This is a genomic window from Streptomyces sp. NPDC101132, from assembly GCF_044759225.1.
Taxonomy (GTDB): domain Bacteria; phylum Actinomycetota; class Actinomycetes; order Streptomycetales; family Streptomycetaceae; genus Streptomyces.
Genome location: NZ_JBIVYX010000013.1, coordinates 145982 through 240474, shown reverse-complemented (window position 1 = coordinate 240474; position 94493 = coordinate 145982). Strand labels below are relative to the sequence as shown.

84 protein-coding genes are annotated in these 94493 nt (G+C 74.4%); 53 read left to right on the top strand and 31 right to left on the bottom strand.

The genetic code is table 11. The features are described 5' to 3' along the window. Positions 1-900 precede the first annotated feature (900 nt). The gene (locus ACIQUR_RS27775) at positions 901-2331 is read left to right on the top strand and encodes a DUF6777 domain-containing protein (RefSeq protein ID WP_403669681.1); all 1431 of its coding nucleotides are present in this window, start codon (positions 901-903) and stop codon (positions 2329-2331) included. Between the two features lie 92 nt (positions 2332-2423). Here ACIQUR_RS27775 and ACIQUR_RS27770 read toward each other — a convergent pair whose 3' ends face one another. Further along, a complete protein-coding gene (locus ACIQUR_RS27770) occupies positions 2424-2891 on the bottom strand; it encodes an SRPBCC family protein (RefSeq protein WP_403669679.1) in 468 nt (155 codons plus the stop codon). Between the two features lie 63 nt (positions 2892-2954). Here ACIQUR_RS27770 and ACIQUR_RS27765 point away from each other — a divergent pair, with 63 nt between their 5' ends. Continuing rightward, positions 2955-5030, top strand: a complete 2076-nt coding sequence (locus ACIQUR_RS27765) for a SpoIIE family protein phosphatase (RefSeq protein ID WP_403669676.1) — start codon at positions 2955-2957, stop codon at positions 5028-5030. A gap of 187 nt (positions 5031-5217) precedes the next feature. On the opposite strand, the gene ACIQUR_RS27760 is transcribed toward ACIQUR_RS27765, so the two are convergent. The 3 genes from ACIQUR_RS27760 to modA all read right to left on the bottom strand — a co-directional run bounded on the left by ACIQUR_RS27760 (position 5218) and on the right by modA (position 8685). Beyond that, the gene (locus tag ACIQUR_RS27760; protein ID WP_403669674.1) at positions 5218-5592 is read right to left on the bottom strand and encodes a hypothetical protein; all 375 of its coding nucleotides are present in this window, start codon (positions 5590-5592) and stop codon (positions 5218-5220) included. 179 nt (positions 5593-5771) lie between these two features. Continuing rightward, complete coding sequence (locus tag ACIQUR_RS27755) at positions 5772-7766, bottom strand: ABC transporter permease (RefSeq protein WP_403669671.1); 1995 nt, start codon at positions 7764-7766, stop codon at positions 5772-5774. Between the two features lie 115 nt (positions 7767-7881). Then, positions 7882-8685 carry a molybdate ABC transporter substrate-binding protein gene (gene modA, locus ACIQUR_RS27750; protein WP_403669668.1) on the bottom strand — a complete coding sequence of 268 codons (804 nt, stop codon included), beginning with the start codon at positions 8683-8685 and terminating at the stop codon, positions 7882-7884. Between the two features lie 253 nt (positions 8686-8938). Here modA and ACIQUR_RS27745 point away from each other — a divergent pair, with 253 nt between their 5' ends. Continuing rightward, the gene (locus ACIQUR_RS27745; protein ID WP_403669665.1) at positions 8939-9337 is read left to right on the top strand and encodes an RNA-binding S4 domain-containing protein; all 399 of its coding nucleotides are present in this window, start codon (positions 8939-8941) and stop codon (positions 9335-9337) included. Positions 9338-9407: 70 nt separating this feature from the next. On the opposite strand, the gene ACIQUR_RS27740 is transcribed toward ACIQUR_RS27745, so the two are convergent. From ACIQUR_RS27740 to ACIQUR_RS27725, 4 genes are all read right to left on the bottom strand, one after another. After that, positions 9408-9818, bottom strand: a complete 411-nt coding sequence (locus ACIQUR_RS27740) for a PTS-dependent dihydroxyacetone kinase phosphotransferase subunit DhaM (protein ID WP_403669662.1) — start codon at positions 9816-9818, stop codon at positions 9408-9410. Further along, entirely contained in the window at positions 9815-10408 is a 594-nt protein-coding gene (gene dhaL / locus ACIQUR_RS27735; RefSeq protein WP_403669698.1) for a dihydroxyacetone kinase subunit DhaL, read from the bottom strand. The genes ACIQUR_RS27740 and dhaL overlap by 4 nt, the downstream gene beginning before the upstream one ends. Before the next feature lie 82 nt (positions 10409-10490). Beyond that, positions 10491-11483: a dihydroxyacetone kinase subunit DhaK gene (dhaK, locus tag ACIQUR_RS27730; RefSeq protein WP_403669659.1), complete on the bottom strand. Its 993-nt coding sequence runs from the start codon at positions 11481-11483 to the stop codon at positions 10491-10493. A gap of 203 nt (positions 11484-11686) precedes the next feature. Further along, positions 11687-13309 (bottom strand): phospholipase, encoded by a 1623-nt coding sequence (locus tag ACIQUR_RS27725; RefSeq protein ID WP_403669656.1) that lies wholly within the window; start codon positions 13307-13309, stop codon positions 11687-11689. Between the two features lie 236 nt (positions 13310-13545). On the opposite strand from ACIQUR_RS27725, the gene ACIQUR_RS27720 reads away from it, so the two are divergent. Together ACIQUR_RS27720 and ACIQUR_RS27715 are read left to right on the top strand one after the other, a co-directional pair. Further along, a complete protein-coding gene (locus ACIQUR_RS27720; protein WP_403669653.1) occupies positions 13546-14160 on the top strand; it encodes a TetR/AcrR family transcriptional regulator in 615 nt (204 codons plus the stop codon). Further along, positions 14144-15778, top strand: coding sequence for an isovaleryl-CoA dehydrogenase (locus ACIQUR_RS27715; protein ID WP_403669650.1), 1635 nt, complete (start codon positions 14144-14146; stop codon positions 15776-15778). The genes ACIQUR_RS27720 and ACIQUR_RS27715 overlap by 17 nt, the downstream gene beginning before the upstream one ends. 213 nt (positions 15779-15991) lie before the next feature. On the opposite strand, the gene ACIQUR_RS27710 is transcribed toward ACIQUR_RS27715, so the two are convergent. Beyond that, positions 15992-16441: an SRPBCC family protein gene (locus tag ACIQUR_RS27710; RefSeq protein WP_403669648.1), complete on the bottom strand. Its 450-nt coding sequence runs from the start codon at positions 16439-16441 to the stop codon at positions 15992-15994. A gap of 112 nt (positions 16442-16553) precedes the next feature. On the opposite strand from ACIQUR_RS27710, the gene ACIQUR_RS27705 reads away from it, so the two are divergent. Together ACIQUR_RS27705 and metG are read left to right on the top strand one after the other, a co-directional pair. Beyond that, a complete protein-coding gene (locus ACIQUR_RS27705; RefSeq protein ID WP_403669695.1) occupies positions 16554-17111 on the top strand; it encodes a type 1 glutamine amidotransferase domain-containing protein in 558 nt (185 codons plus the stop codon). Between the two features lie 256 nt (positions 17112-17367). Next, positions 17368-19089, top strand: coding sequence for a methionine--tRNA ligase (gene metG / locus ACIQUR_RS27700; RefSeq protein ID WP_403669645.1), 1722 nt, complete (start codon positions 17368-17370; stop codon positions 19087-19089). A gap of 283 nt (positions 19090-19372) precedes the next feature. On the opposite strand, the gene ACIQUR_RS27695 is transcribed toward metG, so the two are convergent. Next, positions 19373-20311: an alpha/beta hydrolase fold domain-containing protein gene (locus tag ACIQUR_RS27695; protein WP_403669642.1), complete on the bottom strand. Its 939-nt coding sequence runs from the start codon at positions 20309-20311 to the stop codon at positions 19373-19375. Between the two features lie 164 nt (positions 20312-20475). On the opposite strand from ACIQUR_RS27695, the gene tdh reads away from it, so the two are divergent. From tdh to ACIQUR_RS27680, 3 genes are all read left to right on the top strand, one after another. Next, positions 20476-21504 (top strand): L-threonine 3-dehydrogenase, encoded by a 1029-nt coding sequence (gene tdh, locus ACIQUR_RS27690; RefSeq protein WP_403669639.1) that lies wholly within the window; start codon positions 20476-20478, stop codon positions 21502-21504. Between the two features lie 125 nt (positions 21505-21629). Beyond that, entirely contained in the window at positions 21630-22829 is a 1200-nt protein-coding gene (locus ACIQUR_RS27685) for a glycine C-acetyltransferase (RefSeq protein ID WP_403669636.1), read from the top strand. A gap of 137 nt (positions 22830-22966) precedes the next feature. After that, positions 22967-23884 (top strand): LysR substrate-binding domain-containing protein, encoded by a 918-nt coding sequence (locus ACIQUR_RS27680; protein WP_403669633.1) that lies wholly within the window; start codon positions 22967-22969, stop codon positions 23882-23884. Between the two features lie 94 nt (positions 23885-23978). Here ACIQUR_RS27680 and ACIQUR_RS27675 read toward each other — a convergent pair whose 3' ends face one another. The 3 genes from ACIQUR_RS27675 to ACIQUR_RS27665 all read right to left on the bottom strand — a co-directional run bounded on the left by ACIQUR_RS27675 (position 23979) and on the right by ACIQUR_RS27665 (position 26804). Beyond that, positions 23979-24929: a LysR family transcriptional regulator gene (locus tag ACIQUR_RS27675; protein WP_403669630.1), complete on the bottom strand. Its 951-nt coding sequence runs from the start codon at positions 24927-24929 to the stop codon at positions 23979-23981. Between the two features lie 236 nt (positions 24930-25165). Continuing rightward, entirely contained in the window at positions 25166-25867 is a 702-nt protein-coding gene (locus ACIQUR_RS27670; protein WP_403669627.1) for a 2-phosphosulfolactate phosphatase, read from the bottom strand. Between the two features lie 157 nt (positions 25868-26024). Further along, positions 26025-26804, bottom strand: a complete 780-nt coding sequence (locus ACIQUR_RS27665; protein ID WP_403669624.1) for a DeoR/GlpR family DNA-binding transcription regulator — start codon at positions 26802-26804, stop codon at positions 26025-26027. 157 nt (positions 26805-26961) lie between these two features. On the opposite strand from ACIQUR_RS27665, the gene ACIQUR_RS27660 reads away from it, so the two are divergent. The 3 genes from ACIQUR_RS27660 (at position 26962) to ACIQUR_RS27650 (ending at position 30151) form a co-directional block, all read left to right on the top strand. Further along, positions 26962-27987 carry an SIS domain-containing protein gene (locus tag ACIQUR_RS27660; RefSeq protein WP_403669622.1) on the top strand — a complete coding sequence of 342 codons (1026 nt, stop codon included), beginning with the start codon at positions 26962-26964 and terminating at the stop codon, positions 27985-27987. Then, the gene (locus ACIQUR_RS27655; RefSeq protein WP_403669619.1) at positions 27987-28862 is read left to right on the top strand and encodes a ketose-bisphosphate aldolase; all 876 of its coding nucleotides are present in this window, start codon (positions 27987-27989) and stop codon (positions 28860-28862) included. Before ACIQUR_RS27660 ends, ACIQUR_RS27655 begins: the two co-directional genes overlap by 1 nt. Positions 28863-28960: 98 nt before the next feature. After that, a complete protein-coding gene (locus ACIQUR_RS27650; RefSeq protein ID WP_403669617.1) occupies positions 28961-30151 on the top strand; it encodes an acyl-CoA dehydrogenase family protein in 1191 nt (396 codons plus the stop codon). A gap of 37 nt (positions 30152-30188) precedes the next feature. On the opposite strand, the gene ACIQUR_RS27645 is transcribed toward ACIQUR_RS27650, so the two are convergent. Continuing rightward, the gene (locus ACIQUR_RS27645) at positions 30189-30506 is read right to left on the bottom strand and encodes a BON domain-containing protein (RefSeq protein ID WP_403669615.1); all 318 of its coding nucleotides are present in this window, start codon (positions 30504-30506) and stop codon (positions 30189-30191) included. A 425-nt stretch (positions 30507-30931) separates the two neighbouring features. Here ACIQUR_RS27645 and ACIQUR_RS27640 point away from each other — a divergent pair, with 425 nt between their 5' ends. Continuing rightward, entirely contained in the window at positions 30932-32134 is a 1203-nt protein-coding gene (locus tag ACIQUR_RS27640; protein WP_403669613.1) for an IS110 family transposase, read from the top strand. A gap of 6 nt (positions 32135-32140) precedes the next feature. Here ACIQUR_RS27640 and ACIQUR_RS27635 read toward each other — a convergent pair whose 3' ends face one another. Then, positions 32141-32452: a hypothetical protein gene (locus tag ACIQUR_RS27635; RefSeq protein WP_403669610.1), complete on the bottom strand. Its 312-nt coding sequence runs from the start codon at positions 32450-32452 to the stop codon at positions 32141-32143. 400 nt (positions 32453-32852) lie between these two features. On the opposite strand from ACIQUR_RS27635, the gene ACIQUR_RS27630 reads away from it, so the two are divergent. Continuing rightward, the gene (locus ACIQUR_RS27630; RefSeq protein ID WP_403669607.1) at positions 32853-33353 is read left to right on the top strand and encodes a flavodoxin domain-containing protein; all 501 of its coding nucleotides are present in this window, start codon (positions 32853-32855) and stop codon (positions 33351-33353) included. 33 nt (positions 33354-33386) lie between these two features. Continuing rightward, on the top strand, positions 33387-33980 hold the full coding sequence (locus tag ACIQUR_RS27625; RefSeq protein WP_403669604.1) for a hypothetical protein: 594 nt from the start codon (positions 33387-33389) through the stop codon (positions 33978-33980). Positions 33981-34035: 55 nt separating this feature from the next. Here the strand turns inward: ACIQUR_RS27625 and ACIQUR_RS27620 are convergent, their stop codons facing one another. Further along, the gene (locus ACIQUR_RS27620; RefSeq protein ID WP_403669602.1) at positions 34036-35025 is read right to left on the bottom strand and encodes an Acg family FMN-binding oxidoreductase; all 990 of its coding nucleotides are present in this window, start codon (positions 35023-35025) and stop codon (positions 34036-34038) included. An 18-nt stretch (positions 35026-35043) separates the two neighbouring features. Then, positions 35044-35745, bottom strand: a complete 702-nt coding sequence (locus tag ACIQUR_RS27615; RefSeq protein WP_403669599.1) for a CBS domain-containing protein — start codon at positions 35743-35745, stop codon at positions 35044-35046. A 260-nt stretch (positions 35746-36005) separates the two neighbouring features. Here ACIQUR_RS27615 and ACIQUR_RS27610 point away from each other — a divergent pair, with 260 nt between their 5' ends. Beyond that, on the top strand, positions 36006-36905 hold the full coding sequence (locus tag ACIQUR_RS27610; protein WP_403669596.1) for a universal stress protein: 900 nt from the start codon (positions 36006-36008) through the stop codon (positions 36903-36905). On the opposite strand, the gene ACIQUR_RS27605 is transcribed toward ACIQUR_RS27610, so the two are convergent. Together ACIQUR_RS27605 and ACIQUR_RS27600 are read right to left on the bottom strand one after the other, a co-directional pair. Continuing rightward, the gene (locus tag ACIQUR_RS27605; protein ID WP_403669594.1) at positions 36900-37229 is read right to left on the bottom strand and encodes a CBS domain-containing protein; all 330 of its coding nucleotides are present in this window, start codon (positions 37227-37229) and stop codon (positions 36900-36902) included. The two genes, ACIQUR_RS27610 and ACIQUR_RS27605, sit on opposite strands and share 6 nt — an antisense overlap. 109 nt (positions 37230-37338) lie before the next feature. Beyond that, positions 37339-37992, bottom strand: coding sequence for a DUF4389 domain-containing protein (locus tag ACIQUR_RS27600; RefSeq protein WP_403669591.1), 654 nt, complete (start codon positions 37990-37992; stop codon positions 37339-37341). A gap of 525 nt (positions 37993-38517) precedes the next feature. On the opposite strand from ACIQUR_RS27600, the gene ACIQUR_RS27595 reads away from it, so the two are divergent. From ACIQUR_RS27595 to ACIQUR_RS27585, 3 genes are all read left to right on the top strand, one after another. Then, positions 38518-41208, top strand: a complete 2691-nt coding sequence (locus ACIQUR_RS27595; RefSeq protein ID WP_403669588.1) for a GNAT family N-acetyltransferase — start codon at positions 38518-38520, stop codon at positions 41206-41208. A gap of 171 nt (positions 41209-41379) precedes the next feature. Beyond that, positions 41380-42117 carry an ABC transporter ATP-binding protein gene (locus ACIQUR_RS27590; protein ID WP_403669585.1) on the top strand — a complete coding sequence of 246 codons (738 nt, stop codon included), beginning with the start codon at positions 41380-41382 and terminating at the stop codon, positions 42115-42117. Positions 42118-42120: 3 nt separating this feature from the next. After that, complete coding sequence (locus ACIQUR_RS27585) at positions 42121-45057, top strand: ABC transporter permease (protein ID WP_403669582.1); 2937 nt, start codon at positions 42121-42123, stop codon at positions 45055-45057. Positions 45058-45107: 50 nt separating this feature from the next. Here ACIQUR_RS27585 and ACIQUR_RS27580 read toward each other — a convergent pair whose 3' ends face one another. Continuing rightward, positions 45108-45803 (bottom strand): substrate-binding domain-containing protein, encoded by a 696-nt coding sequence (locus tag ACIQUR_RS27580; RefSeq protein ID WP_403669579.1) that lies wholly within the window; start codon positions 45801-45803, stop codon positions 45108-45110. Between the two features lie 75 nt (positions 45804-45878). Here ACIQUR_RS27580 and ACIQUR_RS27575 point away from each other — a divergent pair, with 75 nt between their 5' ends. The 7 genes from ACIQUR_RS27575 to ACIQUR_RS27545 all read left to right on the top strand — a co-directional run bounded on the left by ACIQUR_RS27575 (position 45879) and on the right by ACIQUR_RS27545 (position 53040). Next, positions 45879-46646, top strand: a complete 768-nt coding sequence (locus ACIQUR_RS27575; protein WP_403669576.1) for an IclR family transcriptional regulator — start codon at positions 45879-45881, stop codon at positions 46644-46646. 172 nt (positions 46647-46818) lie between these two features. After that, the gene (locus tag ACIQUR_RS27570; RefSeq protein ID WP_403669573.1) at positions 46819-48030 is read left to right on the top strand and encodes a 4-hydroxybenzoate 3-monooxygenase; all 1212 of its coding nucleotides are present in this window, start codon (positions 46819-46821) and stop codon (positions 48028-48030) included. 39 nt (positions 48031-48069) lie between these two features. Beyond that, positions 48070-49095: an amidohydrolase family protein gene (locus ACIQUR_RS27565; RefSeq protein ID WP_403669570.1), complete on the top strand. Its 1026-nt coding sequence runs from the start codon at positions 48070-48072 to the stop codon at positions 49093-49095. 17 nt (positions 49096-49112) lie between these two features. Continuing rightward, positions 49113-49802, top strand: coding sequence for a 4-carboxy-4-hydroxy-2-oxoadipate aldolase/oxaloacetate decarboxylase (gene ligK / locus ACIQUR_RS27560; protein WP_403669568.1), 690 nt, complete (start codon positions 49113-49115; stop codon positions 49800-49802). Between the two features lie 2 nt (positions 49803-49804). Further along, positions 49805-50725, top strand: coding sequence for an amidohydrolase family protein (locus ACIQUR_RS27555; RefSeq protein WP_403669565.1), 921 nt, complete (start codon positions 49805-49807; stop codon positions 50723-50725). A 28-nt stretch (positions 50726-50753) separates the two neighbouring features. Continuing rightward, complete coding sequence (gene ligA / locus ACIQUR_RS27550; RefSeq protein WP_403669563.1) at positions 50754-52064, top strand: protocatechuate 4,5-dioxygenase subunit alpha; 1311 nt, start codon at positions 50754-50756, stop codon at positions 52062-52064. Position 52065: 1 nt separating this feature from the next. Continuing rightward, entirely contained in the window at positions 52066-53040 is a 975-nt protein-coding gene (locus ACIQUR_RS27545; protein WP_403669560.1) for a Gfo/Idh/MocA family oxidoreductase, read from the top strand. A 306-nt stretch (positions 53041-53346) separates the two neighbouring features. On the opposite strand, the gene ACIQUR_RS27540 is transcribed toward ACIQUR_RS27545, so the two are convergent. The 4 genes from ACIQUR_RS27540 to ACIQUR_RS27525 form a co-directional block, all read right to left on the bottom strand. Beyond that, positions 53347-53805: a MaoC family dehydratase gene (locus tag ACIQUR_RS27540; protein WP_403669558.1), complete on the bottom strand. Its 459-nt coding sequence runs from the start codon at positions 53803-53805 to the stop codon at positions 53347-53349. A 67-nt stretch (positions 53806-53872) separates the two neighbouring features. Beyond that, entirely contained in the window at positions 53873-55450 is a 1578-nt protein-coding gene (locus ACIQUR_RS27535; protein WP_403669555.1) for a long-chain fatty acid--CoA ligase, read from the bottom strand. A gap of 11 nt (positions 55451-55461) precedes the next feature. Then, positions 55462-56319, bottom strand: coding sequence for an amidohydrolase family protein (locus ACIQUR_RS27530; RefSeq protein ID WP_403669693.1), 858 nt, complete (start codon positions 56317-56319; stop codon positions 55462-55464). 97 nt (positions 56320-56416) lie between these two features. Further along, complete coding sequence (locus ACIQUR_RS27525; protein ID WP_403669552.1) at positions 56417-57328, bottom strand: SDR family oxidoreductase; 912 nt, start codon at positions 57326-57328, stop codon at positions 56417-56419. A 210-nt stretch (positions 57329-57538) separates the two neighbouring features. Here ACIQUR_RS27525 and ACIQUR_RS27520 point away from each other — a divergent pair, with 210 nt between their 5' ends. Next, the gene (locus tag ACIQUR_RS27520) at positions 57539-57952 is read left to right on the top strand and encodes a MarR family winged helix-turn-helix transcriptional regulator (protein WP_403669549.1); all 414 of its coding nucleotides are present in this window, start codon (positions 57539-57541) and stop codon (positions 57950-57952) included. Positions 57953-58009: 57 nt separating this feature from the next. On the opposite strand, the gene ACIQUR_RS27515 is transcribed toward ACIQUR_RS27520, so the two are convergent. Both ACIQUR_RS27515 and ACIQUR_RS27510 read right to left on the bottom strand, forming a co-directional pair. Then, positions 58010-58264 carry a hypothetical protein gene (locus tag ACIQUR_RS27515; protein WP_403669546.1) on the bottom strand — a complete coding sequence of 85 codons (255 nt, stop codon included), beginning with the start codon at positions 58262-58264 and terminating at the stop codon, positions 58010-58012. Between the two features lie 297 nt (positions 58265-58561). Further along, a complete protein-coding gene (locus tag ACIQUR_RS27510) occupies positions 58562-60220 on the bottom strand; it encodes a serine/threonine-protein kinase (RefSeq protein WP_403669543.1) in 1659 nt (552 codons plus the stop codon). 195 nt (positions 60221-60415) lie between these two features. Between ACIQUR_RS27510 and ACIQUR_RS27505 the strand changes: the two genes are divergently transcribed. The 5 genes from ACIQUR_RS27505 (at position 60416) to ACIQUR_RS27485 (ending at position 66110) form a co-directional block, all read left to right on the top strand. Beyond that, complete coding sequence (locus ACIQUR_RS27505) at positions 60416-60994, top strand: TetR/AcrR family transcriptional regulator (protein ID WP_403669541.1); 579 nt, start codon at positions 60416-60418, stop codon at positions 60992-60994. Positions 60995-61198: 204 nt separating this feature from the next. Beyond that, the gene (locus ACIQUR_RS27500) at positions 61199-62371 is read left to right on the top strand and encodes an agmatine/peptidylarginine deiminase (RefSeq protein WP_403669538.1); all 1173 of its coding nucleotides are present in this window, start codon (positions 61199-61201) and stop codon (positions 62369-62371) included. A gap of 115 nt (positions 62372-62486) precedes the next feature. Beyond that, on the top strand, positions 62487-63647 hold the full coding sequence (locus tag ACIQUR_RS27495) for an agmatine/peptidylarginine deiminase (protein WP_403669536.1): 1161 nt from the start codon (positions 62487-62489) through the stop codon (positions 63645-63647). Between the two features lie 7 nt (positions 63648-63654). After that, positions 63655-64404, top strand: coding sequence for an urease subunit gamma (ureA, locus tag ACIQUR_RS27490; RefSeq protein WP_403669533.1), 750 nt, complete (start codon positions 63655-63657; stop codon positions 64402-64404). Between the two features lie 8 nt (positions 64405-64412). Then, positions 64413-66110 (top strand): urease subunit alpha, encoded by a 1698-nt coding sequence (locus ACIQUR_RS27485; protein ID WP_403669690.1) that lies wholly within the window; start codon positions 64413-64415, stop codon positions 66108-66110. A gap of 89 nt (positions 66111-66199) precedes the next feature. Here ACIQUR_RS27485 and ACIQUR_RS27480 read toward each other — a convergent pair whose 3' ends face one another. Continuing rightward, positions 66200-66802, bottom strand: a complete 603-nt coding sequence (locus tag ACIQUR_RS27480; protein ID WP_403669531.1) for a TetR/AcrR family transcriptional regulator — start codon at positions 66800-66802, stop codon at positions 66200-66202. Positions 66803-67067: 265 nt separating this feature from the next. Between ACIQUR_RS27480 and ACIQUR_RS27475 the strand changes: the two genes are divergently transcribed. From ACIQUR_RS27475 to ACIQUR_RS27435, 9 genes are all read left to right on the top strand, one after another. After that, entirely contained in the window at positions 67068-68231 is a 1164-nt protein-coding gene (locus ACIQUR_RS27475; protein ID WP_403669528.1) for an agmatine/peptidylarginine deiminase, read from the top strand. Between the two features lie 53 nt (positions 68232-68284). Further along, positions 68285-69286 carry an agmatine/peptidylarginine deiminase gene (locus tag ACIQUR_RS27470; protein WP_403669525.1) on the top strand — a complete coding sequence of 334 codons (1002 nt, stop codon included), beginning with the start codon at positions 68285-68287 and terminating at the stop codon, positions 69284-69286. 64 nt (positions 69287-69350) lie between these two features. Next, positions 69351-71012, top strand: coding sequence for an ABC transporter substrate-binding protein (locus tag ACIQUR_RS27465; RefSeq protein WP_403669523.1), 1662 nt, complete (start codon positions 69351-69353; stop codon positions 71010-71012). Next, the gene (locus ACIQUR_RS27460) at positions 71009-71968 is read left to right on the top strand and encodes an ABC transporter permease (protein ID WP_403669520.1); all 960 of its coding nucleotides are present in this window, start codon (positions 71009-71011) and stop codon (positions 71966-71968) included. Before ACIQUR_RS27465 ends, ACIQUR_RS27460 begins: the two co-directional genes overlap by 4 nt. After that, positions 71965-72819: an ABC transporter permease gene (locus tag ACIQUR_RS27455; protein WP_403669518.1), complete on the top strand. Its 855-nt coding sequence runs from the start codon at positions 71965-71967 to the stop codon at positions 72817-72819. The genes ACIQUR_RS27460 and ACIQUR_RS27455 overlap by 4 nt, the downstream gene beginning before the upstream one ends. Further along, positions 72816-73793, top strand: coding sequence for an ABC transporter ATP-binding protein (locus tag ACIQUR_RS27450; protein ID WP_403669515.1), 978 nt, complete (start codon positions 72816-72818; stop codon positions 73791-73793). Before ACIQUR_RS27455 ends, ACIQUR_RS27450 begins: the two co-directional genes overlap by 4 nt. Next, positions 73786-74637, top strand: a complete 852-nt coding sequence (locus ACIQUR_RS27445; RefSeq protein ID WP_403669512.1) for an ABC transporter ATP-binding protein — start codon at positions 73786-73788, stop codon at positions 74635-74637. Before ACIQUR_RS27450 ends, ACIQUR_RS27445 begins: the two co-directional genes overlap by 8 nt. 138 nt (positions 74638-74775) lie before the next feature. After that, on the top strand, positions 74776-75960 hold the full coding sequence (locus ACIQUR_RS27440) for an agmatine deiminase family protein (RefSeq protein ID WP_403669509.1): 1185 nt from the start codon (positions 74776-74778) through the stop codon (positions 75958-75960). After that, complete coding sequence (locus ACIQUR_RS27435; protein WP_403669507.1) at positions 75957-76868, top strand: DUF4436 family protein; 912 nt, start codon at positions 75957-75959, stop codon at positions 76866-76868. Before ACIQUR_RS27440 ends, ACIQUR_RS27435 begins: the two co-directional genes overlap by 4 nt. 28 nt (positions 76869-76896) lie before the next feature. On the opposite strand, the gene ACIQUR_RS27430 is transcribed toward ACIQUR_RS27435, so the two are convergent. Next, complete coding sequence (locus tag ACIQUR_RS27430) at positions 76897-77526, bottom strand: TetR/AcrR family transcriptional regulator (RefSeq protein WP_403669504.1); 630 nt, start codon at positions 77524-77526, stop codon at positions 76897-76899. Between the two features lie 208 nt (positions 77527-77734). On the opposite strand from ACIQUR_RS27430, the gene ACIQUR_RS27425 reads away from it, so the two are divergent. After that, positions 77735-78904 carry an agmatine/peptidylarginine deiminase gene (locus ACIQUR_RS27425; protein ID WP_403669501.1) on the top strand — a complete coding sequence of 390 codons (1170 nt, stop codon included), beginning with the start codon at positions 77735-77737 and terminating at the stop codon, positions 78902-78904. 278 nt (positions 78905-79182) lie between these two features. Beyond that, positions 79183-80079 carry a universal stress protein gene (locus ACIQUR_RS27420; RefSeq protein WP_403669498.1) on the top strand — a complete coding sequence of 299 codons (897 nt, stop codon included), beginning with the start codon at positions 79183-79185 and terminating at the stop codon, positions 80077-80079. 42 nt (positions 80080-80121) lie between these two features. On the opposite strand, the gene ACIQUR_RS27415 is transcribed toward ACIQUR_RS27420, so the two are convergent. Further along, positions 80122-80847, bottom strand: a complete 726-nt coding sequence (locus tag ACIQUR_RS27415; protein ID WP_403669496.1) for a response regulator — start codon at positions 80845-80847, stop codon at positions 80122-80124. Positions 80848-81013: 166 nt separating this feature from the next. On the opposite strand from ACIQUR_RS27415, the gene ACIQUR_RS27410 reads away from it, so the two are divergent. After that, entirely contained in the window at positions 81014-81595 is a 582-nt protein-coding gene (locus ACIQUR_RS27410) for a dihydrofolate reductase family protein (RefSeq protein ID WP_403669494.1), read from the top strand. A gap of 85 nt (positions 81596-81680) precedes the next feature. Here the strand turns inward: ACIQUR_RS27410 and ACIQUR_RS27405 are convergent, their stop codons facing one another. Together ACIQUR_RS27405 and ACIQUR_RS27400 are read right to left on the bottom strand one after the other, a co-directional pair. Then, entirely contained in the window at positions 81681-82328 is a 648-nt protein-coding gene (locus ACIQUR_RS27405; protein WP_403669492.1) for a CBS domain-containing protein, read from the bottom strand. 38 nt (positions 82329-82366) lie between these two features. Next, the gene (locus ACIQUR_RS27400; RefSeq protein WP_403669489.1) at positions 82367-82831 is read right to left on the bottom strand and encodes a Crp/Fnr family transcriptional regulator; all 465 of its coding nucleotides are present in this window, start codon (positions 82829-82831) and stop codon (positions 82367-82369) included. Between the two features lie 303 nt (positions 82832-83134). On the opposite strand from ACIQUR_RS27400, the gene ACIQUR_RS27395 reads away from it, so the two are divergent. The 8 genes from ACIQUR_RS27395 (at position 83135) to ACIQUR_RS27360 (ending at position 94457) form a co-directional block, all read left to right on the top strand. Continuing rightward, positions 83135-84892 carry a SulP family inorganic anion transporter gene (locus tag ACIQUR_RS27395; RefSeq protein WP_403669486.1) on the top strand — a complete coding sequence of 586 codons (1758 nt, stop codon included), beginning with the start codon at positions 83135-83137 and terminating at the stop codon, positions 84890-84892. A 38-nt stretch (positions 84893-84930) separates the two neighbouring features. Beyond that, on the top strand, positions 84931-85320 hold the full coding sequence (locus tag ACIQUR_RS27390) for a hypothetical protein (RefSeq protein WP_403669483.1): 390 nt from the start codon (positions 84931-84933) through the stop codon (positions 85318-85320). Further along, positions 85317-87659 carry a caspase family protein gene (locus ACIQUR_RS27385; protein WP_403669480.1) on the top strand — a complete coding sequence of 781 codons (2343 nt, stop codon included), beginning with the start codon at positions 85317-85319 and terminating at the stop codon, positions 87657-87659. The genes ACIQUR_RS27390 and ACIQUR_RS27385 overlap by 4 nt, the downstream gene beginning before the upstream one ends. 152 nt (positions 87660-87811) lie before the next feature. Continuing rightward, a complete protein-coding gene (locus ACIQUR_RS27380; protein ID WP_403669478.1) occupies positions 87812-88276 on the top strand; it encodes a hypothetical protein in 465 nt (154 codons plus the stop codon). A gap of 42 nt (positions 88277-88318) precedes the next feature. Continuing rightward, complete coding sequence (locus ACIQUR_RS27375) at positions 88319-89296, top strand: oxygenase MpaB family protein (RefSeq protein WP_403669475.1); 978 nt, start codon at positions 88319-88321, stop codon at positions 89294-89296. Continuing rightward, complete coding sequence (locus tag ACIQUR_RS27370; RefSeq protein ID WP_403669472.1) at positions 89269-91941, top strand: tetratricopeptide repeat protein; 2673 nt, start codon at positions 89269-89271, stop codon at positions 91939-91941. Before ACIQUR_RS27375 ends, ACIQUR_RS27370 begins: the two co-directional genes overlap by 28 nt. Before the next feature lie 108 nt (positions 91942-92049). Beyond that, positions 92050-93633, top strand: coding sequence for a phytoene desaturase family protein (locus tag ACIQUR_RS27365; protein WP_403669470.1), 1584 nt, complete (start codon positions 92050-92052; stop codon positions 93631-93633). A gap of 152 nt (positions 93634-93785) precedes the next feature. Next, a complete protein-coding gene (locus ACIQUR_RS27360; RefSeq protein WP_403669687.1) occupies positions 93786-94457 on the top strand; it encodes a DUF5701 family protein in 672 nt (223 codons plus the stop codon). The last annotated feature ends 36 nt before the right edge of the window (positions 94458-94493 follow it).

The following is a 94493-nucleotide window of genomic DNA, read 5'->3' as shown; positions in this document are numbered from 1 at the left end:
TTCCCCAGCACGCCCCCGGCCACCCACGCCACCCCAAGCCCCGCCCATGCGGGCGCGCACCCCCGTCCGTAGGCCCACCGCCCATCTCAGCGGCCCCCGGGCCGCCCGTGCCCCTTCATAAGCCGCCCACGATCGCTACGCGCTTCTCTGCTCTCGGCGGCCGCCGGGCCGTCCGGGGCGAGCCGTGCCGCCAGCACTCCCACGGCCGCCGGTCCGAGCTCTCCCGGCGTCTGGGCCCGCGGATGACCTGCCCACAATTCCGCCCAGCGGACCTCACGGCCCGGCGGGTGCCGGATGGCCCGGGCCGGGTGGGCGCGACGCTGTTCTCGCCCTGCCGGTGGGTGATTTGTGCTGGTTCCGAGCCCTCCCGGTGTCTGGGCCCGCGGATGACCGGTCGACAGTTCCGCTCAGCGGACCTCAGCGCCCACCGGGTGCCGGATGACCCGGGTCGGGAGGCCGCGACGCTGTTCCTGTCATGCCGGTGGGTGATTTGTGCTGGTTCCGAGCCCTGCTGGCGTCTGCGCCTTCAGATGACCGGTCGACAGTTCCGCTCAGCGGACCTCAGGGCCCGGCGGGTGCCGGATGCCCCGGGGCGGGAGGGTGTGACGCTGTCTGGGGTCGCGGATGGCCTGGCGGGGGTTCCGTTCCGCGGGCCTCTGGGGGGCGGCTGGTGCCGGAGGTGGGTTCGGTTGCCTCGCCGGGCGTTTCGTGGGCTGCGCGGTCCGGTGTCCGGGCAGGCCGCGGCGGTCGGTGGGGTGGGGTGCGGGCGCAGTGAGGGGCGGTTAGGACTTGCGGCCGTCCGGGTGGCGTACAGAATGGTCCGCAGGAGTGAAGAAGTCCGGTTTGTCCCCCCGGGGGCCTGTCTGGAAGACCGAATCCTCCGCCTGGGAAGAAGAGCCCGTGACCACACAACCCTCCGGCCGGCCGTCTTCCGGCCGCCCCTCCGGTCCCCCGTCGGGCCCGCTGTCCGGACCCTCGCAAGGGGGCGCCGCAACGCCTCCTCCCGGCACCCCGCCCGCGCCCCCCTCGGGGCCCTCCGGGCCGTCAGGCCCGTCCGGTGGCGGGGAACCCGGAGGGAAGCCCTGGTGGAAGTCGGTGCCGCGGATCGCCATCGCCGCCGTCGCCGTGGTCGCGGCGGCCGTGCTGGCGATCGTGCTGACCCGTCCCGGCGGCGGGGGCGGTGACACCCCGCAGGCCAGCGGTGAGGTCTTCCTGGAGCCCGCGGCCTCGGCCGGCGAGGCGCCGTTCACCGAGTCCACGGCTCAGGGCTCCGTCATCCCGGAGTCCCAGACCACGCAGCCCGCCTCGCCGACCGCCACCGGCCAGACCACGGCCACCCGCAGCGTCAGCGGTTCCGCGCCCGGGCTGTACGGCGGCACGCAGAACGTGGCCGCCTGCGACGTCGAGAAGCAGATCACCAGTCTCACCTCGCAGCCCCCGAAGAACGAGGCCTTCGCCTCCGCCCTCGGCATCCAGCCCGCGGACGTCCCCGACTACCTGCGCTCCCTCACCCCGCTCCAGCTGCGCAGCGACACCCGGGTGACCAACCACGGTTACGAGAACGGCGAGGCCACGGCCTACCAGGCCGTGCTGCAGGCCGGCACCGCGGTGCTTGTCGACGACCGGGGCGTGCCCCGGGTGCGGTGCGCGTGCGGCAACCCGCTCGGCCAGCCGGTGCCGCTCCAGGCCGACCCGAAGCGGTACGGGCAGCCCTGGGCCGCGTACCAGCCGCAGAAGGTCGTCGTCATCGCCCCGTCCACGACCGTGGTCTACAAGTTCGTGATCTACGACCACGAGGACCGCAAGTGGTTCGAGCGGGAGCACGGCGGCCACGGCAAGCACGACCGTCCGGTCCCGCCGCCGAAGCCGTCCCCGATCGTGACGCCGACGAGCCCCTCGCCGTCCGTGTCGCCGTCGGTGTCCCCCTCGGTCTCGCCGTCCGTGTCGCCGTCCGTCTCGCCGTCGGTGTCGCCCTCGGAGTCCACGTCCGGCTACCCGTCCGGGTCGACCTCCGTCTCGTCGCCCCCGACGCCCGCGCCCAAGCCGTGCCCGTCCCTCGACGGCACCGTCATCGTGACCCCGTCGCTGCAGCCCGGGGAGACGCCGCCGACGCCCTGCCCGCCGCTGAAGCCGCCGCCGGGCGAGACGACGCCGGCCTCGCCTGACTCGCCCGCCCCCTACTCGGAGACCCCGGCGGAGTCATCGGCGCCCGCGCCGCCGGCCGAGCAGCGGCCGTTGTCGCAGCCGCCGGCTCCGGCCTCGACCACCTCCACCGTGCCGGCTCCGCCGAGCTCCTCCGTCCCGGCACCCGCCGAGCAGTCCGGCTACTGAACCACCGAGGAGGGCCCGGGGCGCCCCGGAGGCCAAGCGCCGGCCTCCGGGGCGCCCTCGCGTGCGGGACGCCCCGGGCGCTGCCGGGGCGCCTACGCCGTGCCGCGCTCGACGTGGGCCGCCACGTCCGCCAGGTCCTTCTCGATGGCCTTGGCCACCGCGCGCCGGCCCAGCCCGCCCAGCAGGCGCGCGACGAGCGGCATCCGGTGGCCCTCCTGCGGCCGGGCCGAGAAGATCATCCGGACGTTGGTCAGGTCCGGGCCCCGCTCCGTCAGCACGAACTCGGAGACGTAGTGCATCCCGGAGTTGTCCGCCTCGGCCACGTAGCGGGTGGGCGCGGCGCAGGCCGTCACCCACATCTCCTCCGTGGCCTGCTTGCCGAACATCCGCCGGGTCTCCCGCCAGCGGGTGCCCACGCCGAAGGGGCCCGGCGTCAGCACCTCCACGCCCTCCACGCCGCTCAGCCGGGCCGGCATGGCCTCCAGGTCTGTCATGGCCCGCCAGACGCGCTCCAGCGGTGCGTGGACCTGCCGGTCCACCGTCACTTCAGGGTTTCCCATGATCCGGATTGTCGCGCTCCGCTCGGCCCCCCGCGCGGCACCGATCGGTGAGACAGTGGCTGCATGGCCGAAAGGGGACTGCCCCGGACCGCCGCGCCGGCACCGGACGAGTGGCCCGCCCGGCCGGAACAGAGCCTCGCGCTCACCGGTCTGGGCACCTTCGACTGGAACCTCGACAGCGGACAGATGCACCTCGATCCGACCGCCCTCGAGGTGTTCGACCTGCGTCCGTACGAGTGGGGCGGCACCGCCGGCTCGCTGCGCCAGCGCATCCCCCCGGGCGAGGACGCCCGGCTCGACGCCCGCATCGCCCAGGCCCTCAAGAACGGCCGCGCCGAGTACGGCGCCTACTTCCGCATCCGGCTCCGCGACGGCAGCCCCCGCTGGACCCACACGCAGGGCCACATCCTGCGGCAACCCGACGGCCGCCCGTTCCGCATCATCGGCATCGTCCGGGACGCCTCGCTGGACGCCGGCCACCCGGGCGCCCACACGGAGCAGGACGAGGGCCGCCGCCGGATGACCGGGGTCGTCGAGCGCACCACCGCCATCCTCGCCCACGCCCGTACGGTCAACGACGTCACCGACATCCTCAAGGACCCGGAGGCCCTGGGGCACCTGGGCGCGGTCAGCGTGATGCTGGGGGTCGTCGACGGCGGCCGGATCCACCTCGTGGCCGAGGGGCAGCTGGGCTCGTACGTGCCGGAGATCGAGTACACCCGGATCGACGCGGCGTTCCCGATGAGCGAGGCGGTGCGCACCATGCGCCCGGTGCTGCTCACCTCGCGGGAGGAGTTCCAGGCCCGCTACCCGATGCTGTGGCCGTACATCGCGCCGCTGGAGGTGCGCAGCGGCGCCTACCTGCCGCTGATCGCCCAGGGGCGGCCGATCGGCGCGCTGGGGCTGCTGTACGGGCGCGACGGCGACTTCACCGCCGAGGAACGGAACCTGCTGGTCGCGCTGAGCAGCGGCATCGCGCAGAGTCTGCAGCGCGCGATCCTCTTCGAGCAGGAGCACGACCTCGCCGAGGGCCTCCAGCGGGCCATGCTGCCCCGCAGCATCCCGGCCGTGCCGGGCGCGCAGATCGCCGTGCGCTACCGGGCCGCCCGGATGGGGCGGAACATCGGCGGCGACTGGTACGACGTGATCCCGCTGCCGGACGGCCGCGTCGGCGTGATGATCGGCGACGTGGAGGGCCACGACACGGACGCCGCTGCCGTGATGGGCCAGCTGCGGATCGTCCTGCGCGCGTACGTCACCGAGGGCCACACCCCGGGCACCGCGATGGCGCGCGCCTCCGCCTTCCTGCGCGAACTCGACACCGAGCGCTTCGCCACCTGCACGTACGCGGAGGCCGACCTGAACACCGGTCTGCTCCAGCTGGTCCGCGCCGGGCACCTGGACCCGGTGGTGCGGCGCGGCGACGGCAGCTGCCACCGCGTGGTGGTGGCCGGCGGGCTGCCGCTGGGCCTTGCGCAAAAGGAGGGCCGGCCCGCCGGGAGCGGCTATCCGGTGACCGCGCTCGAACTCCATCCAGGGGAAACGCTGCTGCTCTGCACGGACGGGCTGATCGAGCGCCCCGGCCTGGACCCGGACGTCGGCATGCGGGAGTTCATGGCCGCCGTGCGTGACGGGCCCACGGACCTGGAGGAGCTGGCGGACCGGGTGTCCGACCTGGTCGGCGACGCCGGCGGCGGGGACGACATGGCCCTGCTCCTGCTGCGCCGGCACGGCGCCGCGGGCCCGCGCGGCGGCGGCCCGCTGCGCCAGCACCTGGCGCCGGGGGACGCGGACGCCCCGGCCAGCGCCCGCCATCTGATCCGGGCCGCGGCCGCCGCCTGGGGTGCCTGGGACCGCGCCGACGAGATCGAACTGGCCGCCGACGAGCTGATGACCAACGCCCTGGTGCACACCGACGGCGGTGGCACGGTGACCCTCCGGCTGACCGCCGAGGGGCGGATCCGGGTGGAGGTGGAGGACACCTCCAGCGCGCTGCCGCGCCGCCGCGAGGCCGACGACTTCGCCGTGTCCGGGCGCGGGCTGATGCTGGTCGACGGCCTGTCGGACGCGTGGGGCGTGGAACCGCGGGGCGGCGGCAAGTGCGTGTGGTGCGAGTTCGCCGTCCCGGCCGCCGCCTGACCCCGCCCGCCCCCGCCCAACCCCGCCCGACACCGGCTCAGCCCGCGCGGCGCGGCACGGGGGGCGCGGGCATCGCGGCGTGGGCACCCGGAACGGCCGTGGGTCCAGGGGGGTGCGAGCGGCCCCGGCCGCGCGGTGGGCGGGGCCGGGGCCGGTCGTCAGGGGAGGGGGTATGGCGGGTGCCGGATCAGCACTCGCCTCGCCAGCGGACCGCGGTCAGGGTGATGTTGTCCCAGTTGATCTTGTACTCGCCGGGGCCGGGGTTGTAGTGGAGGCACGCGGTGTAGTTGCCGCTGCGCCAGGCGTAGGACTGGTCCACGTGGTCCGCCCCGGCGTCGGGGAGGCCGTTGTTGAAGGTCGACTTGACGTTCGGGATCGACCCCGACCAGTTGCCCCAGGTCTTCAGCAGCAGCGTCCCGGACTGGTCCCATCCGGAGTACGCGCAGAAGTAGCCCTTGGGACAGCCGGGCGGGTTCCCCTCGGCGAAGGCCGAGGGGGCGGTTGCCATGACACCGGCGAACGCGGCGGTGGCCGCGAGGACGCCGAGGACACGAGTGCGCACGATGAAGTTCCCCCTTCTGGTGCGGCGTGCTCGGTCGAGCGCCTTCGACGCTAGCGGGGCCCGTGTGCGCTTCTCAGGGGTTTGCGGACGAATGGCCGAAGACGCACCCCGGTGGGGTTTTGCGCCCTTGTGTTCCCGGCCGGCGCCCGTTCCGCGAAGGGCGCGCCGCGCCCGTGCCGCTACAGCGTGACCACGGTGACCTCGGTGGCCTTCACGCTGGTCCACACGTCCGTGCCCTCCACCAGGCCCAGTTCGGCCGCCGCGGCCGGTGTGACCTCGGCGACCAGGTCGGGCGCCTCGGGCGAAGTGACGAGCACGCGCAGCCTGCTGCCCACCGCGGTGACCTCGCGGACCGTGCCGGACCAGACGTTGCGGGGGCTGCCACCGGGCTTCTCGCGGTGCACGGAGACCGCCTCCGGCGCGATGATCGCCAGTGCCCGGCCGCCCTCCGGGGCCCGGTCGGCGACGATCAGCCGGCCGCCGCCGTCCAGGGCCAGGGCGTCGCCGCCGATGGTGCCGGGCCAGGCGTTGCGGCCCAGCATCCGGGCCACCCAGGGCGACCTGGGGTGCCGGGTGACCTCGGGCGGCGGCGCGTCCTGGAGGGCCCGGCCGCCGTCGAGTACGAGGACCCGGTCGGCCAGCGAGACCGCCTCCACCGGGTCGTGCGTGACGATCAGGCAGACGCCGCCGAAGCCGTCCAGGTGCGTGCGCAGCATGTGGCGGACGTGGGCCCGTGTGGTCTGGTCGAGGGCGGCCAGGGGCTCGTCGAGCAGCAGCAGCCGCGGCCGGGCGGCCAGCGCCCGGGCCAGGGCCACCCGTTGGGCCTGGCCGCCGGACAGCTGGGCGGGCTTGCGGTGGGCCAGGTGGCCCACGCCGAGCCGGTCCAGCCACGCCTGCGCGGCCCGCCGCGCCTCGGCGCGCGGCACGCCGCGGGCGCGCAGCCCGTACGCGGTGTTGGCCAGCGCGGTCAGGTGGGGGAAGAGGGCGCCGTCCTGCGGCACCCAGGCCACGCCCCGCCGGTGCGGCGGCAGCGCGGTGACGTCGGTGTCGCCCAGGCGCAGGACGGCGTGGGCGCGGGGGGTGAGGCCCAGCAGGGCCCGCAGCAGCGTGGTCTTCCCGGCGCCGTTCTCGCCGACCACCGCGATGGTGGTGCCCGGATCCGCCTCCAGGGTCAGCCGGTTGAAGCCGGTGACGTCGGCGTGCAGCGGCCAGGACCCGTCGGAGCCGGGCTCGTGCGCGGGTACGGGCACGGGCAGGGGTGCGGGCGCCGCGGCGGGCCGGTCGCCCGTACCCGTACCCGTACCGGAAGCGGCGACGGGGGACTCCGGCTCCTCCGCCACGACGGGCTCCCCGGCCCGCCCCGCGAGCGGCGTGCCGGTCCAGCGGCCGCGCAGCGCGATCAGCACCGCCATGGCGATGGCGAGCAGCAGCAGGGACAGGGAGGTCGCCGCCTCCGGCCGGTCCTGCAGCAGCAGGTACACCTGGAGCGGGAGCGTCTGGGTGGTGCCGGGCAGGTTGCCGGCGAAGGTGATGGTCGCGCCGAACTCGCCCAGGGCGCGGGCCCAGGTGAGCGCGGCGCCGGCGACCAGGCCGGGCGCCACCATCGGGAGGGTGACCGTGAAGAAGACCCGTACCGGCGAGGCGCCGAGGGAGGCGGCCGTCTCCTCGTAGCTCACGCGCAGACCGCCGAGCGCGCCTTCCAGGCTGATGACGAGGAACGGCATGGCGACGAAGGTGGCCGCGACCACCGCGCCCGAGGTGTGGAAGGGCAGGGTCACCCCGAAGGTGTCCTCCAGCCAGGGCCCCAGCAGGCCGCGCCGGCCGAAGCCGAGCAGCAACGCCACGCCGCCCACCGTGGGCGGCAGCACCATCGGCAGCAGCACCAGCGAGCGCACCACCGCCTTGCCCGGGAACTCCACCCGCGCCAGCAGCCAGGCCAGCGGCACGCCCAGCAGCAGCGACAGCGCCAGCGCCCAGAAGGAGACCAGCAGCGACAGCTTGAGGGCCTCGACCACGCCGGGGCTGCTCAGGTGCGCGCCCAGCTCGTCCCACTCGGTGCGGGCCAGGATGCCGATCAGCGGCAGGAGCAGGAACGCCACGGCCAGCAGGGCGGGCAGCGCCAGGGCCAGCGGGGCGCGGGGGCGGCCCGGGGTGCGGGGGCGGAGGGGGCTCATGGGTGGGGTCGTTCCTGGTCGGTGCCGGGTGCGGGGGACGTACGGGGGCAGCGTAGGCACATGGCGGGTCTGTCCGTCCCCCCGTCCGGGCAGACCCGCTCCCCCCTCCTCGGGGCTACGGCTTCTGGAAGCCCGCGTCCTGGAGGATCTTCTGTGCCTCGGGGGAGCTCAGCCACGTGACGAACGCGGCGGCGGCCCCGGCGTTCCCGGAGTCCTTCAGCGTCGCGGCCGGGTACGAGGCCACGGCGTTCTGGTCGTCCGGGATCTCGACGGCGTCGACCTTGTCCGCGGCGGAGGTCACGTCCGTCTTGTAGACCAGGCCGGCGTCGGCCTCACCGAGCTCGACCTTGCTCAGCACGGCGCGGACGTTCGGCTCCTGCGAGACCGGCTTCACGACGATCTTCTGGGCGTCGAGGATCTTCTTGCTGTAGCGGCCGACCGGAACCTCCGGCGCGGCCAGCACGACCTTCAGCCCGGGGTCGGCGAGGTCCTTGAGGGCGCCCACCTTGTGGGGGTTGCCCTTGCCCGTGGCGATGACCAGGCGGTTCCTGGCGATGACGGCCGGCGTGCCGGTCTCGGCCTTCAGGCCGTCCATCGTCTTGGTGTCGGCGGTGACCAGGGCGTCGGCCGGGGCGCCCTGCCTGACCTGGGCGGCCAGCTCCTGGGAACCGGCGAAGGAGAAGGTGATCTGCGTGCCCGGGTGGGCCTTCTCGTAGGCCGCCTTGGCCTTCTCGAAGACGTTCGTGAGCGAGGACGCGGCGAGGACGGTGAGCTTCGCGCCCTTCGCCCCGGCCGACGGGGACGCGGTGGAGTCCTTCGCGGCGTCCTGCTCTCCGTCACTTCCGCAGGCGCTGAGCGGCAGGATCAGCGCGGCGCCGAGCAGGGCGGCGGCGGCACGGCGGCGGTTCATCGGGGACATGAGGGTGGCTCCTCGGCGGGTGGCGGCCGGGGCGTGCCGGTCCGCGCTGCGGGTGAACCCCACCGGTGACGGGCGGCGCGGGCTCTCTGATCGAGCGGTCTGTCGAGCGGGCGGTACGGTGTCTCGCCGCACCTGCGACACGGTAGGGCGATCGTCGCCGCATTTGCAATTCTGTCTTGAAGTTGTACATGGCAGATGCCGTCCACTTGGTTAATCCCACGAAGGCCGGGGCGATCCGGGCTAGAGTCGGCGCATGTCCGCACAGACCTCCTCCGCCGCCCCCGACCAGGGCGGCACCGCGCGCGTCGACGCCTGGATCTGGTCCGTACGCCTCACGAAGACCCGGTCCGCCGCGGCCTCCGCCTGCCGGGCCGGTCACGTCAGGGTCAACGGCGACCGCGCCAAGCCCGCCCAGACCGTGAAGCCGGGCGACGAGGTCCGGCTCTTCCACGAGGGCCGCGAGCGCATCGTCATCGTCCAGCGCGTGATCACCAAGCGGGTGGGCGCGCCGGTCGCCGCCGAGTGCCTCATCGACAAGAGCCCGCCGCCCCCGACCCGGGTCGAGGCGGCCGCGACGGGCCTGCGCGACCGCGGGGCCGGCCGCCCCACCAAGCGCGAACGCCGCGACCTCGACCAGCTCCGCGGCCGCTAGGCCCCGTCTTTCGGTTCACGCCGGGCTCGCGGGGCCCGGCCGTGATCCGCCGGACCGGCCCTGGGACGGGTCAGGTCTTGCGGTAGGTGTACGCCTCGGCCGCCGAGGCGGCCACCGCTTCGACGCCGGCGCCGGCCGAGGCGGTGACGACCGCGGAGACCGCGCCCTCGACGAACGGCGCGTCCACCAGGACCGTCCCCTCGGGCAGTTCGCCCTCCTCGGCCAGCAGGGCCTTGACGGTCAGGACGGAACTGCCGAGGTCGGCCAAGAGCGCGACGCCCGCCCCGCGGTCAACCGACCGGGCGGCGGCCACGATCAGTTCCGCGCTCGTTCCGAGGCCGCCGTCGAGCGTGCCGCCGGCGGTGGCCAGGGGTACCGGCGGGCCGCCCGCCGCCAGCCCGCGGGCCAGCTCCGCCACCGATTCGGCCACCTGCGCGCTGTGCGAGACCAGCACGATCCCGACCTGTGCCTCGGTGGTCACGCGCCGCCCTCCCCGTCCCCGGCCGCCTCCGCGGCCTCGGCCAGCGCCCCCAGGAGCAGCGCCGAGGAGGTGGCCCCGGGGTCCTGGTGCCCGATGCTCCGCTCGCCCAGGTAACTGGCGCGGCCCTTGCGGGCCTGGAGCGGTACGGTCGCCAGCGCGCCGTTCTCCGCCGCGTCCCCGGCCGCCCGGTACGAGGTGCTCAGTGCGGCCACCCCGGGCACCAGCGCGTCCAGCATGGTCTTGTCGCCCGGCGCGGCCCCGCCCAGCTGGGCCACCGCGCCGACCCCCGCGTACAGGGCCTTGCGCACCTCCTCGTCGGAGACCTCCGCGGCCTCCCCGAGCTCCTTGCCGGCCCGCCGCAGCAGCGTGCCGTACAGCGGCCCCGACGCGCCGCCCACGGTGGAGATCAGGGTGCGTCCGGCGAGCTGGAGCACCGCGCCCGGCCGGTCCGGCCGTTCCGACTCCAGCGCGGCCGCCACGGCGGTGAACCCGCGCAGGAGGTTGCTGCCGTGGTCGGCGTCGCCGATGGGGGAGTCCAGCTCGGTCAGCCGGTCCGCCTCCCGCTCCACGGCCGCAGCCGTCGCCGCCATCCAGCGGCGGAAGAACTCCGCGTCGCGCACCCGGTCTCCTCCGTCGTCCGTCGTCCCCGCCCAGCCTACGGACTCGGGCGGCTCACCGCCCCCAGCGCAGGGCCGGGGTGGACACCGGCGCGTCCCACAGGCGCAGCAGCTCCTCGTCGACCGCGCACAGGGTGACGGAACAGCCCGCCATGTCCAGGGAGGTGACGTAGTTGCCGACCAGTGTGCGGGCCACCGGCACGCCGCGTTCCCCGAGCACCCGCTGCACCTCCGCGTTGAACCCGTACAGCTCCAGCAGCGGGGTGGCGCCCATGCCGTTGACCAGGGCGATCACCGGCCCGCGGGGCTCCAGGTCGTCCAGCACGGCGTGCACCGCGAAGTCCGCGATCTCGCCCGAGGTCATCATCGGGCGGCGCTCCCGGCCCGGCTCGCCGTGGATGCCGACGCCCAGTTCCAGTTCCCCCGGGGGGAGTTCGAAGGTGGGGCTGCCCTTGGCGGGCGTGGTGCAGGGGGACAGCGCCACGCCGAAGCTGCGGGAGGACTCGTTGACCCGGCGGGCGACGGCCGCCACGTGGTCGAGCGGCGCGCCCTCCTCGGCCGCCGCACCGGCGATCTTCTCGACGAACAGGGTGGCGCCCGTGCCGCGCCGCCCGGCCGTGTACAGGCTGTCGGTGACCGCGACGTCGTCGTTGACGAGCACCCGCTGGACCCGGATGCCCTCCTCCTCGGCCAGCTCGGCGGCCATCTCGAAGTTCAGCACGTCGCCGGTGTAGTTCTTGACCACGAACAGCACGCCCTGCCCGCTGTCCACGGCCGCGGCGGCCCGCACCATCTGGTCCGGCACGGGCGAGGTGAACACCTCGCCGGGGCAGGCGGCCGCCAGCATGCCGGGCCCCACGAAGCCCGCGTGCAGCGGCTCGTGCCCGGAGCCCCCGCCGGACACGAGCGCGACCCGCCCCGCCACGGGCGCGTCGCGGCGCACCACCACCCGGCGCTCGACGTCCACCGTGAGCTCGGGGTGCGCGGCGGCCATGCCGCGCAGCGCGTCGGCGACGACGGTCTCCGGAACGTTGATCAGCATCTTCACGGACGTCTCCTCAACGGGTGTGCGGGGCACCTGCCGCCGACTGTACTGAGGATCCGTCAGCGCGCGTACCGTACCGGGCCGGTCGCCGGGCCGGGCCCGGCGCGGGGCGGCCCGGCCGGGAGCGCCCCGGTCCGCGGCCCGGTACGGCACCGCCGCCGTCCCCCGGCGGGGGACGGCGGCGGGCCGGTGCGCGCGGTGCGGGGTCAGCAGATGCCGCGGGCGTAGTCGTACGTGGCCGTGGCGGCGGAGTACCGCCACTGCGGGGCCAGCAGGTCCGTACGGAGCTGGGCCGCGGCCTTCGGGCTCTCGACGACGTAGCCGAAGTCCTGCAGCCAGGACGGGTAGAGGTTCTTCGAGCCGATGTAGAAGGCCGAGTCGTCGACCGAGACCAGCTTGTGGTGCTGGGCGTACGGGCGGCCGTCGGCCCAGCGCGGCGCGTCCGATGCGCGGAAGGTCGCCAGCTGGAGGTTGGCGCACATCGCGGCGCGCGCGGCGGGCTCGCCGCCGGGGAGCAGCGCGAGGCGGCCGCGCAGCACGTCGCTGACCTCGGACAGCGACTTGATCTGCGAGTAGCCGTCGCTGCCGACCGCGCCCCGGTTGGCCGGGTCGCTGACCACGATGCGGACCTTCACGCCCGCGGCCAGCTTGGCGGCCAGGGTGTCGTACAGGCGGATGTCGTAGCGGGGCAGCGGCGGGCAGGTGGCGTTGACGTCCTGCTGGGAGATCTCGACGTGGCTGCGGGCGCTCGCGACGAGGGCGCGCAGGGCGCTCTCCTCGGGGTTGACCGTGTCGTAGTCGCGGTCGGCGTTGGTGTTGTCGTGCAGGCCGACGGTGCACTTGGTGTCGGGTGCGGTGGGCAGCGTGGGGCGGAACGTCGAGGCCGGGTCCACGGACCTGATGCCGACGCCGAGGCCGCCGACCGCGATGACCGGTACGTCGCCCTCGCTCCCCGCGGAGGCGGTACGGGCGGCCGCCCCCAGCGTCGGCAGGCAGCCGGCGCCGTTGGTGGAGGCGAACCAGACGCTCATGAAGTTGGACTTGTTCTGGCAGGTCCAGGCCCACAGGGTGTCGAGGTAGCGGCTCGCGGAGCCGGCCGCGGGGCCGGTCAGGGCCAGGTCGACGTCGGCCACCGGGTGGGTGGTGTCGAGGTAGTCGTCCTTCCAGCTGTTGATCCCGCCGGTGATCACGGAGCGGCCGTCGACCACCACCAGCTTGGAGTGGTTCCAGGAGAAGGCCGTCTTGGACGTGGTCATCGAGGCGACGTTGAGGGTGACGGACGGGGCCGCCGCGCCCAGGTCGGCCACCAGCTCGTCGCGGTACTTCGAGGGCACCACGTTGGCGTGGTAGAGCGGCGCGGCCCCGACCATGATCCGGACGACCGGCTTGTTGCCCTTGGCCACCGAGGCCTTCAGGCCCGCGACGATCGCCTCCTTGAAGGCGCCGTTGGGGAAGGGGGCCAGGGTCGATATGTCGACGGTGCGGGTCGCGGAGGCGATGTTCTCCGTCGTCTTGGCCAGCAGCCGGCGGGTGCCCGGGCGGTCGGCGCAGGCGGCGTCGCCCCAGCAGCCGGGCGTCTGGAGCAGCCAGTCCGCGCCGTCGGGGGCGGAGGAGTCCAGGCGGTTGCCCGCGGTGCGCTCCCAGACCTGGCCCTCCAGGCCGGGGGAGACCTGGCGCAGGGTCTGCTCGATGCCGTCGAGGTACGGGGTGGGGGTGCCGGAGTCGGCGGCCGCCGGGTGCGCCGGCAGGGCGAGCGCGGCGGCGAGCGAGAGGGCGGTGACCGCGGTGCGGGCGGCGGGGGTGGTGCGGCGGAGCCGTTGGGCAGCCAATGGAGCTTCCTTGCGTGAGGGGTTTCCGGGCGCGCGAGGGCCGCCCGGCAAGATCGAACACCGGAAGCTACCAATGAGTAGGAGGAGTGCCGACGGGTTTCGGCCATCCTTCGTTTCCCCTGCGTACAGCGGGGGTTCGGGTGCCGGTGGCGGTTGACGCGGTGGAGCCGTGCCGGGCCGGGGGAGTGCCGCGCCGGGCCTGGCTGAAGCAGTGAATCAGTGCTTCAATCCTTCCCATGCCCTACCGCAGGACCCCCGCCGTCCAGGCCCGCCTCGACGCACGCCGCGACCAGGTGCTCGAAGCCGCCGTCCGCCTGCTCTCCCGGGAGGGGTACGCCGGCTGCTCCGTCGCCGCCATCGCGGCCGAAACCGGTATCTCCACCGGCAGCGTCTACCAGTCCTTCTCCGGCAAGTCCGAGCTGGCCACCGCCCTCTTCCGGACCCTGGCCGCCCGCGAGGTCGAGGCGGTGGCCCAGGCCGCCGCCCGCCCCGGCACCGCCGCCGAACGCACCGCCGCGGCCGTGGAGACCTTCGCCGCCCGCGCCCTGGCCGCGCCCCGCCGGGCCTTCGCGCTCCTCGCCGAGCCCGTGGACCCGGCCGTCGACACCGAACGCCTGGTCTTCCGCCGCGCCTTCCGCGACGTGTACGCCGGCCTGGTCGCCGAGGGCGTCGCCACCGGCGAACTCCCTCCCCAGTCACCCGAACTGACCGCCGCCGCCCTCGTCGGCGCCGTCGCCGAGGCCCTCGTCGGCCCCCTCGCCGACGGCGACGCCGCGGCCGGGGAGCTCGTACCCGCCCTGCTCACCTTCACCCAGCGCGCCCTTGGAGGACACGTTGCCCAGCACGCATGAGGTCACCAACCAGGTCCCCCCGCACCACGGGTACGACGCCGCCGCCGACCCCGCGCTCGTCGAGGCCCTGCACCGCGAGGGCGCCGGCTGGGCCGTCGGCGAGGTCCACGAGCTGGGCGTGCTCGCCGGCTCCGAGGAGACCGCCGAATGGGGCCGCCTCGCCAACGAGAACCCGCCCGTGCTGCGCACCCACGACCGCTACGGCCACCGCGTCGACGAGGTCGAGTTCCACCCGTACTGGCACGAGCTGATGGACGTCGCCGTCGGCCACGGCCTGCACGCCGCCCCCTGGCAGGAGACCGGCCCCGGCGCCCACGTCGCCCGCGCCGCCAAGTTCTACGTCTGGGGCCAGGCCGAAGCCGGCCATTCCTGTCCCGTCTCGATGACCTACGCGGCCGTGCCCGCCCTGCGCACCACGCCCGCACTCGCCTCCTGGCTGGAGCCGCTGCTCGCCTCCCGCACCTACGACTTCGGGCTGCGCGAGCCCCGGACCAAGCGCGGTCTGATCGCCGGCATGTCGATGACCGAGAAGCAGGGCGGCTCCGACGTACGGGCCAACACCACCGCCGCCGTGCCCGCCGGCGACGGCTCGTACCGGCTCACCGGCCACAAGTGGTTCACCTCCGCCCCCATGTCGGACGTGTTCCTCACCCTGGCCCAGGCGCCCGGCGGCCTCTCCTGCTTCCTGCTGCCGCGCGTGCTGCCCGACGGCACCCTCAACGCCCTGCGCCTCCAGCGCCTCAAGGACAAGCTGGGCAACAAGTCGAACGCCTCCGCCGAGATCGAGTACGAGCAGGCGTACGGGCTGCTCGTCGGCGAGGAGGGCAGGGGCGTCGCCACCATCATCGAGATGGTCAACATGACCCGGCTCGACTGCGCGCTCGGCGGCGCCTCCGGCATGCGCCTGGGTCTGGTCCGCGCCGTCCACCACGCCACGCACCGCCGCGCCTTCGGCCGGGCCCTCGTCGACCAGCCGCTGATGCGCAACGTGCTCGCCGACCTCGCCCTGGAGTCCGAGGCCGCCACCGCCGTCGCCCTGCGGCTGGCCGGCGCCACCGACCGGGCCGTCGCCGGCGACGAGGGCGAGGCGCTCTTCCGCCGCCTCGGGCTCGCCGTCACCAAGTACTGGATCTGCAAGCGCGCCCCGATGCACGCGGCGGAGGCGCTGGAATGCCTCGGCGGCAACGGCTACGTCGAGGAATCCGGCATGCCCCGGCTGTACCGGGAGGCACCGCTCTCCTCGATCTGGGAGGGCTCGGGGAACGTCGCCGCGCTCGACACGCTGCGGGCCATGGGGCGTTCGCCGGAGTCCGTGGACGCCTTCTTCGGCGAGGTCGAGCTGGCCGCGGGCGCCGACCGGCACCTCGACACCGCGGTGGCGGAGCTGCGCAAGCAGCTCGCCGACCCGGCCGGTGCCGAGTACCGGGCCCGCCGGATCACCGAGTCGATGGCGCTGGTCCTCCAGGGCTCCCTGCTCCAGCGGCACGCGCCGGCGGCGGTCGCCGACGCCTTCTGCGCCAGCCGCCTCGGCGGCGACCACGGCGGAGCCTTCGGCACCCTGCCGCCCGGCGTCGACACCGGCACCCTCATCGACCGCTCGCGGACGATCCCGGCCTGATCCCGGGGATCCCGGGGTGGGGGGGGGGCGCCCCCCCGGGGGGGCCCCCCCCCCCCCCCCCCCGGGGGGCGCCGCCCCCCCCCCCCGGCGGCGCCCCCCGGGCCGGCGCCCCCCCCGCCACCCTCCACCCCCGGCCCGCCCACCGCCCGGCCCGCGGCGGGGCGCGCGGGGGGGGGGGCCCCCCCCCGGGGGGGGGCCCCACACCCCGGGCCCTCATATGGCGCCGCGCCAGCCGCCGGTGGCCGCGCCGCGCTTCTCGATGAACGTCCGGAACGCCTCCAGGTCCACCCTGATCCGGCGCGCCACCACGCCCAGCAGCGCAGCGGTCCGCTCCGCCGGCCCCGAGGGGTGGAAGTCCAGCTGCACCACCAGCCGGCAGGCCGCGTCGCCCAGCGGGTGGAAGGTCACCGAACCCGAGTGGCTGACCTCCCCGCCGACCGTCGCCCAGGCCACCCGCTCGTCCGGGCTCTGCTGGGTGATCCGCGCGTCGAAGGTCCGCCGGACGCCCTGGAGGTCGACCACCCAGCGGGTGAGGTCCGGGGCACGCTGCGTCACGCTCTCCACGCCCGGCATGAAGAGGGGGAACTCCGCGAACTGCGTCCACTGGTCGTAGGCGGTGCGGACGGGCACGGCGACCTCCACCGCCACCAGCACGTGTGCCATGCCCCCCGGCTGCCCGGCCGGCGGGCACGTAAACGGTGCCGGGCCGGGCAGGGGCGGGGGGACACGGAGGACGCGGGCGAGAGGAGTGGTGACGATGAAGGGTCTCGACGGCATGCGGGTGGCGTTCCTCAGCGCCCCCGAGGGCGTGGAGCAGGTCGAGCTGACCGAACCGTGGCGGGCGGTCACCGAAGCGGGCGGCCGGCCGGAGCTGCTCTCCACCGAGAGCGGACGGGTGCAGGCCTTCCACCACCTGGACCGGGCCGACACCTTCCCGGTCGACGCGCTGGTGGCGGAGAGCTCCGCCGAGGACTACGACGCCCTGGTCCTCCCGGGCGGCGTGGCCAACCCCGACTTCCTGCGCACGGACCGGTACGCCGTCGGGTTCGCCCGGCACTTCTTCGGCCTCGGCAGGCCGGTCGCGGCCATCTGCCACGCGCCCTGGCTGCTGGTCGAGGCCGACGCCGTGCGCGGCCGCACCCTCACCTCCTGGCCGAGCCTGCGCACGGACATCCGCAACGCGGGCGGCACCTGGAAGGACGAGGAGGCGGTCGTCTGCCACGCGGCGGCCGCCCCGCTGGTCACCAGCCGCAAGCCGCAGGACCTGGACGCCTTCTGCGCGGCGTTCCTCGCCGAATTCGGTGCGGCCCAACGGGGCCCGATGGCCGCCTGACGCCCCGCGCGTCCGGTCGCGCGGCGACCCCGGGCCCGCCCTCCGCGTCGTCGGACCGGGCGGGTTCCGGGCGTGCCGGTGCCGGGCGGACCCGTCCCCGTACCCCGCCCCGCCGCGCCCCCGGTCACCCGCCGCGGCCCCCCGGGCACGTCCGAGGGGTAAAACCGCGGGCGGAGTGCCCCGGTGGGTTGGTTACGATGGCGACGGCCGCCAGACACGGCCCGTCACCCCCTTATGCGAAATGGAGCATCCCAGGATGGCTCGACACTTGGTCACCAGCGCGCTTCCCTACATCAACGGGATCAAGCACCTGGGCAACATGGTCGGGTCGATGCTTCCCGCTGACGTCTACTCGCGGTACCTCCGCCAGCGCGGCCACGACGTGCTGTACATCTGCGCCACCGACGAGCACGGCACGCCCGCCGAGCTGGCCGCCAAGGAGGCCGGGCTGTCGGTCGCCGAGTTCTGCGCCCAGGCCCACGACGCGCAGAAGGCCGTCTACGAGGGCTTCCGGCTCTCCTTCGACCACTTCGGCCGCAGCTCCTCTGAGCAGAACCGCGAGATCACCCAGCACTTCGCCCGCCGGCTGCACGCGAACGGGTTCATCGAGGAGCGGGCGATCCGCCAGGTCTACTCGCCCGTCGACGGCCGGTTCCTGCCGGACCGCTACGTCGAGGGCACCTGCCCGCACTGCGGCTACGACAAGGCCCGCGGCGACCAGTGCGAGAACTGCACCCGTGTGCTGGACCCCACCGACCTGGTGAACCCGCGCAGCGCCATCTCCGGCTCCACCGACCTGGAGGTCCGCGAGACCAAGCACCTCTTCCTGCTGCAGTCCAAGCTCCAGCACGAGGTCGAGGACTGGGTCTCCCGCCACGAGGACCAGTGGCCGCAGCTGTCGTCCTCCATCGCCCGCAAGTGGCTGACCGAGGGCCTGCACGACCGCGCCATCACCCGCGACCTCGACTGGGGCGTGCCCGTCCCGGCCGACACCTGGCCCGAGCTGGCCGCCGAGGGCAAGGTCTTCTACGTCTGGTTCGACGCCCCGATCGAGTACATCGGCGCCACCAAGGAGTGGGCGGACGCCGCCGGCGACGGCGCGGCCCGCGACTGGAAGTCCTGGTGGTACGAGGCCGACGAGTCGGTCCGCTACACGCAGTTCATGGCCAAGGACAACGTCCCCTTCCACACCGTGATGTTCCCCGCCACCGAGCTGGGCGTGCGTGAGCCGTGGAAGAAGGTCGACGTCGTCAAGGGCTTCAACTGGCTGACGTACTACGGCGGCAAGTTCTCCACCTCCCAGAAGCGCGGTGTCTTCACCGACCAGGCGCTGGAGATCCTGCCCGCCGACTACTGGCGCTACTTCCTGATCGCCAACGCCCCCGAGTCCGACGACTCGTCGTTCACGTGGGAGCACTTCACCGCCACCGTCAACAAGGACCTGGCCGACACCCTCGGCAACTTCGTCAACCGCGTGCTGTCCTTCTCGCGCAAGCGGTTCGGCGACGAGGTCCCGGCCGGGAACGCGGCCGGCGAGGCCGAGACCCGTCTCGGCGAGGAGATCGCCCGGCTGCTCGCCGAGTACGAGGAGCACCTGGACGCCCTCCAGTTCCGCAAGGCCGCGGCCGCGCTGCGCGCCCTGTGGTCGGCGGGCAACTCCTACCTGGAGGAGAAGGCGCCCTGGCTGGAGATCAAGACCGACCCCGAGGGCGCCGCGCTGACCCTGCGCACGGCGATGAACCTCATCCACCTGTACGCGGTGGTCTCCGAGCCCTTCATCCCGGCCTCGGCCGCGGCCATGCGCGGTGCGTTCTCCCTCGCGGACGACACCGCGAGCTGGATCACCGCCGAGCAGGCCAAGGCCCTGGACGCGGTGCCGGCCGGCACGCCGTTCACCGTCCCGCCGGTGCTCTTCGCGAAGATCGCGGAGGAGGACCTGGAGGCGTACCGCGCCCGCTTCGGCGGCGTCGACGCCTGATCCCCCCGGGGACGGCCGTACACCTCGCGCCCGCCCGCCCCGCCGCCCCGTGCGGCGCGGCGGGCGGTCGTCGTGAGGGGGGCGGGGGAGCGGCCGCGCCCCGTGCGGGCCGACGCCACGTCCCCCGTACGGGCGGTACGGGTGGTACGGGTGAGGCGCACCCGGCGCGGCCACGCCGCGCGGGCCGCCTGATCACGGTCCGGCAGCCCGCCGGGGGCGCCGGGCCGGCCGTGCGGTCCGTCCGGCCGTGGCGCCGACGGGCCCCGGTGCCGGACGGTCGGGGTCAGGGGGCGGTGCGGACCAGGTCCACCAGGCGGCGGCGGGCCTCGCGGCCCTCCGGGACCGGGAGCAGCGGGTACACGTGCGGGAGGCCCTCGGCCTCGTGCAGGTCGACCTCGACGCCGGCCGCGCGGGCCCGGTTCACCAGCTCGCGGGCGTCCGTGCCCAGCACGTCCCGCGTGCCGGTGAACACCGTCATCGGCGCCAGCCCCTCGAAGTCGCCGTGCAGCGGGCTGACCCGAGGGTCCGCCGCCGGCAGCGTCCCCGCGTACAGCCGGCCCGCCTCCAGCAGCCCCGCCCGAGCCAGCATCGGGTCCCTGGCCTCTATCGCCGCCTGCTCGGGATGGCTCATCGACACGTCCAGCCAGGGCGAGATCAGCACGATCCGCGACGGCTGCGCCCCGGTCCGCTCCCGCAGGCGCTGCGCGGCCGCCAGGGCCAGCCCGGCGCCCGCCGAGTCGCCCACCAGCACGGTGCCGCCCGTTCCGCCGCTCTCGATCAGCCCGCTCAGCAGGTCCGCGGCGGCCGGCACGGTACGGTCCGCCGTGCCCCGCGGCGCCAGCGTGTACGCCGGCACCACGCACTGCGCGCCCGCCTCCGTCACCAGCGTGCGGACCAGGGACCAGTGCTGCCGGCGCAGCTCGTGGATGAACCCCCCGCCGTGCAGGTACAGCACCCGGGCCGTGGGCTCCACGCCCAGCGGCGCCGCGTCGTACACCGGCCAGGCGCCGACGATCGTCCGCGACAGCTCGGCGACCCGCCCCAGGGCCCTGGGGGGCAGGTGGGAGGCCGGGCGGCGCGCGCTGGCCGCCACCACCTCGCGTACCGCCTCCGCGCTCGACCACCGCCTGCGACGGCCCGAGGCCATCAGTGCGGCGGACAGCGCACGGCTGCGCAGGCTCGGCACGTCCTTCTCCTCCCCAACCACCCCTGGCGACGTCACGTACGGAGCATAGGCGTGAAGTTCTGCTGTCGACCCGCTTAAGAAATCCTCGATGGACTGAAACCTTCCCCTGTCGGCAGATTGGTCCCGTCACGCGATCGCGTCACACCCGCACCGCGCGCCCCACCAGACGCGCGCCCGCACGCATGCATGGAGCCGCACCCATGAAGGCACTCGTCAAGCACCAGGCCGAACCCGGACTCTGGCTCATGGACGTGCCCGAGCCGGAGTACGGCCCCGGCGACGTGCTCATCAAGGTGCTGCGCACCGGCATCTGCGGCACCGACCTGCACATCCGCAGCTGGGACGGCTGGGCGCAGGGCGCCGTGCGGACGCCGCTCGTGCTGGGCCACGAGTTCGTCGGCGAGGTCGCCGCGACCGGCCGGGACGTGCGGGACATCGCCGTCGGCGACCTCGTGAGCGGTGAGGGCCACCTCGTGTGCGGCAAGTGCCGCAACTGCCTGGCCGGCCGCCGCCACCTGTGCCGCTCGACCATCGGCCTGGGCGTGGGCCGTGACGGCGCCTTCGCCGAGTACGTCGCCCTGCCGGCCTCCAACGTGTGGGTGCACCGCACCCGGGTCGACCTCGACGTGGCCGCGATCTTCGACCCCTTCGGCAACGCCGTGCACACCGCGCTGTCCTTCCCGCTCGTCGGCGAGGACGTGCTGATCACCGGCGCGGGCCCGATCGGCATCATGGCCGCGGCCGTCGCCAAGCACGCCGGTGCCCGCAACGTGGTCATCACCGACGTCAGCCCCGAACGGCTGGAACTGGCCCGCAAGGCCGGCGCCACCCTCGCCGTGAACGTGGCCGAGTCCTCCATCGCCGACGCGCAGCGGCAGCTGGGCCTGCGCGAGGGCTTCGACATCGGCCTGGAGATGTCCGGCCGGGGCGAGGCCATGCGCGACATGATCGACAACATGACCCACGGCGGCCGCATCGCCATGCTGGGCCTGCCGGCGCAGGAGTTCCCGGTCGACTGGGCGAAGGTCGTCACCTCGATGATCACCATCAAGGGCATCTACGGGCGCGAGATGTTCGAGACCTGGTACGCGATGACCGTCCTCCTGGAGGGCGGCCTCGACCTCACTCCCGTGATCACCGGCAAGTACGCCTACCAGGACTTCGAAGCCGCCTTCGACGAGGCCGCGACGGCCCGCAGCGGCAAGATCATCCTGGACTGGACCGCGTAAGCGGTCCGGACCTCCCCGGACCACCCTCCCCGGCCGGGTCCCGCCCGACCCTCCCCCTCCCGCGGGACCCGGCCCCCGCCGTCACCAGCCAGCCGCACTCCGCCGCACAAGGAGCCCAGAGCCGCATGTTCGAGTCCGTACGCGCCGACCTCCGCAGCACCCTCGACGAGATCCGCGACGCCGGCCTGCACAAGCCCGAGCGCGTCATCGGCACCCCGCAGAGCGCCTCCGTCGCCGTCACCGCCGGCGGGGCGCCCGGCGAGGTGCTGAACTTCTGCGCCAACAACTACCTCGGCCTCGCCGACCACCCCGAGGTCGTCGCCGCCGCCAAGGACGCCCTGGACCGCTGGGGCTACGGCATGGCGTCCGTCCGCTTCATCTGCGGCACCCAGGAGGTCCACAAGGAGCTGGAGGCCCGTCTGTCCGGCTTTCTCGGCCAGGAGGACACGATCCTCTACTCCTCCTGCTTCGACGCCAACGGCGGCGTCTTCGAGACGCTCCTCGGCGCCGAGGACGCGGTGATCTCCGACGCCCTCAACCACGCGTCGATCATCGACGGCATCCGCCTCTCCAAGGCCCGCCGCTTCCGCTACGCCAACCGCGACATGGCCGACCTGGAGGCCCAGCTCAAGGCCGCCACCGAGGGCGGCGCGCGCCGCAAGCTGATCGTCACCGACGGCGTCTTCTCCATGGACGGCTACGTCGCGCCGCTCACCGAGATCTGCGACCTGGCCGACCGCTACGACGCCATGGTCATGGTCGACGACTCCCACGCGGTGGGCTTCGTCGGCGCCGGCGGCCGCGGCACCCCCGAACTGCACGGCGTGATGGACCGGGTCGACATCATCACCGGCACCCTCGGCAAGGCCCTCGGCGGTGCCTCCGGCGGCTACGTCGCCGCCCGCGCCGAGATCGTCGAGCTGCTGCGCCAGCGCTCGCGCCCGTACCTGTTCTCCAACTCCCTCGCCCCGGTCATCGCCGCCGCCTCCCTCAAGGTCCTGGACCTGCTGGAGTCCGCCGGCGACCTGCGCGAGCGGCTGGCGGACAACACCAAGCTGTTCCGCACCAGGATGACCGAGGCCGGCTTCGAGATCCTGCCCGGCGACCACGCCATCGCCCCGGTGATGATCGGCGACGCCGCCGAGGCCGCCCGTATGGCGGAGCTCCTCCTGGAGCGCGGCGTGTACGTCATCGGCTTCTCGTACCCCGTGGTGCCGATGGGCCAGGCCCGCATCCGCGTGCAGCTGTCCGCGGCCCACTCGACCGAGGACGTCGAGCGCGCCGTCGCCGCCTTCACCGACGCCCGCGCCGCCCTCCAGGGCTGATCACGGGCCCGGCCCGGGAGACCCCCGGGCCGCGCCCGCCGGACACCGCCGGCCCGACCGGGCCGGCGTGTCCCTCCGGAACCGCAGGCGGGGCGCGGGGGTACGGACCCCCGCGCCCCGCCTGTCACAATGGCGGAGTGATCGACCCACGGCGGCTGCGCATCCTGCGCGCCGTGGCGGACCACCGCACGGTGACCGCTGCGGCAGCCGCGCTCTACCTGACCCCGTCCGCCGTCTCCCAGCAGCTCGCCGCGCTGGAACAGGAGACCGGCCACGCCCTGCTCTCCCGCAGCGGGCGCGGCGTACGCCTGACCGCGGCCGGCGAGATCCTCCTGGCCCACGCCCACGCGGTGCAGGCCCAGCTGGAGCGCGCCGAGGCCGAACTCGCCGCCTACGCCGGCGGCGCGGCCGGCGAGGTCACCGTCGCCGCCTTCGCCACCGGCATCGCCGAGGTGCTGGCCCCCGCCATCGCCCGGCTCGCCCACGAGTTCCCCGGCATACGCGTCCGGGTCCGCGACGCCGAGGGCGACCAGAGCCTCCCGCTGCTGCTCGACGGCGAGGCCGACCTGGCCCTGGCCGTGGAGTACCGGGGCGGCCCGGCCCCCGACGACGGCCGGCTGTCCCTCGTACCGCTGTACGCCGAGCCGTTCGACGCCGTCCTGCCGGCCTCGCACCCGCTGAGCATCCACCCGGCCGTCGCCCTCGCCGAGCTGGCCGACAGCGACTGGATCAGCCCCTACCCGGGCAACCCCTGCCACGACGTGATGGTGACCGCCTGCGAACAGGCCGGCTTCCAGCCCCGGCTGGCCCACTCCTCCGACGACTTCCGGGCCGTGGTCGCCCTCGCGGGCGCGGGCGCCGGCGTCGCGCTCGTACCCCGGTCTGCCCTGCGCGGGATGGAGCTCAAGGACACCGTGGTGCGCCCCGTCACCGGCCCCGCGGCCACCCGCCGCGTGTTCGCGGCCACCCGGCGCGGCGCCGAGGCCCACCCGCTGCTGCGCCCGGTGCTGGACGCGCTGCGCCGGGAGGCCGGGAACCTGTCCACGTCGCGCTGAGGCGCGGGGCCCGGGCCGTTCCGGGAACGGCCGCCCGGCCGCCGGCTCCGTTCCCCGGGCGCCGGCCGGCACGCCCGTTCCGGGCCGCCCGGCCTCACGCCATCGACTGGGGCGCGGCCGGGCCGCCGTCGGCCGCCGCGCCGCCGGAGCGCTCGTACCGCTCGACCACGTACTCCACCGCCCCCATGAAGGCGCGCAGCAGCGGCGTCTCGGCACCCGCCCGCCAGACCAGCCCCCACTCCAGCGGCGGGGCGTCCACGATCGGCACGTACGCGATGTCCGAACGCTGGTAGAAGCGGGTCACCTGGGCGCCCACCGGGAAGGCCCCCTTGCCGGCCGCGATCAGTGCCAGCCCCTCCTGGAGCGACGCGATCTGCGGCCCGGGCGGGGGCGGCGGCTCCTCGTCGGCCTCCTCCCGGAGGGTGCGCTCGCGGGCCCAGTAGTCCGGCATCGTCGGCGTGCTCAGCATCGTGACCCGGGCCATCTCGGCGTGGGTCACCTCCGGCTGCGCGGCGAGCGGGTGCCGCGCGGACACGGCCAGCAGTCGGGGCTCGCGCACCAGCGGCTCGCTGGTGACCACGTCGTCCTCACGGACCGGGAAGCTCGCGTTGATCAGGTCCAGCTCCCCCTCGCGCACCGGGTCCTGCGCCACGCCGAAGGGCACGTCGGACAGCCGGACCTCGCAGTCGGGGTGCGTGGTGCGGAAGTGGTCGGCGGCGCAGACGAAGATCTGGCCCCAGAGGGCGCCGACGAAACCGACGCGGAGGGTCCCGGTGGTCCCGTGCGCGGTGGCGATGGCCCGGCGCACCGCCTCCAGGATCGCCCGGTGGTGCGGGGCGAGGTCGTCCAGGAGCTGCCGGCCGAGCGGGGTGAGGGCGACGGTGCGGCTGGTGCGGAGGAAGAGCGGGGCGCCGATCCGCCGCTCCAGCTTCTTGATGGTCTGGCTGATGTGGGCGCGCGAGACCCGGAGCCGGTCGGCGGCGCGGCCGAAGTGCAGCTCCTCGGACAGCACGAGGAATGCGTCCATCTCGTGGCGCTCCAGCACCGTGTCTCCTATCGGTAATCCAGAGTGACCGATTGTTGCAGCTTTTGGCGTTGTTCCTGGTCGGGGGCTTGATCCATCCTCTAGGAGGACGCGAGGTGACATCCGGCGCCGTCTCGTACGGGGGTTCAGACGGACCGGCCGCGTCCGTGCCGCAGAACCGTGTTCTGGGACGCGAAGGGCCCCGGAACCGGTTCCGGGGCCCTCGGCACGTCCGGGACCGTGACGCGCCGGAGCGGTCAGACCGACGTCTCGGGGGCCGGCGCGGGCGCGGGGTGCGGGCGCAGCACCATCAGCGAGTCCTCCGGGGACGCCACCATGGCGAACGGGAACCGGTCCAGCTCCAGGCACAGCGCGACGTCGTCGGGATGGACGCCCCGGCGCACGCCCTCCGCCAGCTCGGCGGCGGCGCGCGACGTACGGGCGCGGCGGAGGAACGGGGCGGCTTCCGTCCGGGCCCCGGTGGCCCGCCGGGCGATGTACTGGGCGCACGCCAGGTCCTCCTCGGCGCGCCCGTCCTCGCCGGTGACCACGAACGTGATGCTGTCGCCCCCGCGTGACCGCAGCAGCCGGGCCGTCGCCTCCGCCACCGCGAACGAGGCGCACAGCACCAGCGACGCCTCCTTCACCGCGAGGGCGCCGACCGTGCCTGCGGTGGTCTTCTGCACGACCGTGCGTCCGCCGAGGTCGGCGGCCCGCAGCAGTCCCGGCGAGTTGACGTGGTCGAATCCGGCCGAGGGCGGACCGTCCTTGAGGGCCACCCAGGACGGGTGGCGGGCCTTCAGTTCCAGGGCCTCGTCGAGCGACTCGGCAAGAACGATCTTCTCCGCCCCTCGGGCGAAGGCCCAGGCGGCCACCGTGAAGGCGCGCATGACGTCGACCACGACCGCCACGGGAGGGACTTCGGCCAGGTCGTCGATCGCGAGGAAGTGAGCGTCCATCCGCTCATGGTCGTGTACGTCCGGACCCGAACCGGCCGGGTGGTGGCGCGCATCACACCGCTCGCGGGGTGGTACGCCTCATTCCGGCCGGGGCAGCCGGGCCGGCCGGTCCGAGGGGTCGCGGGTCCGGGGGCTCGCCGGTCCGGCGGTTCGCCGGTCAGACGGCGATCACCTCGACGCCCGCCTCGCGGAACCGCTCGGCCGTCTCCGCCGGCACGGCCGCGTCCGTGACCAGCACGTCCACCCGCTCCGTGGGGCACATGGCGGCGAAGGCCCGCCGGCCGAGCTTGCTGGAGTCCGTCACCACCACGACCCGCCGGGCGCGCTCGCACAGGAGCCGGTTGATCGCCGCCTCGTCCTGGTCGTGCGCGGCGGTGCCGTGCTCGGGGTCGAAGGCGTCGACGCCGACCAGCGCGGTGTCCAGGGTGATCTGGCCCAGGACGCCGTCCGCGAGCGGGCCGATCAGCTCGTACGTCTGGGGGCGGGCCACCCCGCCGGTCACCACGATCTTGAACTGGGGGCGGATGGCCAGCTCGGCGGCGATGTTGAGGGCGTTGGTCACCACCGTCAGCGCGGGTGAGCCCTCGGCCAGCTCCGGCCGGGCGGCCAGCGCGCGGGCCACCTCGGTGGTCGTCGTACCGCCCGTCAGGCCCACCACCTCGCCGGGCGCGACCAGCTCCGCCACCGCCGCGCTGATCCGCTGCTTCTCGGCGGCCCGGCGCGAGCCGCGGTAGCGCAGGGGGAGTTCGTACGAGACCCCGTGGAGCACCGCACCGCCGCGGGTGCGGACCAGCAGCTGCTGCTCCGCGAGCTGGTCGAAGTCCCGCCGGATCGTGGCCGCGGACACCCCGAGGGCCTCCGCGGCGGCCTCCACGTCGAGGCGCCCCCGCTCCACGAGCAGGTCCAGCAGTGTCTTCCAGCGCGCGTCGCGGGACATGGAGGCGGCTCCCAACCTCTCGGGGGACGAGTCTTGGGACGGCGTCCGGCCGTACCGCCTGCACCCTATCCCGACAATCACGCGGCCAGATGCTTGAAGTTGCTCGAAACCACGCGCTAACTTGCAAGAACGAGCATCTCGAAGGAGTCCGTCAGGAATGAGCGCAGACGTGAGCGCAGGAACCAGCAGTACGGAAACCAAGGGCGCCCGCCGGTCGGCGGCCGGCGCGAGCGTCGCCGGCCCGGGCCGGGCCGCCCCCGGCCCGGGCCGGGCCGCCCCCGGCCACGCCGCGACCACCAGCCACGCCGCCCGTGAACTGGCCACCCAGCCCGAGTGCTGGCAGCGCGCCGCCGACCTCGCACCCGGCCACCGCGACCGCCTCCCGGCCCCCGGCGAGCGCGTCGCGATCACCGGCTGCGGCACCTCCTACTACATGGCCAAGGCCGCCGCCGTGCTGCGCGAGCGGGCCGGGCTGGGGGAGACGGACGCCTTCCCCGCCTCCGAGTTCCCGGTCGGCCGCCGCTACGACCGGGTGGTCGCGCTGACCCGCTCCGGCACCACCACAGAGGTGCTGGACCTCCTCGCCCGGCTGCGGGGCACCACCCGCACCACCGCGGTGATCGGCGACGCCGGCACCCCCGTCGTCGACCTGGCCGACGACCTCGTCGTACTCGACTTCGCCGACGAGTCCTCGGTCGTCCAGACCCGCTTCGCCACCACCGCCCTCACCCTGCTCCGCGCCCACCTGGGCCTGAACCCCGAATGGCTGGTCGAGGACGCCCGCACCGCCCTCGCCGAGCCCCTCCCGCCCGGCCTCGCCGCCTGCGGCCAGTTCACCTTCCTCGGCCGCGGCTGGACCACCGGCCTCGCCGAGGAGGCGGCGCTCAAGATGCGCGAGGCCTCCCTCTCCTGGGCCGAGGCCTACCCGGCCATGGAGTACCGGCACGGCCCGATCAGCGTCACCACCTCCGGCGGCGCCACCGTGATGCTCGGCCAGGCGCCGTACGGGCTGGAGGAGCAGGTGCGCGCCACCGGCGCCCGCTGGGTGAACGTCACGCTCGACCCGCTCGCCGGCCTGGTCGTCGCGCAGCGCCTCGCGCTCGCCGTCGCCGCCGCCCGGGGCCTCGACCCGGACCGGCCGCGCCACCTCACCCGCTCCGTCGTCCTGGAGGATGAGCACTGATGGCCCTGGTCAACACCGGTGACCTGGTCGCGGAGGCGGCCGCGACCGGCGGTGCCGTCGCCGCCTTCAACATCATCACCCTGGAGCACGCCGAGGCCGTGGTCGCCGGCGCGGAGGCCGCCGGCTCGCCCGTGGTCCTCCAGATCAGCGAGAACGCCGTCAAGTACCGGCACGGCCGGGTGCTCCCGCTGGCCCGCGCCGCCGCTGCGGCCGCTGCGGCCGCCACCGTGCCCGTCGGCCTCCACCTCGACCACGTGAAGAGCCCCGAGCTGCTGCGCCAGGCCGCCGACGCCGGATTCGGTTCCGTCATGTACGACGCGGCGCACCTGCCGTACGCGGAGAACCTGGCCGCCACCCGCGCCGCCGCCGACTGGGCCCACGCCAACGGCCTCTGGATCGAGGCGGAACTGGGCGAGGTGGGTGGCAAGAACGGCGCCGCCCCGCTCGACCCGCACGCCCCCGGTGCCCGTACCGACCCCGACGAGGCCCGCGCGTTCGTCGAGGCCTCCGGCGTGGACGCCCTCGCCGTCGCGGTCGGCTCCAGCCACGCCATGACCACCCGCACCGCGGCCCTGGACCACGACCTGCTGGCCAGGCTCTCCGCCGCCCTGAGCGTGCCGCTGGTCCTGCACGGCTCCTCCGGCCTGCCCGACGCCGAACTCGCCGCCGCCGTCGCCGGCGGCATCAGCAAGGTCAACATCGGCACCGCCCTCAATCTCGCCATGACCGACGCCATCCGCACGTACCTCACCGCCCACCCCAGCGCGGTGGACAGCCGCGCGTACCTGTCCGAGGGCCGGGCCGCCATGGTCCGCACCGCCGCCGCCCTGATCGCCGCCCTCCGGGCCGGAGTGCCCGCCGGCGCCCGGATCTGACGGCACGTCACGGCCCTTCCGGAATCCTGGAACAGGTTCTAGTCTGTGCGCCGCGCAGTGGACGGAACAGTTCGCCACGGGAGACTCCTGGAGGGGCCGTGCACCTCGAATACACGCCTGAGCAGCAGCGGCTGCGCGCCGAACTGCGCGCCTACTTCGCCGAGCTGGTCCCCGAGGACGTCTACGCCCGCTACGAGGACCCGGCCGCCCAGAAGCGCTTCTACCGCGAGACCATCCGCCGCCTGGGCACCGACGGCTGGCTCGGGGTCGGCTGGCCGAAGGAGTACGGCGGCCGCGGCATGTCCCCGATGGACCAGTTCATCTTCTTCGACGAGGCCGCCCAGGCCGTGGTGCCGCTGCCGCTCATGGCCCTCAACACCGTCGGTCCCACGATCATGCAGTTCGGCACCGAGGAGCAGAAGGCCCACTTCCTGCCGCGCATCCTGTCCGGCGAGATCGACTTCGCCATCGGCTACAGCGAGCCCGACGCCGGCACCGACCTCGCGGCCCTCAGGTGCAAGGCCGTACGGGAGGGTGACGAGGAGACCGGCACGTACGTGGTCAACGGCCAGAAGATCTGGACCACCAACGGCGACACCGCCGACTGGGTCTGGCTCGCCGTGCGCACCGACCCGGACGCCCCCGCGCACAAGGGCATCACCATGCTGCTGGTCCCCACCAGCGACCCCGGCTACAGCTGCACCCTCATCAACACCCTGGCCTCGCACGACACCACCGCCAGCTACTACGAGGACATCCGCGTCCCCGCCTCGCGCCGGGTCGGCCAGGAGAACAAGGGCTGGCGCTTGATCACCAACCAGCTCAACCACGAGCGGGTCACCCTCGCCGCCCACGGCACCATGGCCATCCGCGCCCTGCACGACGTACAGCGCTGGGCCTCCGCGACCAAACTCGCCGACGGCCGCCGCGTCATCGACCTCGGCTGGGTCCGCGGCCGCCTGGCCCGCACCCACGCCCGCCTCGACGCGATGAAGCTGCTCAACTGGCAGATGGTCAACGCCGTCCAGGACGGCACCCTCACCCCCCAGGACGCCTCGGCCGTCAAGGTCTACGGCTCCGAGGCCCGGCGCGACGCGTACGCCTGGCTGATGGAGGTGGTGGCCGCGGCCGGCCCCCTCAAGGACGGCTCGGCCGGCGCCGTCCTGCACGGCGAACTCGAACGCGGCTACCGCTCCGCCGTCATCTTCACCTTCGGCGGCGGCAACAACGAGATCCAGCGCGAGATCATCTCGTGGATCGGCCTGGGCATGCCCCGCGTCCGCCGCTGACGCCCGGGCACGGGGCACCGCGGCCGGTACGGCGGCCTCAGTCGGGCGCGGACGCCCGGAGCCGGCACCGGACGTCGACGACGCCCTCGACGGCGCGGGCCGTACGTTCGGCGAGCGGGATCAGGTGCTCGTCCCGGACCTCGCCCGTCAGGGTGGCCACGCCCTGGGTGACGGTGACCTTGACGGCCTTGCGTGACAGGGGGAACAGGCGGTCGACGACCTCGCGGCGGATCTCGGAGACCAGGTCGTCGTCGGAGCGCAGGAACACCTCCAGGAGGTCGGCCCGGCTGACGATGCCCACGAGGGTGCCGTCGGCATCGACGACGGGGAGGCGCTTGACGCGGTGCTCCGCCATCAGGCAGCAGGTCGGCCTCCGAGCCCACGCCGACCACATGGCCCTCGCCCTCGACCACCGGGACCGCGGTGACCTTCCACCGCACCAGCGGCGGCGATCTCCTTGAACCCGGCGGTGCGCGTGACCGCCACGATCTTCTTCGTCATCACGTCGGCGACGGCGTACATGGGTGCCTCCCGGTCTCCCCGTTACCTTTTTCGTGGCTCCGCAATGGGGCCTCCGGCCTTCGGGTCCGGCATGACTTCCCCCCCTTGTTGTTGATGATCCGGGGGGTGGTGTCTCCGGTCCCGGAGGCATCGACGGACCGCTGATGAGGGGCTTGAGCACCGGCTTCACCCAAGACCGGAAGAGCTCTCCGTAACGTGGATGTGGCAGCTCGGTGCCGAGGCAAGGCCGGACGAAAGCGTGAGCGGAGGGGTCTGCACGTGATCGACACCGGCGACATCGACGTCTTCCTCGGCCTGGACGTCGGCAAAGGCGAACACCACGCCACCGCCGTCACCCCGGCTGGCAAGAAAGCCTTCGACAAGCGGTTACCCAACACCGAACCCAAGCTCCGCGAGCTCTTCGCCAAGCTGAAGGCCAAGCACGGAACAGTGCTGGTCGTGGTCGACCAGCCGGCCTCGATCGGCGCCCTGCCGCTGGCCGTGGCCCGGGACATGGGCTGCCCAGTCGCCTACCTGCCCGGCCTGACGATGCGGCGGATCGCCGACCTCTACCCCGGCGAGGCCAAGACCGACGCGAAGGACGCGTTCATCATCGCGGACGCCGCCCGGGCGATGCCCCACACGCTGCGGGCGATCGACGGCGAGGACGAGACCATCGCCGAGTTGGAGATGATCGTCGGGTTCGACGACGACCTGGCCAGCGAGGCCACCAGGGTCGCGAACCGGCTCCACGGCCTGCTGACGCAAATCCATCCCTCGCTGGAGCGGGTGCTGGGGCCACGGTTGCAGCACCCGGCGGTGCTGGCCTTGCTGGAGCGGTTGGGTTCACCGGCCCAGATCCGCAAGGCCGGCAGGCGCCGCCTGGTCACGCTGCTACGGCCGAAGGCACCGCGGATGGCCGAGCGACTGGTCGAGGACATCTTCACCGCCTTGGACGAGCAGACCGTCACCGTTCCGGGGACCGAGGCGGCCGCGCTGATCGTCCCGAGCCTGGCCGGGTCGCTGACAGCCGTCCTTGACCAGCGCAAGCTGCTGGCTGGGCGGATCGAGGAACTCCTGGAAGCCCACCCTCTTTCGCAGGTCCTGAGGTCGATGCCGGGAGTCGGCGTCAGGACCGGAGCCAGGATCCTGATCGAGGTCGGCGACGGCAGCACCTTCCCGACTGCTGGCCACCTCGCCGCCTACGCCGGCCTCGCCCCGGCGACCCGAAGTTCGGGGTCTTCAATCCGCGGCGAACAGCCTTCCAGGAGAGGGAACAAGCAGCTCAAACGGACTTTCTTCCTCTCCGCGTTCGCGGCCCTGGGCGATCCGGCATCCCGCTCCTATTACGACAAGAAGATCGCCCAGGGCAAACACCACACTCAGGCCTTGCTCTGCCTCGCCCGACGACGAGCCGATGTCCTCTTCGCGACGCTCCGCGACGGAACCTTCTATGAGTCCCGGTCCGCCGCAGTGACTTGAGATCGGTCAGAGGGGCGAATCGCAGTCAAACTCGAACGTCTCTATGGCAGCGCCGGCGGGAAACTCCGGGTGGTCGCGCCAGACCTGAGCGAAGGCGACCAGAAGGTTCCACGAGGCGGTTGCATGCAACTCGGTCTTTGCCGCCTGCTCAAGTTGAGCGGATCGATGGAAGCGCACCGCCATGATCTGCTTGTCTGCGGCCAGACGCAGAGCTATGGCCGCGCGTCTGGCTTCGCCTTGAAGCAGGGACGTGTCGGGGATGCGCCCCAACACGAAACGGACCAGCTGTGTGACCTGCTCCTCAGTGATCCGCTCCACTCATTCCCCCTGCGGCTGACAAGCCTGTTTGCCTGGTGCGGCGCCTATTATCGCACCTCAGCACGCTTCCAGCCGTGCCCCGGTTCCCTCAGCTGGATCTACGAACGGACCAAGAGCGACAGAGCCACGGACGGACACCCGCCACTCCCGCCGGGAGACCTCCGCAGGCGCCCACATGACTTGACCAAAGACATAGGGGCACCCCCCCCCGAGCAGCGACTGCGGCCGGGCGTGGGGGGAGGGCCGAATGGTCCCCTGTGGGGGTCCGCAGGCCCCAAGCGCCGTTGACCGCCGACGCGCGACAGTGGAACCGGAACCCATCCGGGGCGGCGCCGTCCGCCCGGAGCAGCCGGTGCATCCCCGTCGTACACGGCGGTGCCGATGCCACGGAGGGAGAGTCATGAACACCAAGCGCGTCCTGGTCGCCTACGGAACCAAGCACGGCGCGACGGCGGGGATCGCCGAGGAGATCGGCAAGACCCTCCGCGAGGACGGCCTCGACGCGGTCGTCCTGCCCGCCGACGACGTGGCCGACGTGCGGAGCTTCGACGCCGTCGTGCTCGGCGGGGCACTGTACGCCGGTCACTGGAGCGGCAAGGCGAAGCGCTGCGCCGAACGCAACGAGCAGTACCTCAGGCACCGCCCCGTCTGGCTCTTCAGCAGCGGGCCGGTCGACAGCTCCGCCGAGCAGCACGAGATCCCGCCGGTCAAGGCCGTGGCACGGCAGATGGAACGGCTCGGTGCGCGCGAGCACATGACCTTCGGCGGCAGCATCACCGACAGCACCCCCGGTTTCATCGCCAAGGCGATGGTCCGCCACGGCAAGGGCGGCGACTTCCGCAACCCCGAGCGGATCCAGACCTGGGCCCACCACATCAGCCGGGAACTCACCGCCGCCTGAGGAGCGGCGCAGGGAGCAGCACGAAGGCCCGCCATGACCCACCGGAAGCTCCGTGCGGAGGGCAATCCGCTGCGCCGGGCCGCCGACCGCACCCGCGCCCGCTGGCACGCCGCCTTCGCACTGGCCTGCGTCCTCGCCGTGGCCGTCGGCGTCCTCGCCGCCCTGGCGGTGAGGACCGCGGACACCCGTACCGCGCAGGCACAGGCCGCCCACCGCCACCGGGTGACGGCCACGGTGACCGCGGCACCGACCCCGGCCGTGGCGGCCCGTTCCGGTGGCCGCGCCACGACGGCGCAGGCCGTCTGGCGGTACCCCGCCGATGTCGAGCACACCGGAACCGTTCCCGTGGCGCCCCGCACGCGGGCCCGCGACCGTGTCCCCCTGTGGGTCGACGACCGCGGGGAGGCGGCCCGCGCACCTGCCACGGCCAGGGACATCGTCCTGACCGCGGTCGGGGTCGGCGCAGGCGTCTGCGCGCTGACCGCCCTGTGCGCGGGGGGAGTTGTTCACCTGCGCCTGCGCCGGGTGCAGGCGCAGTCGCTGCGGGCGTGGGAGCAGGAGTGGGAGCAGGTCGAGCCACGTTGGACGGGGCGGCTCCGCCCCGGACCGGGGGCCGGCGATGACTGACCGCCGACGCCGCCGGTGAGGTGCTGCCGGATGCCTCGGCGTCCGCTGTCGGGCCTCAGCGCACTTCGAGGACTTCGGCGGCCGGGCGGCGTGGTGTGGGGGTGCCGGGGGGCCCGTAACCGAGGCGGAGGACCATCTGGACGTGTCCCGCGCACGCGAGGGGGTCGCGGGCGGCCCAGCGCAGCTGCGGCCACTCCAGGGGGTGGGAGGTCATGGAGGTGGCCAGTCCGTCGGTGGTGGCCCGGAGCAGGACACGGTGCAGGGCCTGGCCGGCGCGCAGCCAGGCGGCGGGTCCGTCGCCGTCCGTGGTCAGGAGGGCGAGTTGCGGGTCCTTCTCGAAGGTCGCCCGGGACCGCCCGCGTACGGTGCGGATGCGCCCGAAATCGCGCACGGCGGCGTTGCCGGCGGTGGCGCGCGGGCCGAACGCGGTCACGGGGACGCCGTCGTTGCGGCCCCCCGTGCCGGGCCCGGCGTGCGCCCAGGCGGCCGTCTCGGCGCGCGCGACCGGGTCCGTCTCCTCGCGGTGCTCGGCGTCGCGGGCGAGCTCCAGGACCGTCCGGACGTGCCACGGCTCGGGGATCGTGAGCCGGCAGCCCTCCCTCCGGGCGGCGGCGGCCAGCCCCGCCAGGACGGGAGCCGGCACGGGTTCGTCACCGAAGGGGGAACGGCTGCTGTGGCGGCGGCGGAGGGCGGGATGGAGACCTGCCGGATCCGGACCGGCTTCGGGGGACGCGCTGAAACCCACGGTGGCGAACCACCACGGGTCGGCGGGGTCGGGGAGGGGCAGGACCTGCGCCCGGAGTCCGCGATGGGCCGCCGAGACACGCAGGCCGAACAGGGCGGCGCCGCAGCCGAGGTGGAGGGCGCGGTGGTCGGGGTCGGCGTGGGCCATGGCGCGGCCGGGGTCGCCGTGCAGCTCGATGGTGGCGGTGCCCCTGCGCAGGACGAAGTGCCAGGGCTGGGCGTTGTGCATCGACGGGGCGGTGACGGCGTCGTCGACGAGCCGGACGACGGTGAGGGGGTCGAGGAGGAGACGAGCGGTCATGGGGTGTCCTGTCAGGGCTCACCACGGCATCGCGTGGCGAGGGGCTTCGGGAGGAGCTGTGGCGTCGTCGCGGGCGGTGACGCGGGAGGCCACGGCGACGACTCCGTCGAGGCGTTCGACCAGGTTCTGCAGGACGGGGAGCTGGCTCGTGCGGTCCAGGCGGCCGGACAGCGTGACGATGCCGTCGACGACGTGTACCTCGACCGCGTCCGCGGGCACGCCCAGGACGCCCGAGAGGACGTCGTGCTGGATCCGGTGCCGGATCTCCGCGTCCGGCCGCAGGAACATGCGGAGCAGGTCGCGGCGCGTGACGATGCCCACGATCCGGTCCTCGACGTCCACCACGGGCAGCCGCTCGACTCCCCGGCGGGCCATCAGCCGTGCCGCGTCGGCGGCCGGCACGTCGGCGTGCACCGTGACCGCCGGAGCGGACATCACCTCACCCGCCGTCCGGCGGGACGGGACCGGGGCCCGGGGGCCCGGGCCGCCCGGCAACTGCCGGAGCCCGGCGGTGTCCGCCTCGGCGCCGTGCGGCGGATCCACCTGTGCCAGGAGGTCGGTCTGCGAGACGACGCCGAGGACCCGGTCCTCCTCGTCGAGCACGGGAACGCCCGTGATGTCGTGCTGCACCAGGAGCTTGGCGATGTCCTTGAAGGGGGTGGCCGGAACGACGGACACCACCTCTCCGGTCATCAGCTCCGCGACCTTCACGTGCCGCATGGGGACCTCCCGCCGTCGGCGCGCCCTGTCTCCCCGGACGCGTGGCCAGATCTCCACCGTCCACCCGGTGACCGAGGCAGGGGAGGGCCGAACGGGCCCGTCGCGTGCCCGGCCGGGCCACCCACCCGTGCCACCCGGCCCCACACCGCGCGGACGGGGACCTTCAGTCCCGCACCGGGACCCGGGCGGCCCTCTCGCCGGGACGGGCCAAAGGCGCAGCGTGAGAGCCGTCACCCGCAGCTCTCGGTTGGGAGGAACTCGTGGAAGGCACCATCCGGACCCCGGACACCAGCCCGGTCATCGTGGGCGTCGACGGTTCGAAGTCGGCGCGCGCCGCCGCCCTGTGGGCGGCGGACGAGGCCGCGCGCCGGGGCCGTCCCCTGCACATCCTGTACGCGGCCGACACCGACAGCAAAGCCGTCTACCTGCCGGCCGAGACCCTCGACGAGGTGCGCGCGGCCGGCGGCGCCCTCCTGGAGGACACCGCCCGGGCGGTCACGGCCGAGCACCCGGACCTGGCCGTGACGACGGAGTGCGGCCACGGCGACGCCGTCGCCGGCCTGCTGGCCGCAGCGGGGCCGGACGGCACGATCGTGGTCGGCAGCCGGGGCCTGGGAGGCTTCAACGCCCTCATGCTCGGCTCCACGGGCCTGCGGACCGCCGCGGGTGCCGAGACGCCCCTCGTCGTGGTCCGGGGCAACGGTCACGGAGCCGAGACGGGTGTGGTCCTCAGCGCCGTCCGCGACGAGCACGACCTGGCCTGCGCCCGCTACGCGGCCCGCGAGGCCGAGCTGCGCAAGGCCTCCCTGCGGCTGCTGCACGTCTGGAGCCTGCTGGAGTCCGTGGGGCTCGTGGTCGGCCAGCTCGACACCGTGGACGAGGTCGCCCGGGAGCACGCGCGGCACCTGACCGCGGTCGCGGACCGGATCCGTGAGGAGTTCCCCGCGCTGAGGGTCGACGCCGGCGCCGAGAAGAGCCTTTCCGTCGGAGCCGTGCTCGTCGAGGCCACCCGGCACGCCGACCTGCTCGTCATGGGCGGGCGCCGTGACCGGGGCTTCATCGGCACCACGCTCGGCCGGGCCACGCACACCCTCCTGCACCACGCCCACTGCCCCGTCCTGCTGATACCCCGCACACCGGTGCCGGGCGGCGGGTCATGACCCGGCGCGCGCCGACCGCCCGTGCCGGCAGGGGCACCAGTGCGTGGCCCCGCAGCGGCCCGCGCGGGGTGACCGCGCCGTCCTGCAGGTCCACCTCCACGGGCACGCCGGGGACGAGCTCTTCCAGCACCGGTCCACGGATCTCCTCCGCAGCTCCGCGTCGGTGCGCAGGAACACCGTCAGCAGGTCGCTGCGGCCGACCACGCCCTCCAGCAGGCCGATGTCGTTCACCACGGGCAGCCGCTTGACCTGCTTGCGGGCCATGCTCCGCGCCGCCTCCGCGAGGGTCGCCCCCGGGTGCACGGTGACCGCCGGGCTCGACACGAGTTCCCTGGCCGGCACCGCTGCCGCCTTCGAGGTCCGCGGGGGTCCTGTGGCCCCGGCAGGGGCCGGCCGGCCCCGCCCACCGGGCCCGGCGGGCCGGCCGAGGGGGTCACACGACGCGGTCGCCCGGGTCGGTGCCGCCGAGGTCGAGGCGGAAGGGCGGGTACTCGTCCGTCATCAGGGCCGCGTACGCGGCGACCCGCAGGGCCCACCGGTTCAGGCCCATGACCAGGTCGAACAGGTCGCGGTGATAGCGCCCGGTGAACAGCAGGGCGACCGCGGCGAACAGCACCAGCAGGCCGATGAGACCGGTGTCGAACCAGCCCGCGTGCCAGCCGCCGGCGAAGAAGGCGACCACGAGGTACTGCGGGACGACCAGCAGCCACCACTTCACCAGGACCAGTCCCCGCGAGAGCCGCTCGGGGTACGCGATGTGCAGCGTGGTCGGGTAGGAGGGCTCCTCGCCGAGGCTGAACGGCGGGTAGCGGTCGGTTCCCAGCACGCCGTAGGAGTAGTACGACACCCGCCAGCTCCATCGCATCACACCGACGTTGAAGTCGAACAGGGCTCGTGGGTAGCGCTCCGTGAAGAGGACCGCGAAGAACGCGATCACGCTCACGAAGAAGAACCCGATCCACAGGAAGACCAGCACGACGACGTGGGGGACCACCAGAACCCACTTCACCAGCCACAGCCAGCGCGACAGGGGTTCGTCCAGGAACCCGGAGACCCGTACCGGTCGGTACTCGGTCGGAGTGGTCATGACCCCGCTCCTCGTACGCCTCACGTTGGTACTCCCAGCGTGCCCTCGCAGGGAGAGCGGCGCGACCGGGTCGGCAGGGCGGGCACGCATGGCGGGTTGTGGGCGATACGCGCGCGCTGGTGGGAGACGGCCGTGTGCCGGCCGGGCACCGGCGGGGGGCACGGCCCCCGGCGGTCGACTGCGGCTCCATCGCGGCGACCTCCTCGGCCGGGGGCGGGGACCTCCGTGCTGCTCGTACGCCGCTGGACGCGCGATCCGGCCGGACGCGGGGGAGGCCCACCACGGCCGGGGGGCGCTGCCGCCACCTCGCCACCGCGCCGCGCGCCGGCCCGGCCCGGCCCCGATAGTGGAGAGGGGGAAGGCCGTCGACCCGGGATTCCCGACCCCGCGGCCCCGGCGTCCGCCCCCACCCGGAGCCGGGCCGGGCACCCGGACGCTGAGCTCGGAGCACCTCGACCGCACCGTCCCGGGCGTCCGCGGACGCCGCCACGGATGCGTGTCCTCCGCACCGACAGGAGGCCGGTCATGCCACGAACGACCGAGGCGGTCCAGCCCGTCCACGTCCTCCTCGCGGACGGGACGACGGTGTCCGTCCGCTCCGTCCGGCCGGCGGACCGGGACGAGGTGGCCGCGTTCTACCAGGGCATGTCGCCCCAGAACCTGCGCCTGCGGTTCTTCACGGCGAGCCGCCGCTCGGGGGCGCAGTCGGCGGAGCGGGTCAGCCGCCCGGCCGCCCCGGGACGCGGGGCGCTGCTCGCCGAGGCCGGCGGGGAGGCCGTCGGGCTGGTCGAGTACGAGCGGGTGCCCGGCACGGAGCACGCGGACCTGGCGCTGGCGGTCGCGGACCGCTGGCACCACCGCGGCGTCGGCACCGTGCTGCTGGAGCACGCCGCTTCCCGCGCCCGGAGCGAGGGCGTCAAGGCCTTCTCCGCCGACGCGCTGTCGGAGAACACCGCGGTGCTCAGGGTGTTCAGCGACCTCGGACTCGAGGTCACGCGGAGCTTCGACGGCCCGGAAGTGCACTGCCTGGTCCGGCTGGAGGCCGATGAGACGTACCTGGCCGCCGTCGAGGCCCGCGGCCGCACGGCCGACGTCGCGAGCCTCGGCCCGCTGCTCCGGCCCCGGACGGTCGCGGTGGTCGGCCCCGGCCGGCGGCCGGGGTCCGTGGGACGCGCGATCCTGCGCAACCTGGGCCGCGGCGGCTTCGGTGGACGCCTGTACGCCGTGCACCCCGTGGCGTCGGAGATCCTGGGCGTGAACACCTACCGTTCCGTGTCGGACCTGCCGCAGGCACCCGATCTCGCCGTGCTGGCCGTGCCGGCCGCGGCGGTTCCGTCCGTCGCGCAGGAGTGCGGCGGCAAGGGGGTGCGCGCCCTCCTGGTGGTTTCGGCCGGTCTGGGGCGCGAGGACGGGCGCGCACTGCTGGCGGCGTGCCGCCGGTACGGGATGCGCCTGGTCGGCCCGAACTGCCTGGGGCTGGCCAACACCGAGGACGACGTACGGCTGGACGCCACCTTCGCCGCCGAGCCGAGCCGGCCCGGCACCGCCGGGGTCGCCGTACAGTCCGGGGGCGTGGGCATCGCGCTGCTGGCCGGGCTGTCCCAGCTGGGCATCGGGGTCTCCAGCTTCGTCTCGCTGGGGGACAAGTACGACGTCAGCGGCAACGACATGCTGCAGTGGTGGGAGACGGACGGCCGGACCGACCTCGCGCTGCTCCATCTGGAGTCGTTCGGCAACGCCCGCGCCTTCTCCCGCACCGCGCGCCGGGTGACCCGCCGCATCCCGGTCCTGACGGTCGACGCCGGGCGCACGGAGGCCGGCCGCCGGGCCGCCGCCTCGCACACGGCGGCCGCGGCGACACCCACCGTGACCCGACAGGCGCTCTTCCGACAGGCCGGGGTCACGTCCACGCGGAGCATCGCCGAACTCCTCGAAACCGCCGCGTTCCTGCACGCCCAGCCGCTCCCGGCCGGGCGCCGGATCGCCGTGGTGTCCAACGCCGGAGGCACGGGCGTCCTCGCGGCGGACGCCGCGGTCGAATCGGGCCTGGACGTGCCCACCCTGTCGGCGGAGCTCACCGGAGGCCTCCTGGCCGCCCTTCCCGAGGGCGCGGCCGCCACCAATCCGGTCGACACCACGGCCGCCGTACCCGAGGACCGGCTCCGTGACTGCCTGACCGCGCTGGCACGCAGCGGCGAGGTCGACGCGCTCGTCGTCTCCCTCGTCCCCACGGCCGTCGCCACCGCCACCGGCGCCGACCTCACGCGCTCCGTCGTCCGTGCTGCCGAGGAGCACGGCTGCCCGGTGGCCGTCGTACAGCCGGGCCAGGCCGAGTCCGTGCGCCACCTGCCGGGCCGGGACCTCGTCGTGCCCTCCTACGCCGACCCGCTCTCCGCGGTCAGGGCGCTCGCGCACGCCGCCGACCGCACCGAATGGCTCGCCCGGCCCACCGACGGACCGACCGGTCCCGACGGCATCGACACCGGACGTGCGCAGGACCTGGTCGCCGGCTACCTCGCGGACCACGCGGAAGGCGGCTGGTCGGACCCCGAGACCTGCGCCGGCCTCCTCGACTGCTACGGGATCCCGCAGACCCCGTCGGCGTGGGCGGTGAACGGCCCCGAGGCGGTCACCGCAGCCCGCGGGCTGCGCGGCAGCGGAGGCGGGGTGGTCCTCAAGGCCTACTGGCCCGGCCTGGTCCACAAGACCGAGGAGCATGCCGTCCGGCTGAGCCTGGAAGGCGACGCCGAGGTGGCGGCGGCCTACCGGGACATGGCCGAGCGTTTCCGCGGAAAGCTCGCGGGCGTCCTGGTCCAGCCCATGGCACGCAGCGGGGTGGAGCTCTTCGCGGGCGTCGTGCAGGACGCGGTCTTCGGCCCCCTCGTGATGTTCGGACTCGGCGGCACGGCCACCGAGGTCCTGGCCGACCACGCCGCCCGGCTCGCCCCACTGACCTGCCAGGACGTCCACGACCTCCTGCAGGCGCCCCGGTGCGCCCCCCTGCTCGCGGGCCACCGCGGCGCGGAACCGGTCGACCTGGAGAGCCTGGGCCAGCTGCTGGCAAGGCTGTCCCGGCTCGCGGGCGACCTGCCACAGCTCGCGGAGGCGGACCTCAATCCCGTCATCGCCCGGCCCGACGGCATCGACGTCGTCGACGTCCGGATGCGGCTCGTCCCCAGCCGTCCCTACGACCCCTACCTGCGGCGGCTGCGCTGAAGGCGGGCGCGCCGCGGTGGGCGGCGGAGCCGCCGGGCCCCCGCCGGCTCGCGGCGGCCGGTTCCGGCGGGTCGGGCGGTTCCGTCCGGCGCGCCGCGGGAGGCCGAACCGGCCCCGGATGGGGACCGTTCGGCCCTCCCCGTTCCCGGGACGCGCCACGAGCATGAGCTCATGGACACCGATCGGCCGCTCCTCGAAGCCACCGGAGTACGCAAGGTCTACCGGACCGGCTCGGTGGCCGTCACTGCCCTCGCCGGCCTGGACCTCACCGTGCACGCCGGCGAGATGGTGGGGGTCATGGGCCCGTCCGGCTCCGGCAAGACCACCCTGCTGAACTGCCTCTCGGGCCTGGACGACATCGACGGCGGCCGGGTCCTCATCGACGGTCACGACCTGTTCGCCATGTCCGACGCCGCGCGGACCCGGCACCGCGCGCACAGCATGGGCTTCGTCTTCCAGGCCTTCAACCTCATCCCGGTGTTCTCCGCGGTGGAGAACGTGGAGCTTCCCCTGCTGCTCGTGGGCACACGTCCCGCCGAAGCCCGCGGCAGGGCCCTGGCCATGCTCGACCGGGTCGGCCTCGCGCACCGGGTCGGGCACCGGCCGAGCGAGATGTCCGGCGGCGAGCAGCAGCGCGTGACCATCGCCCGCGCACTCGCCGGGCGCCCGGCGATCGTCTGGGCGGACGAGCCGACCGGCAACCTGGACAGCACCATGGCCGGCCAGGTGATGGACCTCCTGTGCGAACTCAACCGGGACGAGGGCCAGACGATCGTCCTGGTCACCCACGACGGCGCCATCGGCGCCCGGGTCCCGCGCCTGATCCGCATGCGGGACGGACGGCTGGCCGGCGACGTCCGCCAGAAAGCGGCCGCCCCGCGCGTGGGCACCGACGTACCCCTGGGCTGAGTCATGTACCCCAACCTGCTGGCACCCCTGCTCGTCGTCCTCGGTCTCGCCCTCGCCGCGCTCGCGGTGGTGGCGGTCCGCCAGCCGGTCTCGCGACGGCTCGCTTCCCGGCAGCTCGCCCGCCGGCCCACCGAGGCGGTGCTGGTGATCGGTGGCTCGGTGCTGGGCACGGCCATCATCGTCGGGGCACTGGTCGTCGGCGACACCCTGAACTTCTCCGTACGCCAGGATGCGTACCGGAGCCTGGGCCCGGTGGACGAACGCGTGGTCGCCCCGCCGGGCCCGGCCGGGCGCGCCGTCGCCGAGAGGCTGGGGGCACTGGCCCGCAACCCCGATGTCGACGGCGTGCTGACAGCCCGGGTCACGCAGGCGTCGGCCGTGAGCCGGCCCGGCGGCCGGCCCGCCGCCGAACCCCGCGTCCTGGCCTGGCAGATGGACTTCACCGACGCATCCCGCTTCGGCGCACGGCACGGCGACCCCGGCCTGGGCGGACGCCCGCCCCTGCAGGACCAGGTCGTGCTCAACGAGCCACTGGCCCGCTCGCTGCGCGTGAGTGCAGGGGACACCGTCACGCTCTACCTGTTCGGGACGCCCCGGACGTTCCGCGTGGACCGCGTCGTGCCCGAGCAGGGACTCGCCGGCGTGGGGCTGGGCGGCCGGATGAACCGCGACGCCTTCCTGGCCCCGGGGACCCTGGAGGCCGCCGCCCGGGCCGCCGGGGCCGAGCCGCGCTCCGTCACGTTCGTGTCCAACCGCGGCGGCGTCGAAGGCGGCGACGCCCTGACCGCGAAGGTCGGCGCGGACATCCGCCGGGCACTGGGGCCGTTCGCCGGCCAGGCCGCAGTGGAGACGCCCAAGCACACCGTGCTCCGCGAGGCCGACCAGGCCGGTGACTCCCTCGGAGCGCTGTTCCTCATGATCGGCAGCTTCAGCATCATCGCCGGCGCCCTTCTGCTGGTGAACATATTCGTCATGCTCGGCGAGGAGCGGAAACCCCAGATGGGCATGGTCCGGGCGGTCGGGATGAAGCGGGCCCACCTGGTGGGGTCGTTCACCCTCGAAGGGACCTCCTACGCCCTGCTGTCCGTACTGCCGGGGGTGGCGATCGGCGTCGGTGTCGGCTGGGCCGTCGCGGTGGTGGCAGCGGAGATCTTCCGCGGCTGGTCCGTCGGAGGGAGCAGCATCCGCATCGCCTTCGACGTCACGCCCACCAGCGTCCTCAACGGCGCCGCCATGGGCCTGCTCATCGCTTTCGCGGCCATCCTGGCGACCAGTGTGCGCATCAGCAGGTTCAACATCATCGCCGCCATCCGGGACCTTCCCACGACGCCCGCCGAGCGTCCGCGCCGCCTGCTGCTCGTCGTCTCCACCGCGCTGGCGGCGCTGTGCGCGCTCGCGGCCGTCCCCGCGGTGGCCCGCAGCCAGCCGGACGGGACCTACCTCATGCCCGCCCTCGCCCTCGCCTTCGCCGCCCCGCTGCTGATGCGCCTCCTGCCGCGCCAGACCGCGACCACGCTCATCGCGGGAGCGGTGCTCGCCTGGACCCTGCTGGCACCCGTCGTACGTCCGGGGATCTTCGACGCGCCGTCCATGTCCGTGTACGTCATCCAGGGCGCCCTCGCCGCCTTCTCCGCGGTCGTGCTCGTCAGCACCAACCAGCAGACCGTGCTGCGGCCCGTGCGGCGGTTCCTGGACCGCCCCTCGGAAGCGGGCCTGGCGGCGCGCCTGGCGATCGCCTACCCGCTGGCGAAGCGGTTCAGGACCGGTGCCACCCTGGTGATGTACACGCTCATCGTGTTCGTCCTCGTCCTGCTGACCGAGATCTCCGGCATCCTCAACGCCGGCGTCGACGGCGTCGTCGCCGACGCCACGGCCGGGTACTCGTTGCGCCTGGACTACAACCCGCAGACCGCCCGCGACCGGCTTCCCGCCGGGCTGCGCGACGGCTCGCACGGAGCGGACATCGCGGCGGTCACCCCCCTGCTCAACGCCACGGGCCGGGCCGACGACCCGGGCCGCCGCACCGCCCAGCCCTTCGACGCGGCCGTCGTCGGGGTGCCCGACGGTGCCGTCACCGGCATCACCTTCCGCGAACGGCTGGCCGGACTGGACGACGACCCGGCGGTGTGGCGGGCCCTCGCCGACGACCCCCGCTACGTCGTGATCGACGGGTTCTTCGGCAGCACGGGCGGCCCCGCCGGCGACTACTACGACCCCGGCGACACACTCACCCTGACGGACCCTCGGACGGGCCGCAGCGAACGCAAGACCATCGCCGGAGTCCTGAGCAACGGCATGGTCTTCTACCCGGGCACCGGTTCGAGCTCGACCGTCTACCCCGTCGTGACGGGCGAACGGAGCATCCGCGAACTCTTCGGCGCCCAGGCACAGAACGCGTCCGCACTGGTCAGGACCCGGCCCGGTGCCTCACCGGACGTCCTGGCGAGCGGACTGCAGGGGGAGCACCTGTCCGCCAGTCTGGTCGCCACACCGATCGCGTCCGACATCCGCCGCCAGTTCGACTCCAGCACCGCCTTCTTCCGCCTCATGCAGGGCTTCCTCGCACTCGGCCTCCTGGTGGGCATCACCGGCCTCGGCGTGGTGATGGTCCGGGCCGTGCGCGAACGCCGGCGCACCATCGGAATCCTGCGGGCGCTGGGCTTCCGGGCCCGGACGGTCCAGCGCTCCTTCCTCTGGGAGAGCGCCTTCATCACCGTGGAGGGCATCGCACTCGGCACCTTGCTGGGCGTGCTCACGACCTGGCTGATGTACGGCAACAGCGCAGCCTTCGAAGGACTGACAGGCGGGTTCCCGATCGAATGGACCAGCATCGCCACCCTGGCCGCCGCCACGTTCGCCGCCTCGCTCCTGGCCACCTTCGGTCCGGCCCGGCGCGCGGCTGCGATCCGCCCGGCCCTCGCCGTCCGCACCACCGACTGACGGCCGCCCCGCGGCCGCCCGCGGCCGGACGCGATTCCGGAGGACGCGGCTCACGCTCCGGCCGCCCGCATGCCCCTGGCGCGGGCGGCCTCGGAGGCCGGTGCCGAGCCGAGGAAGGCCAGCACGTCGAGGGCGGCGTCCGGGCGGGACGCCGAGGCCAGGACGCCCCCGCTGAACGTCGAGCTGATGGCCGCGTCCCCCGGCAGCGGGCCGACGACCACCACGCCCGGCAGGTCCATCAGCTCGCTGTGCTGCTGGAACGCCAGATCGGCCCGGCCGGAGGACAGCAGGCTCCCGGCCGGCACCCCGGGCGGCGCCTGCACGAGGCGGTCCGCCAGTGTGTCGGCCAGGCCCAGCCGGCCGATCAGGCCGACCAGCGCGGTCCCGCTGGGCCCGGTGGAATAGGCGATCCGCTCCGCCGCCCCCAGGACCGACCGCAGGTCGGCCGTCGAGCCGAGCACCGGAACCGGTGCCCCCGCCGGTACGGCGGCCACGACCTGGGAGATCCACAGCGGCCGCACCGTGCCCGCCACGAGGTGTCCCTCCCGCTCCAGCGCGCGCATCGCGCCGTCGGCGAGTACGAGCAGATCGGCCGCGGCGCCCTCGCGCACCCGGCGCGCGACCTCGACCCCGCCCGCGGCCTCGAAGCGCACCGCGGGCCCGCCGGCGCGCCGGAACCGCTCGGACAGATCGGCCAGTACCGGCCGCGTCGCCATCGAGGAGAGCCCGACGATCTCCTGGTTCACATTGCCTCCTTGGTGTGCCGCAGATCGTACGGCGCGCGCTGCCGGGCGCCGAAGGGGGTCTGCGACACTGACCGCGTGAGCACAACCCGCAGCACTGCAGCCGGAAAAGTCCTCGAGGTCCTCGCGGCCTTCGACCGCGAACACCCGTCGCAGACGCTGTCGGAGATCGCCCAGCGCACCGGCCTGGCCCTCAGCACCACGCACCGGGTGGTCGCGGAACTGGCCGGCTGGGGGGCGCTGGAGCGCGGCGAGGACGGGGCCTGGCACGTCGGGCTGCGGCTCTGGGAGATCGCCGCGGGGTGCCCGCGCACCCAGATCCTGCGGGACGTCGCGCTGCCCTTCATGCAGGACCTCTACGAGGCGACCCACGAGAACGTCCAGCTCGCCGTGCGGGAGGGCACGGAGCTCGTGTTCGTCGAGCGGATCGCCGGGCACCGCTCGGTCGAGCTGCTGACGTCCGTGGGCACCCGGTTCCCCATCGGCTCCACCGGGATGGGGCGGGTGCTGCTGGCACACGCCCCGGTCGACATCCAGGACGAGGTCCTCCGGGCGCCGATGCGGGCCTGGACCCCGCACACCGTCACCGACCCGAAGACGCTGCGCGCCCAGCTGGACCGCATCCGCCGCGAACAGGTCTTCGTCAGCGACCGGCAGCTCTCGGAGAGCACCGTCGCGGTGGCCGCACCGGTGCGCATCGGCCGGAGCGGGCCGGTCAGCGCCGCGCTCGGCATCGTGATCGCCACGCGCAGCGCGAACCGTGCGCGCGGGCTGCGCGAGCCGCTGCTGCGGGCCGTGCGCGGGATCTCCGACGAGCTGGCCCGGCGTACCCGCCCGACCGACTGAGGCCCGGGCGGCTTCCCGTCCGGCGTCCGGGCGCGTTCCCGTCCGGCCTGCGGGCGTGTTCCCGTCCGGCCTGCGGGTGGGCTTCCGCCTGACGGAAACGCCGCAGACCGGCCGCGGCCCCTGCTGCCAACGTTCGACGTGTTCCCCACGTCCCCCGTTGCCAGGAGATGCCATGCCCGACGCCGTCGTCGACACCGTTGCCCCGGTTCCCGTCGCCGTGATCGGCGCGGGTCCGGCCGGCCTGATGCTGGCGCACCTGCTGGGGCGCGCCGGAGTGGAGACGGCCGTCGTCGACACCCGCACCCGCCACGAGATCGAGACCACCCAGCGGGCCGGCATCCTGGAGGCCGACGCGGCCCGGGACCTCGTCGACACCGGCGTCTCCGACCGGGTGCTGCGCGAAGGACACGAACACGAGGGCGTGGAGCTCCGCTTCGGCGGCCGCCCCCACCGCCTCGACTTCAAGGAGCTGGTCGGCGCCTCGGTCTGGCTGTACCCGCAGACCGACGTGTTCACCGACCTGGCCGACGCGCGGGACCGCGACGGCGGCACGGTCCACTTCGGCGTCCGCGACACCGAGGTCCTCGACGTCACCACCGGTGCCCCCCGGGTCCGTTACACCACCCCCGACGGGACCCGGCACGAGATCCGGGCCCGGTACGTGGTCGGCGCGGACGGATCGCGCAGCATGTGCCGCGACCTCGTCCCCGCGGACCGGCGGGTCCGGGTCGGCAAGGAGTACCCGTACGCCTGGTTCGGCATCATGGCCGAGGCCCCCGCCAGCGCGCCCGAACTGGTCTACGCCCACTCGGAACACGGCTTCGCCCTGATCAGCCAACGGACCGAGACCGTCCAGCGGATGTACTTCCAGTGCTCCCCGGACGAGTCCGCCGACGCCTGGCCGGACGAGCGGATCTGGGAGACCCTCCAGGCCCGGGTGGCCGGGGAGGACGGCTTCCGCCTCCACGAGGGCCCGGTCCTGGAGAAGACGGTCCTGCGGTTCCGCTCGTTCGTCCAGGAGCCCATGCGCTGGGGCTCGATGGCGCTCGCCGGGGACGCCGCGCACACCGTCCCGCCGACCGGGGCACGCGGACTCAACCTCGCGCTGCACGACGTGAAGGTGCTGGCCGGCGTGCTGCTCCGGGCCCTCGGCCCGGCCGGGGAGACCGCGCTGGACGACTACCAGCCGCGGGCGCTCCAGCGGATCTGGCGGGCGCAGAACTTCTCCCACTGGATGACCCAGCTGCTCCACACCCCGCCCGGCGGCTCGCCGTTCGACCTGCGGCGCCAGCTCGGCGAACTCGACAACGTCGTGGGCACCCGCGCGGGCCGCAGCTACCTCGCCGAGCAGTACACCGGCTGGCCCGTCGCCTCCCGGGGCTGACCGACCCCGGCCGACCCCGACGCCCCCAGGAGACATCCCATGATCATCGACTGTCACGGCCACTTCACCACCGCACCCCCGCAGTTGGCCGAGTGGCGCGAGCGGCAGATTGCGGCGGCCGACGGCCGCGGCCCCTTCCCGGACCCCGACGAGCTGGTCATCACCGACGACGACCTGCGCCGGGCGATCGAGGCCAACCAGCTCCGCCTCATGGACGAGCGCGGCAGCGACCTGACCGTCTTCTCGCCCCGCGCCAGCTTCATGGCCCACCACATCGGCGACTTCCGGGTCTCCGCGACGTGGGCCCGGATCTGCAACGACCTCGTCCACCGCGTCAGCACGCTCCACCCCGACCGCTTCGCGATGGGCGCGATGCTGCCCCAGTCGCCCGGCGCCGACCCCGCCACCTGCCTGCCCGAGCTGCGCCGCGCGGTCGAGGAGCTGGGCGCGGTGACGGTCAACCTCAACCCCGACCCGTCCGGCGGCAGCTGGACCGCCCCGCCGCTGACGGACCGCAGCTGGTACCCGCTCTACGAGGCGATGGCCGAGTACGACATCCCCGCGATGATCCACGTCAGCACCTCCTGCAACCCGGCCTTCCACACCACCGGCGCCCACTACCTGAACGCCGACACCACGGCCTTCATGCAGCTGGTCCAGGGCGACCTGTTCGCCGACTTCCCCACGCTGCGGTTCGTGATCCCGCACGGCGGCGGGGCCGTGCCCTACCACTGGGGCCGGTTCCGCGGCCTGGCCATGGCACTCGGCCGGCCGGACCCCGAAACGCTGCTCGACAACGTCTTCTTCGACACCTGCGTGTACCACCAGCCCGGCATCGACCTGCTCACGCAGGTGGTGCCCGGCCGGTCCCTGCTCTTCGCCAGCGAGATGATCGGCGCCGTCCGCGACGTCGACCCGCGCACCGGCCACCACTTCGACGACACCCGTCGGTACGTCGAGGCCACCCCGCACCTCACCGACGCCGACCGGGCCGCCGTCTACTCCGGCAACGCCCTGCGCGTCTACCCCCGCCTCGCCGCCCGCCTCGCCGCGGCCGGCCGCTGACACCCGGAGAAGGAACCATGGAACACACCGAGATCGGCGTCGTCCACACCGGCGTGGACCGGGCCGACCCGGAAGCCGTCGCCGCCCTTTCGACGTTCGGCGTCGCGACGCTCCACGAGGCGATGGGCCGGGTGGGCCTGATGCGCCCCTACCTACGCCCTGTCTACCCTGCGGCCCGGCTGTGCGGCACCGCCGTGACCGTGCTGCTCCAGCCCGGCGACAACTGGATGCTGCACGTCGCCGCCGAGCAGATCCGGCAGGGCGACGTCGTGGTCGCCGCCTGCACGACCGAGAGCGAGGACGGCTTCTTCGGCGAGCTCCTCGCCACCTCCTTCCGCGCCCGCGGCTGCCAGGGCCTGGTCATCGACGGCGGCGTACGCGACGTGGCCGACCTGGAGGAGATGGACTTCCCCGTCTTCTCCCGCGCGGTCAACGCCAAGGGCACCGTCAAGGCCACCCTCGGCTCGGTCAACGTCCCGGTCGTCTGCGCCAACGCCCTCGTCCGGCCCGGCGACGTGGTCGTGGCGGACCGCGACGGCGTCGTGGTCGTGCCGCGCGAGCGGGCCGCCGAGGTCGCCGCGGCAGCGGCCCGGCGCGAGGCCGGCGAGGCGGACAGGCGCGAGCGGTTCCGCGCCGGCGAACTCGGCCTGGACGTGTACGCGATGCGCGGCCCCCTGGCCGAGCTCGGAATGCGGTACGAGGACTGACGATGACCACGAGCTCCGAGAAGACCCCCGGCTGGCTGGACTGGCACCCCGCGCCCAGCCGGCCCCGGTTCCGGCTGCCCGAGGGCGCCGTCGACGCGCACTGCCACGTCTTCGGTCCCGGCGCCGAGTTCCCGTACGCCCCCGAGCGCAAGTACACCCCCTGTGACGCGTCCAAGGAGCAGCTCTTCGCCCTCCGCGACCGGCTGGGATTCGCCCGCAACGTGATCGTGCAGGCCACCTGCCACGGCGCCGACAACCGCGCGACGGCCGACGCGCTGCGGGCCTCCGGCGGCCTGGCGCGGGGTGTGGCGACGCTGCGTCCCGACGTCACCGACGCCGAGGTGCGCGAGCTCCACGACGCGGGCGTCCGCGGCGTGCGGTTCAACTTCGTCAGGCGGCTCGTCGACGCGGTACCGCGCCAGGACCTGTGGGACGTCGTCCAGCGGATCGCGCCGTACGGATGGCACGTCGTCGTCTACTTCGAGGCGGCCGACCTCGCCGGCATCCGCGACTTCCTCCTCTCCCTGCCCGTGCCGCTGGTCGTCGACCACATGGGCCGCCCGGACGTCACCCGCGACCCGCACGGCCCGGAGTTCGAGGCGTTCCTGGACTTCCTGCGGGCCCGGCCCGACATCTGGTGCAAGGTGACCTGCCCGGAGCGGCTGTCGGTCACCGGCCCGCCCGCCCTCGACGGCGAGCGGGACGCGTACCGCGACGTCGTGCCGTTCGCCCGGCGCGTCGTCGAGGAGTTCCCCGACCGGGTGCTGTGGGGCACCGACTGGCCGCACCCCAACCTCACCGGCCACATGCCCGACGACGGCCTGCTCGTCGACTTCGTCCCGCACATCGCCCCCACCGCGCTGCTCCAGCGCAAGCTCCTCGTCGACAACCCGATGCGCCTGTACTGGCCCGACGCCGGCTGACCCCCCCCGCCACGATTGGAGCACCACCGTGTCACTGGACAAGACCTACCGGCTGGTCCCGGGTACGACCGTCTTCGACGCCGAGCAGTCCGCCAAGGGCTACCACCTCAACCAGTTCTGCATGTCGCTGATGACGGCGGAGAACCGCGCCGCCTACCTCGCCGACGAGCGCGCCTACCTCGACGCCTGGCCGCTGCGCGAGGAGCAGAAGCGGGCGCTGCTCGACCGCGACCTCAACGCCGCGATGCGCGAGGGCGGCAACATCTACTTCCTCGCCAAGTGGGGCGCGGCGCTGGGCCTGTCGTTCCAGCAGATGGCGGGCTCCATGACCGGCATGACCGAGCAGGAGTACCGCGACATGATGGCCGGCGGCGGCCGCCCGGTCGAGGGCAACCGGATCGACCACGCCGTCCTGGAGGCCGCGTACGCCGACACCTCGCCGCCCGCCGAGCACGCCGTGGTCACCGGCGCGGTCTTCACCTCGCACGTCCCCGCGATCGGCGCGGCGATGGACCACGGCAAGACCGGGGAGCCCTACTGGCGGCCGGTGTTCGAGGGGTACGAGTTCTCCCGGCAGTGGCAGCGGGAGAACCTCCCCGACGTGATCTTCCTGGTCTACAACGACCACGCCACCACCTTCGACCTCTCGCTGATACCCACCTTCGTCCTCGGCACCGGAGCGGCCTACCCCACCGCCGACGAGGGCTACGGCCCGCGCCCGGTCCCCGGCATCCAGGGCGACCCCGACCTGGCCGCTCACATCGCCCACTCCCTCATCAGGGACGACTTCGACCTCACCCTCGCCAACGAGATGACCGTCGACCACGGCCTGACCGTCCCGCTGTCCCTCATGTTCGGGGACGTCGCGGAGTGGCCGTGCAAGGTGATCCCGTTCCACGTCAACGTGGTGCAGTACCCCGTGCCCTCCGGCGCCCGCTGCTTCGCCCTCGGCCGGGCCCTGCGCCGGGCGATCGAGTCCTACGACCGGCCGCTGAAGGTCCAGGTGTGGGGCACCGGCGGCATGAGCCACCAGCTCCAGGGCCCGCGCGCCGGCCTGATCAACCGCGCGTGGGACAACGCCTTCCTCGACCGGCTCGTCGACGACCCGGCGGGCCTGGCCGAGGTGCCGCACCTGGAGTACGTCGAGGAGGCCGGTTCGGAGGGCATCGAGCTGGTCATGTGGCTGATCGCCCGCGGGGCGATGGGCGACCTCGACGGATCGGCCGACGTCGAGGTCAGGCACCGCTTCTACCACGTGCCGGCGTCCAACACCGCCGTCGGCCACCTGATCCTCGAAAACCACCCCCGGGCCCAGCGGCCCGCCGAAGGAGTGAACTGACATGACCCACGACCGCACCCTCAGGGTGGCCCTGGCCGGCGGCGGCGCCTTCGGCGCCAAGCACGCGGCCGCGCTCCGCCGCATCGAGGGCGTCGAGGTGACCGCCGTCGTCAGCAGCAGCCTCGACAGTGCGCGGAAGTTCGCCGCCGAACAGGGCGTCGGGCGCGGCGTCGCCTCCCTGGACGAGGTGCTCGCGATGGACGACGTCGACGCCGTCATCCTCGCCACGCCCACCCCGATGCACGCCGAGCAGACCCTGGCCTGCCTGGACGCCGGCAAGCACGTCCAGGTGGAGATCCCCCTCGCCTCCTCCCTCGCCGACGCAGAGGCCTGCCTGGAGGCCCAGCAGCGCACCGGACGGGTCGCGATGGTGGGCCACACGCGGCGCTTCAACCCCAGCCACCAGTGGGTGCGGCAGCGGATCGGGGCCGGTGAGTTCCACATCCAGCAGATGGACGTGCAGACGTACTTCTTCCGCCGCACGAACCTCAACGCGCTGGGACAGCCGCGCTCCTGGACCGACCACCTGCTGTGGCACCACGCGGCCCACACCGTCGACCTGTTCGCGTACCAGACCGGCTCCCCGATCGTGCAGGCCAACGCCATCCAGGGCCCGGTCCACCCGGAGCTCGGCATCGCGATGGACCTGTCGGTCCAGCTGCGCGCGGAGAGCGGCGCGATCTGCACCCTGTCCCTGTCGTTCAACAACGACGGCCCGCTCGGCACGTTCTTCCGCTACATCGGCGACACCGGCACGTACATCGCCCGCTACGACGACCTGGCCACCGGCAAGGACGAGCCGATCGATGTGAGCGGGGTGGACGTCTCGATGGACGGCATCGAGCTCCAGGACCGCGAGTTCGTCGCCGCCATCCGCGAGGGCCGCGAACCGAACGCCTCCATCGCGCAGGTCCTGCCCTGCTACCGCACCCTGGCGGCCCTGGAGGAGCAGCTGAACGCGGCCGCCGGCGGGTGAGCGCGGTCTCCGGCAGGTGATCCGCGGCACCGCGCCCACGGGGGCGGTGGCGGAACGGACAGGAGCCGGGGGGGGGGGGGGGGGGGCGGGGGGGGGGGGGGCCCCCCGCGGGGGGGGGGGGGGGGTGGGGGCGCGGGGGGGGGGGGGGGGGGGGCGGTGGGGGGGGGGCGGGGGGGGGGGGGCGGGGGGGCGGGGGCGGGGCCCCGCGCCCCCCCCCCCGGGGGGGGGGGGGCGCCCCCGCGGGGGGGGGGGGGCGGCCCCCCCCGGGGGGGCCCCCCCCCCCCCCCGGCTCCTTCCGTGCGGGCGTCAGGCGTAGTGGCGGTAGACGGCCTCGGCCACGCAGGCCGGCTTCCCGGTGCCCTCGACCTCGACGGTGAACGTCAGCGGCATCTGGACGCCGTTGCCCTTGACCTCCTCCACCGTGCCGACCGCACCGTGCAGGCGGATCCTGGCGCCGACGGGCACGGGGCTGGGGAAACGGACCTTCTCCAGGCCGTAGTTGACGCTCATCGTGGTCCCGGTGATCTCCAGCAGCTCGCCGAAGAGCGGGATGATGAGCGAGAGGGTGAGGTAGCCGTGGGCGATCGGGCGGCCGAAGGGCCCGTCCTTGGCCTTCTCCGGGTCCGTGTGGATCCACTGGTGGTCGCCAGTGGCGTCGGCGAAGGTGTTCACCCGCTGCTGGGTGATGTCGAGCCAGCCGGTGCGGCCGAGGTCGGCGCCGGTGAGGGCCTTGAGCTCGTCGAGGCCGTGGGCGGTGGTGGGCATGGAGGTTCCTTCCGGTGGCGCGGGCGGCGCCGGACGCCGCCCGCGGGTGACGGGTCGTGGTGGTGGGTCAGGCGCGCGGACGGCCGTCCGGACCGGCCGCGTACGCGTCGCGCACGGCGGGCTTGAGGATCTTCCCGGAGGCCGTGCGGGGCAGGTCCCCGGCCAGCACGAGGGACTTGGGGACCTTGTACTTGGCGAGCCGCCCCCGCAGGTGGCCGAGCAGCTCGGTCTCGTCGGCCCGGGCGCCGGGCCGCAGGACGACGACCGCCCGGCCGACCTCGCCCCAGACCGGGTCGGGCACGCCGAAGACGGCGCACTCGGCGACCGCGGGATGACCGAGGAGCACGTCCTCGACCTCGGCCGGGTACACGTTCTCGCCGCCGGACACGAACATGTCCTTGACGCGGTCGACGACGTACGCGTAGCCGTCCCCGTCCAGCCGGGCGACGTCGCCGGTCCGCAGCCAGCGCCCGCCGGAAGCGCCCTCGTCCCCGGGCGCGAAGGCGGCCTCCGTGTCCTCGGGCCGCCCCCAGTAGCCGGTCATCACGTGCGGGCCCTGCACCAGGATCTCGCCGCGCTCGCCCGGCCCGGCGTCGCGGCCGTCCGGGAGCACGATCCGGGTGTCGGTGAAGAAGTGCGGCACCCCGGCGGAGCCCGCCTTGGCCGCGGCCTGCTCCCGGTCCAGGAAGAGGATCCCGGGGGACGCCTCGGTCATGCCGTAGCCCTGGCTGAAGGCGAGGCCCCGGTCCAGGTACGCGGCGATGGTGCGGGCGGGGACGGGGGCGCCCCCGCAGTTGAGCGTGCGCAGGCTCGACAGGTCCGCGGTCGCCCACCGGGGCCGGGCGGCCATGGCGTCGTACATGGTGGGGACGCCGAACATGTACGTGACGCCCAGCTCCTCGACCAGGTCCAGCACCCGGTCGGGGTCGAAGGCGCCGAGCAGGACCACGCGGCCGCCCTTGAGCAGGGTGGGCAGGCAGGTCATGTTGAGGCCCGCGGTGTGGAACAGCGGGGCCGCGACGAGGGTCACCTCGTCGCCCGCGAGGTCGGTGTCGACCAGGACGTTGAGGCAGTTCCAGGTGAGGTTGGCGTGGGAGAGCACGGCGCCCTTGGGCCGGCCCGTGGTCCCCGAGGTGTACATGATCATGCACGGGTCCTCGGGCGCCACGGCCTCGTCCAGCGGTCCCGCCCCGGCCGCCCCGGCGCCGGCGAGGAGCTCCTCGTACCCGAGCGCGTCCTCCCCGCCCTGCTCGGCGACCGCGATCCGGTGCCGGACCCCCGCCCCGGCCGCCGCGGTCCGGGCCGCCTCCGCGTGCTCGGCTGCGTGGACGAGGACGGTGCTGCCGGAGTCGGCCAGGTTGTACGCCAGTTCCGGGGCGGCGAGCCGGGTGTTGAGCGGCACGAAGACCGCCCCCAGCGTCCCGGCGGCGAACAGGGTCTCCAGGAACGCCGGATGGTTGGGGCCGAGGTAGGCGATCCGGTCGCCCCGCGCCACCCCCAGCGCGCGCAGGGCGTGCGCGAGGCGCAGCACCCGCCCGTGCAGGTCGCGGTAGGTCGACGTCCGGCCGTCGTGGACGACGGCGGTCCGGTCGGGGGTCTTCCGGGCCCGGCGTGCGGGCCAGGAGCCGATGCCTTGGTTCAACACGAGCGGTTCCTTCAGTCGGTGCGGAGCCCGAGCAGCCGGGCGGCGTTCTCCTTGAGGATCTTCGGCCGGACCTCGGGCCTGATGTCGAGCGCCGCGAAGTCGGCGAGCCACCGGTCCGGGGTGATGACGGGGTAGTCGGACCCGAAGAGGACCTTGTCCTGGAGGAGGGTGTCGGCGTACCGCACGAGCTGCGGCGGGAAGTACTTCGGGGACCAGCCGGACAGGTCGATGTACACGTGCGGCTTGTGGGTGGCCACCGCCAGGGCCTCGTCCTGCCAGGGGAAGGACGGGTGGGCCAGGATGATCCGCAGTTCGGGGAAGTCGACGGCGACGTCGTCGACCAGCATGGGGTTGGAGTACCGCAGCCGGATGCCCCCGCCGCCCGGGACTCCGGCGCCGATGCCGGTCTGCCCGGTGTGGAACAGGGCGGGCACCCCCAGCTCCTCGATGGCCTCGTACAGCGGGTAGGCGAGCGGGTCGTTCGGCGAGAACGCCTGGATGCTGGGGTGGAACTTGAAGCCGCGGACGCCGTGCTCCTCCACCAGCCGCCGGGCCTCGCGCACGCCGGCCCGCCCCTTGTGGGGGTCGATGCTGGCGAACGGGATCAGCACGTCGGGGTGGGCGGCGCAGCTTTCGGCGACCTCCTCGTTGGCGATGCGCGGATGGCCGGTGGCGTGTTCCGCGTCGACGGTGAACACCACCGCCGCCATGCTGCGCTCCCGGTAGTGGGCGGCCATCTCGTCGATGGTCGGCTGCCGGTGGCCGTGGGCCTTGAAGTACTTCTCGGAGGCGCCGAACAGCTCCGGGCTCAGCGCCCCGTGGCCGTCCTGGGAGACCTCGGCGTGCGTGTGCACGTCGATGGCGGTGATGCGGTCGAGGTCGAGGTCGAGGGCGGGAGCAGGAGAGGGAGCGGGAGCGGGGACGGGGTCCGGGGCGGGGGTGCCGTCGTGCGCGGGTCCGGCCACGTCACGCCTCCGGAGCCTGGGGCGCGGGGATGCCGTACGTCTCGGGTTCGGCCCCGACGCCGACCGGCCATTCGGCGGCGATGGCGTCCGCGCTCCAGCCGCCGTCGGCGAAGGCGACGGCCTTCTCCTTGGGGTGCGCCCACAGGGCGAGACGGTCGCCGCCGATGCCGATGGCCTGACCGGTCACCCCGGCGGAGTCGTCCGAGGCCAGGAAGGTGACCAGCGCGGCGACGTCCTCGACGGTGCCCAGGCCCTCGTCCCTGCGCAGCCAGTCCGGCAGCGGGTCGCCGGTACGCTCCGACTCCTCGATCAGGGGTGCGAAGGCCGGGATCGTCCTGGTCATCTCGGTGGCGGCGACGGGAACCACGGCGTTGACGGTGATGCCGGCCCGGCCCAGTTCCATGGCCCAGGTGCGGGCCATGGCGACGATGCCGGCCTTCGCGGCGGCGTAGTTGGTCTGGCCGAAGTTGCCGCGCTGTCCGGCGGGGGAGGAGATGAGGACGAGCCGGCCTCCGGTGCCCTGTTCGCGCATGCGGACCGCCGCCGCGCGGGCGCAGGTGAAGGTGCCGCGGAGGTGGACGCGGACGACGTCGTCGAAGTCGTCGTCGGTCATCTTCCACAGCACGCGGTCGCGCAGGATGCCGGCGTTGGTGACGAGCACGTCCAGGCGTCCGTACGCGGTGACCGCGGTGTCCACCAGCCGCTGGGCCGCCTCGCCGTCGCCCACCGCGGCGACCACACCGGTGGCCGTGCCGCCTGCGGACGTGATCGAGGCGACGGCGGCGTCCACGACGGCCGGGTCGACGTCGTTGACGACGACGGCGGCTCCGGCGGCGGCGAGGGCCTGCGCGTAGGCCAGTCCGAGACCGCGCCCGCTGCCGGTGACGACGGCGACCTTGCCCTGAAGATCCATGAGAGGTACCTCGTGTAAGGGGTGGAGGGGGATCTGCCGGAGTGACGCCACCAGGCGGCGCAATCGACAGGAATCCTGATGAACGCAGTCTGGAGAACCGACAGGATTCCTGTCAATGGCCTAGGGTGGGGGCGTGCCGCCGCCGCGGCGGCGCACGCGGGGGCGGCCGGAGGGGCCGCCGCCGCGGACCGCCGCCACGGGAGGACGGACGTGAGCACCTCGCTGCTCTACCTGGTCAAGAGGACGGAGCTGGCGGTGCGCGCCCGGCTCGACGAGCTGCTCAGGCCCGCCGGGATCACGGCGCTCCAGTACACCGCCCTCACGGTGCTGGAGCGGCACGACGGCATCTCCGCCGCCCAGCTCGCCCGCGACTCCTTCGTCACCGCCCAGTCGATGGCCGACATGGTCCGCGCCCTGGAGGGCCGCGGCCTGATCCGCCGCGAGCCCAACCCCGCCAACCGCCGCGAGCGCCTCATCCTGCTCGCCGGTCCGGGGCGCGCCCTGCTGGCCGAGTACGCCGGCCCGGCCCGCGCGCTGGAGCAGCGGATGGTCGCCGATCTGACCGCCGATCAGACGGCCGCGTTCCGCGAGGCCCTGGTCACGGCGTGGCGGGCCCTGTCGTAAGCCGGTGGTCCGGTCGCGCCGACGGCCCCGGCCCAGGAGGGCCGGGGCCGTCGCCGGTCACACGTCGGAACGCCCGCAGACGTGCCCGCGCCGCACCCGGGCGCGGCTGCCGGCCCGCACGGGCCGGGGCGCCCAGCGGCCGCGTCGCGTCCGGCGCGCCGGCGGGCCGTACGGCGACTGCCAGGCCGGCCGGCCGGAGTGGCGCGGGGAGTCCGCGCGCTCGAGCCGCACCGCGCAGGCGGGGCAGCGGCGGAGGGCGAAGGAGAAGGAGCTGGGGAGGAAGGTGGCGACCGCCACCCGGTTCTGTGACAAGGAGATGCACCGGTTCCAGTGAGAAAGACCGCAGCGGAAAGGGGCACGGCGCACCGGTGGTGCGACGCGCGACGGATCAGCGCTCGGGGGGTCTCACACGGAGTACAACGGCATCTCCTCCAACGGGTGTTGCGGGCGGGAGCACGCTAACCCCACCCGGGATCCCGGCTCCACCGGTTTTCTGCCGGGCTCCGCGCGCGGCGGCCGTGGCGCCGCCCGTGCGGCGGCCGGGCTCCTCCCGGAGTGTGGCCGGGGTGCGGCTGGGGTCCGCCCGGCAGGCCGGGTTCCGCCCGCGCGCTATTCGCCCGTGGCGCGGTAGTGGTCCACGCCGATGCTCACCGGGCCGTCGTCCGGGTCCGCCGCGAGCACGCGGACCACGGCCAGGTCCCGGCCGCCGTCCCCGCGGACGCAGAAGGACCGGCCCACCAGTTCCGCGAGGTCCAGGGTGGTGACCGGCCGGGTGTCCAGGCCCTCCAGGCAGCCTGCCGGGGTGAGGCGGGCGTCCGGTGCGGCGTACGCGTCGTTGTCGTCGGCCGGCACGAACTCGCCCTCCGACCGGCCGAGGAACCACTCCGCGGTCCCGTCGGGCACGACCCGCCCGGTCTCCAGGTCGAACTCGTAGCTCTGGTCGGGGGAGACCAGCCGCGCCCCCGTGTACACCGTGCCGTAGCCGGGCGGTGCCGCGGGCGCGGGCGCCGCGGTCCCGGAGGCGGCCGGCGACGGGCCCCGCGTGCCCGGCGGGGTGCCGGCCGGGCCGCTCCCGGACGGCGTCCGCGGACCGGCGTTGGCGGCGCGCCCGGAACCGGGGCCGAGGACCTGGTACGCGGCGCCCGCGCCCGCGGCGAGCGCCACCGCCGTGGCCAGGGCCAGGGCGCGGCGCCGGCCCCGGCCCGCCGCACGGCGGGCGGCGGCGCGCGGCGCGGGCCCCGGGGCCTGCCGCGGGGCCGGCGGGCGTACGGACGGGCCGTCGGCGGTCGGCGCCTCGTGCGGCGCGGTGACGGCCCGCACGGTCGGGTCCTGCGCGGGCGCGTGGGGCAGCTCGCCGTGCCGCACGAGCGCCGGCCCGAGGTGCTCGGGCAGCCAGCCCTCGGCGAAGCGCAGCTGCCCGCCCAGGACGGGGTGACCGTGCACGGCCTCGATCAGCCGTGCCGGCGTCGGGCGGTCCCCGGGCTGCTTGGCCAGGCACCAGCGGACCAGGCCGGCCAGCGAGGGCGGCAGGGCGGTGAGGTCCGGCTCCTCGTGCACGACCCGGTACAGGGCACCGGACTCCGGGCCGTGCCCGAAGGGCGGGGTGCCGGAGGCGACGTACGCGGCCAGGGCGCCGAGCGCGAACACGTCGGTCGCCGGCGTGGCCGCGCGGCCGAGGGCCTGCTCCGGGGCCATGAAGCCGGGGGAGCCGATGCGCAGCCCGGCACCGGTCAGGGCGGCCGCGTCCGCGGCCCGGGCGATGCCGAAGTCGATGACCCGCGGGCCGTCGGAGGCGAGCAGCACGTTGGCCGGCTTCAGGTCGCGGTGGACCACGCCGGCCGCGTGGATGGCCCCCAGGGCCTCCGCGATGCCGGCCACCAGGAGCAGTACGGAGTGCTCGGGCAGCGGGCCGTGCTCCCGGACCACCTGGTGGAGCGAGGGCGCGGGCACGTAGGCGGTGGCCAGCCAGGGCAGGGCGTCGGCCACCCCCGCGTCGACCACCTGGGCGGTGTACAGGCCGTGGATCAGCCGCGCGCTGGCGACCTCCTGCGCGAACCGCTGCCGGAACTCGGGGTCCTCGGCCAGCTCGGGACGCACCACCTTGAGCGCCACCGGACGCCCGCCCCGCGTGTACGACAGGTACACCCGGCCCATTCCGCCGGCGCCGAGACGGGCGTGCAGGCGGTAGCCGCCGACCTCGGCGGGGTCGTCGGCCGTCAGGGGCTGGAACGTGGGGGTGAGCGTTCCGTCGGGTCGCTGTGCGGGCATGCGGCGCAGTTTATAGAGAGCGTCAGGGTGGGGGGCCACCGGGGCGTCGCGCGGAGCGCCTGCGGCCGCCGATCGCGGCGGCCGGCCTGTGATATCTGCTGGTCAGGCCATGGATGGCCGGGCGCTTCGTGGCCTGAGTGAATGGTCAGGAAGGGGAGGTGCCGATCCTCGGCGCAGTGAGTAGGGTGGGGGACCGTGTCCAGTCGTAAAACATCGATCCTCGAAGCCGCCGCGCGGGTGATCGCACGCAGGGGCGTGCGCGGACTCCGGGTGGAGGAGCTCGCCGCGGAGGCGGGCGTGTCCACCGCGCTGATCTACTACCACTTCAAGGACCGCACCGGAATCCTGCGCCAGACGCTCGAGTTCATCAACGACCGCGCCGAGCGGTACACGACCGAGCGCGACCCGGACGCCGAGCCCCTCACCCCCCGCGAGGAACTGGACGAGACGCTGCTGCTGGAGCTCCAGGAGACCCCCGAGGTACGGGAGAACAGCGCCGCCTGGGGAGAACTGCGGGCCAGCGCGGTCTTCGACGACGCACTGCGCGAGGACCTGGCGCGGGCCACTCTGGTGTGGGTGCAGGAGATCGCCGAGCTGCTCGGGCAGGTGCGGCCGATGAACTCCGCCGCCGTGCTCGCCGGCGCCGCCGAGCGCCTGACCGCCCTGCTCGAAGGGCTCAGCGTGCGCTGGCTCAGCGGCAGCCTGCCGCTGGCCCACGCCCGCGCCCTCATGTCCGAGGCCATCGAGGCGGAGGTGGAGCGGCTCGGCCGCTGACCCGGCCAGGGCCACCCCCGGAACACCAGGAGACACCCGGCAGCGCCCGGGGTGCCGGACGACGCCCGGTACCCCGGGCGCTGCCGTGCGCGGCCGCACGCAGGGGCGGATCGCACCACTGGCGTACCCGCGATCCGGAACTTGACTGATTTTTCAGTCAGTGCCAGTCTGGGCCCGCCACGCGACACTTGATCTGGAGATCCCATGACGGCACACCGTGACGAGCGCTCCCTCACCGACCGGCTGTTCGGGGCGGCCCTGACCTCCCGCCGCCGCCTCCTCGGCGCCGCCGGGCTCGGCGCGGCCGGCCTCGCCCTCGGCTCGCAGGCGTTCGGCACCTCCCCGGCCGCCCCCGCGCCCCGCCCCCGCGGCTCCCGGCCCTGGGTGCCCGCGGACGACGTGCCGCACCTGCGCACCTGGATGTCGTGGCCCTCGCGCAAGTCGGTCTGGGGCCGGCAGCTGCCGGGCGTCCAGCGGGACATCGCCCTGATCGCCCGTACCGTCGCCCGCTACGAGCCCGTGGTGATGTGCGCGCCCGACGACTACAGCGCCGCACAGGCACGCAGCGCCTGCGGACCGGACGTCGACGTGACCACCGACATCCCCACCGACGACCTGTGGATGCGCGACACCGCCCCCGTCTTCCGGCGCGACGGCCGCGGGGGAGTGGACGCCGTCGGCCTCAACTTCAACGGGTGGGGCCGCAAGCAGGTGTACGCCGACGACGCCCGCGTCGCCCAGCTGGTGGCCCGCCGTCGGCGCCTGCGCTTCACCTACGCGGACTTCGTCGGCGAGGGCGGCGCGGTCGAGACCGACGGCGACGGCACCGTGATGGCCACCGAGAGCAGCCTGGTCAACAAGAACCGCAACCGGGGCATGAGCCGCGCGGAGATCGAGGACGCCGTCCTGGACGCGTACGGGGCGGACAAGATGATCTGGCTGCCCGGCATCAAGGGCAAGGACATCACCGACGACCACGTCGACGTCACCTCCCGGTTCGTCCGCCCCGGCGTGGTGATGGTGCAGCTGCCGCCGCAGGACCGTGACGACGTGTGGGCCCGCGACGCCCGCGAGCAGTTCGCCCTTCTCTCCAGGGCCACGGACGCCCGCGGCCGGCGGCTGCGGGTCATCCGGGTCGACGGCCCCGACACCGTACGGTCGAAGAAGTCGACGTTCGTCGACTCCTACCTCAACTTCCACCTCGTCAACGGGGCCCTGATCACCGCCCAGTTCGGCGACCGCGCCAAGGACGAGGCCGCCCGGCGCGCGCTCGCCGCCGCGTTCCCCGGCCGCGAGGTCGTCCAGCTCGACGTCGACCGCCTGATGGGCGGGGGCGGCGGCATCCACTGCTCCACCATGCAGGAGCCCCAGGCCTAGGCCGTGCCCCGCGGCCCTGCCGTGCGCCCCTCGGCCCCGCCGTGCCCCGCCTCGGCGCCGGCTTCCCTCCCCCCTTCGCCCTGCCCCCGTTCCGCCTTCCCACCGGAGGACCTCCTTGTCCCGCTCCCCCCTGTCCCGACGCACGCTGCTGCGCACCTTCGCCGGCGTCGGAGCCGGCGCCCTCGCCCTCGGCCTCACCGCCTGCGACGACCCGCAGGGCGGCGCCGAGGCCGGCCCCGACCCCTCCGCCGGCACCGGCTCCGACGGCGGACGCAGGCTCGGCGCCGAGTGGGAGAAGCACACCCGCACCTTCATGTCCTGGCCCGCGTCCGAGGACGTGTGGGGCGAGGACCTGCCGGCCGTACGCAAGGACATCGCCTCCCTCGCCGCGGCCATCGCCGCCCGCGAGCCCGTCACGCTGATGGCCCGGCCCGGCCAGGACGTCGGGGCCCAGCAGGCCTGCGGCGAGGACGTCGAGGTGATCCCGCTGGCCGTGGACGACCTGTGGGCGCGCGACACCGTGTCCGTCTTCGTCGAGGAGGGCGGCAAGGTCAAGGGCGTCGACTTCAACTTCAACGGCTGGGGCGACAAGCAGGCGCACCCCAACGACGGCAAGGTGGCCCGCACCCTCCTGGAGGAGTACGGCATCGCGCGGATCGAGACCCCGCTCGTCGCCGAGGGCGGCTCGTTCGAGACCGACGGGCTCGGCACCCTGGTCCTGACCGAGAGCTCCCTCGTCAACGACAACCGCAACCCGGACATGACCAGGGACGACATCGAGGCCGAGCTGAAGGCGGCCCTCGGCGTCACCCAGGTGATCTGGCTGGCCGGCGTCCGCGGCGAGGACATCACCGACGCACACGTCGACTGCCTGATGCGGTTCGTCGCGCCGGGCGTCGTCCTCCTGGACAAGGCCTTCCCCGGCACCCCGGCCGACGTCTGGTCCCGCTCCGCCGACCAGGCCAAGCGCGTGCTGAAGGACGCGACCGACGCCCGCGGCAAGAGGATCGAGGTCATCGAGCTGCCCCAGCCCGACCCCGACCTCATCACCGGCACCGGCGACGCCTTCGTCTCCTCGTACATGAACTTCTACATCGGCAGCAACGGCGTCTACCTGCCCCGCTTCGGCGACGAACGGGCCGACGACCACGCCCGCGAGGTGATGAAGGAGCACTTCCCCGACCGCGAGATCGTCTCCGTACGGATCGACGCGATCGCGGCCGGCGGCGGCGGGATCCACTGCGCCACCCACGACCTGCCCGCCGTCTCCGGGTGAGCGCGGCATGCAGCTGACCCCCACGGAACGCGATCGGCTGCTGCTGTTCACCGCCGCCGAGCTCGCCCGGTCCCGCCACGCGCGGGGCCTGCGCCTGAACCTGCCGGAAGCCACCGCGCTGATCGCCGACACCGTCTGCGAGGCGGCCCGCGACGGCGCCCGGCTGGCCGCGGCCGTCGCCCGCGGACGCGCCGTACTCGGACCGGACGACGTGCTCCCCGGCGTCGTGGACGTCCTCACCGAGATCAACGTGGAGGCCGTCTTCGACGACGGCAGCCGGCTCGCCGTGATAGCCGACCCCTTCGGGGCGGCGGAGGCGGCGCACGCGGCCGGCCCGGCGGACCCGGCGCACGCGACCGCGGCGGACCGGGCACCGGGCGCGGTGCTGCCGGCCCCCGACCCCGCCGGAGACCCCGAGCCGACGCACACCGTACGCGTCCGCAACACCGCCCCCGTGCCCGTCTCGGTCACCTCGCACTTCCACTTCTTCGAGGCCAACCCCCGCCTGGAGTTCGACCGTTCCGCCGCCTACGGCACCCACCTCGCCGTGCCCGCCGGCTCCTCGGTGCGCTTCGACCCGGGGGCGACGGTCGAGGTCCCGCTCGTGCCGATCGGCGGCGCGCGCATCGCGATCGGCTTCGCCGGGCTGGTCGACGGTCCACTGGACGCACCGGGAGCCAAGGCCGAGGCGCTGCGCCGCGCCGCGGCCTGCGGCTACCTGGGTGCGGCCCCCGACGGGCAGGAGGCCCGGAGTTGAGCAGCAGCATCGACCCGCGGGAGTACGCGGCCGTCCACGGCCCCCGGGCCGGGGACCGGATACGGCTCGGCGACAGCGGCCTGGTCGTCCGCGTCGAGTCCGACGCCCAGGCGCCGGGCGACGAGTTCCTGGTGGGCTTCGGGAAGACCGCCCGGGACGGGATGCACCTCAGGGCCGCGTCCGTGCGCGAGACCTGCGACATGGTGATCAGCAACGTGGTCGTCATCGACGCCCGGCAGGGCATCCGCAAGGTGTCGATCGGCATCCGCGAGGGCCGCATCTCCTCCATCGGGCGGGCCGGCAACCCGGACACCATGGACGGCGTGGACGTGGTGGTCGGCACCGGCACCACGATCGTCTCGGGCGAGGGCCTGATCGCCACCGCCGGCGCCATCGACACCCACGTGCACCTGATGTCCCCGCGCATCATGGAGGCCTCGCTGGCCTCCGGCGTCACCACGATCATCGGCCAGGAGATCGGGCCGGCGTGGGGTGTGGGCGTCAACTCGCCCTGGGCGCTGAGGCACGGTTTCAACGCCTTCGACGCGTGGCCGGTCAACATCGGTTTCCTGGCCCGCGGTTCCTCCTCCGACGCCGCCCCGCTGGTCGAGGCGCTGGCCGAGGGCGGCGCCTCCGGCTTCAAGGTCCACGAGGACATGGGCGCCCACACCCGGGCACTGGACACGGCGCTGCGGGTGGCCGAGGAGCACGACGTACAGGTCGCCCTGCACACGGACGGGCTGAACGAGTGCCTGTCGGTGGAGGACACCCTCGCGGTCCTGGAAGGCCGCACGATCCACGCGTTCCACATCGAGGGCTGCGGCGGCGGGCACGTCCCGAACGTGCTGAAGATGGCCGGCGTGGAGAACGTCATCGGCTCCTCCACCAACCCCACGCTGCCCTTCGGCCGGGACGCGGTCGCCGAGCACTACGGGATGATCGTCTCGGTCCACGGGCTCAAGACCGACCTGCCCGGCGACGCCGCGATGGCCCGGGACCGCATCCGGGCGGGCACGATGGGTGCGGAGGACGTCCTGCACGACCTCGGGGTCATCGGCATCACCTCCTCCGACGCCCAGGGCATGGGCCGTGCGGGGGAGACCGTACGGCGCACCTTCGCGGTGGCCGGGAAGATGAAGGCCGAACTCGGCCCCCTGGACGGCGACGGGCCGGACGACGACAACGAGCGCGTGCTGCGCTACATCGCCAAGCTCACCATCAACCCCGCCATCGCGCACGGCCTCTCGCACGAGGTCGGCTCCATCGAGGTCGGCAAGCTCGCCGACATCGTGCTGTGGTGGCCGGCCTACTTCGGGGCCAAGCCGCAGATGGTGCTGAAGGCCGGCTTCCCCGCGTACGGCGTGACCGGCGACCCGAACGCCGCCACCGAGAACTGCCAGCCGCTCGTGATGGGGCCGCTGTTCGGCGGGTACGGGGCCACGGCCGCCGACCTGTCCGTGGCGTTCGTCAGCCGGGCGGCGGCCGAGTCCGGCTCCGCGGGGCGCCCGTACGACGCCATGGCCACGCGCCGCCGGCGGGTCGCGGTCGGCGGCACCCGCGGCATCGGGCCGCGCGACATGGTGCGCAACGCCCGGACGGGCCTGGTCGAGGTCGACCACCGGACGGGGGCCGTCTTCCTCGACGGCGCCTCCGTCAGCTCCGAGCCGGCCGACTCGGTGCCGCTCGGCCGGCTCTACTTCCTTTGAGCACTTCCGCCCAGCGCTTGCTCCGGGCACGTCCGCCGAGCAATTCGCCGAGCGGCGGCCGGTCCCGCGTACGGGTCCCCGCCGCCGGGTCACGCCCCGGCCGGTCCCGCGTACCGGCCGGGGCGGCCGAGTTCGGCCTCGACCGCCTCCGCGAGCAGGCGCCTGGCGTGTTCCAGGGGCAGCGATCCGCTCAGCCAGCGGACGCTCAGCCCTTCCAGGAGTGCGGTCAGCCGCTCGGCGGCGGCCGCGTGCTCGGGGGCGGTCCGCGCCGGGTTGGCGCGCCCCAACAGCTCGGCGATCTCGTGCACCCAGGTGTGCGTGGCCCGGGCCAGGTCGGCGCGGAGCTCGGCGTCGAAGACCGCGCTGGCCCTCAACTCCCCCCAGGCGGTGCTGTTCTCGCGCACCTCGGCGTCGTCCTGGAGCTCCAGCAGCAGGATCTGCTCCAGTTCGTGCCGGGGATCGGCCGGCCCGTCGGCGGTGCTGCGCGAGGCGGCCGTGTAGCGGTCGGCGCGGTCGCCGATGAACTCCAGGGTCCGGTGCAGGATCCCGGCCCGGTCGGTGAAGTGGTAGTAGATCAGCGAGGTCGAGACCCCGGCCTCCGCCGCCAGTTCCCCCACCCGCAGTCCCCGTACGCCACGTCGCGCGATGACGCGCGTCGCGGCCTTGAGTATTTCTGTTCGACGGTCTGACACGAGAGCCCACCTTAGCCGGATCCGGCGCCCTGGACCTCATTTCCTGATCAGATTGTCAGTGACCCACTTCAGGGCGTGACCAGCCAAAAGGGCTGGTTGTGGCCGTGATCGCCCCGTGCGTTGTCTTCGCTTTGTCGCTCTGACCTGCTCTTTTGTCTCCACGGCCACCCATGGCCCATCAAGACCTTGACTGAATTTTCAGTTCAGAGCAGTATGTGCGGCACACCACACCCCTCCTCCCACCCTCATCCCGGGGAGACCTCCCATGCACCTGCCGGACACCACCCGCCGGAGCCTGCTCCGCTACGGAGCCGCCGCCGTCCCCGCCCTCGCCCTCGGCAGGGCGCTCGCGCCCACCGCCGCGGCCGCCGCCACCGCCCCCTCCGGAGTGCGGCTCCGGATGCCGGCCGAGGACGCCAGGCACGTCCGCACCTTCATGGCCTGGCCCGCGCTCACCTCCGTGTGGGGCACCCGGCTGCGGGGCGTGCGCGACGACATCGCCCTCGTCGCCGACCGCATCTCGCGCTACGAGCCCGTCGTCGTACTGGCCCGCCCCGGCCAGGCGCCCGACGCCCGCTACGCCTGCGGCGGCGGCGCGTACCACAGCATCACGGTCCTGGAGATCCCCAACGACGACCTCTGGATCCGCGACTTCGGTCCCACCTTCGTCGTCGGCCCCGGCGCCGTCGCCGGGGTGGACACCAACTTCAACGGCTGGGGCAAGACCGGCACCACGTACTGGCAGCCCTTCGCCAACGACGCCGTGGCGGCCGCCGCCCTGCTCGCCGAGTACGGGGTCGACCGCATCCGGGCCCCCTTCGTCGGCGAGGGCGGTTCCCTGGAGACCGACGGCGAGGGCACCCTGCTCGCCACGGTCAGCTCGCTCGTCAACGCCAACCGCAACCCGGGCATGTCCCAGGCCCAGGTCGAGGAGGCCCTCAAGTCCTCCCTCGGCATCGACAAGGTCATCTGGGTGCCCGGCCTGGCCGGGCAGGACATCACCGACTGCCACATCGACTGCCTGGCCCGCTTCGTCGCCCCCGGCCACGTGATGCTGGACGCGCCGGGCCCCCGTACCGCCGCCCAGTGGGTCGCGGTCTACGAGGAGACCAAGCGCGTCCTGCAGAGCGCCACCGACGCCCAGGGCCGCCCGCTGAAGATCACCGAGCTGCCGGGACCGGACCGCCGGCTGATCCGCGGCACCGGCAGCGAGTTCCTCTCCAGCTACACCAACTACTACACCGCCAACGGCGCCGTCCTCGTGCCGCACTTCGGCGACTCGTACGCGGACTCCACCGCGTACGCGATCCTCCGGTCCGCGTACCCGGGCCGGGACGTCGTCCAGATCAACATCGACAACATCGCGAGCGGCGGTGGCGGCATCCACTGCGCCACCCAGTCGCAGCCGGTCGTGCCGCCCGCCGGCTGAGCCGGCCGCCATCACCACCCGAACAGGAAGAGAGAAGCGCAGTGAGTTTCCGCATGCCCGCCGAGTGGGCCGCCCACGAAGGCTGCCTGATGGCCTGGCCGACCCGCCCGGACCTGTGGGGCGAGGTCCTCGACGAGGTCAAGCAGGAGTACGCGCAGGTGGCCCGCGCCATCGCCGAGTTCGAGCCGGTCACCATGGTCGCCCCGCCCGGCCACGGCGACGAGGCCCGCACCCTCTGCGGTGACCAGGGCGTCACGGTCGTCGAGCTGCCGATGGACGACTCCTGGTTCCGCGACTCCGCGCCCCTCTTCATCCTCGACGAGCGCGGCCGCCGGGCCGGCGTGGACTTCCGCTTCAACGCCTGGGGCGGCAAGCACCAGCCCTGGGACTCCGACGACCGGGTCGGCGCCCTGCTGCTCGACCACCTCGGTGTCCCGGCGGTCCGCTCGGAGATGATCCTCGAAGGCGGCGCGATCACCGTCGACGGCGAGGGCACCCTGATCACCACCGAGCAGTGCCTCCTGCACCCCAACCGCAACCCCTCGATGAGCCGCGAGCAGATCGAGGACGAGCTGAAGGCCCGGCTCGGCGTCACCAAGATCATCTGGCTGCCGTACGGCGGCCTGCTCGACACCGAGACCGACGGCCACGTCGACGGCGTGTGCGCCTTCGCCGCCCCCGGCAAGGTCGTCGTCCACCTCCCCGAGGACCCCACCCACCCCGACTACGTACGGATGCGCGCCAACCGCACCGTCCTGGAGCACAGCACCGACGCCCAGGGCCGCCCCTTCGAGATCACCGACATCCCGCAGGCCGCCTTCGTCGAGGTCGACGGCCAGCACGTCGAGGTCAGCTACCTCAACTACTACATCGCCAACGGCGGCATCGTCGTCCCCGTCGCCGACCACCCCGAGGACGAGGGCGCCCTCGCCGTCCTGGCCGCCGCCCACCCCTACCGGAAAGTCGTCGGGGTACGGGCCCGGGCCATCGCCTACGGCGGCGGCGGAGTCCACTGCATCACCCAGCAGCTCCCCGCGGGCCGGCCCTCCGCCTGAGCCGAGGCCGGCCGCCCCTCACCCTCCGTCGCCCGCCCGACGACGCCCAACGGAAGAAGCCCCGATGCCCTCCTCCGCCCCAGCACGCCCGAGACGCACCGCCCGCCGCGGCCGCCTCGCCCTCGCCGGCGCCGCGCTCTCCTCCCTCGCGCTCCTCGCCGCCTGCTCCGGCCCGCCCGGCACCGGCACCACCGCCGGCGGGACCGGCGTCACCCTCTCGCCCACCACCCCGCCGGCGAAGGGCGACATCGACTCCTTCACGTGGGCCCTCTACGCCGAGCCGCCCACGCTGGACTGGATCGCGGCCTTCGACTACCCGCAGAACACCATCCTCTCCAACGTGTGCGAGAGCCTGATGCGGTGGACGCCCGAGCTCACCACGGCCCCGGGCCTGGCCGAGAAGGCGTCCAACCCCGACCCCACCACCTGGGTGTACGACCTCCGCTCCGGCGTCCGCTTCCACACCGGCGCGGTCATGACCGCCGACGACGTCGTCTACAGCCTCGGCCGCCAGACGAACCCCCAGAACGCCGCCGCCTGGGCCCAGGTCTTCGAGAACGTCGCCTCGGTCACCAAGACCGGCCCGCTCCAGGTCACCGTCAAGCTCAAGAAGCCCGACTCGCAGTTCCCCCAGTACATGGCCACCGCCGCCGGCGTGGTCGCCGCCAGGAAGGGCGTCGAGGCCGCCGGCCAGGACTACGGCACCTCCGGAGGCCTCGCCTGCACCGGCCCCTTCCGGCTCGGCACCTGGAACAAGGGCCAGTCGATCGAGCTCACCCGCTTCGACGGCTACTGGGGGACCAGGGCCAAGTCCGCCAAGGCCGTGTTCCGCTTCCTCACCGACCCCTCGGCCCGCACCAACGCCATGCTCAGCGGCGAGGTCGACGGCGGCTTCCTCATCCCCACCGAGAGCTACGCCCGGCTCCGCGCCAGCGGCGTCGGCACCCTCTACTTCGGCGAGGGCCTCAGCACCGTCAACGTCAACGTCACCAGCATGCGCGGCCCCCTCAAGGACGTCCGCGTCCGCCGCGCCCTCTCCCTCGCCCTCGACCGCTCCGGCTTCGTCAGGGCCGGGCTCGCCGGCGCCGGCACCGTCACCGGCTCCCTCACCACCAAGGCCGTGTGGGCCGGCTTCCCCGAGGACGTCCGCAAGGACGCCTTCACCGGCCTCACCCCCACCACCCAGGACATCGAGAAGGCCAAGGCCCTGGTCAAGGAGGCCGGCGCCACCGGCCAGACCCTCACCATCGCCACCAGCACCATCGGCCAGGACGTCTCCCTCCTCGCCACCGCCGTCCAGAACGCCGGCGCCCGGATCGGCCTCGACGTACGCCTCAAGACCATCGCCCCGAACGCCTTCACCTCGCTCTTCACCGACCCCGAGGCGCGCGAAGGCCTCGACATGTTCCCCGAGACCTACTACGACTCCATCACCGACCCCCTCGACCTGCTGACCAACTTCAAGACCGGCGCCTACCAGAACTTCGCCGGCTACAGCAGCAAGGAGTACGACACCCTCGTCGAGCAGGCCGTCGCCGCCTACGACCCCGCCCGGCGCGGCGCCATCGAGGCCAGGCTCCAGAAGACGGCCTCCGACCAGCTCCTGTGGATACCGGTCGCCGAATGGCCCAGCTCCGTCTTCCTCAACAAGCGGATCACCGGCGCCCCGACCTCCATCTCCTACATGTACGCCCCGTGGGCCGCCGCCGTGGGGGCCGCACGGTGAACTTCCTGAGATTCGCCGCCCGGCGGCTCCTCGAGATGGCCGCCACCCTGCTCGGCGCCTCGTTCGTGGTCTTCGGCGCGATGTACCTGGCGCCGGGCAACCCGGCGAGTTTCCTCCTGTCGGGACGGTCGGCCTCACCGGCCGCCCTGCAGGCGGTCAACGACCAGTACCACCTCGACGAGCCCTTCGGCGTCCGCTACCTCAGCTGGCTCGGCCAGGTCCTCCAGGGCGACTTCGGGCGCTCCATCACCTACCGCACCGACGTCTCCCGACTCCTCGCCGACCGGCTCCCCGCCACCCTCACCCTGGTCGCCATGGCCCTGCTCGTGGTCGTGCTCGCCGGCCTCGTCCTCGGCTGGGCCGGCGCCGTACGCGGCGGCCGCACCGACGCGACGATCCTCGTCACCACCACCTTCGCCGTCGGCACCCCCTCCTTCGTCGCGGCCGTGCTGCTCCAGGGACTCTTCTCGGTACGCCTGGGCTGGTTCCCCAGCAGCGGCGCCGGCGAGGGCTTCACCGACATGCTCTGGCACCTCACCCTCCCGGCCGTCGCCCTCGCCCTCTACCTCATCGGCATGCTCGCCCGGGTCACCCGCTCCGCGATGCTGGAGGCCCTCGACAGCGAGCACGTCGCCGTCGCCCGCAGCCGCGGCGTCCCCGAGCACCACGTCATCCGCCGCCACGTCTTCCGCAACGCCCTCGGCACCGTCCTCACCACCGGCGGCCTCATCGTCTCCACGCTGCTCGTCTGCACCGTCCTGGTCGAGACCGCGTTCAGCATCGGCGGCATCGGCCAGCTCCTGGAACTCTCCACCACCACCAAGGACTTCCCCACCGTCCAGGCCATCTCCCTGATCATCGTCGCCCTGTTCATGACCGTGAACCTCGTCGTCGACCTGCTCCACCCCCTGGTCGACCCGCGGGTCACCCTCGGACCGAAGGGGAACGGCGCATGAGTGTCGCCCTCACCCGCCGCCCGGCCCTCACCCGCCTCCGGGCCCCCCGCGCACCGCTGTACCTGCTCAGCCTCGGCTTCGCCGCCCTGATCGTGGCGGGCGCCCTGTTCGCCCCCTGGCTCGCGCCCCACGACCCCAACGCCGTCGACCTCGGCCAGGCCCTCGCCGCCCCCTCCGCGGACCACCCCCTCGGCGTGGACGCGGCCGGCCGGGACACCCTCTCCCGGCTGCTCGTCGGCGCCCGCACCTCGCTCCTCGGCCCCCTCGGCGTCGTCGCCTTCTCCACCCTCGCCGGGGTCGCGATCGGCGTCGCCGCCGCCTGGCGCGGCGGCTGGCTGGACTCGGTCCTCTCCCGCAGCACCGAACTGGTCTTCGCCTTCCCCGGCATGCTGCTCGCCATCCTGATCGTCTCCGTGTACGGGGAAGGCCTGCTCGCCCCCGTCCTCGCCCTGGCCATCGCCTACCTCCCCTACGTCAGCCGGCTGACCCGCTCCCTGGTGCTGGCCGAACGCGAGCGGCCGTACGTCGCCGCCTACCGCGTCCAGGGCCACTCCGCCCTCTCCATCTGCCTGCGGCACGTCGTCCCCAACATCGCCCCGGTCGTCCTCGCCCAGGCCGCCATCAACTTCGGCTACGCCCTCATGGACCTGGCCGGCCTCTCCTTCCTCGGGCTCGGCGTCCCCGCCCTCACCCCCGACTGGGGCCGCATGGTCTTCGACGGACAGACCGCCGTCCAGCACGGCTACCCGCTCTCCGCGGTCCTGCCGTGCGCCGCCATCGTGCTGACCGTCGTCGCCTTCAACGTCGTCGGCGAACGCTGGGCCGACCGGGTCGCCAGGAGGGACCGATGAACGCACTCGACATCCAGGGGCTCCGCCTCGACCTGCCCGGCACCGCCCGGCCCGTGCTCGACGGCGTCGACCTCACCGTCGCCCCCGGCGAGACCGTCGCCCTCGTCGGCGAATCCGGCTCCGGCAAGACCCTCACCTCCCGCAGCGCCCTCGGCCTGCTCCCGCCCGGCGCCACCACCTCCGGCCGCGTCCTGGTCAACGGCCACGACGTCCTCACCATGGACGCCGCACGACTGCGGAGCCTGCGCACCGGCACGGCCGCCATGGTCTTCCAGGACCCGCGCGCCGCCACCAACCCCCTGCGCCGCATCGGCGACTTCCTCACCGAAAGCGCCCGCCTCACCGGCACCCTGACCGCCGCCCAGGCCACCGCCCGCGCCACCGAGCTCCTCGACGCCGTCGGCCTCGGCCCCGACGTCCTGCGCCGACGGCCCGGCCGGCTCTCGGGCGGCATGCTCCAGCGCGTCGTGATCGCCGCCGCGCTGATGGGCGACCCCGCCCTGCTGCTCGCCGACGAGCCCACCACCGCCCTCGACGCCACCAGCCAGGCCGAGGTCGTCGCGCTCCTCGACCGGCTGCGGGAACGCTTCGGCACCGGCCTGCTGTTCGTCACCCACGACCTCGGGCTCGCCGCCGCCATCAGCGACCGCGTCTACGTCATGTACGCCGGCCGGATCGCCGAGACCGGCCCCGCCGAGGCCCTCTTCGCCCGCCCCCGCCACCCGTACACCGCCGCGCTCCTCGCCTCCACACCCCGGCTCGACGGCCCCGGCGGCCGCCTCGCCGCCATCGACGGACAGCCGCCCGACCTGCGGCAGGAACTCACCGGCTGCGCCTTCGCCGCCCGCTGCCCGTACGCCACCGCCCGCTGCCACGAGCAGGCCCCCGCGCCCGAACCCGCGCCCTCCGGCCCCGCCCACCTGGCGGCCTGCCACCACAGCGACCAGCTCGAAGGGAGCGCCGCCCGTGCGTAAGGCCACCCCCACCCCGGGGGCCCGCACCCCCGCACCCCCGGCCGTCAGCACGGAGAACGTCCTGGAGGTCACCGGACTGCGCCGCGACTTCGGGACCGTACGCGCCGTCGACGACGTCTCCTTCACCCTGCCCGCCGGCGGATCGCTCGGCATCGTCGGGGAATCCGGCTCCGGCAAGACCACCACCGCCCGCATCGTCGTCGGACTGGAGGAGGCGGACGCGGGGGAGATCCGGGTCCGGGGCCGGGACCGCGGGGAACGGGCCCGCGGGCGGGCCGGCCGCCTCGCCCGCGCCCGCGAGGTCCAGATGGTCTTCCAGGACCCCTACCTCTCCCTCGACCCGAGGACCAGCGTCGAGGGGGTGCTGCGCGAAACCCTCCGCCTGCACTTCCCCGGCACCGACCACACCCGCCGCATCGCCGAACTCCTCGACCAGGTGGGCCTCGGCACCCGCGCCGCCGACGCCCTGCCCCGGCAGCTCTCCGGCGGACAGCGCCAGCGCGTGGCCATCGCCCGCGCCCTCGCCGTCGAACCCGCCGTCATGGTGCTCGACGAGGCGGTTGCCGCCCTCGACGTGTCCGTCCAGGCCCAGGTGCTGAACCTGCTCGCCGACATCCGCGAGGAGACCGGCGTCGGCTACCTGTTCATCACCCACGACCTCGGCGTGGTCCGGTGCGTGACCGACGAGGTGGTCGTCATGCGGCACGGCCGGATCGTCGAGTCCGGGCCCACCGCCGAGGTCCTGTCCGACCCCCGGCACGCGTACACGCGCCTGCTGCTGGCGTCCGTACCCCGGCCGGGCTGGGACCCCGGCGGGATCGCCGCGTCGCGCCGCGCCCTGTAGCCGGCCCGCCGGCCCGCCTCCGCCCGTACGCCGATTCGCCCGGACGGCGGCGCGCGCCGCGCCGCCGCCCGTGCGTGCCGTCAGTACTGTCCCGGATCACGCCCCGCAGCACCCACCCGGAACGAGATCGAGGCCGCCATGGGCAACCGCACCCCGAACCGCCGCTCCGTCCTGCGGTCCGGAGCCGTCCTGGCCGCGCTCGCCCTGATCGAGGGCTGCTCGGCACCGGGCGGGGACGGGTCCGACGGGCCGTCCGAGGGCACCGGCCGGGGCACCCCCTCCGCGGGCGCGGTGCCGGCCGCGACCGGACAGGCCATGCCGGCCGAATCGGCCCGGCACACCCGTACGTTCATGTCCTGGCCGGCCCTCGAAGAGGTGTGGGGGGACCAGCTCCCGGCCGTCCGGCAGGACATCGCCGGACTGGCCCGCACGATCGCGGGGTTCGAGCCGGTGGTGCTGATGGCCCGCCCCGGCCAGGCGGCGGCCGCGCGCCGGGCCTGCGGATCCTCGGTCGAGGTCGTCGAGCTGCCCGTCGACGACCTGTGGACCCGCGACACCGGCCCCACCTTCGTGACCGGCCCCCAGGGGCTCCAGGGCGTGGACCTCCACTTCAACGGGTGGGGCGGCAAGCAGGTGCACGGTGCCGACTCCCAGGTCGCCCGCCGGCTGCTGGAGCGCTACGACATCCCGCGCGTGGCGGCGCCCATCACGGGCGAGGGCGGCGGGATCGAGGTGGACGGCGCCGGGACCCTGATGGCCACCGAGAGCTGCTGGGTCAACGCCAACCGCAACCCCGGCAAGAGCCGCGACCAGATCGAGTCCGCCTTCAAGCAGCTGTTCGGCGTCCGGAAGGTGATCTGGCTCAAGGGGGTGGCCGGCCAGGACATCACCGACGCCCACGTCGACGCCCTGGCCCGGTTCGCCGAACCCGGTGTCGTCGTCCTCCACCAGCCGCACCCCGACAGCCCGCCCGACGTCTGGACCACCGCCGCGGACCAGGCGTACGTCGTCCTCAACGAGGCCACCGACGCGCAGGGGAACCACCTGGAGGTCGTCGACCTCCCCGAGCCCGACCTGGACCTGATCGACGGCGCCGGCAAGGACTTCCTCGCCAGCTACCTCAACTACTACGTGGTGAACGGCGGAGTCGTCGTCCCCCGCTTCGGCGACCGGGCCGCCGACGCCCGGGCCGCCGGCATCATCGGCGAACTCCACCCCGGCCGGAAGGTCACCCAGGTCTCCATCAACGCCATCGCCTCCGGGGGCGGCGGCATCCACTGCGCCACCCAGCAGCAGCCCGCGGCGTCCGGCGGCCCCTCGTGAGCCTGCGCCGCAGGCTGGCCGGCAGCCGCTTCACGCTCGTCGCGGTGCTGCTCGCGGTCCTGGTGGGCACGGGCATCGGGCTCTACCTCAACGAGCGCAACACCCGGCAGCAGACCCGTGAACTGGCCGTGCCCGCCGCCCGCGACTGGGTCGAGCTCGACATCACCTCGCAGGACGTCGACGCCGCCGCCCAGCAGCTGAACCTCTACGTGGTGCCCGTCCCGCACGGCCGCCTGGCCGCGGACCCCGAGACGGGCGCCTTCGCCCGCGAGGTGGAGATCACCGTCGAGTCGGCCAAGACCACGGTGCTGCGGACCACCCCCGGCCGGGCGGCCGCCCCCCTCCTCGTGCAGGCGAACCTGTACGACGGCACCGTCACCGACTACCCCTTCGACCGGTACGGCGTCCAGGCCGCCTTCTCGGCGAAGGACGGCGCCCGCAGCGTGCCCGTCGGGCTGGTCTTCGGGGACGCGGACGCGTTCTTCCTCGTCCGCCCCACCAGCGGTTTCACGGACTCCGGAACGACGCTGATGGAGGCCCGGGTCACCAGGACGCGCAGCACCTTCATCCTGGCCTGGTTCATGATCGCGGCCATGTGGGCGCTGGCCCTGGCCGTGCTGGCCGGCGCCGAGGTGCTCTACCGGGGCGGCCAGGGGCTGGTGTGGCCGTCCCTGGGCTGGATGGCGGCGACCCTCTTCGCGCTCGTCGGGATGCGCAACGCGGCGCCCGGCGCACCGCCGATCGGCTCCCTGATCGACTACGTCGCCTTCTTCTGGGCGGAGGCCATCATCGCGGCCGGACTGACCGTGACCGTGGTCGCGGGCACCCGCGTCGAGCACCGCACCCGCGCCGCGGCTGCCGCGGCTTCCCCGGCCTCCGAGGTGCGGGCGGCCCCGGCCGATCCGTGAGCCCGGTACCACCGCGGGCGGTGGAGGATCAGACGGCGGGGCGGGCCAGGGCGGCCATCAGCGTGCGCAGCACGTGTTCGGCGCCGACCGCGGAGCCGAGCGACTCGATGGCGGCCAGGCCGTCCACCGCGGCCGCGAACGCCTCGCCCAGCGGCCCGGGTTCGACGCCCCCGCGCTCGTCGGCCAGGACCCGGAACAGCCGGACGAAGCAGGCGCGCCAGCGCCCGTACTCCGCCTCCAGGCTCTCCCTGACCCGCTCGTCGTTGAGCGCCAGCCAGTGCAGGGCCGAGTGGAGGTGGGCCAGGTCCGGGCTCTCCGGCCGGGTCAGCAGGGCGATCACGCGGTCCGCGCGCTCGTCGAACGTGCCGGGCGCGTCCACGGCCGCGGCGAGCGGCTCGATCCACTGCGGGCGCATGTCCTCGACGACGGCCACGATCAGGTCCGTACGGTCCTGGAAGTGGTAGTGGCACATCCCGTGCGACACCCCGCACAGGGCCGCGACGTTCCGCGTGGTGAACCGTCCGGCGCCGTCGCCGGCGAGCAGTGTGCGGGCGGCCGCGACCAGCCGGGAGCGGGTCTGCTCGGCCCGGGCGGCCCGGGTCTGCCGGGGGGCCGGGGTCTCGGCGGCGGGGCTCTGCTGCTTCACGCGGGTCGGCATGGGCCAACAGTAACTGCCGCCCGGCGCCGGGGGATCGGGGCGGCGGAGGCCGGGTGATCCGGTGGACCGCGGCCCGGCCGGCCCGTCGGGCCGACGGCCGCGGAATCCGCCGGGAGGGAGTCGTGCCCAACTCATTGACCGAGCGCTTGGCCAGTTATACGTTCTCCGCCAACCCCGTTACCCTGACGGGCAGTTGACTGGAGTTCAGATGAAGCGTCCGACGAATCCCCCCACCCCGGACGGCGGCTCCCTCGACCGGCGGCGGTTCCTCGCCGCCGCCGGCCTGGCCGCGGCCGGCGCGGCCGCCGCCGCGGCGACCGGGTCCTCGGCCCTCGCCGCGGTCCGCCCGGCCGCCGGCCCCGCCGCCGCGGGCGCGTTCGCGGTCCCCGCGGAGGACGTACCCCACACCCGCACCTGGATGGCCTGGCCCGACAGCACCGCGATCTGGAAGGGCCGGCTCAGCGGCATCCAGTCGAACATCGCCCTCATCGCCAAGACCATCGCCCGCTATGAGCCGGTGATCATGCTGGCCAACGCCGCCTCCGCGGCCAGGGCCCGCTCGCTGTGCGGCTCCACCGTCACCGTCATCGACACCATCCCGGTCGACGACTGCTGGATGCGCGACACCGGCCCGGTCTTCCGCACCAACGGCGCCGGCGGCCTGGACACCGTCGGCCTCGGCTTCAACGGCTGGGGCGGCCGCCAGACCTGTACCCGGGACGCCCTCGTCGCCGAGCGCATCGCCGCCCGCCTCGGCCTGCCCTTCACCCGGGCCGGACTCACCGGCGAGGGCGGTGCCATCGAGCAGGACGGCGCCGGCACCCTCATGGCCACCCGCAGCAGCATCATCAACGCCAACCGCAACCCCGGCCGGACCCAGGCCCAGCTGGAAGCCGCCATGTGCGCCGCCTACGGCGCCTCCAAGGTGATCTGGTTCGACGGCATCGCCGGCCAGGACATCACCGACGACCACGTCGACGCGACCTCGCGGTTCCTCGCCCCCGGCGCCGGCCTGGTCCAGATGCCCCTCGCCTCCGACAACGACGCCTGGGCGAACGACGCCCGCCAGCAGTACCGGATCCTCTCCACCTCGACCACCGCCGCCGGCAACCCGATGGCCGTGACCAGGCTCCAGGGCCCCGACTACTACAAGATCCGCTCCACCAGCCAGGACTTCGTCGCCTCCTACGCCAACTACTACGTCTGCAACGGAGCGGTCATCTCCGCGCAGTTCGGCGACACCGCGGCCGACAGCGCCGCCCGCACCACCCTCACCCGCCTCTTCCCCGGCCGCACCGTGGTGCAGCTGAACATCGACCACCTCGGCGCCGGAGGCGGCGGCATCCACTGCGTCACCCAGCAGCAGCCCGCCGCCTGACCCACCCCCCAACCCCCCCCCCCCCCCCCCCCCCCCCCCCCCCCCCCCCCCCCCCCCCCCCCCCCCCCCCCCCCCCCCCCCACCACCCCCCCGGCAGCCCAGACGTCTCCCCGCCCGCGCGCGCCGCCGTCTGCCCCGGCGCGGGCCGCGCCCCGCGCCCCGGGTCCGCCGATGGGGACCTTCGGCCCCCGCGGCGGCCCCGGGCGGCCCTCCCCGGCCGGGACCCCCGGTGACAGCGTGGGAGGCGTCCCCCATCGGATCCTCGGTTGGGAGTAGCCGTGGAGAACACCATCCGCACCCCGGACACCAGCTCCGTCGTCGTCGGCGTGGACGGCTCGGGACCGGCCCGCGCGGCCGCCCTCTGGGCCGCCGGTGAGGCCGTACGACGCGATCGCCCCCTGCACCTCGTCCACGCGGCCGACACCGACTTCAGAGGCTCCTACCTGTCCGCCGCGGCCGCCGAAGAGGTCCGTGCCGAGGGCCGGCAACTGCTGGAGGAGACGGCCAAGGCCGTCGCGGCCGAACACCCCGGCGTCCACCTCACCACGGAGTTCAGCCAGGCCGACGCCGTCACCGCCCTCCACCGCGCGGCCGGCCCGCGCGGCACCATCGTGGTCGGCAACCGCGGGCGCGGCGGCTTCGCCTCGCTCCTGCTCGGCTCCGTCGGGCTGGACACCGCCGCAGCCGCCAGGACCCCGGTCGTCGTGGTCCGCGGCGCCGAGGCCACGGCGGAACACGACACCGTCCTGGTCGCGGTACGGGACGCCGACGACCTCCCCTGCGCCCGGTACGCCGCTCGCGAGGCCGAGCTGCGCAAGGGCTCCCTGCGCCTGACGCACGTGTGGAACACGCTGCAGTCCGTGGGCCAGATGGTCACCATGCTCGACGGCATGGACGAGGCCGCCGCCCGGCACGTCGAGATCCTCATGGACCTCACGGAGATCGTCCGCGGCGAGTTCCCCGGCCTGACGGTCGAGGCCGACGCCGAGTCGAGCTCCTCCGTGGCGGGCGTCCTCGTCGAGGCCTCCGGGCGGGCGGGCCTGCTGGTCATGGGCGGCCGCCGGGCCTCGGCGCGCCTCGGACTCGGCCGCAACCTCGGCCGGGTCACCCACAGCCTGGTCCACCACGCCCTCTGCCCGGTCATGCTCCTCCCGCGCTCCGGCCACGGCTCGTAGCCCCCGCCGCACGGCCCGCGCACCGCGGCCCGCCCGGCGCCCTCACGCGTCCGGTCCCGCCGGACGCTGCCCCGGTTCGCGGCCGGGGCCGTGCTCGTGGTGCACCTCGGCGGCGATCACGGCCGCCTGCACCCGCCGCTCGACGCCCAGCTTGCCCAGCAGCCGCGAGATGTGGTTCTTCACGGTCTTCTCGGACAGGAACAGCCGCTGCGCGATCTCCCGGTTGGTCAGCCCCTCGCCGATCAGTTGCAGCACGTCCCGCTCCCGCTCCGAGAGCGCGGCCAGCCGCGCGTCCTCCGGATCCCGCACCGCCTCCGGATCCCGCAGCGAGCGCATCAGGCGGGCGGTGGTGGCCGGGTCCAGCATCGACTGGCCGGCGGCGACCGTCCGTACCGCGGCGACCAGGTCGGAGCCCTTGATCTGCTTGAGCACGTACCCGGCCGCCCCGGCCATGATCGCGTCCAGCAGGGCGTCCTCGTCGTCGAACGAGGTCAGCATCAGACAGGCGAGCCCGGGCATCCGGGACCGCAGCTCCCGGCAGACCGCCACGCCGTTCCCGTCGGGCAGCCGTACGTCGAGCACGGCCACGTCCGGGCGCAGCGCCGGACCGCGGGCCAGCGCCTGCTCCGCCGTACCCGCCTCGCCGACCACGCTGATGTCCGGCTCGGCGTCCAGCAGGTCGCGCAGCCCGCGCCGCACGATCTCGTGGTCGTCCAGCAGGAACACCCTGACCGGCGTCCCGGCGGAGCCCTTCGCCTCGTCCGACATGATCGCCCTGCCTCGGCCCGCCCGCACTGTCCGCTTCCTCCCGCATTGTCCCAGGAAGCCGCCCCACCGCGCCCCCAGGCCCAGCCGCTGCCGGCCGGCGGATGTCTTCCCGGAGCGACCGCTCCCGACACGCTAGTTTGAGGCTCCCGAAGCAGAGGAGAGCCCCGTGGGCACGGTGGTCATGTACAGCTCGGTCTCGGTGGACGGCTTCGTCGCGGACGAGAACGACCAGCCCGGACCGCTGTTCGACTGGCTGACCAGCGGTGACGTCCCGCTGGACGAGAGCGGCGCGCTGAAGGTGTCGCGGACGTCCTACGACTACACCCGCCCGTACTGGGACCGGATCGGAGTCACGGTCGTCGGCCGCCACGTCTTCGACCTGACGGACGGCTGGGACGGGAAGCCGCCCGGCGGGATCGACCACGTGGTCGTCGTGACCCACCGGCCGGCGCCCGAGGGCTGGGACCCCGCGGCGCCGTTCCACTTCGTCGACGGCGTCGAGGCGGCCGTGGCCAGGGCGCAGGAGCTCGCGGGTGACCGCCTGGTCGAGGTCGCCGCGGGCGACGTCGGTGGCCAGGTGCTCGCCGCGGGCCTGGTCGACGAGGTGCGCATGGACGTCGTACCCGTCGTGTTCGGGTCCGGCAAGCGCTACTTCGGGTCGGTCCACGCGCAGCACCTGCTGGAGGATCCCGACGAGGCGATCCAGGGCGACCGGGTGCTGCACCTGCGCTATCGGGTGCGCCGTTGACCGGTCCGGGTGTCCCGGCCCGGCACGCGCGGCAACCCGCGCCGCCCCCCTCCGCCCGCATCCGGAACCGCCGGCCCGGCCGAGCTCACACGGGTGCACCCGGTGGCACGGGCCCCGCCGACACCCCCACGTCCACGACGCCCTCGACCGCGCGGACGGCCCGGGCCAGCAGGCCGAGCAGCGCGGAGTCCCCGCGCCCGCCCCGCAGGGTCACGACGCCCTCCCGTACGGCGACCTCGACCCCGGCGCCGGGGGCGAGCTCGGCGACCACGGCCGTACGGACCTCCTCCGCCAGCTCCGCATCGCTCCGCAGGAACACCTTCAGGAGGTCGCTGCGGCTCACCACGCCCTCCAGGAGGCCGAGTTCGTTCACCACCGGCAGGCGCTTGACGTGCTTCCTCGCCATGATCCGCGCCGCCTCCGCGACGGGGGCGGCGGGGTGCACCGTGACCGCCGGGCTGGACATGAGGTCCCCGGCCAGCAGCGCGCCTGCCTTCGCGGCCTCGGCGAGCTCGTCGGGGAGCACGGGCTCCGTGCCCCGGAACTCCTCCTTCGGTAGCAGGTCCGCCTCGGACACGACCCCGACCACCCGGCCCTCGCCCGCCAGCACGGGCAGCGCGCTGACCTTCCACTCGTGCATCAGGGCCACGATCTCCTTGTAGGACGCCTCCTGCCCGATCGCGACGGCGGTGTGCGTCATGACGTCGCTGACGGTGTGGCGCGTCGTGGTCATGTCCGGCTCCTCCTCCGTGGTGCGGGCGCCGTCGCCGGTCACAGCAGACTGCCGCTGCCGTACGGCGCGTACAGGTCGAGCAGCCGCACCCGGGCCGCCTGCAGCCGATGCGCGAGGACCTGGCCCACCCAGTGCCCGAGCGCCGAGCCGAAGGCGGTGTCGGCGTCCATCAGCCGCCGTACGGCCGCCGCGTCGAACTCGTACGCGCGGACGGGGGTCGCGGCCTCGGCGCCCAGCCGCCAGGTGTACGGCCGGAACAGCCACGAACAGCCGACCAGCTCGCCCGGGCCGAGGGACTCGATGACGGCCGCGCGCCGGCCCGGCACGTGCACGTCGAGGGTCACCGCACCGGTCCTGACGATCCAGAACCGGTCGGCCCGCCCGCCCTCGCGGAACAGCCGGGCGCCCTCGTCGAAGTTCACCTCGCGGGCCGCTCCCATCAGACGGGCACGGAAGTCCGCGGGCAGCGCGGCGTTGATGCGGATGGGGGACGGAGTGCTCATGGCGGGCCTCCCGGGTTCGGGTCCGGTCTCCAGTCTTGGCCACGCCACGACCCGGTGCATGGGCCCTCCGGACCCGTCCGGGGACCCGATCGGCCCATGTCCCGGTACGACCGGGCACCGGCACGCCGTGGGGCACCCGGGCCCGCGCCGCCGGGGGCACCATGGTGCGGCACCCGCCCGCGAACCAGCCGGCAGCACAGCCGGAAGAACAGCCCGAAGAGCAGCCCGAAGAGCAGCCGGGAGAGCGACCGCAGACCGACCGGAAGACCGGCCGCGAACCCGCCCGCGAACCCCGGAGGCGCCATGCCCGTACCCGGACGGACCACCACCACCGCCGTCCCACCCGCCTTCCGCGGCTACCGGAAGGCCTGGCTGCGCGGCGACCTGCTCGCCGGAACCACCGTCGCCGCCTACCTCGTCCCCCAGGTCATGGCCTACGCGGCGGTGGCCGGCCTGCCGCCCGTCGCCGGCCTGTGGGCCGCACTCCCCGCGCTCGTCCTCTACGCCCTGAGCGGCACCTCCCGGCTGCTGTCCGTCGGCCCCGAATCCACCACCGCCCTCATGACCGCCGTCGCAGTGGGCCCCCTGGCCGCCGGTGACCCCGGGCGGTACGCGGCCCTCGCCGCGGCCCTGGCCGTCGTCGTCGGCCTGCTCTGCCTGGCCGCCTGGGCCGTCCGCCTCGGCTTCCTCGCCGACCTGCTCTCCCGGCCGGTCCTCGTGGGCTACCTGACCGGGCTCGCCTTCATCATGATCGTCGACCAGCTGCCCCGCCTCACCGGGACGGAGGGCGGCGGATCCGGCTTCTTCCCCCAGCTCCTCCGGTTCCTCGGCCGGCTGGACGAGGTGCACCCGGCCACCCTCGCCCTGTCCGCCGCGTGCCTGCTCCTGCTGTTCACGCTGCCGCTGGTCCGGCGCGGGCTCCCCGGCCCGCTCCTCGTCCTCGTCCTCGCCACCGCCGCGGTGGCCGCCTTCGGCCTCGACGAGGGCCCGGGCGGCGTCGCCGTCGTCGGCGCCGTCCCGGCCGGCCTGCCCGGCTTCGCCCTGCCCGCTCCGCAGGACATCGCCGACCTGGCCCTGCCGGCCGTCGGGGTCCTCCTCGTCGGCTACACCGACGTCGTCCTGACCGGCCGCGCCTTCGCCCGCAGGGACGACCCGTACCCCCTCGACGCCAACCGGGAGCTGCTCGCCCTCGGCGCCGCCAACCTGGGCGCCGGAGCGCTGCACGGCTTCCCCGTCAGCAGCAGTGCCAGCCGCACCGCCCTCGCCGACTCGGCCGGCGCCCGCACCCAGGCGTACTCCCTCGCGGGCGCCGCCTGCGTGGCCGCCGTCCTGCTCTTCCTCGGCCCCCTCCTGGCCCACACCCCGGCCGCCGTCCTCGGCGCCATCGTCGTCTACGCAGCCGTACGCCTCGTCGAGATCGGCGAGTTCCGCCGCCTCGCCGCCTTCCGCCGGCGCGAACTCCTGCTCGCCGTCGGCTGCGCCCTCGGCGTCCTCGGCCTCGGCATCCTGTACGGCGTCCTGGTCGCCGTAGCCCTGTCCGTCATCGACCTGCTCGCGAGGGTCGCCCGCCCGCACGACGCCGTCCTCGGCATCGTCCCGGGGCTGGCCGGCATGCACGACGTCGACGACCACCCGACCGCCCGCACCATCCCCGGCCTGCTCGTCTACCGCTACGACTCCCCGCTGTTCTTCGCCAACGCCGAGGACTTCCGCCGGCGCGCCCTGGCCGCCGTGGACGAGCAGGACGAGCGGGGCGAGCCGGTGCGCTGGTTCGTGCTGAACACCGAGGCCAACATCGAAGCCGACATCACCGCCCTCGACGCCGTCGAAGCCCTCCGTGCCGAACTCGCCGGACGCGACGTCGTGTTCGCCCTCGCCCGCGTCAAACACGAACTGCGCCTGCTGCTCGACGCGTACGGCCTCACCGAGGCCGTCGGCCCCGACCGCATCCACCCGACCCTCCCCACGGCCGTCGCGGCGTACGAGGCCTGGCGGGCGGCGGCGGGACCGCCGGGCGGCACCACCCCCTCAGCGGACACGGACGACGGCCCGGGATCGTGAACCGGCTGCGGGGGAGGGGACGTTGTGCCATGGTGACGATGACCGCGAAACGGGGGACCGGCACCATGCGCATCAGCATCGACGACCACGGGGACGACCAGCCCGAGGGCGCTTCCGAAGAGGAACTGCGGTCGCTCCACCAGTGGTTGCTCGACAACCCGGAGATCCGGCGCGAGGCCGGCATCGAACTGGGCGGAGAACCCGGTCCCGCCGGATCCATGGGCGGACCGGTGGAGTACGTCCAGCTCGTCATGGACGCCGGCTTCGGCCTCGCCAACCTCGCCCTGGCGGTCGTCACCTGGCGCTCCACCCGCCCCCGCCCGCCCGCCGTCACCTTCGAGCGCGACGGCGTCACCGTCACGCTGACGGGGGCGGACCCGGACGCGGCGGCCCGCCTGGTCGAAGCCCTCACGCGCACCGACGCATGAGCGGACCGCCCTGGCCGCAGCGGTCCCGAGCGGTGCTCATCGGCGCCGCCACGTACGAACACCTCGACGCGCTGCCCGGCGTGAAGGCCAACCTGGAAGACCTCGAGGCCGAGCTGCAGGACCCCGAGGTGTGGGGGCTGGACACCCGACATTGCAGTGTCACGTGTGACCCCGCGACGTCAAAGCAGGCCCTCGCACCCCTGCGCGCCGCCGTCCGCGAGGCCCGCGACACGCTGCTCGTCTACTACGCCGGCCACGGTCTCATCGACCCCGACGGCGGCGGACTCTGGCTGGCGCTGCCCGGCTCCCGCCCCGGCGAGGCCGAATCCGTCCTCCCGTACGACTGGGTCCGCCGCGCTCTGCTGCCCCGGCGCGCCGAACGCACCGTCGTCATCCTCGACTGCTGCTACGGCGGCCGAGCCCTCGGCATGATGAGCGCCACCGAGTCCACCTCCGCTCTGGCCGACAGCGCGGAGGTCAACGGCACCTACCTGATCGCCGCCGCCGGCGAGACCGTCCAGGCCGTCGCCCCGCCCGGCGAACGCAACACCGCCTTCACCGGAGAACTCCTCGCCCTCCTCAAAAAGGGCGTTGCCGACGGCCCCGCCGTGATCCCCCTCGACGACCTCACGGCCCTCCTCACCAGAGCCCTCCGCGCCCGTTCCCGCCCCGAACCCCAGGCCCGCGGCCGCAACAGTGCGGGCAAGTTGGAGCTGTTCCGCAACCGCGCCTACGCCCCGCCCCCGGACGGCACCCGACTGCCGGGCAGCCGCTACCAGGTCACCGGCCCCGCCGGGACGACCGACGGGGGAGCCGTGAACCTCGCCGGACGGGACACCCTGTTCGACCGCCCGGTCGCCATCCGCGTCATGCGGCCGGAGGATGCGTCCGACCCCGCCAAGCGGGAGGCGTTCGTCGCCCGGCTGCGTGCGCGGGCCCGCCTCACCCACCCCTCGCTGGCCCTGGTGCTCGACTGGGGCGAGATACGGCAGTCCCCCTCCGCAGCAGCCTCGGCCGGGTCACGGGTGCGCTGCCCGTACGTCGTCACGGAGGGCTTCGCGGGCGGCACGCTCGCCGAATGGAAGCAGGACCCCTCCTACCCCTACTTCGTCGTGCGAACCGCGCTGGAAGTCCTGGAGGCCCTCCAGCACGCCCACGGCGAGGGCGTCAGCGGCTGGCACCTCTCACCGGACCGCCTGCACCTCACCGCCGGCGGCCACGTCAAGATCCTCGACCACCACGAGGAGCAGTCCGCCACCTCGCTGACGGACGACATCGCCGCCGTCGGCGAGCTCCTCCACACCCTGCTCGGCAACTCCCTGCACTCCGCACCCCCGACCGTGCCCGGCGACCTGGAGGCCGTGGTCGCACGCGCGCGCCGCCACGGCTACGCCACGGCGGCCGACATGGCCCACGCCCTGGAACGCCCGTCCGGCCGGGTCGTCCCCGTCCCCGGCCCACGGCCCGCCCACAGGACACACGTGCCCGCCGCCCCGGCGCCGCGCCCCCCGGAGCCGCTGCCCCTCCAGGGCCTGCTGCGCTTCGCCGTGGGCAGCCACCCCGGCCGGAACGGCCACCGGAACGAGGACTCCGCCTACGCCGGACCGCGGCTGCTCGCAGTGGCCGACGGCCGGCGCGGTGAAGCGGTCGCCGCGGAGGCGGGCCAGGTGGCCAGCGCCGAGGTCATCGCGGAGCTCACCCACGAACTCGGGCAGGGACTCACCAGACAGTCGGCGACCACCGCGCTCGTCATCGCCGCGAAGCGGGCCGACAGGAACCTGGCGGAAATGATCGCCAGGGACGCCGCACTCGACGGCCTGGCCACCACCGTGACCGCCCTGTACCGGTCCGGACACCACGTGGCGCTCCTGCACGCCGGCGACAGCACCGCCTTCCGACTGCGGGACGGCCGCCTCACCCGGCTCACCCCCGACCCCACCGAGCCGCCCCGGCCCGTCCGGCCCGGTCCGGCCGACGAGGCCCCGGAACCTCCCCGGCGGGACCGGGCCGTGACCCCCGGCCGCCGGACGCCGCCCCTCTGCGGCACCGCACACGCCGACCCCTACACGACCTCCTTCCACGTGCGGACCGGTGACCGGTACCTGCTCTGCACGTCCGGCCTCACGGACGTCCTTTCCCCGCGCCGCATCGAGGAGGTGCTCGCGAAGCCCGGCAGCCCCGAGGCCACCGTGCGCCTCCTGGTGGAAACGGCCCTGGCCGGCCAGGGGCCCGACGACATCACCTGCGTCCTCGCGGACCTCGTCGCCCCGCCCGACTCCGACGTCACGGGCACCCCGCCCGTCATCGCCGGCGCCGTCGCCGACACCCGGCGACTCTGACCGCCTCCCCGACGGACCGCCACCCCGACGGACCGCCTCCCCGACGGACCGCCTCCCCGACGGACCGACGGACCGACGGACCGACCCGACCGGAACCGATCCGCCCGCCACCACGTCCCACCCGCACCACGGAAGCGGACGGAAGGCCCCCCATGACCCGCCTGACCCCCACGCCCCGCACGACCTCCCGCACCACCCCCCTGCGCCGCCTCGCGCCCCTCGTGCTCGCCGGCGCCCTCGCGCTCACCGGCTGCTCCGTCGCCGGCGCCGCACCCAACGGGCCCGACGCCGAGGACCCGCTCCCCGCCCCCGGGAAGGTCGACCACGACAGGCCCGCCACCGGCCCCGCCGAGGCCAAGCCCGGCACCTGGTACCGCTACGACCTGTACACCCACTGCGGCATCAGCACCCTCAAGTTCTCCGGCAAGAACTGGCGCCTCCTCCAGATCCGCACCGACCTGGAGTCCAACGTGAAGGGCCCCCGTGTGGACTGGACCGCCGACTACACCCCCGGGTACGCGCAGCTGGAGTCCGACCGGGTCGTCGTCTTCGAAACGGCCGGACAGCCCCCGCTCGCCTTCGAGCCCGGCACCGGTCCCGGCCTGGCCTGCAAGTAGGGGCGGCAGGTAGCGCCCGCCCGGGCGGGGTAGGTACCGCGGATGAGCGCTCCCGAACGCGACCCGGAACGCGGCCCCCGCCCCGACCCCGCCCCCGACCCCGGGCTCTACGGCCCCGGATCCGTGACCTGGCAGTGCCACGGCGACCCGGTCATGTGGCTCGCCGGGGTGCGCGCCCTCTACCTCCAGGCCCTCCACCCGCGCGCCGTACGCGGAGTCGTCGCCAACTCCGATTTCCGCACCGACACCTGGGGACGCCTCTACCGCACCGCCGACTTCGTCGGCACCCTCACCTACGGCACCACCCCGGCCGCCGAGGACGCCGGCGCCCGCGTCCGCCGCATCCACGCCCGGCTCACCGCCACCGACCCGGCCACCGGCGAAACGTTCCGCATCGACGACCCCGAACTCCTCCTCTGGGTGCACTGCGCCCAGATCGACTCGTTCCTCCACGTCCTGCGCCGCTCCGGCGTCCGCCTCACCCCCGCCCAGGCCGACCGCTACGTCGACGAGAACCGCGTCAACGCCCGCCTCGTCGGCCTCGACCCCGCCGACGTCCCGGCCGACACCGCCCAGCTCGCCGCGTACTTCGAAAAGGTGCTCCCCGACCTCGCCGCCGGACCCGACGCCCGCGACGTCGACGCCTTCCTCCGCCGCCCGCCCGTGCACCCCCTCCTCGCCCCCGCCCGCGCCCTCGTCTGGCGGCCGCTCGCCGCCCTCGCGTACGCCAGCCTGCCCCCGTACGCCCACCGCCTGTACGGGCGTCCCGCGCCCGCCGCCCGAACCGTCACCCGGCGCCTGCGTCTCACCGCGCTCCTGCTGCGCGCCGTCCCCGCACGTCTGCGCTGGCAGCTCCCCCCAGGTCACATCTTGAAGGCAATGGCGCGCCTGGGGCCCGCCACGCGTCCCTCGCCGTACACACTGCGAAGAGCGGCGGCCATACTGGACGGGCCGGGGAGGGCACAGCACGACAACGGGGGCGGCTACACGAGATGGCGGAGTCTGCGGAGAAGAGACTGATCCAGGGCCGTTACCGGCCGCTCGACCTGATCGGGCGCGGGGGCATGGGGGAGGTCTGGCGGGCGCGCGACGAGTCGCTGGGCCGCCAGGTCGCCGTCAAGTGCCTCAAGCCGCTCGGACCCGACCACGACGCGCACTTCACCCAGGTCCTGCGCGAGCGCTTCCGCCGCGAGGCCCGGGTCGCCGCGTCCCTCCAGCACCGCGGCGTGACCGTCGTCCACGACTTCGGCGACGACAGCGCCGCCGGCGGCCTGCTCTACCTCGTCATGGAACTCCTCGACGGCCGCAACCTCAGCCAGCTGATGGAGAGCGGCGAGGGCCGGCCGCTGCCCGTGGAGGAGGTGGTGGACATCGCGGAGCAGGTCGCCGCGGCCCTCGCCTACACCCACGAGCAGGGCATCGTCCACCGCGACCTCAAGCCCGCCAACATCATGCGGCTCAGCGACGGCACGGTGAAGATCTGCGACTTCGGCATCGCGCGGCTCGCCCACGACATCGGCTTCACCGCCAAGCTCACCGGCGGCGGCATGGCCATGGGCACCCCGCACTACATGTCCCCGGAGCAGATCGCCGGCAACGAGGTGGACCACCGCAGCGACCTCTACTCCCTCGGCTGCGTGCTGTACGAGATCGCCACCGGCGCCCCGCCCTTCGACCTCGGCGACTCCTGGTCGATCCTGGTCGGACACCGCGACACCCCGCCCGTCCCGCCGCGCGCGCACCGGGCGGAGCTGCCCGCGTTCTTCGAGGAGGTCGTCCTCGACCTCCTCGCCAAGTGCCCCGAGGACCGGCCGGCCGACGCCCGCCGCCTGCACCACCGCATCGCCGAGGCCCGCCGCGCGGCCGCCGGACTCCCGGCCGCCACCCTGCCGCCCCCGGCCCACACCGCGGGCGTCCCCGTACCCGTCCCCGCCCCCGTCCCGGGCCCCACGGCCGCGGTCACCACCGCACCGGCCTCCGGGCACCTGCAGGTACGGGCCGATGCACCCGTACGGTCCGACGCACCCGTACGGTCCGACGTGACCGCCCCCGGGCAGGAGCCGCCGCTCCCCGGCTGGACCCACGGCATGCACACCGGCCCCAAGGCCGTGCTGCCCGCGCCCGCCCACGAGCCGGGCGGCTGGAGCGCCGACGCCCTCACCGGCGCCTGGACCGTGGCCCCCGCCTGGACCGGCGCGTGGACCGCACCCGCGGACCCGGCCACCGGCACGGGCCCCGCCCCCGCCACCGGCACCGGTCCCTCCACCGTCACCCCCGCAGCCCCCGCCCCCGCCACGGTCGCCCCCACCACCACCCCCACCGGCGGCAACACCGCGGCACACCGGCCCACCCCCGCCGCGGTTCACCACGGCACCACCCGCCCCGAGGCGCACCCGCACCCCGGCACCCCGCCCGGCACCCCGCCCGGCGACCCCCGCGTCCCCGGCCCCCGCACAGCGGCCGCGCCCGACCCCGGACCGGCAGCAGCGGCCCCCGACCCCGCCCTGCTCGCCACCCTGGAGACCCGCCACGGCGCGGCCATCAGCCTGGGACGCCTCGGCCGCTGGGCCGAGGCCGGGGAGGTGCACCGCTCCGTGGCGGCGGACCGTGCCGCCGCCCTCGGCCCGGAGCACCCCGACACCCTCGCCAGCCGCTACGAGGTCGCCTTCACCCTGGGCCGCACCGGCCGGGCCGGCGACGCCCTCATCGAGTACGGCAAGGTCGCCGAGGGCCGCCGCCGCGTCCTCGGCCCCGACCACCCCGACACCCTCGCCGCCCGCCAGGAAATGGCCTTCGTCCTCGGCCAGCTGGGCCGTCACCAGGAGGCCCACGAGCTGTACACCGGCGTCCTGGACGCCCGCGACCGCGTGATGGGACCCGACCACCCCGACACCCTCCGCTGCCGCCACAACCTGGCCTTCACCCTCTCCCGGCTGGGGCGCCTGGAGGACGCGTACCAGCTGGTCCACGACGTGGCCGCGGCCCGCGGCCGGGTGCTCGGCGCCGACCACCCCGACACGCTCGTCACCCGCTACGAGGCCGGCTACGCCCTCGGCCAGCTCGGCCGCTGGGGCGAGGCGCTCGCCGTGTACCGCGACGTCGCCGCCGCCCGCGAGCGCACCCTCGGCCGCGACCACCCCGACACCCTCGCCACCCGCTACGAGATCGGCATCAGCCTCGGCCGGCTCGGCCGCAGCGCCGAGGCCCTCGACCTCTACCGCGACCTGGTCGCCGACCGCACCCGCGCGTACGGCGCCCAGGACCCCGAAACCCTCCGTGCCCGGCACGGCCTGGGCGTCAACCTCGGCCGGCTGGCCCGCTGGGACGAGGCCCTGGCCGAGGCCCGCGAGGTCGCCGCGCTGCGGACCGCGGTCCTCGGCCCCGGCCACCCCGACAGCCTGGTCAGCCGCCGGGAGGTCGCCGTGGCCCTGGGCTGGCTCGGCCGCTGGGCCGAGGCGCTCTCCGCGTACGAGGAGGTCGCCCGCACCCGCGAGCACACCCTGGGCGCCGACCACCCCGACACCCTCGCCGCCCTCAGCGACCAGGCCCACTGCCTGGAACGCCTCTCCCGCGCCCCGGAAGCCGCCGACCTCTACCGCCGCGTGGCCGCCCTCCGCGGCCAGGGCCTCGCCTACGGCAGCCCCCTCCCTCCGGTGGGCGCGTAGCACGGCGGCAGGCAGCGGCCAACGGGAAGGCCCCGCCGGCCCGCCCGGCGCCCGCGACCGCGCGCACGCCCTCTGGTCCGTGGCGATCGGCCCGTGTTACGAAGGGCCATGACCGCACGCGCTGAGTTCCGCAGGCCCGCCAAGGACGTGTACGACGCCGTGATCGTCGGGGGTGGGCACAACGGCCTGGTGGCCGCCGCCTACCTGGCCCGCGCCGGACGCTCCGTCCTCGTACTCGAACGTCTCGGCCACACCGGCGGGGCCGCCGTCTCCACCCGCCCCTTCGCCGGTGTCGACGCCCGGCTCTCCCGCTACTCCTACCTGGTCTCCCTGCTGCCCCGGAAGATCGTCACGGATCTCGGGCTCTCCTTCGCGGTCCGCAAGCGCACCGTCTCCTCCTACACCCCGGTCACCCGCGACGGCACGCCCACCGGCCTGCTGGTCGGCGGGGGAGAGGAGCGCACCCGCCGCTCCTTCGCCGCCCTGACCGGGTCCGACCGCGAGTACGAGCGCTGGCGCGCCTTCCACGACACCACCCGGCGGGTCGCCGAGCGGGTCTTCCCGACCCTCACCGAGCCGCTGCCCGGCCGGGACGCACTGCGCGCCCGGGTGGCCGACGACGACGCCTGGCGGATGCTGTTCGAGGAGCCGCTCGGCCGGGCCGTCGAGGAGCACTTCACCGACGACCTGGTCCGCGGGGTCGTCCTCACCGACGGCCTGATCGGCACGTTCGCCGACGCCCACGACCCGTCCCTGCTCCAGAACCGCTGCTTCCTCTACCACGTCATCGGCGGCGGCACGGGCGACTGGGACGTCCCCGTCGGCGGCATGGGCGCCCTCACCACCGCCCTCGCCGGAGCCGCCCGGGCCGCCGGCGCCGAGATCGTCACCGGCCACGAGGCCCTCCGCATCGACACCGACGGCACCGACGACGCGGGAGTCGTCTACCGCACCGAGCACGGCGAGGGCCACGTCGCGGCCCGCCAGGTCCTGGTCAACGCCTCGCCCCAGGCGCTGGCCCGGCTGCTCGGGGAGGAGCAGCCGGCACCCGCCGAGGGCGCCCAGCTCAAGGTGAACATGCTGCTGCGCCGGCTGCCCCGGCTCCGCGACCGGCAGGCGGACCCCCGCGAGGCCTTCGCCGGCACCTTCCACATCGCCGAGGGCTACCGCGAACTCGCCGCCGCCCACGCCCAGGCGGCCGCGGGCGAGCTGCCCGCCGCCCCGCCCTCCGAGATCTACTGCCACTCGCTGACCGACCCGACCATCCTCGGCCCGGAGCTGGTGGCGCAGGGGTACCAGACCCTCACCCTGTTCGGACTCCACACCCCGGCCCGGCTGTTCGAGAAGGACAACGACGGCGCCCGCGACCGGCTCCTCGCCGCCACCCTCGCGCAGCTCGACGCCCACCTCGACGAGCCCCTCGCCGACTGCCTGGCCGTCGACGCCGAGGGCCGCCCCTGCATCGAGGCCAAGACCCCGCTGGACCTGGAGCACGAACTGCGGCTCCCCGGCGGGCACATCTTCCACCGCGACCTGGCCTTCCCCTACGCGGAGGCGGCCGAGGGCACCGGCCCCTGGGGCGTCGGCACCGCCCACCGGAACGTCTTCCTGTGCGGCGCGGGCGCCCCGCGCGGCGGCGGCGTCAGCGGCATCCCCGGCCACAACGCGGCGATGGCGGCCCTGGGCGGCTGACGCGCCCGCGGGAGAGGTGCCGCACGGCGGCGGGGGAATGATCACCCGGCGTCGGTCGTTGTGAGGGTCCCGCAGTTCCGCGCCGAGAACCGAGGAGTGCCGTGCCCGACACCGCGTCCACCGACGTCACCGCTGCCCTGCCGCCCGCCCCGCTGCCGTCCGCCGCCCTGCCCTCCGCCGCCCTGCCGTCCGCCGCCCTGCCGTCGCCGACCGAGCAGGCGGAGCGGCTGATCGAGCTGGGGGTGGCCGAGCTGGCCGGCGTACCCGCGGAGGAGGTACGGGCCTTCGCCGCGGCGGCGGAGGGCGCCGGGGACGGCGTCCTGCTGGCCGTCCACCCCGACCGCGCCCCCGCCTCGGCCCTCGCCCCGCTGCTGCGCCGCGAGGGCAGGCCGGGGTTCGTGGTCGTCGACATGACCGACGTCGACGACTTCGCCCCGCACGGCGTCGAGCTGCCCGACGCCCCGCTCTACCTGGTCACCGGCGTCGACCGCGGCGACCGGATGGCCAACTGGAGCCCCGAGGAGGCGCTGCCGGCCCTCGCCGGGGAGGACCGCACGCCGATGGTGCTCACCGAGGGCATCCACTGGGTGCTCCAGCAGCCCGCGGTGCTGGACCGCAACCTCTGCTTCATGACCATCGGCTCCCGGCTGCGCAAGCCGAACGGGAAGCTGGACGCCCGTACTCCGGCGATCTGGATCAGCAACGGCACGGGGCGCGACGGCCGCGAGCGCCGCGACGCCCCCAAGGTCGGCTGGTGCTGGTGGGGCAACCGCCACACCTGGCTGGGCTTCGCCTCGGCCACCGGGCGCCGCACCGCCGGCTGAGCACCCGGGCGTGGCCGGTGGCCGGCCCGGTCCACC

What these genes read in the sequence shown, in the direction of transcription:
- ACIQUR_RS27720 (WP_403669653.1), top strand. Translation starts at nt 13,546, where the DNA reads ATGCCCTACCGCAGGACCCCCGCCGTCCAGGCCCGCCTCGACGCACGC.
- ACIQUR_RS27450 (WP_403669515.1), top strand. Translation starts at nt 72,816, where the DNA reads ATGAACGCACTCGACATCCAGGGGCTCCGCCTCGACCTGCCCGGCACC.
- ACIQUR_RS27705 (WP_403669695.1), top strand. Translation starts at nt 16,554, where the DNA reads ATGCGGGTGGCGTTCCTCAGCGCCCCCGAGGGCGTGGAGCAGGTCGAG.
- ACIQUR_RS27745 (WP_403669665.1), top strand. Translation starts at nt 8,939, where the DNA reads ATGTCCGCACAGACCTCCTCCGCCGCCCCCGACCAGGGCGGCACCGCG.
- ACIQUR_RS27590 (WP_403669585.1), top strand. Translation starts at nt 41,380, where the DNA reads ATGGACACCGATCGGCCGCTCCTCGAAGCCACCGGAGTACGCAAGGTC.
- ACIQUR_RS27595 (WP_403669588.1), top strand. Translation starts at nt 38,518, where the DNA reads ATGCCACGAACGACCGAGGCGGTCCAGCCCGTCCACGTCCTCCTCGCG.
- ACIQUR_RS27565 (WP_403669570.1), top strand. Translation starts at nt 48,070, where the DNA reads ATGATCATCGACTGTCACGGCCACTTCACCACCGCACCCCCGCAGTTG.
- ACIQUR_RS27415 (WP_403669496.1), bottom strand. Translation starts at nt 80,847, where the DNA reads ATGTCGGACGAGGCGAAGGGCTCCGCCGGGACGCCGGTCAGGGTGTTC.
- ACIQUR_RS27430 (WP_403669504.1), bottom strand. Translation starts at nt 77,526, where the DNA reads ATGCCGACCCGCGTGAAGCAGCAGAGCCCCGCCGCCGAGACCCCGGCC.
- ACIQUR_RS27400 (WP_403669489.1), bottom strand. Translation starts at nt 82,831, where the DNA reads ATGAGCACTCCGTCCCCCATCCGCATCAACGCCGCGCTGCCCGCGGAC.
- ACIQUR_RS27655 (WP_403669619.1), top strand. Translation starts at nt 27,987, where the DNA reads ATGGCCCTGGTCAACACCGGTGACCTGGTCGCGGAGGCGGCCGCGACC.
- ACIQUR_RS27555 (WP_403669565.1), top strand. Translation starts at nt 49,805, where the DNA reads ATGACCACGAGCTCCGAGAAGACCCCCGGCTGGCTGGACTGGCACCCC.
- ACIQUR_RS27455 (WP_403669518.1), top strand. Translation starts at nt 71,965, where the DNA reads ATGAGTGTCGCCCTCACCCGCCGCCCGGCCCTCACCCGCCTCCGGGCC.
- ACIQUR_RS27540 (WP_403669558.1), bottom strand. Translation starts at nt 53,805, where the DNA reads ATGCCCACCACCGCCCACGGCCTCGACGAGCTCAAGGCCCTCACCGGC.
- ACIQUR_RS27585 (WP_403669582.1), top strand. Translation starts at nt 42,121, where the DNA reads ATGTACCCCAACCTGCTGGCACCCCTGCTCGTCGTCCTCGGTCTCGCC.
- ACIQUR_RS27625 (WP_403669604.1), top strand. Translation starts at nt 33,387, where the DNA reads ATGACCCACCGGAAGCTCCGTGCGGAGGGCAATCCGCTGCGCCGGGCC.
- ACIQUR_RS27390 (WP_403669483.1), top strand. Translation starts at nt 84,931, where the DNA reads ATGACCGCGAAACGGGGGACCGGCACCATGCGCATCAGCATCGACGAC.
- metG (WP_403669645.1), top strand. Translation starts at nt 17,368, where the DNA reads ATGGCTCGACACTTGGTCACCAGCGCGCTTCCCTACATCAACGGGATC.
- ACIQUR_RS27615 (WP_403669599.1), bottom strand. Translation starts at nt 35,745, where the DNA reads ATGCGGCACGTGAAGGTCGCGGAGCTGATGACCGGAGAGGTGGTGTCC.
- ACIQUR_RS27365 (WP_403669470.1), top strand. Translation starts at nt 92,050, where the DNA reads ATGACCGCACGCGCTGAGTTCCGCAGGCCCGCCAAGGACGTGTACGAC.
- ligK (WP_403669568.1), top strand. Translation starts at nt 49,113, where the DNA reads ATGGAACACACCGAGATCGGCGTCGTCCACACCGGCGTGGACCGGGCC.
- ACIQUR_RS27685 (WP_403669636.1), top strand. Translation starts at nt 21,630, where the DNA reads ATGTTCGAGTCCGTACGCGCCGACCTCCGCAGCACCCTCGACGAGATC.
- ACIQUR_RS27465 (WP_403669523.1), top strand. Translation starts at nt 69,351, where the DNA reads ATGCCCTCCTCCGCCCCAGCACGCCCGAGACGCACCGCCCGCCGCGGC.
- ACIQUR_RS27380 (WP_403669478.1), top strand. Translation starts at nt 87,812, where the DNA reads ATGACCCGCCTGACCCCCACGCCCCGCACGACCTCCCGCACCACCCCC.
- ACIQUR_RS27710 (WP_403669648.1), bottom strand. Translation starts at nt 16,441, where the DNA reads ATGGCACACGTGCTGGTGGCGGTGGAGGTCGCCGTGCCCGTCCGCACC.
- tdh (WP_403669639.1), top strand. Translation starts at nt 20,476, where the DNA reads ATGAAGGCACTCGTCAAGCACCAGGCCGAACCCGGACTCTGGCTCATG.
- modA (WP_403669668.1), bottom strand. Translation starts at nt 8,685, where the DNA reads ATGTCCCCGATGAACCGCCGCCGTGCCGCCGCCGCCCTGCTCGGCGCC.
- ureA (WP_403669533.1), top strand. Translation starts at nt 63,655, where the DNA reads ATGCAGCTGACCCCCACGGAACGCGATCGGCTGCTGCTGTTCACCGCC.
- ACIQUR_RS27600 (WP_403669591.1), bottom strand. Translation starts at nt 37,992, where the DNA reads ATGACCACTCCGACCGAGTACCGACCGGTACGGGTCTCCGGGTTCCTG.
- ACIQUR_RS27395 (WP_403669486.1), top strand. Translation starts at nt 83,135, where the DNA reads ATGCCCGTACCCGGACGGACCACCACCACCGCCGTCCCACCCGCCTTC.
- ACIQUR_RS27425 (WP_403669501.1), top strand. Translation starts at nt 77,735, where the DNA reads ATGAAGCGTCCGACGAATCCCCCCACCCCGGACGGCGGCTCCCTCGAC.
- ACIQUR_RS27765 (WP_403669676.1), top strand. Translation starts at nt 2,955, where the DNA reads ATGGCCGAAAGGGGACTGCCCCGGACCGCCGCGCCGGCACCGGACGAG.
- ACIQUR_RS27660 (WP_403669622.1), top strand. Translation starts at nt 26,962, where the DNA reads ATGAGCGCAGACGTGAGCGCAGGAACCAGCAGTACGGAAACCAAGGGC.
- ACIQUR_RS27545 (WP_403669560.1), top strand. Translation starts at nt 52,066, where the DNA reads ATGACCCACGACCGCACCCTCAGGGTGGCCCTGGCCGGCGGCGGCGCC.
- ACIQUR_RS27770 (WP_403669679.1), bottom strand. Translation starts at nt 2,891, where the DNA reads ATGGGAAACCCTGAAGTGACGGTGGACCGGCAGGTCCACGCACCGCTG.
- ACIQUR_RS27440 (WP_403669509.1), top strand. Translation starts at nt 74,776, where the DNA reads ATGGGCAACCGCACCCCGAACCGCCGCTCCGTCCTGCGGTCCGGAGCC.
- dhaL (WP_403669698.1), bottom strand. Translation starts at nt 10,408, where the DNA reads ATGGCGGCGACGGCTGCGGCCGTGGAGCGGGAGGCGGACCGGCTGACC.
- ACIQUR_RS27570 (WP_403669573.1), top strand. Translation starts at nt 46,819, where the DNA reads ATGCCCGACGCCGTCGTCGACACCGTTGCCCCGGTTCCCGTCGCCGTG.
- ACIQUR_RS27370 (WP_403669472.1), top strand. Translation starts at nt 89,269, where the DNA reads ATGGCGGAGTCTGCGGAGAAGAGACTGATCCAGGGCCGTTACCGGCCG.
- ACIQUR_RS27510 (WP_403669543.1), bottom strand. Translation starts at nt 60,220, where the DNA reads ATGCCCGCACAGCGACCCGACGGAACGCTCACCCCCACGTTCCAGCCC.
- ACIQUR_RS27755 (WP_403669671.1), bottom strand. Translation starts at nt 7,766, where the DNA reads ATGAGCCCCCTCCGCCCCCGCACCCCGGGCCGCCCCCGCGCCCCGCTG.
- ACIQUR_RS27500 (WP_403669538.1), top strand. Translation starts at nt 61,199, where the DNA reads ATGACGGCACACCGTGACGAGCGCTCCCTCACCGACCGGCTGTTCGGG.
- ACIQUR_RS27670 (WP_403669627.1), bottom strand. Translation starts at nt 25,867, where the DNA reads ATGGACGCTCACTTCCTCGCGATCGACGACCTGGCCGAAGTCCCTCCC.
- ACIQUR_RS27405 (WP_403669492.1), bottom strand. Translation starts at nt 82,328, where the DNA reads ATGACCACGACGCGCCACACCGTCAGCGACGTCATGACGCACACCGCC.
- ACIQUR_RS27375 (WP_403669475.1), top strand. Translation starts at nt 88,319, where the DNA reads ATGAGCGCTCCCGAACGCGACCCGGAACGCGGCCCCCGCCCCGACCCC.
- ACIQUR_RS27525 (WP_403669552.1), bottom strand. Translation starts at nt 57,328, where the DNA reads ATGGATCTTCAGGGCAAGGTCGCCGTCGTCACCGGCAGCGGGCGCGGT.
- ACIQUR_RS27385 (WP_403669480.1), top strand. Translation starts at nt 85,317, where the DNA reads ATGAGCGGACCGCCCTGGCCGCAGCGGTCCCGAGCGGTGCTCATCGGC.
- ACIQUR_RS27630 (WP_403669607.1), top strand. Translation starts at nt 32,853, where the DNA reads ATGAACACCAAGCGCGTCCTGGTCGCCTACGGAACCAAGCACGGCGCG.
- ACIQUR_RS27475 (WP_403669528.1), top strand. Translation starts at nt 67,068, where the DNA reads ATGCACCTGCCGGACACCACCCGCCGGAGCCTGCTCCGCTACGGAGCC.
- ACIQUR_RS27665 (WP_403669624.1), bottom strand. Translation starts at nt 26,804, where the DNA reads ATGTCCCGCGACGCGCGCTGGAAGACACTGCTGGACCTGCTCGTGGAG.
- ACIQUR_RS27470 (WP_403669525.1), top strand. Translation starts at nt 68,285, where the DNA reads ATGCCCGCCGAGTGGGCCGCCCACGAAGGCTGCCTGATGGCCTGGCCG.
- ACIQUR_RS27645 (WP_403669615.1), bottom strand. Translation starts at nt 30,506, where the DNA reads ATGGCGGAGCACCGCGTCAAGCGCCTCCCCGTCGTCGATGCCGACGGC.
- ACIQUR_RS27620 (WP_403669602.1), bottom strand. Translation starts at nt 35,025, where the DNA reads ATGACCGCTCGTCTCCTCCTCGACCCCCTCACCGTCGTCCGGCTCGTC.